General features: G+C 65.2%; 105 protein-coding genes and 1 pseudogene (1 of these 106 only partly in view). 51 read left to right on the top strand and 55 right to left on the bottom strand.

Going from position 1 to position 114302, the window contains the following annotated elements; all coding sequences use genetic code 11:
• The 13 genes from ACQR1E_RS23485 to urtA all read right to left on the bottom strand — a co-directional run.
• A protein-coding gene (locus ACQR1E_RS23485; RefSeq protein ID WP_315714368.1) for an urease accessory protein UreF crosses the window boundary here: on the bottom strand, window positions 1–377 show its 5' portion. Its footprint begins 346 nt before the window's first position; the window shows 377 of its 723 coding nt (coding positions 1–377); its start codon is at window positions 375–377; its stop codon lies off the left edge, out of view.
• On the bottom strand, window positions 364–981 hold the full coding sequence (gene ureE, locus ACQR1E_RS23480; protein ID WP_316169509.1) for an urease accessory protein UreE: 618 nt from the start codon (window positions 979–981) through the stop codon (window positions 364–366). Before ureE ends, ACQR1E_RS23485 begins: the two co-directional genes overlap by 14 nt.
• Before the next feature lie 42 nt (window positions 982–1023).
• Window positions 1024–1323, bottom strand: a complete 300-nt coding sequence (locus tag ACQR1E_RS23475; RefSeq protein ID WP_315713833.1) for a putative quinol monooxygenase — start codon at window positions 1321–1323, stop codon at window positions 1024–1026.
• Between the two features lie 47 nt (window positions 1324–1370).
• Window positions 1371–3086 carry an urease subunit alpha gene (ureC, locus tag ACQR1E_RS23470; RefSeq protein ID WP_434897632.1) on the bottom strand — a complete coding sequence of 572 codons (1716 nt, stop codon included), beginning with the start codon at window positions 3084–3086 and terminating at the stop codon, window positions 1371–1373.
• Window positions 3087–3140: 54 nt separating this feature from the next.
• Window positions 3141–3680, bottom strand: coding sequence for an HD domain-containing protein (locus tag ACQR1E_RS23465; RefSeq protein ID WP_316193502.1), 540 nt, complete (start codon window positions 3678–3680; stop codon window positions 3141–3143).
• Between the two features lie 4 nt (window positions 3681–3684).
• Entirely contained in the window at window positions 3685–3990 is a 306-nt protein-coding gene (locus ACQR1E_RS23460; protein WP_315713829.1) for an urease subunit beta, read from the bottom strand.
• 130 nt (window positions 3991–4120) lie between these two features.
• Window positions 4121–4423 (bottom strand): urease subunit gamma, encoded by a 303-nt coding sequence (locus tag ACQR1E_RS23455; protein WP_315713828.1) that lies wholly within the window; start codon window positions 4421–4423, stop codon window positions 4121–4123.
• 48 nt (window positions 4424–4471) lie between these two features.
• A complete protein-coding gene (locus ACQR1E_RS23450) occupies window positions 4472–5308 on the bottom strand; it encodes an urease accessory protein UreD (RefSeq protein WP_316200332.1) in 837 nt (278 codons plus the stop codon).
• A 58-nt stretch (window positions 5309–5366) separates the two neighbouring features.
• Window positions 5367–6062 (bottom strand): urea ABC transporter ATP-binding subunit UrtE, encoded by a 696-nt coding sequence (urtE, locus tag ACQR1E_RS23445; RefSeq protein ID WP_315713826.1) that lies wholly within the window; start codon window positions 6060–6062, stop codon window positions 5367–5369.
• Window positions 6063–6065: 3 nt separating this feature from the next.
• Window positions 6066–6827 (bottom strand): urea ABC transporter ATP-binding protein UrtD, encoded by a 762-nt coding sequence (gene urtD / locus ACQR1E_RS23440; RefSeq protein ID WP_316172657.1) that lies wholly within the window; start codon window positions 6825–6827, stop codon window positions 6066–6068.
• A 4-nt stretch (window positions 6828–6831) separates the two neighbouring features.
• Window positions 6832–7995 carry an urea ABC transporter permease subunit UrtC gene (gene urtC / locus ACQR1E_RS23435; protein ID WP_315713824.1) on the bottom strand — a complete coding sequence of 388 codons (1164 nt, stop codon included), beginning with the start codon at window positions 7993–7995 and terminating at the stop codon, window positions 6832–6834.
• On the bottom strand, window positions 7992–9605 hold the full coding sequence (gene urtB / locus ACQR1E_RS23430) for an urea ABC transporter permease subunit UrtB (RefSeq protein WP_410051200.1): 1614 nt from the start codon (window positions 9603–9605) through the stop codon (window positions 7992–7994). The genes urtC and urtB overlap by 4 nt, the downstream gene beginning before the upstream one ends.
• Window positions 9606–9693: 88 nt before the next feature.
• A complete protein-coding gene (urtA, locus tag ACQR1E_RS23425; RefSeq protein WP_316172658.1) occupies window positions 9694–11016 on the bottom strand; it encodes an urea ABC transporter substrate-binding protein in 1323 nt (440 codons plus the stop codon).
• 508 nt (window positions 11017–11524) lie between these two features.
• Between urtA and ACQR1E_RS23420 the strand changes: the two genes are divergently transcribed.
• The 3 genes from ACQR1E_RS23420 to ACQR1E_RS23410 all read left to right on the top strand — a co-directional run bounded on the left by ACQR1E_RS23420 (window position 11525) and on the right by ACQR1E_RS23410 (window position 13762).
• Window positions 11525–12934: a DEAD/DEAH box helicase gene (locus tag ACQR1E_RS23420; RefSeq protein ID WP_316193562.1), complete on the top strand. Its 1410-nt coding sequence runs from the start codon at window positions 11525–11527 to the stop codon at window positions 12932–12934.
• A 24-nt stretch (window positions 12935–12958) separates the two neighbouring features.
• Window positions 12959–13249 (top strand): translation initiation factor IF-1, encoded by a 291-nt coding sequence (gene infA / locus ACQR1E_RS23415; RefSeq protein ID WP_315804701.1) that lies wholly within the window; start codon window positions 12959–12961, stop codon window positions 13247–13249.
• Window positions 13250–13549: 300 nt separating this feature from the next.
• Complete coding sequence (locus ACQR1E_RS23410) at window positions 13550–13762, top strand: cold-shock protein (protein ID WP_006612155.1); 213 nt, start codon at window positions 13550–13552, stop codon at window positions 13760–13762.
• A gap of 197 nt (window positions 13763–13959) precedes the next feature.
• On the opposite strand, the gene ACQR1E_RS23405 is transcribed toward ACQR1E_RS23410, so the two are convergent.
• The 4 genes from ACQR1E_RS23405 to ACQR1E_RS23390 all read right to left on the bottom strand — a co-directional run bounded on the left by ACQR1E_RS23405 (window position 13960) and on the right by ACQR1E_RS23390 (window position 16910).
• The gene (locus ACQR1E_RS23405) at window positions 13960–14520 is read right to left on the bottom strand and encodes a TadE/TadG family type IV pilus assembly protein (RefSeq protein ID WP_315713820.1); all 561 of its coding nucleotides are present in this window, start codon (window positions 14518–14520) and stop codon (window positions 13960–13962) included.
• Between the two features lie 68 nt (window positions 14521–14588).
• Window positions 14589–15134: a TadE/TadG family type IV pilus assembly protein gene (locus tag ACQR1E_RS23400; protein WP_315713819.1), complete on the bottom strand. Its 546-nt coding sequence runs from the start codon at window positions 15132–15134 to the stop codon at window positions 14589–14591.
• A gap of 313 nt (window positions 15135–15447) precedes the next feature.
• Complete coding sequence (locus tag ACQR1E_RS23395) at window positions 15448–15948, bottom strand: pilus assembly protein N-terminal domain-containing protein (RefSeq protein ID WP_434862652.1); 501 nt, start codon at window positions 15946–15948, stop codon at window positions 15448–15450.
• Between the two features lie 134 nt (window positions 15949–16082).
• Window positions 16083–16910, bottom strand: a complete 828-nt coding sequence (locus ACQR1E_RS23390; RefSeq protein ID WP_316191680.1) for a sterol desaturase family protein — start codon at window positions 16908–16910, stop codon at window positions 16083–16085.
• A gap of 462 nt (window positions 16911–17372) precedes the next feature.
• On the opposite strand from ACQR1E_RS23390, the gene ACQR1E_RS23385 reads away from it, so the two are divergent.
• The 11 genes from ACQR1E_RS23385 to ACQR1E_RS23335 all read left to right on the top strand — a co-directional run bounded on the left by ACQR1E_RS23385 (window position 17373) and on the right by ACQR1E_RS23335 (window position 27622).
• The gene (locus ACQR1E_RS23385; RefSeq protein ID WP_231317342.1) at window positions 17373–17537 is read left to right on the top strand and encodes a Flp family type IVb pilin; all 165 of its coding nucleotides are present in this window, start codon (window positions 17373–17375) and stop codon (window positions 17535–17537) included.
• An 82-nt stretch (window positions 17538–17619) separates the two neighbouring features.
• Window positions 17620–17754, top strand: coding sequence for a hypothetical protein (locus ACQR1E_RS23380; protein ID WP_316172662.1), 135 nt, complete (start codon window positions 17620–17622; stop codon window positions 17752–17754).
• A gap of 109 nt (window positions 17755–17863) precedes the next feature.
• A complete protein-coding gene (locus tag ACQR1E_RS23375) occupies window positions 17864–18388 on the top strand; it encodes an A24 family peptidase (RefSeq protein WP_315734617.1) in 525 nt (174 codons plus the stop codon).
• A gap of 126 nt (window positions 18389–18514) precedes the next feature.
• A complete protein-coding gene (cpaB, locus tag ACQR1E_RS23370) occupies window positions 18515–19315 on the top strand; it encodes a Flp pilus assembly protein CpaB (protein WP_315713815.1) in 801 nt (266 codons plus the stop codon).
• Between the two features lie 17 nt (window positions 19316–19332).
• On the top strand, window positions 19333–20814 hold the full coding sequence (locus ACQR1E_RS23365) for a type II and III secretion system protein family protein (RefSeq protein ID WP_315714366.1): 1482 nt from the start codon (window positions 19333–19335) through the stop codon (window positions 20812–20814).
• Between the two features lie 22 nt (window positions 20815–20836).
• A complete protein-coding gene (locus ACQR1E_RS23360) occupies window positions 20837–21577 on the top strand; it encodes a CpaD family pilus assembly protein (protein WP_316201474.1) in 741 nt (246 codons plus the stop codon).
• Entirely contained in the window at window positions 21574–22842 is a 1269-nt protein-coding gene (locus ACQR1E_RS23355) for an AAA family ATPase (RefSeq protein WP_315713813.1), read from the top strand. The genes ACQR1E_RS23360 and ACQR1E_RS23355 overlap by 4 nt, the downstream gene beginning before the upstream one ends.
• A 21-nt stretch (window positions 22843–22863) precedes the next feature.
• The gene (locus ACQR1E_RS23350; RefSeq protein WP_315713812.1) at window positions 22864–24327 is read left to right on the top strand and encodes a CpaF family protein; all 1464 of its coding nucleotides are present in this window, start codon (window positions 22864–22866) and stop codon (window positions 24325–24327) included.
• An 11-nt stretch (window positions 24328–24338) separates the two neighbouring features.
• Window positions 24339–25313: a type II secretion system F family protein gene (locus tag ACQR1E_RS23345; protein WP_315713811.1), complete on the top strand. Its 975-nt coding sequence runs from the start codon at window positions 24339–24341 to the stop codon at window positions 25311–25313.
• 8 nt (window positions 25314–25321) lie between these two features.
• Window positions 25322–26296, top strand: a complete 975-nt coding sequence (locus ACQR1E_RS23340) for a type II secretion system F family protein (protein WP_315753445.1) — start codon at window positions 25322–25324, stop codon at window positions 26294–26296.
• Between the two features lie 84 nt (window positions 26297–26380).
• Window positions 26381–27622, top strand: a complete 1242-nt coding sequence (locus ACQR1E_RS23335; RefSeq protein ID WP_316201476.1) for a Zn-dependent hydrolase — start codon at window positions 26381–26383, stop codon at window positions 27620–27622.
• 25 nt (window positions 27623–27647) lie between these two features.
• Here the strand turns inward: ACQR1E_RS23335 and ACQR1E_RS23330 are convergent, their stop codons facing one another.
• Complete coding sequence (locus ACQR1E_RS23330; RefSeq protein ID WP_434897631.1) at window positions 27648–28454, bottom strand: tetratricopeptide repeat protein; 807 nt, start codon at window positions 28452–28454, stop codon at window positions 27648–27650.
• Window positions 28455–28647: 193 nt separating this feature from the next.
• On the opposite strand from ACQR1E_RS23330, the gene ACQR1E_RS23325 reads away from it, so the two are divergent.
• The 5 genes from ACQR1E_RS23325 (at window position 28648) to ACQR1E_RS23305 (ending at window position 36628) form a co-directional block, all read left to right on the top strand.
• On the top strand, window positions 28648–30030 hold the full coding sequence (locus ACQR1E_RS23325; protein WP_434897630.1) for a leucyl aminopeptidase family protein: 1383 nt from the start codon (window positions 28648–28650) through the stop codon (window positions 30028–30030).
• Window positions 30023–30862, top strand: coding sequence for an NlpC/P60 family protein (locus ACQR1E_RS23320; protein WP_434842661.1), 840 nt, complete (start codon window positions 30023–30025; stop codon window positions 30860–30862). The genes ACQR1E_RS23325 and ACQR1E_RS23320 overlap by 8 nt, the downstream gene beginning before the upstream one ends.
• Before the next feature lie 1159 nt (window positions 30863–32021).
• Window positions 32022–33206 carry a hypothetical protein gene (locus ACQR1E_RS23315; RefSeq protein ID WP_434844595.1) on the top strand — a complete coding sequence of 395 codons (1185 nt, stop codon included), beginning with the start codon at window positions 32022–32024 and terminating at the stop codon, window positions 33204–33206.
• A gap of 11 nt (window positions 33207–33217) precedes the next feature.
• Entirely contained in the window at window positions 33218–35734 is a 2517-nt protein-coding gene (locus tag ACQR1E_RS23310) for a YncE family protein (RefSeq protein WP_434897629.1), read from the top strand.
• 87 nt (window positions 35735–35821) lie between these two features.
• On the top strand, window positions 35822–36628 hold the full coding sequence (locus ACQR1E_RS23305; protein WP_434844597.1) for a DsbA family protein: 807 nt from the start codon (window positions 35822–35824) through the stop codon (window positions 36626–36628).
• Window positions 36629–37039: 411 nt separating this feature from the next.
• Here ACQR1E_RS23305 and ACQR1E_RS23300 read toward each other — a convergent pair.
• Window positions 37040–37166, bottom strand: a pseudogene (locus tag ACQR1E_RS23300) (IS91 family transposase); the annotation flags it as partial.
• A 235-nt stretch (window positions 37167–37401) separates the two neighbouring features.
• On the opposite strand from ACQR1E_RS23300, the gene ACQR1E_RS23295 reads away from it, so the two are divergent.
• Window positions 37402–38247: an outer membrane protein gene (locus tag ACQR1E_RS23295; protein WP_316191686.1), complete on the top strand. Its 846-nt coding sequence runs from the start codon at window positions 37402–37404 to the stop codon at window positions 38245–38247.
• A 299-nt stretch (window positions 38248–38546) separates the two neighbouring features.
• On the opposite strand, the gene ACQR1E_RS23290 is transcribed toward ACQR1E_RS23295, so the two are convergent.
• From ACQR1E_RS23290 to ACQR1E_RS23265, 6 genes are all read right to left on the bottom strand, one after another.
• Entirely contained in the window at window positions 38547–40184 is a 1638-nt protein-coding gene (locus tag ACQR1E_RS23290) for an ABC transporter ATP-binding protein (RefSeq protein ID WP_434897628.1), read from the bottom strand.
• 5 nt (window positions 40185–40189) lie between these two features.
• The gene (locus ACQR1E_RS23285; RefSeq protein WP_434897627.1) at window positions 40190–41368 is read right to left on the bottom strand and encodes an ABC transporter permease; all 1179 of its coding nucleotides are present in this window, start codon (window positions 41366–41368) and stop codon (window positions 40190–40192) included.
• The gene (locus tag ACQR1E_RS23280) at window positions 41368–42480 is read right to left on the bottom strand and encodes a microcin C ABC transporter permease YejB (protein ID WP_315713801.1); all 1113 of its coding nucleotides are present in this window, start codon (window positions 42478–42480) and stop codon (window positions 41368–41370) included. Before ACQR1E_RS23280 ends, ACQR1E_RS23285 begins: the two co-directional genes overlap by 1 nt.
• A 3-nt stretch (window positions 42481–42483) precedes the next feature.
• Window positions 42484–44361 carry an extracellular solute-binding protein gene (locus ACQR1E_RS23275; protein WP_434897626.1) on the bottom strand — a complete coding sequence of 626 codons (1878 nt, stop codon included), beginning with the start codon at window positions 44359–44361 and terminating at the stop codon, window positions 42484–42486.
• Entirely contained in the window at window positions 44358–46202 is a 1845-nt protein-coding gene (locus ACQR1E_RS23270; protein ID WP_434897662.1) for an extracellular solute-binding protein, read from the bottom strand. The genes ACQR1E_RS23275 and ACQR1E_RS23270 overlap by 4 nt, the downstream gene beginning before the upstream one ends.
• A 375-nt stretch (window positions 46203–46577) precedes the next feature.
• On the bottom strand, window positions 46578–47126 hold the full coding sequence (locus ACQR1E_RS23265) for a c-type cytochrome (protein WP_315825971.1): 549 nt from the start codon (window positions 47124–47126) through the stop codon (window positions 46578–46580).
• 240 nt (window positions 47127–47366) lie between these two features.
• On the opposite strand from ACQR1E_RS23265, the gene ACQR1E_RS23260 reads away from it, so the two are divergent.
• On the top strand, window positions 47367–48107 hold the full coding sequence (locus ACQR1E_RS23260) for a 3-deoxy-manno-octulosonate cytidylyltransferase (protein ID WP_434897625.1): 741 nt from the start codon (window positions 47367–47369) through the stop codon (window positions 48105–48107).
• Between the two features lie 21 nt (window positions 48108–48128).
• Window positions 48129–48989, top strand: a complete 861-nt coding sequence (locus tag ACQR1E_RS23255) for a prephenate dehydratase (protein WP_315825969.1) — start codon at window positions 48129–48131, stop codon at window positions 48987–48989.
• Here the strand turns inward: ACQR1E_RS23255 and ACQR1E_RS23250 are convergent.
• On the bottom strand, window positions 48970–49893 hold the full coding sequence (locus tag ACQR1E_RS23250; RefSeq protein WP_315825968.1) for a LysR family transcriptional regulator: 924 nt from the start codon (window positions 49891–49893) through the stop codon (window positions 48970–48972). The genes ACQR1E_RS23255 and ACQR1E_RS23250 overlap by 20 nt on opposite strands.
• Window positions 49894–49993: 100 nt before the next feature.
• Here ACQR1E_RS23250 and ACQR1E_RS23245 point away from each other — a divergent pair, with 100 nt between their 5' ends.
• Window positions 49994–50863, top strand: coding sequence for an SDR family oxidoreductase (locus ACQR1E_RS23245; RefSeq protein WP_315825967.1), 870 nt, complete (start codon window positions 49994–49996; stop codon window positions 50861–50863).
• Between the two features lie 82 nt (window positions 50864–50945).
• A complete protein-coding gene (locus ACQR1E_RS23240) occupies window positions 50946–51611 on the top strand; it encodes an NAD(P)-dependent oxidoreductase (RefSeq protein WP_434897624.1) in 666 nt (221 codons plus the stop codon).
• Between the two features lie 247 nt (window positions 51612–51858).
• On the opposite strand, the gene ACQR1E_RS23235 is transcribed toward ACQR1E_RS23240, so the two are convergent.
• The gene (locus ACQR1E_RS23235; protein WP_315713793.1) at window positions 51859–52878 is read right to left on the bottom strand and encodes an LLM class flavin-dependent oxidoreductase; all 1020 of its coding nucleotides are present in this window, start codon (window positions 52876–52878) and stop codon (window positions 51859–51861) included.
• A 371-nt stretch (window positions 52879–53249) separates the two neighbouring features.
• On the opposite strand from ACQR1E_RS23235, the gene metF reads away from it, so the two are divergent.
• The 5 genes from metF (at window position 53250) to ACQR1E_RS23210 (ending at window position 61247) form a co-directional block, all read left to right on the top strand.
• Window positions 53250–54167 (top strand): methylenetetrahydrofolate reductase [NAD(P)H], encoded by a 918-nt coding sequence (metF, locus tag ACQR1E_RS23230; protein WP_434897623.1) that lies wholly within the window; start codon window positions 53250–53252, stop codon window positions 54165–54167.
• Complete coding sequence (metH, locus tag ACQR1E_RS23225; protein ID WP_434897622.1) at window positions 54167–58033, top strand: methionine synthase; 3867 nt, start codon at window positions 54167–54169, stop codon at window positions 58031–58033. Before metF ends, metH begins: the two co-directional genes overlap by 1 nt.
• Window positions 58034–58378: 345 nt before the next feature.
• Window positions 58379–59512, top strand: coding sequence for an ABC transporter permease (locus ACQR1E_RS23220; RefSeq protein ID WP_434897621.1), 1134 nt, complete (start codon window positions 58379–58381; stop codon window positions 59510–59512).
• Window positions 59509–60228 (top strand): ABC transporter ATP-binding protein, encoded by a 720-nt coding sequence (locus tag ACQR1E_RS23215; RefSeq protein ID WP_315713789.1) that lies wholly within the window; start codon window positions 59509–59511, stop codon window positions 60226–60228. Before ACQR1E_RS23220 ends, ACQR1E_RS23215 begins: the two co-directional genes overlap by 4 nt.
• The gene (locus ACQR1E_RS23210) at window positions 60225–61247 is read left to right on the top strand and encodes an HlyD family secretion protein (protein ID WP_434897620.1); all 1023 of its coding nucleotides are present in this window, start codon (window positions 60225–60227) and stop codon (window positions 61245–61247) included. Before ACQR1E_RS23215 ends, ACQR1E_RS23210 begins: the two co-directional genes overlap by 4 nt.
• Before the next feature lie 238 nt (window positions 61248–61485).
• Here ACQR1E_RS23210 and ACQR1E_RS23205 read toward each other — a convergent pair whose 3' ends face one another.
• Complete coding sequence (locus ACQR1E_RS23205) at window positions 61486–62118, bottom strand: glutathione S-transferase family protein (protein ID WP_316225808.1); 633 nt, start codon at window positions 62116–62118, stop codon at window positions 61486–61488.
• Window positions 62119–62178: 60 nt separating this feature from the next.
• Window positions 62179–62772, bottom strand: coding sequence for a GNAT family N-acetyltransferase (locus ACQR1E_RS23200; RefSeq protein ID WP_316225807.1), 594 nt, complete (start codon window positions 62770–62772; stop codon window positions 62179–62181).
• Window positions 62773–62882: 110 nt separating this feature from the next.
• Between ACQR1E_RS23200 and ACQR1E_RS23195 the strand changes: the two genes are divergently transcribed.
• Window positions 62883–63773: an alpha/beta fold hydrolase gene (locus tag ACQR1E_RS23195; protein WP_434897619.1), complete on the top strand. Its 891-nt coding sequence runs from the start codon at window positions 62883–62885 to the stop codon at window positions 63771–63773.
• 21 nt (window positions 63774–63794) lie between these two features.
• Here the strand turns inward: ACQR1E_RS23195 and glpK are convergent, their stop codons facing one another.
• From glpK to ACQR1E_RS23160, 7 genes are all read right to left on the bottom strand, one after another.
• Window positions 63795–65297 carry a glycerol kinase GlpK gene (gene glpK / locus ACQR1E_RS23190; protein ID WP_316194823.1) on the bottom strand — a complete coding sequence of 501 codons (1503 nt, stop codon included), beginning with the start codon at window positions 65295–65297 and terminating at the stop codon, window positions 63795–63797.
• 283 nt (window positions 65298–65580) lie between these two features.
• Complete coding sequence (locus ACQR1E_RS23185; RefSeq protein WP_316191702.1) at window positions 65581–66354, bottom strand: SDR family NAD(P)-dependent oxidoreductase; 774 nt, start codon at window positions 66352–66354, stop codon at window positions 65581–65583.
• Between the two features lie 275 nt (window positions 66355–66629).
• Complete coding sequence (gene pimD, locus ACQR1E_RS23180) at window positions 66630–67772, bottom strand: pimeloyl-CoA dehydrogenase small subunit (protein ID WP_315713781.1); 1143 nt, start codon at window positions 67770–67772, stop codon at window positions 66630–66632.
• A gap of 161 nt (window positions 67773–67933) precedes the next feature.
• A complete protein-coding gene (gene pimC, locus ACQR1E_RS23175; RefSeq protein WP_434897618.1) occupies window positions 67934–69124 on the bottom strand; it encodes a pimeloyl-CoA dehydrogenase large subunit in 1191 nt (396 codons plus the stop codon).
• Window positions 69125–69267: 143 nt separating this feature from the next.
• Window positions 69268–70455, bottom strand: coding sequence for an acetyl-CoA C-acyltransferase (locus ACQR1E_RS23170; RefSeq protein ID WP_315825956.1), 1188 nt, complete (start codon window positions 70453–70455; stop codon window positions 69268–69270).
• A gap of 19 nt (window positions 70456–70474) precedes the next feature.
• A complete protein-coding gene (gene pimA / locus ACQR1E_RS23165) occupies window positions 70475–72139 on the bottom strand; it encodes a dicarboxylate--CoA ligase PimA (protein WP_434842656.1) in 1665 nt (554 codons plus the stop codon).
• Between the two features lie 179 nt (window positions 72140–72318).
• The gene (locus tag ACQR1E_RS23160; RefSeq protein ID WP_316225805.1) at window positions 72319–74412 is read right to left on the bottom strand and encodes a 3-hydroxyacyl-CoA dehydrogenase NAD-binding domain-containing protein; all 2094 of its coding nucleotides are present in this window, start codon (window positions 74410–74412) and stop codon (window positions 72319–72321) included.
• A 213-nt stretch (window positions 74413–74625) separates the two neighbouring features.
• Here ACQR1E_RS23160 and ACQR1E_RS23155 point away from each other — a divergent pair, with 213 nt between their 5' ends.
• The 9 genes from ACQR1E_RS23155 (at window position 74626) to ACQR1E_RS23115 (ending at window position 84581) form a co-directional block, all read left to right on the top strand.
• Window positions 74626–75510: an IclR family transcriptional regulator gene (locus ACQR1E_RS23155; RefSeq protein WP_315713776.1), complete on the top strand. Its 885-nt coding sequence runs from the start codon at window positions 74626–74628 to the stop codon at window positions 75508–75510.
• A 66-nt stretch (window positions 75511–75576) separates the two neighbouring features.
• Window positions 75577–76374: an ABC transporter ATP-binding protein gene (locus ACQR1E_RS23150; RefSeq protein ID WP_315713775.1), complete on the top strand. Its 798-nt coding sequence runs from the start codon at window positions 75577–75579 to the stop codon at window positions 76372–76374.
• A complete protein-coding gene (locus tag ACQR1E_RS23145; RefSeq protein ID WP_315713774.1) occupies window positions 76371–77084 on the top strand; it encodes an ABC transporter ATP-binding protein in 714 nt (237 codons plus the stop codon). The genes ACQR1E_RS23150 and ACQR1E_RS23145 overlap by 4 nt, the downstream gene beginning before the upstream one ends.
• 13 nt (window positions 77085–77097) lie before the next feature.
• Entirely contained in the window at window positions 77098–77976 is an 879-nt protein-coding gene (locus tag ACQR1E_RS23140; protein ID WP_315713773.1) for a branched-chain amino acid ABC transporter permease, read from the top strand.
• A gap of 2 nt (window positions 77977–77978) precedes the next feature.
• Window positions 77979–78995: a branched-chain amino acid ABC transporter permease gene (locus tag ACQR1E_RS23135; protein ID WP_315713772.1), complete on the top strand. Its 1017-nt coding sequence runs from the start codon at window positions 77979–77981 to the stop codon at window positions 78993–78995.
• A gap of 10 nt (window positions 78996–79005) precedes the next feature.
• Window positions 79006–80229 (top strand): ABC transporter substrate-binding protein, encoded by a 1224-nt coding sequence (locus tag ACQR1E_RS23130; protein WP_315713771.1) that lies wholly within the window; start codon window positions 79006–79008, stop codon window positions 80227–80229.
• A 346-nt stretch (window positions 80230–80575) separates the two neighbouring features.
• Window positions 80576–81799, top strand: coding sequence for an ABC transporter substrate-binding protein (locus tag ACQR1E_RS23125; RefSeq protein WP_434841736.1), 1224 nt, complete (start codon window positions 80576–80578; stop codon window positions 81797–81799).
• A gap of 249 nt (window positions 81800–82048) precedes the next feature.
• Window positions 82049–83272 carry an ABC transporter substrate-binding protein gene (locus ACQR1E_RS23120; protein ID WP_434841737.1) on the top strand — a complete coding sequence of 408 codons (1224 nt, stop codon included), beginning with the start codon at window positions 82049–82051 and terminating at the stop codon, window positions 83270–83272.
• A 28-nt stretch (window positions 83273–83300) separates the two neighbouring features.
• Window positions 83301–84581, top strand: coding sequence for a glycerate kinase type-2 family protein (locus ACQR1E_RS23115; protein WP_315825949.1), 1281 nt, complete (start codon window positions 83301–83303; stop codon window positions 84579–84581).
• A gap of 18 nt (window positions 84582–84599) precedes the next feature.
• On the opposite strand, the gene ACQR1E_RS23110 is transcribed toward ACQR1E_RS23115, so the two are convergent.
• Window positions 84600–85106, bottom strand: a complete 507-nt coding sequence (locus tag ACQR1E_RS23110) for a MarR family winged helix-turn-helix transcriptional regulator (RefSeq protein WP_315713766.1) — start codon at window positions 85104–85106, stop codon at window positions 84600–84602.
• 197 nt (window positions 85107–85303) lie between these two features.
• Here ACQR1E_RS23110 and ACQR1E_RS23105 point away from each other — a divergent pair, with 197 nt between their 5' ends.
• The 3 genes from ACQR1E_RS23105 to ACQR1E_RS23095 are packed head-to-tail and all read left to right on the top strand — an operon-like array spanning window position 85304 to window position 88839.
• Window positions 85304–86344 (top strand): branched-chain amino acid ABC transporter permease, encoded by a 1041-nt coding sequence (locus tag ACQR1E_RS23105; RefSeq protein WP_316174607.1) that lies wholly within the window; start codon window positions 85304–85306, stop codon window positions 86342–86344.
• Window positions 86345–86347: 3 nt separating this feature from the next.
• Window positions 86348–88117 carry a branched-chain amino acid ABC transporter ATP-binding protein/permease gene (locus tag ACQR1E_RS23100; RefSeq protein WP_316191708.1) on the top strand — a complete coding sequence of 590 codons (1770 nt, stop codon included), beginning with the start codon at window positions 86348–86350 and terminating at the stop codon, window positions 88115–88117.
• Complete coding sequence (locus ACQR1E_RS23095) at window positions 88114–88839, top strand: ABC transporter ATP-binding protein (RefSeq protein WP_434897617.1); 726 nt, start codon at window positions 88114–88116, stop codon at window positions 88837–88839. The genes ACQR1E_RS23100 and ACQR1E_RS23095 overlap by 4 nt, the downstream gene beginning before the upstream one ends.
• 29 nt (window positions 88840–88868) lie before the next feature.
• Here the strand turns inward: ACQR1E_RS23095 and ACQR1E_RS23090 are convergent, their stop codons facing one another.
• The 6 genes from ACQR1E_RS23090 to ACQR1E_RS23065 all read right to left on the bottom strand — a co-directional run bounded on the left by ACQR1E_RS23090 (window position 88869) and on the right by ACQR1E_RS23065 (window position 95308).
• Window positions 88869–89675 (bottom strand): shikimate dehydrogenase family protein, encoded by an 807-nt coding sequence (locus ACQR1E_RS23090; RefSeq protein WP_434897616.1) that lies wholly within the window; start codon window positions 89673–89675, stop codon window positions 88869–88871.
• Between the two features lie 96 nt (window positions 89676–89771).
• Window positions 89772–90917, bottom strand: coding sequence for an ABC transporter substrate-binding protein (locus tag ACQR1E_RS23085; RefSeq protein WP_315713761.1), 1146 nt, complete (start codon window positions 90915–90917; stop codon window positions 89772–89774).
• Between the two features lie 215 nt (window positions 90918–91132).
• Window positions 91133–91552 carry an acyl-CoA thioesterase gene (locus ACQR1E_RS23080; RefSeq protein ID WP_315825945.1) on the bottom strand — a complete coding sequence of 140 codons (420 nt, stop codon included), beginning with the start codon at window positions 91550–91552 and terminating at the stop codon, window positions 91133–91135.
• Window positions 91553–91810: 258 nt separating this feature from the next.
• Window positions 91811–92575, bottom strand: a complete 765-nt coding sequence (locus tag ACQR1E_RS23075; protein ID WP_434897615.1) for an SDR family NAD(P)-dependent oxidoreductase — start codon at window positions 92573–92575, stop codon at window positions 91811–91813.
• Window positions 92576–92601: 26 nt separating this feature from the next.
• On the bottom strand, window positions 92602–94503 hold the full coding sequence (locus ACQR1E_RS23070) for a feruloyl-CoA synthase (RefSeq protein WP_316169551.1): 1902 nt from the start codon (window positions 94501–94503) through the stop codon (window positions 92602–92604).
• Window position 94504: 1 nt separating this feature from the next.
• The gene (locus ACQR1E_RS23065; protein ID WP_434841739.1) at window positions 94505–95308 is read right to left on the bottom strand and encodes a crotonase/enoyl-CoA hydratase family protein; all 804 of its coding nucleotides are present in this window, start codon (window positions 95306–95308) and stop codon (window positions 94505–94507) included.
• A 771-nt stretch (window positions 95309–96079) separates the two neighbouring features.
• On the opposite strand from ACQR1E_RS23065, the gene ACQR1E_RS23060 reads away from it, so the two are divergent.
• Window positions 96080–96418 (top strand): hypothetical protein, encoded by a 339-nt coding sequence (locus tag ACQR1E_RS23060; protein ID WP_434897614.1) that lies wholly within the window; start codon window positions 96080–96082, stop codon window positions 96416–96418.
• Between the two features lie 213 nt (window positions 96419–96631).
• Here the strand turns inward: ACQR1E_RS23060 and ACQR1E_RS23055 are convergent, their stop codons facing one another.
• From ACQR1E_RS23055 to ACQR1E_RS23040, 4 genes are all read right to left on the bottom strand, one after another.
• On the bottom strand, window positions 96632–97111 hold the full coding sequence (locus tag ACQR1E_RS23055) for a DUF3237 domain-containing protein (RefSeq protein ID WP_434897613.1): 480 nt from the start codon (window positions 97109–97111) through the stop codon (window positions 96632–96634).
• Window positions 97111–98430, bottom strand: a complete 1320-nt coding sequence (locus tag ACQR1E_RS23050) for a TRAP transporter large permease (RefSeq protein WP_315713755.1) — start codon at window positions 98428–98430, stop codon at window positions 97111–97113. Before ACQR1E_RS23050 ends, ACQR1E_RS23055 begins: the two co-directional genes overlap by 1 nt.
• Before the next feature lie 6 nt (window positions 98431–98436).
• Window positions 98437–98946 (bottom strand): TRAP transporter small permease, encoded by a 510-nt coding sequence (locus ACQR1E_RS23045; protein WP_315713754.1) that lies wholly within the window; start codon window positions 98944–98946, stop codon window positions 98437–98439.
• Window positions 98947–99179: 233 nt separating this feature from the next.
• Window positions 99180–100196, bottom strand: a complete 1017-nt coding sequence (locus ACQR1E_RS23040; protein WP_315713753.1) for a TRAP transporter substrate-binding protein — start codon at window positions 100194–100196, stop codon at window positions 99180–99182.
• A 412-nt stretch (window positions 100197–100608) separates the two neighbouring features.
• Here ACQR1E_RS23040 and ACQR1E_RS23035 point away from each other — a divergent pair, with 412 nt between their 5' ends.
• A complete protein-coding gene (locus tag ACQR1E_RS23035) occupies window positions 100609–101022 on the top strand; it encodes a PaaI family thioesterase (protein ID WP_315713752.1) in 414 nt (137 codons plus the stop codon).
• A gap of 131 nt (window positions 101023–101153) precedes the next feature.
• Here ACQR1E_RS23035 and ACQR1E_RS23030 read toward each other — a convergent pair whose 3' ends face one another.
• A complete protein-coding gene (locus ACQR1E_RS23030; RefSeq protein ID WP_315713751.1) occupies window positions 101154–102038 on the bottom strand; it encodes a LysR family transcriptional regulator in 885 nt (294 codons plus the stop codon).
• A gap of 120 nt (window positions 102039–102158) precedes the next feature.
• Here ACQR1E_RS23030 and ACQR1E_RS23025 point away from each other — a divergent pair, with 120 nt between their 5' ends.
• Window positions 102159–102791 carry a pyridoxamine 5'-phosphate oxidase family protein gene (locus ACQR1E_RS23025; protein WP_315825940.1) on the top strand — a complete coding sequence of 211 codons (633 nt, stop codon included), beginning with the start codon at window positions 102159–102161 and terminating at the stop codon, window positions 102789–102791.
• A gap of 103 nt (window positions 102792–102894) precedes the next feature.
• Here the strand turns inward: ACQR1E_RS23025 and ACQR1E_RS23020 are convergent, their stop codons facing one another.
• Window positions 102895–103623 carry a glutathione S-transferase family protein gene (locus ACQR1E_RS23020; RefSeq protein WP_315713749.1) on the bottom strand — a complete coding sequence of 243 codons (729 nt, stop codon included), beginning with the start codon at window positions 103621–103623 and terminating at the stop codon, window positions 102895–102897.
• Between the two features lie 218 nt (window positions 103624–103841).
• Here ACQR1E_RS23020 and ACQR1E_RS23015 point away from each other — a divergent pair, with 218 nt between their 5' ends.
• Both ACQR1E_RS23015 and ACQR1E_RS23010 read left to right on the top strand, forming a co-directional pair.
• A complete protein-coding gene (locus ACQR1E_RS23015) occupies window positions 103842–104540 on the top strand; it encodes a helix-turn-helix transcriptional regulator (RefSeq protein ID WP_315713748.1) in 699 nt (232 codons plus the stop codon).
• Entirely contained in the window at window positions 104533–104853 is a 321-nt protein-coding gene (locus tag ACQR1E_RS23010) for a YkgJ family cysteine cluster protein (protein ID WP_315713747.1), read from the top strand. The genes ACQR1E_RS23015 and ACQR1E_RS23010 overlap by 8 nt, the downstream gene beginning before the upstream one ends.
• Window positions 104854–104876: 23 nt before the next feature.
• Here ACQR1E_RS23010 and ACQR1E_RS23005 read toward each other — a convergent pair whose 3' ends face one another.
• From ACQR1E_RS23005 to ACQR1E_RS22990, 4 genes are all read right to left on the bottom strand, one after another.
• A complete protein-coding gene (locus ACQR1E_RS23005; RefSeq protein WP_315714362.1) occupies window positions 104877–105269 on the bottom strand; it encodes a hypothetical protein in 393 nt (130 codons plus the stop codon).
• Between the two features lie 141 nt (window positions 105270–105410).
• Entirely contained in the window at window positions 105411–105761 is a 351-nt protein-coding gene (locus tag ACQR1E_RS23000; RefSeq protein WP_315714361.1) for a DUF3307 domain-containing protein, read from the bottom strand.
• Between the two features lie 306 nt (window positions 105762–106067).
• On the bottom strand, window positions 106068–106949 hold the full coding sequence (locus ACQR1E_RS22995; protein ID WP_315825939.1) for a DUF6537 domain-containing protein: 882 nt from the start codon (window positions 106947–106949) through the stop codon (window positions 106068–106070).
• Window positions 106950–106969: 20 nt separating this feature from the next.
• Window positions 106970–107638 (bottom strand): Crp/Fnr family transcriptional regulator, encoded by a 669-nt coding sequence (locus ACQR1E_RS22990; protein ID WP_315713745.1) that lies wholly within the window; start codon window positions 107636–107638, stop codon window positions 106970–106972.
• A gap of 294 nt (window positions 107639–107932) precedes the next feature.
• Here ACQR1E_RS22990 and ACQR1E_RS22985 point away from each other — a divergent pair, with 294 nt between their 5' ends.
• The 4 genes from ACQR1E_RS22985 to ACQR1E_RS22970 all read left to right on the top strand — a co-directional run bounded on the left by ACQR1E_RS22985 (window position 107933) and on the right by ACQR1E_RS22970 (window position 111494).
• A complete protein-coding gene (locus ACQR1E_RS22985) occupies window positions 107933–109045 on the top strand; it encodes a cyclic nucleotide-gated ion channel (protein WP_316201494.1) in 1113 nt (370 codons plus the stop codon).
• Window positions 109042–109836 (top strand): enoyl-CoA hydratase/isomerase family protein, encoded by a 795-nt coding sequence (locus tag ACQR1E_RS22980; protein ID WP_316201496.1) that lies wholly within the window; start codon window positions 109042–109044, stop codon window positions 109834–109836. The genes ACQR1E_RS22985 and ACQR1E_RS22980 overlap by 4 nt, the downstream gene beginning before the upstream one ends.
• A gap of 157 nt (window positions 109837–109993) precedes the next feature.
• A complete protein-coding gene (locus ACQR1E_RS22975) occupies window positions 109994–110728 on the top strand; it encodes a LuxR family transcriptional regulator (protein ID WP_315713742.1) in 735 nt (244 codons plus the stop codon).
• Between the two features lie 82 nt (window positions 110729–110810).
• Window positions 110811–111494, top strand: a complete 684-nt coding sequence (locus ACQR1E_RS22970; protein WP_315713741.1) for an acyl-homoserine-lactone synthase — start codon at window positions 110811–110813, stop codon at window positions 111492–111494.
• Between the two features lie 634 nt (window positions 111495–112128).
• Here ACQR1E_RS22970 and ACQR1E_RS22965 read toward each other — a convergent pair.
• Window positions 112129–112776, bottom strand: coding sequence for a nitroreductase (locus ACQR1E_RS22965; RefSeq protein WP_316172756.1), 648 nt, complete (start codon window positions 112774–112776; stop codon window positions 112129–112131).
• 178 nt (window positions 112777–112954) lie between these two features.
• Window positions 112955–114202, bottom strand: a complete 1248-nt coding sequence (locus tag ACQR1E_RS22960; RefSeq protein ID WP_316167346.1) for an acyl-CoA dehydrogenase — start codon at window positions 114200–114202, stop codon at window positions 112955–112957.
• Between the last annotated feature and the right edge of the window lie 100 nt (window positions 114203–114302).

Here is a 114302-nt window from a genome sequence, read left to right as displayed (position 1 = left end):
GACCGCGCGATCTCGATGAAGGCCCGGCCCTGCGCGGTGGTTTCGAGCTGACGCTCGCGCGACGGTACGAACGCGGCCGCAAGCTCGGCCACCTCGCGGAGGCTGGCCATATCGTCGAGCTCGACCGCGCGATACGCGTGCGCGAGGAAAGCCGCGTCGCAGAAGCCGGAGCCGTTGGTCAGCATCGTCGCGAGCCAGCCGCGCAGCTCCGCCGCATCGCCGATGTCGCCTGCCTCCACGGCCCATTCGATGCCGCTCGAATAGGAGAAGCCGCCGATCGGAAACGCCGGCGACAGCCATGTCAGCAGCCGATACAGCGCAGCCGAATCCGCGGCCCTGATTGCAGCCGGCCGAGCCCCCTCCTCATTTGTGCTCATGAGCATGGGAATGACCGTGATCGTGATGGTCATGGCCGCAGTGCTCGTCATGCACGTGATGATCATGTGCATGGCCGTCGTCGTGGCCGTGATGCGCGTGATCGTGCCCGGCATGATCGTGATGATGATCGTGACCGTGGTGATCATGATCATCGTGGCCGTGCGCATGGCTGGGCTCGGCGTAGGCGCCACCTTCCGGATCGAACGGTGCCTCGATCTCGATGACGCGGGCGCCAAGACCCTTGACCATGGCCTCGATCACGTGGTCGCGGCGGACGCGCAGGCTCTTGGCCATGATCTGCGTCGGCAGGTGCCGGTTGCCGAGGTGCCAGGCCAGCCGCACCAGATGATGCGGATCGGAAGCCCGGATCTCGAGCAGCGGCTCGGCCGCCGCCACGACCTCGATCAGCCGGCCGTCCTCCAGCACCAGGGCATCGCCACCGCGCAATGCGGTAGCGTGCTCGAGGTCCAGCAGAAACTCCAGCCCACGCGTTCCGGTCATCACCAGCCGCCGCCGGTGCCGGTCATCGAAATCGAGCAGGACGGAATCGGCGGCAGCCTCCTTCCAACGATGCTGCCCGAGCACGCGTGTCGCGCGGATCATGCTGAAACTCTCATTCTCTTATTGCGCTCACTCTTATTCCGCTCAGCGGACATCGACCTTCTCAGGCGTGATGATCTCGATCTTCGGCGGGGCCGACATGCATTTGACCGCGACGCGCCCGAACGTCTTCATGTGCTCGGTCGCGCGGTGCGGCACCAAGGCCTCGGCGTTCTCCCACTGCTCGACGAAGACCATCTTGCTCGGGTCGGTGACGCTCTCATGCAAATCATAGGCGATATTGCCGGGTTCTTTGCGGGTCCCCGCAATGCAGGCAGCCGCAGCGGCGATGAATTCCGCACGGGTTTCGGGCTTGATGGTCAAGGTGGCAACGACATAGATCACGAACACGTCCTCCCGGTACTTTTCTGGTTCTGGTACCGGGCGGAAGCTTAGTACATGAAGTAGCGCTGCGCCATGGGCAGCACCTCGGCCGGCTCGCAGGTCAGGAGCTCGCCGTCGGCCCGCACCTCGTATGTCTCCGGATCGACCTCGATGTTGGGCGTCGCATCATTGTGGATCATGCTCTTCTTCGAGATCCTGCCGCGGGTGTTCTGCACCGCGTAGAGCTTCTTCGAAAGGCCGAGCTTGCGGGCGAGCCCGCCGGTGATGGCCGCCTTCGAGGTGAAGATCACGGACGAAGCCGTCAGCGACTTGCCGAACGCGCCGAACATCGGCTGGTAATGCACCGGCTGCGGGGTCGGGATCGAGGCGTTCGGATCGCCCATGGGCGCGGCGACGATGGTGCCGCCCTTGATGACGCAGTCCGGCTTGACGCCGAAGAAGGCGGGCGACCACAGCACGAGGTCGGCGAGCTTGCCCTTCTCGACCGAGCCGATCAGCTTCGACACGCCATGCGCAATCGCCGGATTGATCGTGTATTTGGCGATGTAGCGCTTGACGCGGAAATTGTCGTTGTCCTTGCCCTTGTCCTGCGGCAGCGCGCCGCGCTGCTTCTTCATCTTGTCGGCGGTCTGCCAGGTCCGGATGATGACCTCGCCGAGCCGGCCCATCGCCTGCGAATCCGATGACATCATCGAGAGCGCGCCGAGATCGTGCAGGATGTCCTCCGCCGCGATCGTCTCCTTGCGGATGCGGCTCTCGGCGAAGGCGAGATCCTCTGCGATCGACGGGTCGAGATGGTGACACACCATCAGCATGTCCAGATGCTCGTCGATGGTGTTGCGCGTGAACGGCCGCGTCGGGTTGGTCGACGACGGCAGCACGTTCTTCAGCCCGGCGACCTTGATGATGTCAGGCGCGTGCCCGCCGCCGGCGCCTTCGGTGTGGAAGGCGTGGATGGTGCGGCCCTTGAAGGCCTTGATCGTATCCTCGACGAAGCCCGACTCGTTCAGCGTGTCCGAGTGCAGCATCACCTGGACGTCGTGATCGTCGGCGACCGAGAGACAATTGTCGATCGCCGCCGGCGTCGTGCCCCAGTCCTCGTGCAGCTTCAGCGCACAGGCACCGGCCTTGACCATCTCGACCAGCGCGGCCGGGCGCGACGCATTGCCCTTGCCGGAGATGCCGAGGTTCACAGGAAACGCATCGAACGACTGCATCATCCGGCCGATGTGCCATGGGCCGGGCGTGCAGGTGGTCGCGAAGGTGCCGTGCGACGGGCCGGTGCCGCCGCCGAGCAGGGAGGTGACGCCCGACATCAGCGCGTGCTCGATCTGCTGTGGGCAGATGAAATGGATGTGGCTGTCGAAGCCGCCGGCGGTGAGGATCTTGCCCTCGCCCGCGATCACGTCGGTGCCGGGGCCGATCACGATGGTGATGCCGGGCTGGATGTCCGGATTGCCGGCCTTGCCGATCGCTGAGATCATGCCCTCTTTGATCGCGACGTCGGCCTTCACGACACCCCAGTGATCGACGATGAGCGCATTGGTGATGACCGTGTCGGCGGCGCCCTGCTTGTTGGTCGCCTGCGACTGGCCCATGCCGTCACGGATGACCTTGCCGCCGCCGAACTTCACCTCCTCACCATAGGTGGTGAAGTCCTTCTCGACCTCGATGATCAGGTCGGTGTCGGCGAGCCGGACCTTGTCGCCGGTCGTGGGACCGAACATGTCGGCGTAGACGGAACGCTTGATCTTGACGGACATCGTTGGCCCCCAATTAGCTCTGCTTGTCATGATGTCGAGACGCCGGCGATCCGCTCACAGCGTTCCTCGCGCATTCGCAACCGTCTCATCGAACAGCACATCGAGCCGCGGGTTGACACCGCGGCAGCCGGCGACGACCTGCTCGGCCCAGCCGAGATACTCCATCAGCTCGAGCTGCTGCTCCAGGTCCGGCTCGAAGAAGATGCGGGCGCGGATGTTGCTGATCTTGTCGGCGATCTTGATCTGCTTGGCACCAGCGGACTTGCCGGGCGCGGCGATGACCTGGACCTGGCGCCGCTCGCTCTTCGGCAGGGTCATGTCATCAGTGACTTCCACGACGAGGTCGGCGACACGACACCCAAAGCGCTCCGCCAGCTCATCAGCGGCCGTATCGGTGTCCTCGATGGTGTCGTGCAGCCAGCCTGCCGCGACGAGCTCGGCATCCTCGCCGTCGCAGGTTGCCGACAGGATGTTTGCGACCTCGGCGAGATGATTGATGTAAGGCTCATCGTCGCGGCCCTTGCGCTGCTGGCCGGCGTGACGGCGCGCCGCCAGCTCGGCGGCTTCGGAAACGAGGCACAATCCGGTCAGCATCGGCTTACAACTTGCCCATGACGTCGCCGCGGAAGCCATAGACCATGCGCTTGCCGGCGAGCGCGACCAGTTGCACGTCGCGGGTCTGGCCCGGCTCGAAGCGCACGGCCGTGCCGGCCGCGATGTCGAGCCGCATGCCGCGCGCGCGTCTGCGGTCGAACTTCAGCGCCGGATTGGTCTCGAAGAAATGGTAGTGCGAGCCGACCTGGATCGGCCGGTCGCCGGTGTTCGCGACCGACAGGGTCACGGTCTTGCGGCCGGCATTGAGCTCGATCTCGCCGTCTTGGATGAAGAGTTCGCCGGGGATCATGAGTTACCTCGCAGGTTTCCATGCGTCATGGCCGGGCTTGACCCGGCCATCCACGTTTTTCCATTCAGATCGAACAGCGTGGATGCCCGGGTCAAGCCCGGGCATGACGACCGAAAGAGTTGGGCTCGCTTCACCGGATCGGCTCGTGCACCGTGACCAGCTTGGTGCCGTCCGGAAACGTCGCCTCGACCTGGATGTCGTGGATCATCTCGGGGATGCCGGGCATCACTTGATCACGGGTCAGGACCTGGGCGCCGGCCTGCATCAGCTCGGCCACGGTGCGGCCGTCACGCGCGCCTTCCAGGATGAAGTCGGAGATGATCGCGACCGCTTCGGGGTGGTTCAGCTTGACGCCGCGATCGAGCCTGCGGCGGGCCACGATGGCGGCCATCGAGATCAGGAGCTTGTCCTTTTCGCGGGGAGACAGGTTCATGCGGACTCTCTGGTGATGGTCTTCTGGTAGTCATCAGTTGGTAAACGTCTAGTTGAGCCACAGCCGCGGCAGCGGTCCATTCGAAGCACAGCCGAGCACCGCCATCATGTCGGCGCGCAGGCTTGCGGCATCTTGGGCACAGAAGCGGGCCATTGCAAATCCATTCCAGGCCGACAGCGCGACCTCTCCCCGGAAGGCCGGCAGGCTCTCTCGGATGCGCTCGACCAGCGCGGCGTCGCCCGGCACGATCAGCGCGGTCCCGATGGCCGCGCCGCCGTTGGCGATGGCCGGCTGCGCCAGCTTGTCGCCGATGTCGCCGTCGAGGCGGACCGTCTCGGCGAACACCAGCTTGCCGCCGCGCCGCACCCGCCAGCGATCGACGAACTCGCCCTCGCGCATGCGCTCGCCCATGGCCGTGCGGCCGAGCACGACGATCTCGCACAACAACAGCGAGGCGGTATCGGCAAGGTCGATGTCGATCCGGCGATGGATGCGAGAGCGGTCGAACAGGATGGTCTCCTGCGGCAGCCAGGAGATGTGGGCACCCGCATGGGCGGTCAGCGCGATATCGAGCTCTGCGGGCTTGCCAGCGGCGCGATAGACCTTTTCGGCCGCGGCGCTCGACAGCGTGACGCGGCTGCCCTCGCCGGCCGCGACCTCGATCGCAAAGCGGTCGCCGCCGGCGATGCCGCCGGCCGTGTTGACGAACATCGCCGACAGGCCATCGTCCTCGGGCGAGGGAAAGCGCACCCGCAGCGAGCCGGATTCATGCAGATGATGGCGCCGCGTCACGCCGTCCTGCAGCCGCACGTCGAAGCGCACCGCGCCTCGGGCGCGGTTGGCCTCGAAGATGTCGGCAGCGGCGCTGGCGGGATCGGCCCGCATCGATCCCCTCCCCTGGGACCAGACGCGGGCGAGACCGCGTCGAGAAGCTACGTGATGATCACAGCGCCATTTGGCGGCTGATCTCGGCCTGATCGAGATTGGCGCGGGTGCAGGTGAACTTCACCGCGCCGCGATCCATGACGGCGAAGTTGTCGCCGAGTTCGCAGGCAAAGTCGAGATACTGCTCGACCAGGACGATCGCGATATTGCCGAGATTGCGCAGATACGAGATCGCCCGGCCGATGTCCTTGATGATCGAGGGCTGGATGCCCTCGGTCGGCTCGTCGAGAAGCAGGAGCTTTGGCCGCATCACCATGGCACGGCCGATCGCAAGCTGCTGCTGCTGGCCGCCGGAAAGATCGCCGCCGCGGCGGCCGAGCATCGATTCCAGCACCGGAAACAGCGAGAACACGTCGTCCGGGATGCTGCGATCGCTGCGCTTCAGCGGTCCGAAGCCGGTCTTGAGGTTCTCCTCCACCGTGAGCAGCGGGAAGATCTCGCGACCCTGCGGCACAAAGCCGATGCCCTTGCGCGCCCGTTCATAGGGCTTGAGATGGGTGATGTCGGCGCCATCGAAGGTGATGCTGCCGGAGGCCAGCGGATATTGTCCGACCAGCGCCCGCAGCAGCGAGGTCTTGCCGACGCCGTTGCGCCCGAGCACGCAGGTGACCTTGCCGGGCTCCGCCGCGATCGAGACGCCGCGCAGCGCCTGGGCGGCGCCGTAATAGAGGTTGATGTCCTTGACGTCCAACATCGCCTAGCGCCCCAGATACACTTCGATCACCCGATCGTTCGACGACACCTGATCGATGGTGCCCTCGGCCAGCACCGTGCCTTCGTGGAGGCAGGTGACCTTGACGCCGAGCTCGCGCACGAAGGTCATGTCGTGCTCGACGACCATGACGGTATGATCCTTGTTGATTTCCTTGAGCAGCTCAGCCGTCTGATGCGTCTCGACGTCGGTCATTCCAGCGACCGGTTCGTCGACCAGCAGCAGCTTCGGGTCCTGTGCCAGGAGCATGCCGATCTCCAGCCACTGCTTCTGGCCGTGCGACAGGCTGCCGGCGAGCTTGCGTCTGGCATCCTTGAGCCGCACGGTCTCGAGCACCCGGTCGATCTGCTCGGACTCGCTCCTCGAGCCGCGCCAGAACAGCGTGCCCTTGACGCTGTGATCGACATTGAGCGCGAGCAGCAGGTTGTCCTCGACCGACTGGCTCTCGAACACCGTCGGCTTCTGAAACTTGCGGCCGATCCCGAGCTCGGCGATGCGGGTCTCGTCGAGGCGGGTGAGATCCGTCTTGCCGTCGAACAGCACCGTGCCCTCGTCGGGCTTGGTCTTGCCGGTGATGATGTCCATCATCGTGGTCTTGCCGGCCCCGTTCGGGCCGATGATGGCGCGCATCTCGCCGGGCTCGAGCGTCAGCGAGAGATTGTTGATGGCGTGGAAGCCGTCGAACGAGACGTGCACGCCGTCGAGATAGAGCAGCGACGACGTCGCGCGGGTGTCCATCACGTTCATGCGCTCACTCCGCCATCTTGGGTTCGGTGACGCCGTCCTCGCGGGCGGCGCTCTCGGCGTTCAGCCTCCTGCTGCCGAGCTGATCCCACCAGGAATTGAAGGTGCCGATGATGCCTTTGGGCAGCAGCAGAGTGACGAGCACGAACAATGCGCCGAGCATGAACAGCCAGTAGGGCGCCAGCACGCCCGAGGTGAAGAACGTCTTCGCGTAGTTCACGACGACGGCGCCGAGCGCAGCACCTACGAGCGTGCCTCGGCCGCCGACCGCGACCCAGATCACGGCCTCGATCGAATTGCCGGGCGCGAACTCGGATGGGTTGATGATGCCGACCTGAGGAACGTAGAGCGCGCCTGCGACGCCGGCCATGCACGCCGACAGCGTGAACACGAACAGCTTGTAGGACTCGACACGATAACCGAGGAAACGCGTCCGCGACTCGGCGTCGCGGATCGCGATCAGCACCTTGCCGAGCTTCGACGACACAACGGCCCGGCAGATCAGGAACGCCAGAATGAGCGCGAGACAGCTCAGCGCGAACAGCGCGGCGCGGGTGCCTTCCGCCTGGACGTTGAAGCCGAGGATGTCCTTGAAGTCCGTCAGGCCGTTGTTGCCGCCGAAGCCGAAATCATTGCGGAAGAAGGCGAGCAGCAGCGCGTAGGTCATCGCCTGGGTGATGATCGACAGATACACGCCGGTGACGCGCGAGCGGAAGGCGAGCCAGCCGAAGCAGAATGCGAGCAGGCCGGGCACCACGAGCACCATCAAAGCCGCGAACCAGAACATGTCGAAGCCGTGCCAGTACCAGGGCAGCTTGGAATAATTCAGGAACACCATGAAGTCCGGCAGGATCGGATTGCCATAGACGCCCCGGGTGCCGATCTGGCGCATCAGATACATGCCCATCGCATAGCCGCCGAGCGCGAAGAACGCGCCGTGACCGAGCGAGAGGATGCCGCAATAACCCCAGATCAGGTCGATGGAGAGCGCCAGGATCGCGTAGCAGACATATTTTCCCCACAGCGCGACCAGATAGGTCGGCACCTGCAGCGCCGAACCGGCCGGCAGCAGCAGGTTGGACAGCGGGATCAGCACGCCGCAGGCGGCGACGACGAGCACGAAGACGGTCGCAGCGCGGTCCAGCGACCGGGTGAGGACGTGCGGCATCATGCTTCCACCGCCCGGCCCTTGAGCGCGAACAGCCCGCGCGGGCGCTTTTGAATGAACAGGATGATCAGCACCAGGATCGCGATCTTGCCGAGCACGGCGCCGGCGACCGGCTCCAGGAACTTGTTGGCAATGCCGAGCGTGAAGGCGCCGACCAAGGTGCCCCAGAGATTGCCGACGCCGCCGAACACCACGACCATGAAGGAGTCGATGATGTAGCTCTGGCCGAGATTCGGACTGACATTGTCGATCTGCGACAGCGCCACCCCGGCGATGCCGGCAATACCGGAGCCGAGCCCGAAGGTGAGCGCATCGACCCGCGAGGTCGCGATGCCCATCGACGCCGCCATGCGCCGGTTCTGCGTCACTGCACGCATCTCCAGGCCGAGCGCGGTGTAACGCAGCATCGCCAGCAGGATGGCGAACACGGCCATCGTGAAGCAGAGGATCCAGAGCCGGTTGTAGGTGATGGTGATCTGGCCGAGTTCGAACGCACCGCTCATCCAGGAGGGATTGCCGACCTCGCGGTTGGTCGGACCGAACGCCGTGCGCACCGCCTGCTGCAGGATCAGCGACAGGCCCCAGGTGGCGAGCAGCGTCTCCAGCGGACGCCCGTAGAGGAAGCGAATGATGGTACGCTCGATCAGCACGCCGATCGCGCCGGCCACCAGGAAGGCGAGCGGGACGGCAATCAGCAGCGAATAGTCGAACAGCGCCGGGTAGCGCGTGCGGATGACCTCCTGGACGACGAAGGTGGTGTAGGCGCCGAGCATCACCATCTCACCATGGGCCATGTTGATGACACCCATGACGCCGAAGGTGATGGCAAGGCCGATGGCCGCCAGCAGCAGCACCGAGCCGAGCGACAGGCCGTACCAGGCGTTCTGCACGCCGGACCAGATTGCGAGCGAGCTCTGGATCGACGAGATCGCGCTCGCCGCGGCCTTGGCGACGGTTGCCGGCTGGTCCGCGCCGCCGATCTCCGTCAGCAGCGCCAGGGCTTCCTGGTCGCCGCGCGCCCTCACGGTGGCGACGGCTTCGAGCTTGTCGACCTCGCTGGCGTCAGACTTGAACAGGAGGATGGCGGCACGCGCCTCGGTCAGCGCCTGCTTCACGGCGCGATTGGTTTCCTTGGCGAGCGCCGACTCCACCGTCGGCAACGTCGCCTCGTCATGCGACTTGAACACCGATCTTGCGGCGGTCAGGCGCGTGTTGGTATCCGGCGACAGCAGCGTCAAACCACCGAGCGCGGCATCGACGCTGCGGCGCAGCCGGTTGTTGAGGCTGACGGCGGCGGCATTGTCGGGCAGTTTGTCGACGGCGGCGCCGGTGGCAGCATCGATGATCCTGCCGTCGGCCTGCTTGATGAAGACCTTCTTGGTGTCGGCATCGAACATCAGCCGCTCGTCCTGGAGCGCGCTGATGATCGGGAAAGCCAGCGGGTTGCCCGACACGGCGATCTCGCCGACGGCCTCGTCCGTGTCCGAGAAATCATCGTTCGCGAACTTCGCGACGGACTCTTCGAAACTGGCTGCGAAGGCGGGAACGGAAACGGCGATCAGGGCGAGCAAAACAAGCAGACGGCGAATGATCGCCAGAAAAAGAGCAGGCACTGGACAACCCCGGCAGGAGTTCAGGAGGTCAGGAGAAGGCGGCAACATCGCCGCCTTCTCCTGTCGTCATGGTCGCGTCAGGTCGAGATCAGGAGCCCGAGCCCAGGCACTTGTTGGTCTTGACGTTGAAATTGCCGCACTTCTTGCCGACCCAGTCGCCGATCAGGTCCTTCGAGCCCTCGAGCTCCTTCGACCAGGCGTCGCCGGGGACGAGGTCCTTGGTCTTGTAGACGACACTGAACTGGCCATCGCCCTTGATCTCGCCGATGAACACCGGCTTGGTGATGTGGTGGTTCGGCAGCATCTTCGACACGCCGCCGGTCAGATTCGGCGCCTCGGTGCCCGGGAGAGCGTCGATGACCTTGTCCGGATCGGTCGACTTCACCTTCTCCACCGCCTTCACCCACATGTTGAAGCCGATCACATGCGCTTCCATCGGGTCGTTGGTCACGCGCTTCGGGTTCTTGGTGTAGGCCTGCCAGTCCTTGATGAACTTCTCGTTCGCCGGGGTCTTGATCGACTCGAAGTAGTTCCAGGCGGCGAGATGGCCGACCAGCGGCTTGGTGTCGATGCCGGCGAGCTCTTCCTCACCCACCGAGAATGCGACGACCGGAATGTCCTTGGCCTTGATGCCCTGGTTGCCGAGCTCCTTGTAGAACGGAACGTTGGCGTCGCCGTTGATGGTCGAGACCACGGCGGTCTTCTTGCCGGCCGAGCCGAACTTCTTGATGTCGGCGACGATGGTCTGCCAGTCGGAATGACCGAACGGCGTGTAGTTGATCATGATGTCGTCCTGAGCCACGCCCTTGGACTTCAGGTAGGCTTCGAGGATCTTGTTGGTGGTGCGCGGATAGACGTAGTCGGTGCCGGCCAGCACCCAGCGCTTCACCTTCTCTTCCTTCATCAGGTAGTCGACCGCCGGGATCGCCTGCTGGTTCGGCGCCGCACCGGTGTAGAACACGTTGCGCTCGCTCTCCTCGCCTTCGTACTGGACCGGGTAGAACAGGATGCTGTTCAGCTCCTTGAACACCGGCAGCACCGACTTGCGCGACACCGAGGTCCAGCAGCCGAACACGACCGCGACCTTGTCCTTGGTGATCAGCTCACGCGCCTTCTCGGCGAACAGCGGCCAGTTCGAAGCGGGGTCGACCACGACGGCCTCGAGCTTCTTGCCGAGCACGCCGCCCTTCTTGTTCTGTTCGTCGATCAAGAACAGGATCGTGTCCTTCAGCGTCGTCTCGCTGATGGCCATGGTGCCGGACAGAGAATGCAGAACGCCAATCTTGATGGTGTCATCAGCGGCCTTGGCCGGGCCAAAGCCGGCTGCGCCGAGCGCCAGGCCGGCAGCAGCAGCCAGCCAGCGACGGCGGCTGAACGGCGCCGTTAATTCCTGAGTGAGTCGAGTAAGCATGAGGTAATATCTCCCTGACGCAGACATGCTTCGCAGCCAAGGCGGCCGGCGGTCTGCGCAGGAAGAATCGCAAGAAGTGTGCCATGCCGTGCACATCTGGTAAGGCATTGACACAAAAGTGGAACTTGGCGTTCTCGTAGAGAGGCGCCGCGGCCTTCTGCTGCCGGATTGAGCAAGCCAGATGATTAATCAGATGGCATACAGCGCAGGATTTGTGCACTTTGTTTCGAATGGCTAAATTTAAAGCAGCCGAGTACCACCCGGAAAGCCAATCCGTTGCGCACCGGCCTTGAAAGTGCCGTCCACCTGTTCCATATAGCTGGTAGATCAAGGCGAATCGGCCGGATCTTTGCAAGCCGCGTGTTCTTTAGCTCGACCAGAGCTTCTGGCTTCGCATTCTCACCCATCCAATCTAGGCGCTCCAAACACGCGGGTGTCTCTCAACCACCCACCCGCGTCCGGCTGCCTGCCGACACGGGCCTTATCCTCTTATGGAAAGCCCCATCTTTTGACATCCTTCCAGGATTTTAACCTCGCCGACGCGCTGACGCGCGCGCTGAAGGAAGAGAACTACACCACCCCTACCCCGATCCAGGCCCAGACCATCCCGCTCGCGCTCGAAGGCCGCGACGTGATCGGCATCGCCCAGACGGGAACCGGCAAAACGGCCTCGTTTGCACTGCCGATCCTGCACCGCTTGCTGCAGAACCGGATCAAGCCGCAGCCGAAGACGGCACGCGTGCTGGTGCTGAGCCCGACCCGCGAATTGTCGGGTCAGATCCTCGACAGCTTCAACACCTATGGCCGGCACATCCGGCTGAGCTCGGCGCTCGCGATCGGCGGCGTGCCGATGGGGCGCCAGGTCCGCGCTATCATGCCCGGCCTCGAAGTGCTGGTTGCCACCCCTGGCCGGTTGCTCGATCTGGTTCAGAGCAACGCTTTGAAGCTGACCCATGTCGAGTTCCTGGTGCTCGATGAAGCCGACCGCATGCTCGACATGGGCTTCATCAACGACATCCGGAAGATCGTGGCCAAGCTGCCGATCAAGCGGCAGACGCTGTTCTTCTCGGCCACCATGCCTAAGGACATCGCCGAGCTCGCGGACGCCATGCTGCGCGACCCCGCGCGAGTCGCGGTGACCCCCGTCTCCTCGACGGTCGAGCGCATTGCCCAGCGCGTCATCCACGTTGACCACTCGGCCAAGCCGAACCTTCTGGCTCAGTTGCTCAAGCAGGAGCCGGTCAACCGCGCGCTGGTGTTCACCCGCACCAAGCACGGCGCCGACAAGGTCGTGAAGAGCCTCGAAAGAGCCGGCATCCCCGCCCAGGCGATTCACGGCAACAAGTCGCAGAACCACCGCGAGCGCACCCTGGCGGCGTTCCGCACCGGCGAGATCCGAACCCTGGTCGCAACCGACATCGCGGCCCGCGGCATCGACGTCGACGGCGTCAGCCATGTCGTCAATTTCGACCTGCCGAACGTGCCCGAGACCTACGTCCACCGGATCGGCCGCACGGCGCGCGCCGGCGCCGAGGGCGTTGCGATTTCGCTCGTGGCCGGATCGGACGAGCTGTCCTACCTTCGCGACATCGAACGGCTGATCAAGATCTCGCTGCCGCGCGACGATCGCCGCACGCCCGGCCTCCGCGAGGCCGCTGCACCGGCCAAGCCGCCTCAGCGCGGTGGCCGTCCTGGCATGCAGAATGCGCGGACCAACGACGGTGGCACCGCCGCAAAAGGCCCTCGCCGTCACCGTCGTTCCAATGCTAAGATGGCGTCTCTGCCAGGCAATCGTCAGGAGCCCCAGCGGCCGTCGCAAGGCGGCGGCAAGGCCGGGTCGATTCAAGGCGTTGCTTTCCTGCATCGCGAGGGCAGACCCAAAAACCACGCTCAAAACCGCAACCAACGGCCAAACTAGACGTCTATCGATCTGGAGAAAGACATGGCTAAGGAAGAGCTGATCCAGTTCGAAGGGCTGGTCACCGAAATCCTTCCCGACGCACGCTATCGGGTACAACTCGACGCGGGGCACGAGATCGTCGCCTACACCGCGGGCAAGATGAAAAAGAATCGCATCAAGACGCTCGCGGGAGACCGCGTGACGGTCGAGATGTCGCCCTACGACCTCGAAAAGGGCCGGCTGATCTTCCGCCACAAGGACGAGCGTCCCAGCTCGCCCGGCGGTCCTCCGCGTGGCGCAGCGCAGCGCGGCGGCCAGTTCCGTCGGCGCTAGGGGCATTGGGCGGAGCAATGTTCCGCCCGGCCCGGCGGATTGATCAAGCCTTGCGCAATCAGCGACAATTCAGCGCGTCGGCGTCGAGCCGGCGCGTCAAAAAATCATGCACTCTCGCGCAGCTCAGGATTGTTTTGCGCGGGCATTTCCAATAATATATCCCGCAATCGATTTTCGGCCGGACGAGATTAGCTATTACCGGTACAGCCGGTTCAGACGCTGACGACCCTTCCAAAAATTCGATCTAACCAGCCCAGGAGACTGGGCTACGCATTTGGTATCTGAGAAGGGAACTACCCCGTGAGCATGGGAACCGTGAAGTGGTTTAACGCAACCAAGGGCTATGGCTTCATTCAGCCGGACGACGGCGGCAACGACGTGTTCGTGCACATCAGCGCCGTCGAGCGCGCTGGTCTCGGCACGCTGCGGGAAGGCCAGAAGATCTCCTACGAGATCGTGGCGGACCGCCGTTCGGGCAAGTCGTCGGCCGACAATCTCCGCGCCGCCAATTGAGCGACGCCGGGGCGATCGCGCATGCGATTGCCCATCTGGACAACGAAAGGCCGCCTTGCGCGGCCTTTTTTATTGCCTTGATGTTTGCCGCCGAGTTCTACTCGTCCAAAGACCGTAGCGTCGGTCACTCCGGTTCGCAGGCGTGTATGCGACTGCGGCCCCGGGGCCGGGCGGGCTCCGTTGCGGCAGCCCTCACCTCAGCAGGAAGTCGCCGGGCTATACATCACACAGGTGGACTGCCGCGGGCGGGTATAGGCGACGTCGCTGAGATTGACGCCCGTCTTGCCCATGACGTAGCCGATCGTCGGAACGTACTGGTAGTTCACCTCGCTGAAGATCAGATAGGTGCCGGACACCAGCAATTCAGCCGGCACGCCGACCGTCATGCCGACGGTTCGCGGCGTCGATCCCTTGCTCCACTTCACCGTCGCCTGCTTGGTGGTGGGATCGACATAGAGCTCGGTGATCGTCGCATTCACCGGCGTCGTGGAATACGGGTACATGATGCCGGTCGAGGCGGCGAAGAAGTTCGACATGTCGCTGTCGCCAACCGAGGTCGATTGCGAGGTCAGATCCGACAGGGTGCGCGCCATCAGGGTGACCTTGCGGTCGACGGCGATGGCCGAGCAGAATTCGACCGTGCCGAAGAACATCACCAGCATCAGCGGCACGATGAATGCGAACTCGGTGGCCGCGACACCGCGACAATCGGCAGCGAAGGCGTCGATGCGACGCCACAGGCGCAGGCTCGAAGACATACCCGGCATTCTTCCCAACGGCATGATGAATTCCTGGTGTCCCTCAGAAGAAGCTCGCGAGGTCAGCGTTATGAATACGGCTCGTTCTTGAATGCGGCCGTACCCACCAGCAGGCGCTTACTGCCGCTCAGATTGGCGATGTTGTAGCCGAGCCCCGTCACGAAGATCGGCCATTGATAGAACAGCCTGACGACGACGATGTCTCCGGCCGCGCCCGGGCTGTAGGTCATGTTGTTGACGAAGTTGCCGCTGTTGTCGATCTGGTTGCTGATGGAGACGCTCCCGAACGAGGAGTAGCTCTTCACGTCGATATAGATCTTGTTGCAATCGAACAGCGCGGGAACCTGGGTGCAGACGTAGCTCGCGAACTGCGACTGCGTATAGGCGCCCTGTTGCGCCTGTCCGGTCAGGATCATGCGCGCCGAGTCCTGCGTGATCGTCTCGAGCACCTGGCCGGCAAAGAACATCAGCGCCGTTTCGATGATCGCGAACAGCAGCGCAAAGAAGACCGGCGCGACCAGCGCGAATTCGAGCGCGGCCGATGCCCGCCGGTTACGCCGGAAGCGGCGCAACAGCCGGCGCATCGAAGCGGTCAAGGAGACGGGGGCTTGCATGGGGTCATCCGGACTGGGAAGGCACATCAACCTGGGTGAAACGAATAGCGGAAACTCCTTGGGAAAGAGTTTCCTACAATACGGACAGTATGGCCCGCCGCATCAACGTCCCGCTAACCATGCTTGGGGGTTCGCTCGCAGTCGGCCCTCCGAGGCAGCGCGCCACCTGCCCGACCCGATCATCGAAACCAAACGAACCGGGCGATCCAGCCGCAGCACCGGCGGCAAGGCTCACCGCATCGTCGGTGCGGAGGCGCGTGGAGATGCGGTCAGGCGCTGCCATCGACCCGGCCAAGCATGGCCAGGCCAGCGTTCAGTTGGTCTTCGAGGCCGCTGCCGCGTTGCCGCTCGCCGTGCTGGACATCGTTCCAGCCTGGTCGAGCACCGATTTGAAGTAGTTGTCGCCGTCGCCCAAGGTCACCCGGCGCTGGCAGATCGGCATGCAGCTATAGGTCTCGCGATCGACGCCCCGATACACCGTCACGAGCTGGTCGGTGGGTCCGGCGACCTGGATCTGGCGATCGATCAGCACCTGTCCGCCGCGATCCATCGCAATGAAGTTGGTGGCACCGTAGCTCTTGCCGGTGACGACGATGATGCCGCCGCTCTGCAAGGTCACATCGGCGATCATCGGATTGCCGACGACGAGCGTCGCGACCCGGTCGGGCAACTTGACCAGCTTGGCCTGGTCGACATTCACGGCGATGGCGGGATCAGGCTCCGCCAAGGCGGCAGCCGGCCACAGCAGCACCGCGGCGACAGCCGCCCGCAATGCGAGGGAAACACTAGAACGACGCGACACACAGAACGACATACTCAACCCCGGGACATTGACGAGCCGTCTCAAGCGATACGCAGCGGTGACGGCGCCCGACGCGGCAAATCTGCGCTCAATTGGTGAATGATCTGCAAACGTCGCGACGAAGCCTCGGGCGGTTGCAGAACACGTCATCTTCGGAACGGAAACGCGAGCTGACCGCCGAACTCACCGGGCATCGTCGCCTCGTCCTTGCCGTAGGCCATGGGCAACTGCCCCTCCGGCATCCGGAACGTGCCGAACAGGATGTCCCAGATCGGGAACGTGCCGGCGAAATTGGTGTTGCCGCCCTGCTCCATCGACGTGTGGTGCCAGCGATGGAAGACGGGTGTGGCGAGGACATATTTCAGCGGGCCCAGCGTCCAGTTGAGATTGGCGTGGACGAAGGCCGAATGGAACGTCGTGAACGGTCCGACCCAGATCATGACATTGGGCGAGATGCCGGCCATCAAGAGGATGACGTCGACCGCGATCGTGCCGAGGATCAGGTTGATCGGATGGAAGCGGGCCGCCGAAATCCACTCAAGATCCTCCGACGAATGGTGAACCGCGTGGTATTTCCAGAACTCGCCGCCATGGAACAGACGATGCATCCAGTACAGCATGAAGTCGGAGAGCACGAGGAAGAGCACCCCCTGCAGCCATTCGGGAAGCTGCGCCAGCGGACCGTGCCCGTTTTCATAGAAGGCGATCAACTCGTCGGCGTCGCGGATCTTGAAGACAACGCTGGCGCCGAGCACGAGAAAGCCGATGCGGAGCACCCGCGCGAACACCGGCACGAAGAACCAGTAGACCACGTCGGTGACGAGCTCGCGCTTCTGCCACCACGGCTTGCCGGGATTGCAGGCCCAGAAGTGACTGAGCACCGAGAACACCACTGCCAGCATCAAGGTGATCGGCAACACCTTCTCGATGGTCTGGCCGAGCATCAGCGCGACTTCCCATGGCAGACCGGACATCACATTCCTCATCTCATGAACTGTTCCGAGGGGTACTCCCTGGCGCTTAAGGAGCCGTGAACCTGCGCGCCCGCAGAACCGCCCTGCCGATCGGCCCAGCGCGATCGACCTCGAGCCACATGCTCCACCAGCCAGGTCGACACGGCCCCATGAATATCGTGTGGATAGTGTGGAATGCGGAGCAGGCCCGGCGATGGATGGGGCCGGGCATGACGGCCAAAACCCTGCGCTCGTCTTTTCAGCGAGACCGACTGCGGCGTGGCCATGCGTTATTTCGAATGGTCGTGCCGCGCTTCATCCAATGTTTACTCTGCACAATAACAGCCATTTGTCGCCGTGTTTCGGCGACCGAATTAACTACGCCGAAATTCCTGCCCCCTACGGTGGCCGCATGGTCACGGTGCTGAGAACGCCGCAACGACCAGAGTTTGTTCGACCAGCCACGTGTACATGGAGTTACCTATGAAGAATCTTCTTGCTCGCTTCGTGAAGGATGAATCCGGCGCGACCGCGATCGAATACGGTCTGATCGCCGCCGGCATCTCGCTCGCGATCATTGCCGCGGTGAACGGTCTCGGCTCCAGCCTGAGCTCCAAGTTCGGCGCGATCAACACCTCGCTGAAGTAAGCGGTCGTCACGGCCGAGCAAAAAAGGCCCCGGACATCCGGGGCCTTTATCATTTCCACATTCAGCTTCGCGGCGTTCAGTGATGCGTAACCACGTTTTGTCCGCAGCCGCGTCCCGGCCTCCGTCCAGCGGGGCCGACGTCGCCTTGCGCTGGATCTGCGGCGGCCTCGGCCTGTCCATCCTCGCTCTGGCGGCCCGCATCGTCAGCGTCTGGTGAGAACGACAACCAGCCGGCCATTCCGGCTGTTTCCCGATCGTTTATTTCTTGCAGCTAGGCTCTGGCGCAGCGGCGCACCCATGCCCCGCGTCGATGCCATTGAGAGCCCATGACCCTCGATCTCGCGCGCCTTCTGCTGTTTCCGGCCCTGATGGCCTTTGCCGCGGCGAGCGACCTGTTCACGATGACCATTTCGAACCGGGTCTCCCTGGCGCTCGTCGCCGGCTTCCTGGTTCTGGCGCCGCTGAGCGGGATGAGCATGGCTGACATGCTGATGCATCTGGGCGCGGGCGCGACCCTGCTGGTGATTGCTTTCACCTGCTTTGCATTCGGCTGGATCGGCGGCGGTGACGCCAAGGTCGCATCCGCCGCCGCCCTGTGGTTCGGCTTCGCCCACCTGATGAACTACCTGTTGTACGCCTCGATCTTCGGCGGCGTGCTCACCCTCGCCCTCATGCAGTTCCGGCAATGGCCGTTGCCCTACATGCTGGCGGGGCAACCCTGGCTTGCACGCCTGCACGCCAAGGAGAGCGGCGTGCCCTATGGCATCGCGCTCGCCCTGGGCGCTCTGATGGTCTATCCGGAGACCGATTGGGTGAAGGCGATCGACGCTGCGCGCCTTGCATTGCTCTGAACACACCGTGTCAACGCGGTGTTAAGGCGATTTAGATACGCCTCATTAACCATGCTTTGACGAATAACTGCTCAACTCCCATCACGGCGGCGGAAACGTCGCGGCGTCATGTGGAAAGTGAAGCGTATGAATACCGCACGCATTGTGGTTCTGACCATCGCTGTAGGCGCTGGCGGCGTGGCCGCATATCTCGCGAGCGGGTCCGACGACCGGCCGGCTCAAGTCGCCGCGCCCGCGCCGCAGATGCCGACCGTCGACGTTCTCGTCGCCAAGGGCGACATCGCCCTCGGCCAATCCCTCAAGCCCGAAGATCTGCAGTGGCAGAGCTGGCCGGCGGCCACGGCCAGTGCCAGCTTCATCCGCCGCAACGAGCGGCCTGAAGGACAGACGCAGATAACCGGCACGATTGCGCGGGCGCCGTTCATTGCCGGCGAGCCCATCCGCGAACAAAAGCTCGTCAAGGCCGACGGCTCGGGCTTCATGGCCGCGATCCTGCCGGCCGGCATGCGCGCCGTTTCCACCGAGATTTCTCCGGAGACCGGCGCCGGCGGCTTCATCCTGCCGAACGACCGCGTCGACGTGATCCTGTCCAAGCGCGAACGCAATCCGGATCAGCCCAACGCGGGCGACGTCGTCAGCTCCGATATCATCCTGTCGAACATCCGTGTGCTGGCGATCGATCAGGCCCCCAAGGAAAAGGACGGCCAGACCACGGTGGTCGGCAAGACCGTCACGCTGGAGCTGAAGCCGGAACAGGCCGAGACGCTCGCGCGTGCCCGTCAAACCGGAACGCTGTCCCTGGCGCTCCGCAGCATCGCCGACGTCAACGTGGCCGAGCGCCGCACGGACGAGACCAGCCGCAAGCGCAGCGACAGCGTTGCCGTCGTCCGCTTCGGCATTCCCAGCACGATGACGACGCAGAAGTGAGCAAGAGGACCACCCAGATGACCTGCAGCGAAAATCAGCGGAAGATGCGGACCCTGCTGGTCCGCGCGCTGTCGTTTTCGGCCGCCGCTGCGCTGACCCTCAATCCGGCGATCGCGCCGGTGATCGCGGCAGACTATCGCCCGGCGACTGCAGCCGCCGCCGCGGACGGCCAGATCAATGCACGTTTCCTTGCGCTCGGCATCGGCAAGTCCGTCGTCATCGATCTGCCGCGCGACATCAAGGACGTTCTTGTCGCTGATCCGAAGATCGCGAATGCCGTCGTGCGCTCCTCTCAGCGCGCCTACATCATTGGTGCGGCGATCGGTCAGACGAATATCGTCTTCTTCGACGCGCAGGGCCAGCAGATCGCGGCCTACGACATCGCGGTCAAGCGCGACCTGAACGGCGCCCGGGCGGCGCTGAAGCAGTTGCTGCCGAATGCCGATATCCAGATCGAGGGCCTCGCCGACAGCATCGTGCTGACCGGCTCGGCGTCGAGCCAGATCGAAGCCCAGCAGGCCGGCGAACTGGCCGCCCGGCTCGCCGGCGGCGCCGACAAGGTCGTCAACTCGATCACCGTGCGCGGCCGGGACCAGGTGATGCTGAAGGTGACCGTCGCCGAGGTGCAGCGCTCGGTCGTCAAGCAGCTTGGCATCGATCTCTCCGGCCAGCTCAACTACGGAACTGCTGTCGTCAAATTCGCGAACTCCAATCCGTTCACCGCCTACGGCAGCAATCTCGTCTCCAACAACGCCGTGACCGCAGCGTTGGGCGGGGCGACCCCGACGGTGCAGGCGACACTGCGCGCGATGGAGAACGCGGGCGTGATCCGTACGCTCGCCGAACCCAATCTGACCGCCATCTCGGGCGAGTCCGCGACCTTCATCGCCGGCGGCGAGTTTCCGGTTCCCGCCGGTTACTCCTGTGATCCGACGACCCATGTCTGTACGACGCAGATCAGCTTCAAGAAGTTCGGCATCTCGCTCAACTTCACGCCCGTCGTGCTCAGCGAGGGCCGGATCTCGATGCGGGTGATGACCGAGGTTTCGGAGCTCTCAAACGAGAACTCGATCACGCTGTCGCAAGCCGTCAGCTCGACGACGGTCAACTCGTTGACGGTTCCATCGATCAAGACCCGGCGCGCCGAGACCACGCTCGAAATTCCCTCCGGCGGCGCCATGGCGATGGCCGGCCTGATCCAGCAGCAGACCAAGCAGGCGATCAGCGGCATGCCGGGCCTGATGCAGCTGCCGGTCCTCGGCGCGCTGTTCCGCAGCCGCGACTACGTCAACAACCAGACCGAATTGATGGTTCTGGTGACGCCGTTCGTCGTCCGCGCCGTGGCACAGAAGGATCTCTCCCGCCCTGACGACGGCTTTGCGGCCGCGTCCGACCCCCAGGCCGATCTCCTGGGTAGCATCAACCGCATCTACGGCGTACCCGGCCGGGTCGAACCCGGACGCAACTATCGCGGCACCTATGGCTTCATCACGGACTGAGCCGGGACAAGGACCTGCAACGATGACCACCACATCCAGCCCCGCCCGATACCGACGCCTGCCCCTTGCCGCAGCGCTCGCCGGAGCCGCAGCCCTGCTCGGCGCCTGCAACTACACCAGAGACGCCGCCACCACGGCGAGCATCCCCGACGACTACCGGCTGCGCCACCCGATCGCGATCCAGGAGGCCCCGGACTCCCTGGTGGTCTTCGTCGGCCAGGGTCGTGGCGGCCTGACGGCCGAGCAGCGCGCCGACGTGATGGGACTGGCCCAGAGCTGGATTCGCCAAGGCACGGGCGCGATCAGCGCCGACGTGCCGAGCGGCACCCCCAACGCACGGGCGGCCGCCGACTCGATGCGGGAGATCCACTCCCTGCTGGCCGCCGCCGGCGTCCCGCCGCACGGCATCGCCGTACGCAACTATCAGCCGAAGGACCCGCGCCAGATGGCCGCGATCCGGCTGAGCTACCCAAAAATGTCGGCCACGGTGGGGCCCTGCGGGATCTGGCCGGATGACCTCGGGCCGTCGATCAAGAACAAGAACTGGTTCGACAACAAGCCTGACTGGAACTACGGCTGCGCCTACCAGCGCAACATGGCGGCAATGGTCGCCAACCCGTCGGATCTCGTGCAGCCGCGATCCGAAACGCCGTCCTATACCACCCGGCGCACGGCATTGTTCGACAAATATCGCAAGGGACAATCAACCGCGATCACGTATCCAGAGGCCGACAAGGCCAAACTCAGCGACACAGGCAAATGATCAGCTACGCCCGACAGACCCAAGAGGAGCAGCCTGACGTCGTGCCGCCGCCGGCCGACGATCACATCGCGCCCGCGCCGCGCGTGTCCGTGCAGGCGTTCTGTGAGACGGTGGAAACCGCCGCGACGGTCCAGGCCGCCGGTGAGGACCGGCGCCTCGGCAAGGCCCATCTGAAGGTTCAGATGGGTGGCATGGCGGCGGCGATCGAGGCCTACCGGTCTGCCCCGACCCCGAACGTCATCATCCTGGAGACGGATGCACGCACCGACATCCTGGCCGGCCTGGATCAGCTCGCGACGGTTTGCGACCCGGGCACGCGCGTCGTCGTGATCGGCCGCGTCAACGACGTCACGCTGTATCGCGAGCTGGTTCGGCGCGGCGTCAGCGACTATGTGCTGTCGCCAGTGACGCCGATCGACGTCGTCCGCTCGATCTGCAACCTGTTCTCCGCGCCGGAAGCCAAGGCCGTCGGGCGCATCGTTGCGGTCGTCGGCGCCAAGGGCGGCGTCGGAGCTTCGACCCTCGCCCATAACATCGCCTGGGCGATTGCGCGCGACCTGTCGATGGACTCCGTGGTGGCAGATCTCGATTTGGCGTTCGGCACCGCCGGCCTCGACTACAACCAGGATCCCGCGCAGGGCATCGCGGACGCCGTCTTCTCACCGGACCGGATCGACATCGCCTTCATGGACCGGCTGTTGTCGAAATGCACCGATCATCTGAGCCTGCTGGCCGCGCCAGCGACGCTCGACCGGGTCTACGATTTCGGCGCCGAGGCATTCGATGCGGTCTTCGACACGCTGCGGGCCTCGATGCCATGCATCGTGCTCGATGTTCCGCATCAATGGGCAGGCTGGACCAAGCGGGCGCTGATCTCCGCGGACGACATCCTGATCGTCGCGGCGCCGGATCTCGCCTCGCTGCGCAACACCAAGAACATGTTCGATCTCCTCAAGGCCGCCCGGCCGAACGATCGCATGCCGCTCTACTGCTTGAACCAGGTCGGCGTTCCCAAGCGGCCCGAGATCAATGCGAGCGAGTTCGCCAAGGCGATCGAAAGCCCGCCGATCGCAACGATCCCGTTCGAGCCGCAGATCTTCGGCGCGGCCGCCAACAACGGCCAGATGATTGCGGAGATGTCTCCCAGCCATCGGACGACGGAGATGTTTCTCCAGATCGCGCAGCGGCTCACCGGCCGCAGCGAGACAAAGAAGCCGAAAGGCTCCTTCCTGTCGCCTCTGCTGGACAAGCTGAGGGCGAAGTAAGCACGCGTGGAGTTCTAAGTCGTGTTTGGTAAGCGTAGCGGATTGGACAACGATACCAGGGCCCTCAGGCCGGCCGCGCCGGCGCCCGAGCCGGCGCCGGCTGCACCACGCGCGGCGTCTCCGGCCGTGCCGTCGCCACCTCTGGCTCCGACCCGGCAGGCTCCGCCGCCGCCACCACCGGTTGTCGAGGCCCGGCGTTCGGACAGTTACTATCAGGTCAAGGCGACGATCTTCGGGGCGCTGATCGAGGCGATCGATCTCGCTCAGCTGGCCAAGCTCGACGGCGAATCCGCGCGCGAGGAAATCCGCGACATCGTCAACGAGATCATCGCGATCAAGAATATCGTGATGTCGATCGCCGAGCAGGAAGAGCTGCTCGACGATATCTGCAACGACGTGCTCGGCTATGGCCCGCTGGAGCCGCTGCTGTCGCGTGACGACATCGCTGACATCATGGTCAACGGCGCCGGTACGGTCTTTATCGAAGTCAACGGCAAGATCCAGCGCACGGGCATCCGGTTCCGCGACAACCAGCAGCTCCTGAACATCTGCCAGCGCATCGTCAGCCAGGTCGGCCGCCGCGTCGACGAATCCTCACCGATCTGCGACGCGCGTCTCGCCGACGGCTCGCGCGTCAACGCCATCGTTCCGCCGCTGGCGATCGACGGCCCAGCGCTCACCATTCGTAAGTTCAAGAAGGACAAGCTGACGCTCGATCAGCTCGTCAAGTTCGGCGCGATCTCGCCGGAGGGCGCGGAGATCCTGCAGATCATCGGCCGCGTCCGCTGCAACGTGCTGATCTCCGGCGGTACCGGTTCGGGCAAGACCACGCTGCTGAACTGTCTGACCAATTATATCGATCACGACGAGCGCGTCATCACCTGCGAGGACGCCGCCGAGCTCCAGCTGCAGCAGCCACATGTGGTGCGCCTCGAAACCCGGCCGCCCAACATCGAGGGCGAAGGCCAGGTGACGATGCGCGAGCTGGTGAGAAACTGCCTGCGTATGCGGCCCGAGCGCATCATCGTCGGCGAGGTCCGCGGACCCGAGGCCTTCGACCTGCTGCAGGCCATGAACACCGGTCACGACGGATCGATGGGCACGCTGCACGCCAACAACCCGCGCGAAGCGTTGTCCCGCTGCGAATCCATGATCACGATGGGCGGCTTCTCGCTGCCGTCGCGGACCATCCGTGAGATGATCTGCGCCTCGATCGACGTCATCGTCCAGGCGGCGCGACTGCGCGACGGCTCCCGCCGCATCACGCACATCACCGAGGTGATGGGCATGGAAGGCGACACCATCATCACCCAGGACATCTTCCTCTACGACATGATCGGCGAGGACGCGAACGGCAAGATCATCGGGCGCCACCGCTCGACCGGAATCGGCCGGCCGCGGTTCTGGGAACGTGCGCGCTACTACGGCGAAGAGAAGCGGCTTGCGGCTGCACTCGATGCCGCCGAAGTTGCGAGCAAGGACTGAGGAGAGACCCCATGAAGCTTCAGGCTCTCGCCCTTGCCTTCCTCGCCGCCACCGCGATCGGCGGCATCGCCTGGGTGTTCCTTTATCCCCTGCTGTCGGGTGAGCGGAAGGCCGAGCAGCGGCGCAGCACCGTCGCCAAGTCCGAGCCGGTGGTCCGACAGGCCGAACGCAGCCAACGCTCGCGCCGCGAGCAGGTCGAGTCCTCGCTGAAGGATCTCGAGGCGAAGGCCCAGAAGCAGAGTAAAGTCCCGCTGAACATGCGGATTTCGCAGGCCGGACTCGACTGGACCGTGCAGAAATTCTGGATCGTTTCCGGTGTCCTCGGCTTCGTCGTCTGCGCCGTTGCCTTCTTCGCCGGTGGCGGCCCGCTCGGCGCGCTCGGGCTCGGCTTCGCCGCCGGTCTCGGTCTGCCGCGTTGGATCCTCGGCTACCTCAAGAAGCGGCGCGAGAAGAAATTCCTGGCGGCATTGCCGGACGCCGTCGACGTCATCGTGCGCGGCATCAAGGCGGGCCTGCCGCTGTTCGAATCCATCAAGGTCGTCGCCGCCGACGCGCCAGAGCCTTTGCGCAGCGAGTTCCTCGGGATCATCGAGACCCAGGCGATCGGCATGCCGCTCGGCGAGGCTTGTGCGCGGCTCTATGAACGGATGCCGCTTCCCGAAGCCAACTTCTTCGGCATCGTCATCGCGATCCAGCAGAAGTCGGGCGGCAATCTCTCCGAGGCGCTCGGCAACCTCTCGAAGGTGCTGCGCGACCGCAAGAAGATGAGCGAGAAGATCCAGGCGATGTCGATGGAGGCCAAGGCGTCCGCGGGCATCATCGGATCGCTGCCACCGATCGTGATGCTGCTGGTCTATCTGAGCACGCCCGACTACATCTCGTTGCTCTGGACCCATCCGACCGGCCAGCTGATGCTGGTCGGCTGCGTGATCTGGATGTCGATGGGCATCCTGGTCATGAAGAAGATGATCAATTTCGATTTCTGAGGTGGACCATGGTCGACATTCTGGTCTCCAAGCTGCACGACCCGCACTTCATGACGATGTTCTTCGCCGCCATCGCGGCGACGGCCACCGTCTATACGCTGATCATGCCGCTGTTCGCAGGCGAGAACCTGAACAAGCGCATGAAGGCGGTCGCCAGCGAACGCGAGCGGATCAAGCAGCGCGAGCGCGAGCGGTTGAACGCCGGCGAGAAGGTCTCGCTGCGGCAGACGCCGAAGCAGCTCATCTCTCGTGTGGTGGAGGATTTCAACCTCACCAAATGGCTCGCTCAGGAGGCGGCCCGCGAGAAGCTCATCATGGCGGGCTACCGCGGCCAGGCGCCCTACATCACCTTCCTGTTCGCGCGCCTAGTGACGCCGCTGGTTCTGTTCGTCGGTTCCGTGCTGTACGTCTTCGTGATCGCGCATCTGCAGAAATCGATGCCGGTCAAGATCGGCATCTGCGTCGGCATGGCCTATCTCGGCCTGCAGGCTCCGATGCTGTTCCTCAGCAACGCGATTTCCAAGCGGCAGCTGTCGATCAAGCGCGCGTTTCCCGACGCGCTCGACCTGCTGCTGATCTGCATCGAATCCGGCATGTCGATCGAGGCCGCCTTCCGCCGCGTGGCGATCGAGATCTCGAGCCAGTCGATCGCGCTGTCGGAGGAGTTCACGCTGACCACCGCGGAGCTCTCCTACCTGCAGGACCGCAAGGTGGCCTACGAGAACCTCGCCCGGCGCACCGGCCTCGAAGGCGTGAAGTCGGTCTGCCTCGCGCTCCAGCAATCGGAGCGCTACGGCACCCCGCTCGGGCAATCGCTGCGCGTGATGGCGCAGGAAAATCGCGACATGCGCATGAACGAGGCCGAGAAGAAGGCGGCCGCGCTGCCGCCGAAGCTGACGGTGCCGATGATCCTGTTCTTCCTGCCGGTGCTGTTCGTGGTCATTCTGGGACCGACCGGCATCAAGGTCGCGGCCATGCAGTAGAGGTAGACCGCTCGCGAGAAATTTCGCTTGCGGTCGCGGCTCTACGCTGGAAGCTAGGCGGAGCATGATCGAGGTCTCCGCCTGATGTCCGACAAGCTCCGCCGCGCCGATGGCGCCCGCGTCCTCGCCGATCTGAACGCACTGCGCGCCTTCGGCACCTACAAGACCGGCGTGCACCGGCCGACCTTCTCCGACGCCCATCGTCAATCGCTCGCTTGGCTCGCCGAGCGCCTGCCCGACGCGCAGCTGACGCCTGATATCGACGGCATCGGCAACGTGCTGGGCACCAGCGCCAAGCCAGGCCCCAAGCTGCTGGCCGGATCGCATCTGGAGAGCCAAAACCAGGCCGGCTGGCTCGATGGCCCGCTCGGTGTCGTCTACGCGCTGGAGGCGGCGCGCGTGCTCAATCCCGATCCGTCCATTGTCGGTGCGGTGGAGGTCGCCTCCTGGTGCGACGAGGAGGGCCATTTCGGCAGCATGCTCGGCAGCCGGTCCTATGTCGGCGACGTCAGCGAGGCCGAAATCGATGCTGCCCGCGACCGCAGCAGCCCGCGTACGATGCGGGAGGCGCTTGCCGAGATGGGCCTCGCCGGACGGCCGCGCCTGCAGGCCGAGCGCGGCCGGCATATCGGCTATCTCGAAGCTCATATCGAGCAGGGCGACACGCTCGAGGCGAGCGGGCTCAAGATCGGTGTCGTCACCTCGATCGTCGGCATCTGGCAATACCGCATCACCTTCACCGGCGAGCAGAACCATGCCGGCACGACGCGGATGGCGGTGCGCAAGGATGCCGGGCTCGCGCTCGCCAAGTTCTGTGTGGCGATCGATGCGCGCTTTCCGGCCGCCTGCGGCCCGCGCACGGTGTGGACCACGGGACGCATCACGCTCGATCCGGGCGCACCGAGCATCATCCCCGGCCAGGCCGAAATGCTGTTCCAGATCCGCGACGACAATGCCGCCGTGGTCGACCGGCTCGAAGAGCTGCTGCGTGAAATGGCTGCGCAGGCGTCAGACGCAGGTCCCTGCCATGTCGCCGTCGAGCGCATCCGGACCGGCGCGCCGGCCATGATGGACGGCACGTTCCAGGATGCGGTCGAGGCCGCCAGCCGCGATCTCGCGGCCGGCAAGTCGCTGCGGATGCCGAGCGGCGCCGGACACGACGCGCAGGTGCTGGCCACCATCATGCCGGCGGGCATGCTGTTCGTGCCGTCGATCGGCGGCATCAGCCATCACTGGACCGAGAACACCTCCGATGCCGACATCGTCACCGGCGCCGACGTGTTCGTCGACACCTGCCGCCGCCTGCTGACAGGCGCGACACGATAGGCCACGTCATCAGCGAGGCACGTCGTCAGTCCGGCTGGTTGAGCGCGGCCATCGGCGCATTGCGCGCCTTGCCCTTGCCCTGGCTCTGCCCCTGAATCATCTGCTTGAGATAGGCGACGTTGGCGGCGGCCTCGTCCGGCGGCAGATCGGCCCGTGCGATCTGCTCGGCCTCCGCGAAGCGTCCCTGCAGGCCAACGACGAGCGCGAGGTTCTGGCGCACCCGCGCGTCCGCCCCCTGCGAGCCGTAGGCCTGCCGCAGCACCTCCTCGGCCTTCGGCAGCTCCCGCGTCAGCATGTAGGACAGGCCGAGATTGGACAGCACCGAGGGCTCGCCGGGCACGATCTTCAGCGCGCTATCGTAGTAGCGCCGCGCCTCCTCGTGGCGGCCCATCTGGTCAAGCACCGTGCCCTGCACCGACAGCAGCTTCCAATCGGGATTGTCCGGCGAGTGCGCGCGCGACAGCACGTCGAATGCGAGCTTGAAATTGCCGTTGTCGGCCAGCGCTCGGCCATAGGCCGCGAGCACGGTCTTGTTGCCGGCGTTGGCGAGCGTCGCCTGCTCCAGCACCGCAACCGCCTGCTCGCGCTGGCCGTTGTTGCGCAGCGCCTGGCCATAGGAGACCGCGATGGCCGCATCCTTGGGGTTGGCGCGGTAGCGCTCGCCATACACCTCGACCGCGCGCTGCGGGGTCGCGGGCGGCGGCGGCTCGGCCCGACCGCGCAGCGAGCCCGTGACGTCGGACATGGTCTGGCAGCCGCCGAGGCCCGCAGCGACGAGCGCGGTGAGGACAACGGACGTAAGCAGCCGGGGAATGGAAGGCGATTGACGCATGTCACGTGGACTCGAACGAGCGAATTGAACGCGCCAGCAATAAACTGTTAACGCTAACAGCCGGTTAATGGCGCGGCCACGGCGCCATCGTCACATCCGCGTCGGTTTGCGGGCCAGGCGGCCGGCGTGATTGCAGCAGCCTTCAAACTCTGCGAAGTCTGGCTGCCGCGCGCCAGTTAGGGAACCATTAGGCATGCCGTCGATGTTCGAGACCGCCTCCACAACGTCCGCCATCCCGATCACCTTCGTAACGAAGGCGAGCTGGCCGGGGATCAAGGAGCGCCTGTCGGTTGAAGCACGCAACTTCGCCGAGGCCAACGTCTACTCCGCCAAGCCCGGCAGCTATCTGGCGTTGCCCGCCGCCGACGGCCACATCGCGCAGGTGCTGTTCGGCATCGAGGACGACGACGCCAAGCACCGTGACCCGTTCCGGCCGGGCGCCCTGCCCGGCCTGCTGCCCGCCGGCACCTACCGCTTCGCCAATGCGCCGCATGATGCACGGCTCGCCGCGCTCGCCTTTGCGCTCGGCAGCTACCGTTTCGGCCGCTACCGCAAGACCGAGACGCCGGAGGTCCGCCTCGTTCCGCCGGATGGCGTCGACGCCGCCGAGCTGAACCGCCTGGCCGACGCGGCGACATTGGCGCGCGACCTCGTCAACACGCCGTCCAACGACATGGGACCCGAGGAGCTCGAGGCCGCGGCGAAGCAGGTCGCCGACCGCTTCGGCGCGCGCTTCACCAGCATCGTCGGCGACGATCTGCTGCGCCAGAACCATCCGCTGATCCATGCCGTCGGTCGCGCCTCGACCCGCGCGCCGCGCCTGATCGAGCTCGTCTGGGGCGATCCATCGCATCCCAAGGTGACCCTGGTCGGCAAGGGCGTCTGCTTCGATACCGGCGGGCTCGACCTGAAGCCGTCGAGCAGCATGCTCCTGATGAAGAAGGACATGGGCGGCGCCGCCAACGTGCTGGCGCTGGCGCAGATGGTGATGGATGCCAAGCTCAAGCTGCATCTGCGCGTGCTGATTCCAGCGGTCGAGAACGCGGTCGCCGGCAACGCCTTCCGTCCGCTCGACGTGTTTCCCTCGCGAAAGGGCATCACGGTCGAGATCGGCAATACCGATGCCGAGGGCCGGCTGGTCCTGGCTGACGCGCTGGCGCTGGCCGACGAGGACAAGCCCGACCTGCTGATCGACATGGGCACGCTGACCGGCGCCGCGCGCGTCGCACTCGGTCCCGATTTGCCGCCGTTCTACACCCAGGACGAGGCGCTCGCCGCGGACGTCGCGCGCTGCGCGGCCGCCGAGAACGATCCGCTGTGGCGGATGCCGCTATGGGCGCCGTACGACTCGTGGCTCGACTCCAAGGTCGCGACCATCAACAACGCGCCGTCCGGCGGCTTCGCCGGCTCGATCACCTGCGCGCTGTTCCTGCAGCGCTTCGTCGAGCACGCCAAGAGCTGGCTGCATCTCGACATCTTCGCCTGGACGCCATCCGCCAAGCCGGGCCGGCCCGAGGGTGGCGAGTGCCAGGCGGCGCGTGCGCTCTACAAGCTCCTGAGCGAGCGCTATGGCTGATCCGCGCCTCACGCCTGCGCGCGGCGACGTCGCGGCGAAACATCTCGAAGGCCAGGTGACGGCCGCGCGTTTCGTCGAGGGCGAGGCGCTGGTCGTCATCGATCCGATCGCGCCGCTGCGCCAGCAGCCATATTCCGGCGCCGAGCTGGCGACGCAGGCGCTGAAGGGCGAGCGCGTCACGGTCTACGACCGCAACGGCGAGGGCTGGGTCTGGGGCCAGCTCGCAGCCGACGGCTATGTCGGCTGGCTGCCGGAGGCTGCGCTGGCGGCGCCCGCCGCAGCACCGACGCACAAGATCAGCGCGCTGCGCAGTTTCGCGTTCCCCGGGCCGTCGATCAAGCTGCCGCCGGTGGAGACGCTGCTCATGGGATCGACCATCGCCGTGACGCGCGAGGAGGCCAGCTTCGTGGTGACGGCGGAGGGCTGGTTCGTCCCGCAACAGCACGTCACGTTGCTGGATGCTATCGAGCACGACTACGTCGCAGTCGCCGAGCGCTTCGTCGGCACGCCCTATCTGTGGGGCGGCAAGAGCAGCCTTGGCATCGACTGCTCGGGCCTGGTGCAGGTGTCGTTGAATGCTGCGGGTGTGCCGTGCCCGCGCGACAGCGACATGCAACTCGCCGCGCTGGGGCGCTTGCTCGACGGCGGAGAGCCGCTTCGCCGCGGCGATCTGATGTTCTGGAAGGGCCACGTCGCCATCGTGCGCGATGCTGACACGATCGTCCACGCCAACGCGTTTCATATGGCCACGCAGATCGAGCCGATCGGCGAAGCGATTGCCCGTATCAAGGCGAGCGGGAGCGATGTGCTCGCGATCAAGCGGCTGGATTGACTCGCCTCATCGCGCTGGCGCGTCCTCCCGATGAGGTTTTGAGACGCAGGCTCCCTCCTCCGTCATTGCGAGCGTAAGCGAAGCAATCCAGAGTCCCGCCCACGACTCTGGATTGCTTCGCTGCGCTCGCAATGACGCGGAGAGAGCGGCGCAAGAGTCCGATATACCTATCAAACAGCAACAGGCCGCGCCAAACAGCAGGGCAAGCATCCGCATTCTCGCGGCCGCGTCGGTCCGAGTCCTGCTGCAATCATCCGCCCTCGGCAACATGAGAGGGCGCAGGGAAGGCCGGGTGCCGACCGCACCCGTGGTTGCGTGCAACAAGCACGCGGTAGTCACCACAGGTACGGGCCGAACATCCGGCCTTCCCTGCGCGATGTTTTGCGACTTACTTCGTGATCTCCCCAGGGACCGGCTTTCTTGCCCCTGTCGGCCGCAGGCCTCATCGGCTCCCGCGACCTTGACGCCAGCATCGGGGCGCCAGGACCACACGACTTCGCCGTCCGCATGACGCCGTTCGTCGGTGCGCACATGCACACTGCAACATCATCGCGGCCATCGCATCCCGCACCCGACGTCCGTGACGACGCGTACGTCCCTCTCGTGGGGCAGGACGGGGCGGAGTATGCACGATTTCCGAAAAAAAGAAAGATGAATATTTTTCGCGAGAGGACTGGACAGGCGTTCGCGGACCGCGCCCGTCGGCCAAATCACCCGCAATCGCGTGGGTTCTCGCCGCAGCCCAAGAGAGCTGAGATTCTGACTGTCGGCGCTTTTGGTAATTCGCCCGATCTCGAGAGTATAGCGACAGATTCGTGGCCCGGCAGACGATTGCCGCTTCTGTGAAGGGTTTCGGATGCCGGCCGCACGATTGACGGCGCGGCATGTTCGGGCGGCCGGCGTCCGAAAGCTTCCAAGGGAGGAAGCCGCGCATGGTGGGCAGAACTGGTGCGGAGGCGCATTCCACCGTGGCCGGTCGATGAGCGGCGGGCACGACGAACAGCTTTGCAGAACGGCGGTTGTGCGGTGATGAGGTGTCGATCCTGATGGCGCTGGTTGGCGCAGTCGGTCGATGGCGCGGCTGCCGTCGCCTCTGTTGATCTAGCGCAAGGCTGGAATTGAGAAGAACGCCCACGTTGATGCGACAGAGGGGCGGACCATGGTGCGCGCAGGACGCTGGCGGGTTCAAGGAGCGGCCGTCGTCGCCGCGATGATTCTGCTAGCATCGCCGGCGCGGGCGGGCTGCAGTCCAGAAGACATCGCGGATGCCTTTATCGGGACGCTGTCCGCCGCATATGTGTGCAAGTCGGTCTATGAGAATGACGCAAGCCGCTACGCAGCGATTGCACTGACCGCAGCACTCAGCGGCGTCGCCTTGTCAGGGTCGGACACGGGGAAGGGGCAAGCCCTGGTCAATCAATTCTGCGCAGAGGCGCAGGGCAACGCCGACCAAGTCGTCAGCAAGCTGAACACGATCTTTGGCAACGCGATCGCAGAAAATGTTCTCGGCGATCTTTCCAAGGAGCTCGCAGCCATTGGCGCGGCCGCAGACGTCGTGAAATGCGCCTGCAAGAGCGAGCAGAGCACCGTTGGATTGGGTTCCGAAATCGGCTCATGTCTTCAGGAGGTGCTGTGCTGGGGGCAGGAAGAGCTTGGCATGCAGTCCTGCGGCGATTGCGAGGTCCTCCCGCCTGTTCAAGCCACATGCGCCGCGATCAACGCGACGTGCGAAAAAGTACCTTACATGGAGTGGTGGAGGTACCCGGAATGTCAAGGCATCGGCGGTCCCGGCTCGATCTTCAGCCCTTCCAGCAAAGGCGTCTATCAGGATCAATACGATCGATATGGCGTGGGCATGGTGGAAACCGGCGACGGGACGCTGGTGGTCACGGATCCCGGCGCCTATGCCTGCCACACAGGGAGCAGTTACTGCACCTGTCCGAAACCGATGGTGCCGCACTGGCAACAGGTCCCCAACCCCGGATCCGGCGATAGCAAGTACGTGTTCTCGTGCGATTGCCCGAAGGACACCCATCCCGGCGCGTTGAAGTCGAACGGGCTCTCCGAGTGCCTGTGCGACGACACCAACCAGGTGGCGGTCTTCGGCTTTGCGCCCTACGGCATGTGTCCGCCCGCGGCCTGCCCGGCCGGACAGACAAGACTCGGCGGCGACAAGAACAGCCCCTGTGTCACGCCCTGCTCCGACAAGAGCCAGGGAATGGCCTTTGACGGGAGCTGCTGCAATCCCGCGCAGATGACCAATTGTGGAGAATGTTGCCCGCCCGACACCGTGCCCAACGTCAAGACCGGCTCCTGCGAGCCACGGCCCAAGCAGCCGAAATGAGGCGGAGCGACATGATCGAGCTTGGCCGACAGACGCCCTTGACAGCCGCCGTCCGCGCGATGCGGCGCCTCGCCTGGCTGCTGATCCTGCCTCTCGCACTCGGGGGGCCCGCGTCGGCGCAAACGCCGCCCGGCGTTTACACCCCCGGCGATGCTGCAGTCACCGGATTCTCCGGGGCTATTCGCCCGTTCGAGATCGAGCCCGGTCAGGATCCCGACGTTCGGACCATCATCGATCCTGGAGGGCCGTCGCTGCGCATCGTCGATCTAAGACGCATGGGCGGTCCGCCCCAGGCGCAATTGGTCGGTGCGCCGAAGCCGTTCACCGTCAGCGCGAAGTCGATCGGGCAGGTGTTTGGCGTCGCTCTGGACGACAGTTCCCCCGCCAACATTTACGTCGCGGCGACATCCGCCTATGGTCTCTCGATCGTCGCGCCGGGACCTGAAGGTCGACCGCAACATGTCAGGCTCGGGACTAGCGGCGCGACCTTCATGCCGGCACAATGGGGTCCGGGCGGCGGTCCGGGATCGATCTGGAAGATCAATGGCGCCACCGGCGCGGTGACGCTGTTCGCGAATGTCACCACGGGCGACAAGGCCAATTCGGGCGCGGCGCTCGGGGGATTGGCCTATGATCCGGCGACCAAGTCTCTGTTCGTCGCCGACCGTGAGACCGGGCTGATCCATCGCTTCGGCCCGAACGGCGTCGACCTCGGTGTCTATGATCACGGCGTCGCCGGCAGTGCAGCCGCGGAACTTCCAACGGCGCCGGCGCCAGCCGGGCCAGGCGTCGATATTACGAGTCCTCAATTCGACAGCGCGCAGCCCGAGACCTGGGGCTACGCGGCACCGGATCGGCGAGTGTTCGGCCTCGCCATTCGCGACGGCCGGCTCTACTACGCGGTCGCCGAGGGCTTGCGGGTGTGGTCGGTCGGGCTCAACGCGAACGGCTCGTTCGGTGCGGACGCCAGAATCGAAGTCGTCGTACCGTCCGCCGCCGGTCCCACCGAGATCTCCAGGATCACTTTCGACGATGAGGGACGGATGTTTTTGGCCGAGCGGCCGGCGCCGACCGGGGCGCAGGATTTCGAGGCCTTGTCCGCGCCGTCGATCGGCCGCGTGCTGCGCTATACGCTGATCGGTGTCACTGAGATCAAGCAGCCGATCTGGCAGCCCTTGCCGGACGAATATGCGGTGGGATTCCCCGAACGTTTCCGCAATGGCAATGGCGGCGTCGCGATCGGCTACAGCTACGACATGGGCGGGACCATGAATCCGGCCTCCTGCGGCGGCTTCGTCTGGACCACCGGCGAACAATTGCGCAACGCCACCGATCCCAAGCTCGTGGCTCAACTCGGCCAGAACGACGCGCTTGCGATCGACGGACTGCAGGGGAATCCGATCTGGCGCATCCGCCGCGGCGATGAGCCACCGCTGCTCAGTTACTTCATCGACTATGCCGACGCGCCGCCCGATCTATCAGCTCGCGGACACATGGGAGATATCGCCATCTTGCGCGCGTGTACAAGGGAAGCCGCACGGATACGGCTGGCGCCTCGTCCAGCCGGCGCGCCGCCTCCCGCCGGCATGCCGAGGCCGCCGGGTCTGCAGACCTGCAAGACCCATGTCTGCGGTTCGGACGGATCGGTTTGTCCGCCCAATCAGATCTGGATCATCAAGACCAAGAGCTGCTCGTCGAGCTGCGCCCCGCCCAATGTTCTGGTCAATGGCCAATGCTGCTCGCCCAAAGACCTGCAGCCGGGGGGCATCTGTTCGAACAACAATCCGTCGACTGATATCGCCAAGCCGATGTGCGGCGTCAACCAGACGGCGATCGGCCCGAACAATGAATGCTGCGAGAACAGCCAGATCTATTCCGGCCCGATTGGCCAACAACTTTGCTGCGGGACGACCGTGGTGAACGGCGTGTGCGATCCGTTGAAGCCGAAAATTCCAGACTGGAAATGCCCCAGCTGCTGTGCGCCCGGCTATATGAAGATCGCCGGCAAGTGCTGTCTCAAGAGCCAGGCGACATCGAAGGGACAGTGCTGCCCGGCCGGCCAGATTGCGAGCCCCGACGGCACGCTATGCATACCGCTGCACTGGCTGCCGAGACTTTCACAGTGTTGCGCCTCGGGCTTCGTGCCGACTGCGAATAGCAAATGCTGCGCGTCCGCGAATCTGACGACGAGCGGCGAGTGCTGCGCGGCCCCGGTCGACCCAAAGGATCGAAGCCAGTGCTCCAAGACGATCGAGAAGAAGTCCACCACGGTCGTCCCCGTGATTCCGAAGCTGCCGACGACGTGCCAACCTGGTGAGCGGCGCAATGCCGACGGCGTGTGCGTGGCCCGCAAGCCGGGGGTGACGCGGGACCGGCAGGCGCCGGATGTCGGTCGCCCGATCGTCTGCCCCCCCGGTTGGATTCCGGGGCCGCTTGGCGCGCGCTGCCGGCCGACCGGCCGATTTGCGCCGCGCATGCCGGGGGTCAGACCGGTCCCCCCGCCCGGCATGATGATGCCGCGACGATGAAGGAAGCAGCGATGCACGAGGACACGAATTCGCAAATCATTACTGCACGCCAACTGCGGAAGTCGGCAGCCATATGGAGGATGACCGATGACCAATTTGATCCGTAGCGTTGCCACGGCGGCTGCCGTCTTCACGCTGTCTTTGCTTTGCGTGCAGCCCGGCCGAGCGGAGAGTTCGCGCAGCGACATCGAGGCGATCGTCAAGGACTACATAGCGACCCATCCCGAAGAAATCGAGCAGGTCGTGAAGGACTACCTCGCCAAGCACCCCGAAGCCGTGCAACAGGCCATCTCCGACCTGATCAAGAAGCGGCAAGCCGCGATGCCGGCGGCAGCGCCCGGCTCCGACAAGACTGAACTGGTCAAGCAAAATGCGCCGGCCTTGTTCGCGTCCGCGCACCAGGTCACGCTCGGCAACCCGCTGGGTGATGTCACCCTGGTCGAGTTCTTCGATTACAGCTGCGGCTACTGCAAGCGCGCGCTCGGCGAGATACTCGAATTGTTGAAGAGCGACCCCAAGCTCAAGATCGTGCTCAAGGAATTTCCGATCCTCGGCCCCGGCTCGCTGGAGGCGGCGCGCGTCGCGGTAGCGGTACGCATGCAAGACCCGACGGGCGCGAAATACCTCGACTTTCATCAGCGGCTTCTCCAAAGCAGCGGACCCGCCGACAAGGCGCGCGCGTTGGCCATCGCGCAGACGATCGGTCTCGACGTTGCTCAGCTTGAAAAGGACATGGACAGCCTGGAGGTGCGCCAAAGCCTCGATGAGAGCGGCAATCTTGCGCATAAATTGGGATTGAGCGGGACGCCGAGCTATGTCATCGGCGGCAATGTCATCGTCGGCGCGGTCGGACTTGCCACGCTGAAGGCCAAAATTCAGCAGGCTCGCCAGTAGTACGCTCCGATCGCGAAGATATGCATCGACGCCCGAGGTCTCGATTTGTGCAGCGCGCGAGTCCGCTGCTGTGAAGGGTTTCGGATGCCGGCAGCACGATTGACGGCGCGGCATATTCGGGCGGCCGGCGTCCGAAAGCCTCCAAGGGAGGACACCGCGCATGGTGGGCAGGACTGGTGCGGCGGGCTCTATGGGGATTTGAGCGCCGCAGGCGAGCTCGCTGATTGAGCTCGAAATGATGCAGCGAGCTTCGCGACGATGGCGCGGCGGGTGAATGAGCGGTGGATGGCATGGCAAGCGGTCAATTGTCGGCGGATTGACGACGACAGATGGATGTTTGGGCGCATTCCACCGGGTCGGTCGATGAGCGGCGGGCACGACGAGCAGCTTTGCAGAATGGCGGTTGTGCGGTCATGAGGTGTCGATCCTGATGGCGCTGGTTGGCGCAGTCGGGTTGATGGCGCGGCGTTGCGCCTCGCTCAAAGACCTCGATGACGATCATGCGGCCGCCGCAGCATGGACACGGCGGCTTGCCACTGCACCCGTGCTGCCGGCTGTCGTGCCTTACCGCGCGAGCGGTTTAGTCCTTTGACCCATTGCGGACTTTGCGAAGAACCGGCTGCGCGATGAATGAGGTTTTACATCCTGCAGCACACAACCTGTGGTTAAAATGTTACACTGGTTGATATTGACACACACGGCAACTGAACATTGTTGACCCTGGACCCGCGCCCCGAATAGCGTGGTTCAGGTCTCGTGCTGGGAGTGTGACGATGCGTAACGCATCCATGGCAATTATTTCTGCTATCTCAATCCTTCCATTTGCGCAGGCCGCGTCGGCGGCCGATCTGCCGCTGAAGGCCCCGCCCCCTGCGCCGCTTGCCGTGTTTAGTTGGACGGGATGCTACGTCGGCGCAAACCTCGGCGGGGGACAGGTGAAACACAACCTGACGACCGACGCGCCTCCGTTCCCGCCCAATCTCATCAATGGCGCTGCAAGAACGGCAATCAACAATGCCGGTCTGGCGAGCCTTAGTCACACCGGCATTACCGGTGGCGGACAGGCTGGATGCAACTGGCAGCCAACAACGGCAGGCTGGTCCCACCTGGTCTTGGGTATCGAGGGCGATTTCAACGGCATTGACGGCAAGGTGTCGCGAAACACCGGCAATGTTGTCGAGCCGGTATCGGGGAGAACGGTTGCATCAGTCGACGACATTGGCATGAATTGGTTCGCCACGGTCCGAGGGCGCATTGGCTGGGCCTTTGACCGGATCATGATCTATGGCACGGGCGGCGCGGCGATCGCCAATGTCGACGCATCAAAGAGATTTGCGTGGGATTTTGCCGACGGCTGCCCGATCGTGAACGGCTTGAATCAATGTCATGTCGGCGGTCGCAGCAGCACCCGTGTCGGCTGGACAGCCGGCGGTGGCGCCGAATGGGCATTCCGAGACCATTGGTCCGCGAAGGTTGAGTATCTCTACGCCGACCTCGGCAACTTCTCCTATTCGACTTTCAACAACGGACCCGGATTTGGCCCCCCTGGACAAGTGGCAAACCATACGGTGAGCACGAAACTCCAGATCGTTCGCGTGGGCGTCAACTATCGCTTCTAGCGAACTACGTTGAATGCGTACTGAACTCGCAGAGCAACAATTGCGCTCCTTGGCGGAGCCGTTTGCCAATTGATTGCACTGTCACTGCCCCCCGCGGGTGGTCCATCAACAGCGCTTACGATCTAGCGACAAGTGGTTGGTCCGAATCTGGCCCAATTCCGGACCTGCCCATCGGGTCGCCGTAAGTCCGGTTACGCTGCCTGACCGGACGTGACCGCCGGGGGGCCCGAGGGATTCCGCTTCATCGGCGATTTCTGCGGCCATTCCGCAACGAACGTCGGACGAGGAGCGCCCGGTCCCTAGCTCGCCGCCGTCCCATTCCCCGCGGTCTCGTTCCGGAACGCCGCCGCAAACAGCGCGCGGGTGTAGTCGGTCTTCGGCGCCTTGAACAGCTCCACCGCCGGCCCCTCCTCCACCACCTTGCCGTGGCGCATCACGATCAGGTGGCTGGCGAGTGAGGCGACCACGCGCAGATCATGCGAGATGAACATGTAGGTGAGATCGAGCTTGCGCTGCAGGTCGCGCAGCAGCGCGACCATCTGCGCCTGAAACAGCATGTCGAGCGCCGAGGTCGGCTCGTCCAGCACGACGAAGCTCGGCTCCAGCACGACGGCGCGCGCGACCGAGATGCGCTGGCGCTGGCCGCCGGAGAATTCGTGCGGATAGCGGAAGCGCGTCGTCGGATCGAGCCCGACCTCGTTCAGCGCCTTAATGACCTTGGCCTCCCGCTCCTCTTCGCTGAGCCTGGGCTGATGCACGCTGATGCCCTCGGCGATGATGTCGCCGACCGACATGCGCGGGCTGAGCGAGCCGAACGGATCCTGAAACACGATCTGCATGTCGCGGCGGAACGGCCGGACATCCTTGAAGGACAGGCCCTGGATCTCCTTGCCCAGGAACACGATCGGACCGTCGGAGGAGATCAGCCGCAGCAGCGCCAGGCCCAACGTGGTCTTGCCGGAGCCGGACTCGCCGACGACGCCGAGCGTCTCGCCCTTGCGCACGGCGATGCTGACGCCGTCCACGGCCTTGATGTGGCCGACCGTGGAGCGGAACAGGCCGCGCTTGATCGGAAACCAGACCTTGAGGTCCCTGGCCTGCATCACGACCGGCTGATCGGGCCGCGGCGGCGCCGGGTCCGGCTTCGGCTCGGCCGCGAGCAGCGCCTTGGTGTAGAGATGGGAGGGCGCGGTGAACACCTGCTCCACCGGCCCCTGCTCGACGATCTTGCCACCGTTCATGACGCAGACGCGATCGGCGATGCGCCGGACGATGCCGAGATCGTGGGTGATGAAGAGCAGGCTCATGCCGAGCCGCGCGCGGATGTCGGCGAGCAGCGCCAGGATCTGTGCCTGCACGGTGACGTCGAGCGCGGTGGTCGGCTCGTCGGCGATCAGCAGATCCGGCTCGTTGGCGAGCGCCATCGCGATCATCACGCGCTGGCGCTGGCCGCCGGAGAGCTGATGCGGATAGCTGCCGAGCCGGGTTTCCGGCTCGGGGATGCCGACCTGCGTGAGCAGCTCGAGCACGCGCGCCCGCGCCGCGCCGTTCGAGATCGGTCGATGCAGATGCAGGATCTCGCCGATCTGCCGCTCGATCGTGTGCAGCGGATTGAGCGAGGTCATCGGCTCCTGGAAGATGATGGAGATGTCGCTGCCGCGGATGCCGCGCATCTCGCCCTCCGACAGCGGCAGCAGATCGCGGCCGTTGAAGCGGATGCTGCCCGACGGGTGCGAGGCGACCGGATAGGGCAGCAGCTTCAGCACCGACAGCGCGCTGACCGATTTGCCCGAGCCGGATTCGCCGACGAGGGCAACGCACTCGCCGCGCCTGATGTCGAACGAGACGTGGTCGACGGCGGTCGACACGCGGCCCTGCTGGTGGAAGGTCACCGAGAGATCGCTGACCGAGAGCAGCGGCTGGCTGATCGCATCCATGTCGGTCACCTGAACGTCTTGCGCGGATCGAACGCGTCGCGCACGGCCTCGCCGATGAAGATGAGGAGCGACAGCATGATCGCGACCGAGAAGAAGCCGGTCAGGCCGAGCCACGGCGCCTGCACATTCGCTTTGGCCTGCGACAGCATCTCGCCCAGCGACGGCGAGCCAGGCGGCAGGCCGAAGCCGAGGAAGTCGAGCGCGGTCAAGGTCATCACCGAGCTCGACACGATGAAGGGCAGGAAGGTCATGGTCGCGACCATCGCATTCGGCAGGAGATGCCGCCACATGATGACGGCATTGGAGACGCCGAGCGCGCGCGCGGCCTGGATGTATTCGAAATTGCGGCCGCGCAGGAATTCGGCGCGGACCAGGCCGACCAGCGACACCCAGGAGAACAGCAGCATGATCCCGAGCAGCGTGAAGAAGCCGGGCACCAGCACCGCCGACAGGATCAGGAGCAGATAGAGATAGGGAATCGCGTTCCAGATCTCGATGAAGCGCTGGAACAGGAGATCGACCCAGCCGCCGAAATAGCCCTGCACGCCGCCGGCGGCGATGCCGATGATCGAGGAGAAGAACGTCAGGGACAGGCCGAACAGGACGGAGATGCGGAAGCCGTAGATCAGCCGCGCGACGACGTCGCGACCCTGGTCATCGGTGCCGAGCCAGTTGTATTCGAGATCCCGGCAGCTCTTCAGCCCCTTTCTCTCGACCACCGCCTTGCACTGCGATTCCTTCAGCATCCAGGTCGGCGGCGACGGCGCGGGCGTCGGCAGGTCGAGATTATGCGTGGCGTAGGAATAGCGGATCAAAGGCCAGATCACCGTACCGCCCTTGTCGGCGATCAGCTTCTGCAAATAGGGATCGCGGTAGTCGGCCGCGGTCTCGAAGTCGCCGCCGAATGCCGTTTCCGGATAGGAGACGAACGCCGGGAAGTAAAGGTGGCCGTCGAACTTGATCAGGAACGGCCGGTCGTTGGCGATCAGCTCGGCGAACAGCGAGACCACGAACAGGAACAGGAACAGCCACAGCGACCAGTAGCCGCGGCGGTTGGCCTTGAAGTTCTGCCAGCGGCGCTGGTTGAGCGGCGACGGCCGGAAACGATGCCGCGTCGGCGGCACGGCCTCGCCGAGCGGGGCCTGCGCCTTGGTCTCGACCGGAGGGGTGGCTGTGATCGTCATCAGACCTCCCGCGCCTCGAAGTCGATCCGCGGATCGATCCACATGTAGGTCAGATCCGAGACCAGGTTGATGGCGAGGCCGAGCAGCGAAAAGATGAAGAGATTGCCGAACACAACGGGATAATCACGATTCAGAATGCTCTCGAACGAGAGCAGGCCGAGCCCATCCAGCGAGAAGATGGTCTCGATCAGCAGCGAGCCGGAAAAGAACGCGTGGATGAAGGTGCCCGGAAAGCCGGCGATCACGATCAGCATGGCGTTACGGAAGACGTGGCCGTACAGCACCTGGTTCTCGCTGCAGCCCTTGGCGCGCGCGGTCATGACATATTGCTTGCGGATCTCGTCGAGGAACGAGTTCTTGGTCAGCAAGGTCATGGTCGCGAAGGCGCCGAGCGCCATCGACACCAGCGGCAAAGTGAGATGCCAGAAATAGTCGATGATCTTCCAGTACCACGGGAAGTCCGACCAGCCATCCGAGGTCAGCCCGCGCAGCGGGAAGATGTTGAGGAACGAGCCGCCAGCGAGCAGGATGATCAGCAGGATCGCGAACAGGAAGCCCGGAATGGCGTAGCCGACGATGATCACGGCCGAGGTCCAGACGTCGAAGCGCGAGCCATCCTGCACCGCCTTGCGGATCCCCAGCGGAATCGAGATCAAATAGGTCAGCAAGGTCATCCAGATGCCGAGCGACATCGACACCGGCAGCTTCTCCTTGATGAGCTGCAGCACTGACGTGTCGCGGAAATAGCTCTTGCCGAAATCGAAGCGCGCGAAGTTCCAGACCATCAGCGCGAACCGCTCCGGCGCCGGCTTGTCGAAGCCGAACTGCTTTTCGAGCTGCTTGATGAAGGCGGGATCGAGCCCCTGCGCGCCGCGGTATTTCGAGTTCAGCTCGCTGCCGGATCCCACCTGTCCCGGCGGCCGCGCGCCGAAATCCGAACCGCTGCCGCCTGAAATCCGCGAGGTCCCGCCGGTGTCGGCGCCGGTCAATTGCGCGATGACGCGCTCCACCGGACCGCCCGGCGCGAACTGCACCACGACGAAGGAGATGAAGAGGATCCCGAGCAGGGTCGGGAGCATCAGCAAGATGCGACGGGCAATATAGGCAGCCATGAACTACTTCGCCTGCTCCAACTTTGCGGCCTTGGCGGCATCGTACCACCAGATGTCGGGAGCGCCGACGCCCGAGGCGTATTTCGGCGGCTTCGGCGGATGGTCGAACTGATCCCAATAGGCAATCGGGTGGGTCTGGCGATACCATTGCGGTATCCAGTAGTGGCCGGCGCGGAACACGCGGTCGAGCGCCCGGCAGGCCAAGGTCAGCTCGCTGCGCGTCTCCGCGGCGATCGCCTTGGCGACCAGCGCATCGATCGCGGGATTGCTGATCCCGGCGAGATTGTAGGAGCCCTTGGTCTTGGCCGTGTCCGAGGTGAAATAAGCCCGGAGGCCGTCGCCGGGGGTCGGCGACATCGACATCCGCTGAATGGCGATGTCGAAATCGAAATCCTCGACGCGGGCGCGGTACTGCACGGCGTCGACGATGCGCAGATCGGCGTCGATGCCGAGCGTCTGCAGGTTCTTGATCAGGGTGCCGTGGTGCGGCTTGAACGAGACCTCGTCGATCAGGAACTCGATCGCGAACACCTCGCCGGACGGCAGCAGCCGCTTGCCGTCCTTGACCGGCAGGCCGGCCTGCTGCAAGAGCTGCATGGCCTTGCGCAGCAGCGCGCGATCCTGGCCGGAGCCGTCCGAGCCCGGCGGCACGAACGGCTCGCCGAACACATCGTCGGGCACCTGGCCGCGGAACGGCTCGAGCAGCTTCAGCTCCTCGGGCGAGGGCGGCCCGACCGCGACCATGTCGGAATTCTGGAACGGCGACACCGTGCGCGCATAGGCGCCGTACATGATGGTCTTGTTGGTCCACTCGAAGTCGAACGCGTAGGTCAACGCCTGGCGGACGCGGGGATCCTTGAACTTGTCGCGGCGGGTGTTGATGAACCAGCCCTGCCCGCCGGACGGCGTCTCGTCCGGCAAGAGCTCGCGCTTGACGCGGCCGTCCTTGATCGCCGGGAAGTCGTAGCGCGTCGCCCAGATGCGCGCGGTGAACTCCTCGCGGAACAGATAGCTCTTGGCCGTGAAGCCCTCGAAGGCGACGTCGCGGTCACGATAGAACTCGTAGCGCACGATGTCGAAATTATACATGCCGCGGCTGACCGGCAGATCGGCCGCCCACCAGTCCTTGACACGCTCGAACTCGACGTAGCGGTTGATCTCGTATTTGCCGACCTTGTACGGCCCCGAGCCGAGCGGCACGTCGAGCGGACCCTCGTCGAACGCGCGGTTGGCGTACCAGGCCTTGGAGAAGATCGGCAGGGTCACGACATAGAGCGGCACGTCGCGCGCGCGCTTCTCGACGAAGCTCACCACGACGGTCGCATCGTCGATCGCCTCGGCCTTCACGAAGTCGCGCAGCTGAACAACGATCAGTGGATGGCCCTTCTCCTTCAGCGTGTTCAGCGAGAAGGCGACGTCTTGCGCGGTGATCCTGCTGCCGTCATGGAAGCGCGCCTCGGGCCGCAAGGTGAAGCGGTAGGCCAGCTTGTCCGCGGAGACCGCCACGGATTTCGCGACGAGCCCGTACACCGCGTCCGGCTCGTCGCTCGCGCGCACCATCAGGGTCGCGAACGTCATGTCCATGCCCTGCGCGCCCTCACCTTTCAGGACGTAGGCATTGAACGAGTTGAAGGTCTGATAGGACTGGTTATAGGCGCGCACCGAGGGGATCAGCGAGAACATCCCGCCCTTCGGAGCGTCGATATTGACGTAATCGAAATGATGGAAGTCGGCTGGATATTTCAGGTCGCCGAAGGCCGACGTGCCGTGCGACTCGGGGCCGAACTCCGCGGCCACGGCCGGCGTCAGCAGCGGATAGCTGAGCGCGCCGAACCCAAGCCCGAGCACGCCGCGGCGCGACAGATGCGGGAGCCGGCTCAAGAGCGCTTCACCTTGGCGGCCTTGTCGGCATCGTACCACCACAGATTCGGCCAGCCGGACCGCGCATATTTCGGGAACGGCGTGAAATGGCTGAAGCGGTCCCAGCGTGCGCTGCGCGCGAACGGGTAGGTGAACTGGGGGACGACGTAGAAATTCCACAGCAGCACCCGGTCGAGCGCATGCGTCGCCGCTTCGAGGGAGGCACGATCCTTGGCGTAGATGATCTTCTCGATCAGCGCGTCGACAGCGGGGTTCTTGATGCCGATCGTGTTCTTCGAGCCGGACTCGTCGGCGGCCTTGGAACCCCAGAAATCGCGCTGCTCGTTGCCGGGCGACAGCGACTGCCCCCAGACATCGATGATCATGTCGTAGTCGAAGGTGCGCACCCGGTTCTCATACTGGACGTTGTCGACCTGGCGTACCGTGACAGCAACGCCAAGGCGCTCCAGCGACGGCTTGTAGAACAGCACGATACGCTCGGAGGACGGGTCCTGGACCAAGAGTTCGACCGTGACCGGCTTGCCGGCGGGATCGACGAGCTTGCGGTCCTTGATCTCGAAGCCTGCGTCCTTCAGCAGCCTGGTGGCCTCGCGCAGATTGGCGCGAACGTTCTCGGGATTGCCGCCCACCGGGGCCTGGTAGACCGTGGTGAACACGTCCGGCGGCACCTTGTCGCGCAGCTCCTCGAGGATCTGCAGCTCCTGGCCCTGCGGCAGCCCGGAACAGGCCAGATCCGTGCCTTCGAAATAGCTGTTGATCCGCTTGTACTGACCGTAGAACAGCTGCTTGTTCATCTCCTCGAAATCGAAGGCGTAGTTGAAGGCACGCCGCAGCCGCGCGTCCTGGAATTGCGGACGCCGCAGGTTGAAGGCGAAGCCCTGCATGCGGCCGGAATCGCTGATCGGGAATTCGTCCTTGACCACACGCTTGTCGTTGATGGCCGGGAAGTCGTAGGCCGTCGCCCATTGCTTGGCGGAATTCTCGTTGATCCAGTCGGCCTGATCGGCCTTGAACGCCTCGAGGGCGACGATGTTGTCGCGGAAATACTCGAACTGCAGCTCGTCGAAATTGTTCTGGCCGATCTGGACCGGCAGGCTGGCGCCCCAGTAGTCCTTGACGCGCTCCATCTTGATCGAGCGGCCGGGCACGAACTCCTTGATGCGATACGGGCTCGACCCGAGCGGCGGCTCCAAGGTCGTCGCGGTGACGTCGCGCTTGCGGCCCTGCGCGTCCGTGCCTTCCCACCAGTGCTTGGGCAGAACCAGCAGCTCACCGACGATGTGCGGCAGCTCGCGATTGCCCGGACCGTCGAAGGTGAACTTGACCTCGAGATCGCCGGTCTTCTCGGCCTTCACGACATGACGATAATAGGACGAGTAGTGCGGGCTGTTCTTCTTCAAGACGTCCAGCGAGAAGATGACGTCCTCGGGTGTCACCGGCTTGCCGTCGTTCCAGCGCGCTTCCTTGCGCAGCCGGTAGATGACCCAGGAGTAGTCGTCCGGATAGGCCGCCGATTCGGCGAGGAGGCCGTATTCGGTCGACACCTCGTCCTGCGAGCGCGTCATCAGGGTCTCGTAGACCAGCCCCGCCGCGGACGCGATGTTGCCCTTCACATACATCACGACGATGTTGAAATTGTCGAAGGTGCCGAGCGAGATCATCCGCGCTGTGCCGCCCTTGGGCGCGTCGGGATTGACGTAGTCGAAGCGCTTGAAGTCCGCCGGGTACTTGATCTCGCCGAACAGCGACAGGCCGTGGCGCCAGACCAGTTGTTCACCGGCCTGCGCCTGCGCGGCGTCGAGCGGGGCAAGGCTGGCGGCGGTGCCGAGCACCGGGGTCATCGCAGCGAAGACGCTGCTCTGCAGGAGCTGTCGTCGGGTAATCGTCAAATGAGACTTCCTCTGAATAAGACCGCTTGAAGCAGGTGGTCGGCCGTGGCCGCTGCTGCTCCCAGATCCAACGTTCGATCGTAACCCAATTCGCAAGGGCAGGTTTCGCCGGCCTCAGCCAGGGTGCTCCGGCCCCGCGAACCCGTTCCATTCAGGGGACCAATATACGGCAAGGTTTCGACCAATAACCTTGCTTTTTCCTCATGATACCGGGTTGTGAACGAGGTGGATGCGACCAAAGGTCCCAAATGCGGCGAATTTCGTCCCGCAAAGCAAAACGGCCGGGCTTGAGGCCCGGCCGTCGGAAATTGGGGGGTTAGCAGCCGATCACTTGGCTGCGGTCGGCAGCGGCGCCGGATTGTCCGACAGCGAGTTCAGGTAGGCCAGCACGTCGGCGCGCTCCGAGTCCTTCTGGATGCCGGCAAAGCCCATCGCGGTGCCCGGGATGTAGCCCTTCGGATTGGCGATGAAGTGGTTGAGATCCTCGATCGTCCAGGTGCCGCCCTTGGCCTTCATCGCGGCCGAGAAGTTGAAGCCGCGGCCTTCGCCGATCTTGTCGCCGACGATGCCGTAGAGGTTGGGGCCGACGGCATTCTTGCCGCCCTTGTCGAAGGTGTGGCAGGCCGCGCATTTCTTGGCGGCGGCAGCGCCCTTCTCAACCGAGGCGGTCTGCAGCAGCTTCTCGATCGGCTCGGCCGCGGCCGGCGCAGCGGCTTCCTTGCCTGCGCCCTGGGCCTCCTTCACGGCGATCTCGAACCCCGGTTTCTCCGGCATTTTCGGCGCGAAGATCGCGCCAGCGGAGAAGCTCGTGACCAGCACGACCAGACAGGCGGCCAGAACGGCGCCGAGGATTTTGTTCAGTTCGAAGGAGTCCATTTTGGAATCAGGCTCCGAGGGCGGATTTCATTGCTTGGGAGGCCGCGGGGCCGCGACCGTGAATCGCCCCAGGATTCGTCAAGGCATCGAGCGGAATCGAGCCGTCGCGCCTCCCCCTGCGGCAGAAGTGAGATATCGGTTTGCCCGTGCTCTGGCAACCCGTATAAGCGGGCCGCCCCTGCTGTCCCCATCCAGTCCGGCCCGCGCTGTTGCGACCGGCTCCGACCTGCCGTTTCCCGGATGACCAAGTCCAAAATCCTCGTGCTGATCCCTGCCCGCATGGCCTCGACCCGCCTGCCCGGCAAGCCGCTGCTCGATATCGCCGGCCAGCCGATGATCGTGCAGGTGCTCCGGCGCGCGCAGGAGGCCGCGATCGGCCGCGTGGCCGTGGCAACCGACACGCTGGAGATCGCGAACGCCGTGACGGCGGCGGGTGGCGAGGTGGTGATGACCAAGCCCGATCATCCCTCCGGGTCGGACCGCATCTACGAAGCCATGTGCAAGCTCGACCCTGCCCGCGAGGCCGAGATCGTGGTCAATCTGCAGGGCGATTTCCCGACCATCGACCCGCAGAACATCAGCGACGTGCTGCCGCCGCTGGACGATCCCGCCGTCGACATCGCGACCCTTGCCGCGCAGATTCATACCGAGGAGGAGAGCCTCAATCCGAACGTCGTCAAGGCGGTCGGCTCGCCTCTCGGCGGCCGGCGCATGCGCGCGTTGTATTTCACCCGGGCCACGGCGCCGTATGGCGACGGACCGAGGTACCATCACATCGGGCTCTACGCCTACCGCCGGGCGGCGCTGGAGCGCTTCGTCAGCCTGCCGCCATCGCCGCTGGAGCAACAGGAAAAGCTGGAACAGCTGCGGGCGCTGGAAGCCGGCATGCGCATCGACGTGATGGTCGTCGACGCCGTGCCCCGCGGCGTCGACACCCCCGCCGACCTCGAAACCGCACGCCGGCTGCTGTCCAAGTCCTAAGCTGCTGCTACAAGGCCTCTCATGAGCAAGATCTTGAAAATCGCATTCCAGGGCGAGCCGGGAGCCAATTCCCACATCGCCATTTCCGAGGCCTATCCGACCGCCGAGGCCATGCCCTGCGCCACCTTCGAGGACGCGCTGAGCGCGATCTCCTCCGGCGAGGCCGACCTGGGCATGATCCCGATCGAGAATTCGGTCGCCGGCCGCGTCGCCGACATCCACCATCTGCTGCCGGCCTCGGGCCTCTACATCATCGGCGAGTGGTTCCTGCCGGTCCGCCACCAGTTGATGGCGCTGAAGGGCACCAGGCTCGCCGACATCAAGACCGTCGAAAGCCACGTCCACGCGCTCGGCCAGTGTCGCCGCATCATCCGCCAGCTCGGCGTCCGGCCGATCGTGGCGGGCGACACCGCGGGCAGCGCGCGCGACGTCTCCCAGCGCGGCGACAGGAGCGTCGCGGCGATCGCCTCGCGGCTGGCGGCCGAGATCTACGGCCTCGACATCCTCGCCGAGGACATCGAGGACGAGGCCCACAACACCACGCGTTTCGTGGTGCTGGCGCGCCAGGAGCAGTGGGCCGAGCAGAATTCCGGGCCGCTGGTCACGAGCTTCGTGTTCCGCGTGCGCAACCTGCCGGCTGCGCTCTACAAGGCGCTCGGCGGCTTCGCCACCAACGGCGTCAACATGACCAAGCTCGAAAGCTACATGGTCGACGGCAACTTCTTCGCCACGCAATTCTATGCCGATGTCGACGGCCACCCGAACGACAAGGGCCTCGCTTTCGCGCTGGAGGAGCTGAAGTTCTTCTCCCGCGAGCTGCGCATCGTCGGCGTCTATCCGGCGCACCCGTTCCGCGCAACATTCAGCGAGCGGATGGAGTGATCGGACCGTCATCTCGCGGCTCCAGATAGGCCGCCAGCTCGGCCGGCGTTCCCATCGGGAACGCCTGCTTCAGATGGTCGAGAAAGGCGGAGACGCGCGCGCTCAACAGCCGCCGCGACGGATACAGCGCCCACAGCGCAACCGCTGGCGCGTCGAGATCCGCCCACTGCACGAGCCGGCCTACAGCGAGATCGTGGCTGGCGAGCGAGAACGGCAGGCATGCGGCGCCGACACCGGCACGGACCGCATCGCGCACCATGATCAGCGATGACAACCGCAGGATCGGATCGATCGCGATGCGCGATGATCCCGTTGCAGCCATGACGTCCCAAGCTGCGATCTGCTCGGTGCTGCGAACAACCGCAGGAACGAGCGCGCCGTCCGCCGGCCGCGTCAGGCTTGGGCTGGCCACGACCACCAGCTGATCGCGCAGGAAGATGCGGCCGACGAGGCTCTCATCGGGATCGGGATTGACCCTGATCACCAGGTCATAGCCTTCCTCGACCATGTCGACGGCGCGGTCGTCGGTCGTCACCTCGAGCCGGACCTCCGGATATCTGAGCGCGAACGTAGCGGCGAGCTTGCCCATCGCGGTCTGCGAGAACAGCAGCGGCGCGCTGATCCGCAACCGGCCGCGCGGCTGGTCGCCGCCTGAGGCTATCGCACCGACGGTCTCGTCGAGCTCGGTCAGCAGCGCGCCCGTGCGCTCGAACAGCGCCCGCCCTTCCTCGGTCAGCTTCAGTGTGCGCCCGCCGCGCTCGATCAGCCTGATGTCCAGGCTCGCTTCGAGCTCTGCGACGCGGCGGGACAGCGTTGCCTTGGGACGACCGCTGGCGCGGGCGGCCCGGCCGAAGCCGCCGTGGCGGGCGACGAGCGTGAAATCGGCGAGCGCAAGCAGATCCATCTGTTCCACCAATGAGACGACATGTCCAAATATAGCGCCTATTGGCTCGCATGTGGATCGATATCTTCCGGGTGTCTCAACACCAACCCGGAGTGATCCCATGACCATCCTCGTGACCGGTGCCACTGGAACCGTCGGCCGTCGCGTCGTCGAACAACTCGTCAGGCGCGGGGCCCATGTCCGCGCCCTCGTCCGCGATCCTGGCAAGGCCAAGCTTCCGGCAGGCGTTCAGATCGCCCAAGGCGACCTGCTCGACGTCGATTCGCTGCGCGGCGCGTTCTCGGGCGTCTCGACCCTGTTCCTGCTCAACGCCGTCACGCCTGATGAATTCACTCAGGCGCTGATCGCGCTCAATCTGGTCCGCGAGGCCGGCATCGAGCGCATCGTCTATCTCTCGGTGATCCACAGCGACGTCTACGTCAACGTGCCGCACTTCGCCGGCAAGTTCGCCGTCGAGCGGATGATCGAGCAGATGGGCCTGAACGCCACCATCCTGCGCCCCGCCTACTTCATGAACAACGATCTCACGATCAAGGACGTCGTGCTCGACTACGGCGTCTACCCGATGCCGATCGGAGCCAAGGGCCTCGCGATGATCGACGCGCGTGACATCGGCGAGATCGCCGCAATCGAGCTGATCCGCAGGGAGCAGTCGGCTACGCCGCTCCCGCTCGCGCGGGTCAATCTGGTCGGTCCGGACACGCTGACCGACGCTGATGCCGCTGCGATCTGGTCTGACGTGCTGGGCCGCACGATCGCCTATGGCGGCGACAACACCGCGCAGTTCGAGACCAACCTCCGGCAGGTCATGCCGAGCTGGATGGCGTTCGACATGCGACTGATGGCCGAGCGCTTCCTAACCGACGGCATGGTGCCGGACGAGGGCGACGTCGCGCGCCTCACCGCGCTGCTGGGCCGGCCGCTGCGCTCGTACCGCGACTTTGTCGCCGAGATCTCGGCCACGGCCTGAAGCCGAGCCGCTCATCATCCCCCGAAACCGAATTGCGCGGCGCGCTTCCGCGAATGCGCCCCCTCACACCATGGAGATCATCATGACCAGTCAAGATAGCAATGTCACCACACCCAAGTCTAACATCCTCGTGCTTGGCGCCACCGGCGACACCGGACGGCTGATCGTGCGCGACGCGCTGGCGCGCGGCCATCACGTCACCGCGCTGGTGCGCTCGCCCGACAAGGCCGGGGACCTGCAAGGCGCGCAACTGATCGTCGGCGATGCGCGCGACGAAGCCACGCTTCGCATGGCGCTCAAGGGACAGGATGTCGTCATCAGTTCCTTGGGCACCGCGCTCAGCCCGTTTCGCGAGGTCACCACGCTCTCGACATCGACGCGGGCGCTCGTCAAGGCGATGGAGGCCGAGAATGTTGCGCGCCTTGTCGCCATCACCGGGATCGGCGCAGGCGACAGCCGGGGACATGGCGGCTTCGTCTACGACCGGCTGATCCTGCCGCTGCTGCTGCGCAACGTCTATGCCGACAAGAACCGGCAGGAGGCGATCATCCGCGATAGCGGGCTCGACTGGGTCATCGTCCGTCCCGCCATGCTCAACGACAAGCCGGGCGGCCAGACGGTCCGCGCGCTGACGGACCTCACAGGTTTTCACGGCGGCACGATCGCGCGGGCCGATGTCGCGCGCTTCGCGGTGGACCAGGTGAGCGACGACAGCTTCCTGCGTCGTTCGCCGCTAATCACGTGGTGAGCAGGGAAGACGCGGAGCTGTCCCGACGAATAAGCCTGCTTGTGAATTACTCAGTCATGCCCGGGCTTGTCCCGGGCATCCACGTCGTTCTCAACATGCCGATCGACGTGGATGGCCGGGACAAGCCCGGCCATGACGATGTGGAGAGCGAGGGGCGCAAAACTCAGATCCTCGATCGAGATGGCGGGGAGATGATCCTGCTCTGCCGCTCCCCCCAAATCCGATCGAGGTCTGTTGACGACTCTCGTTACGCCGCCGCCTTCCGCTCGAGGCCGAAGGCGTCGGCAAGCAGGCTGTAGGAGCGCTTGCGGGCGTCGTGGTCGAAGGTCGCCGTGATCACCATCAGCTCGTCGGCCTGGCTTGCCGCGATCATCGGATCGAGCTTGGCTCGCACCGTCGCCGGGCTGCCCACGAACAGCCGCGACCGGTTGCGTGCGATCGAGGCGCGGTCGGCGTCTGTATACATGTACGCCGCGGCCTCCTCGGGGCTCGGCAGCGGCAGGAACTGGCCGCGGTCGCGCCTGAGGCGGTTGAGGTCCATCGACGACGCCAGCCGCTCCGCCTCGGCGTCGGTCTCGGCCGTCACCACCGCGACCGCCAGGATCGCATGCGGCTGTGTCCGCCAGCGCGACGGCGTGAAATGGGCGCGGTAGGTTCGCATCGCGTCGACGGCGTCGTGGCTGGCGAAATGATGTGCGAAGCCGAACCCCATGCCGAGCTGCGCCGACAGCTCGCTGGAATAGTCGCTGGAGCCGAGCAGCCAGATCGGCGGCAATGGCGCGTCGTCGGGCATGGCGATGACGTTGTTGTAAGGATGACCGGCAGGGAACTCGCGGGTCTCCCACAGCATCAGCTCATGCAGCCGCTCCAGGAAGTCGTCGCCCTCGCGGCGGTCGAGCCGGCTGCGCAGCGCATAGGCCGTGGTGCCGTCGGTGCCCGGCGCGCGGCCCAGGCCGAGATCGATCCGGCCGGGAAACAGTGCCTCCAGCATCTTGAAGCGCTCCGCGACCACCAGTGGCGCATGGTTGGGCAGCATGACGCCGCCGGAGCCGACGCGGATGTGCTGCGTCGCTGCCGCGATCTGCCCAATCATGATGTCGGGCGACGGGCTCGCCACCGACGGCAGGCTGTGGTGCTCAGCCAGCCAATAGCGGACGTAGCCGAGCTGATCGACATGGCGGGCCAGATCGATGCTGTTGCGCAGTGCCGCCGAGGCAGGCGTGGCGGTGGTCGTGACGGAGAGGTCGAGCACTGAAAGCGGGATCATGGCTTCAACCTAATGACTGCGCGGCGTGCCACAATGGGCCAACCGCGGCGGAGCCCTGCTGGAAATGCAGGGATCGACACCATCCCGAGTTGGGACGCGGACATTGTATACAACATCGCCCTCGAAACGTCCCACACTCGATCTCGACCAAATCCGTTCACTCACAGCCAACACACATTGAAACATCAACATTTTATCTGCCCATCACACAATCGATGATAGCAGACAAAAGTCATCAAAATACATACAAGTGGGCGAAATCCCATTTGGGGTGGGCTGTCTATTGCGACGCACTTCCCTTATCTTCCCACATCCAAAGAGCGATCCCCTCTTGAGTTGAAATTTACGCGCCACCGGGAACCTGCGCTGCCATGACCGACCTCGCCACCGCCATCGCCGACGGCCACTCCGCCATCATCCGGCCGAAGATCTCGTTCGAGTTCTTCCCGCCGAAGACCGAGGAGATGGACCGGACGCTGTGGGCCTCGATCGAGCGCCTCGCGCCGCTGGAGCCGAGCTTCGTCTCGGTAACCTACGGCGCGGGCGGCTCGACCCGCGAGCGCACCCACGCCACCATCGCGCGCATCCTGAAGGAGACCGCGCTGCTGCCGGCGGCCCATCTCACCTGTGTCGGCGCCTCGCGCCGGGAGATCGACGAGGTCGTCGACCGCTATCACGAGGTCGGCGTCCGCCACATCGTGGCGCTTCGCGGCGATCCGCCCGGCGGCATCGGCACGCCCTACTACACCCATGCCGAGGGCTATCAGAGCTCGCCCGAGCTGATCGCCGGCATCAAGAAGCGCCATCCCGACATCGAGGTCTCGGTCTCCGCCTATCCGGAGAAGCACCCCGAGAGCCGCGACTTCGACGCCGACATCGACATGCTCGAGGCCAAGGTCGACGCCGGCGCCACCCGCGCCATCACCCAGGTGTTCTTCGACAACGATCTCTACTTCCGCTACCTCGACCGTGTCCGCGCCCGCGGCATCACGATCCCGATCGTGCCCGGCATCATGCCGATGCACAATTTCAAGCAGGCGCGTGGCTTTGTGACCCGCGCCGGCACGACGGTGCCGGACTGGCTGGCCGAAAAATTCGACGGTCTCGACGACGATCCCGAGACCCGCAAGCTGGTCGCGGCGACCGTCGCCGCAGGCCAGGTGCAAAAGCTCGCCAAGCATGGCGTCGACACCTTCCACTTCTACACCATGAACCGCGCCGACCTCGTGTTCGCGATCAGCCATCTGCTCGGCATCCGTCCGAAGTCCGCCAACAAGGCTGCCGCCTGATGTCCACCCCTGTATCTCCAGCGCGTACCGCCTTCCTTGCCGCTGCAGCCAAGCGAATCCTGATCCTCGACGGCGCCATGGGCACGATGATCCAGGCGCTGCAGCTCGACGAGGCCGCCTTCCGCAGCGAGCGGTTCAAGGACTTCCATCGCGACCTCCGCGGCAACAACGACCTGCTGATCCTGACGCAGCCCGACGCCATCGAGGACATCCACGCGCAATATCTGCGCGCCGGGGCCGACATCGTCGCCACCAACACCTTCTCGGCAACCTCGATCGCGCAGGCCGATTACGACCTCTCCGACATCATCTACGAACTGAACCGCGAGGGCGCCCGGCTCGCCCGCAATGCCGCGACCCGCGTTGCGGCCGAGGACGGCAAACAGCGCTTCGTCGCCGGCGCAATGGGCCCGACCAACCGCACCGCCTCGATCTCGCCCGACGTCTCCAACCCCGGCTACCGCGCCGTGACCTTCGACGACCTCCGGCTCGCCTATGGCGAGCAGGCGCGCGGGCTCCTGGACGGCGGCGCCGACATCCTGCTGCTCGAGACCATCTTCGACACGCTCAATGCCAAGGCGGCGCTGTACGCCATCGCCGAGCTCTGCGAGGAGCGCGGCATCGACGTGCCCGTCATGATCTCGGGCACCATCACCGACAAGTCCGGCCGCCTGCTCTCGGGCCAGATGCCGGAGGCGTTCTGGAATTCGGTCCGCCACGCGAAACCGCTGACCATCGGCTTCAACTGTGCGCTCGGCGCCGAGGATCTGCGCGCCCATGTCGCCGACATCGGCCGCGTTGCCGACGCGCTGGTGTGTGCCTATCCCAATGCCGGCCTGCCCAACGAGTTCGGCCAGTATGACGAGACGCCGGCCTACATGGCGCGACTGATCGGTGAATTTGCGCGGGACGGCCTCGTCAACATCGTCGGCGGCTGCTGCGGCACCACGCCCGAACATATCGCGGCGATCGCCGCCGCCGTCGCCCCGCACAAGCCTCGCGCCGTGCCGGAGATCGCGCCGCGGCTGCGGCTGTCGGGCCTCGAGCCGTTCGAACTCACGCCCGCCATTCCGTTCGTCAATGTCGGCGAGCGCACCAACGTCACGGGCTCGGCCAAATTCCGCAAGCTGATCACCGCCGGCGATTACACCGCGGCGCTGCAGGTCGCGCGCGACCAGGTCGAGAACGGCGCCCAGGTCATCGACGTCAACATGGACGAGGGCCTGCTGGATTCGGAAGCCGCGATGCGGACCTTCCTCAACCTCGTCGCTGCCGAGCCGGACATCGCCCGCGTTCCCGTGATGGTCGATTCCTCGAAATTCCACGTCATCGAGGCCGGCCTGAAATGCGTGCAGGGCAAGCCGGTGGTGAACTCGATCTCGCTCAAGGAAGGCGAGGAGAAGTTCATTCACGAAGCGAAGATCGCGCGTCGCCACGGCGCCGCCGTGGTCGTGATGGCGTTCGACGAGACCGGCCAGGCCGACACCTACAAGCGCAAGACCGAGATCTGCGCCCGCGCCTACAAGATCCTGGTCGAGCAGATCGGCTTTCCGCCTGAGGACATCATCTTCGATCCCAACATCTTCGCCATCGCGACCGGACTTGAGGAACACAACAATTACGGCGTCGACTTCATCGAAGCGACACGCTGGATCCGGCAGAACCTGCCGCATGCGCATGTCTCGGGCGGCGTCTCCAATCTCTCCTTCTCGTTCCGCGGCAACGAGCCGGTGCGCGAAGCCATGCATTCGGTGTTCCTGTATCACGCCATCAAGGCGGGCATGGACATGGGCATCGTCAATGCCGGTCAGATGATCGTCTACGACGACATCGATCCGGAGCTGCGCCAGGTGTGCGAAGACGTCGTGCTCAACCGCGACCCCGGCGCCTCGGAGCGGCTGCTGGCGCTGGCCGAGAAATTCCGCGGCCAGGGCAAGCAGACCAAGGAGGCCGATCTGGCCTGGCGCGAATGGCCGGTCGACAAGCGGTTGAGCCACGCGCTGGTGCATGGGATCACCGAGTTCATCGAGCAGGACACGGAAGAGGCACGCGCCGCCTCGACGCGACCGCTCGACGTCATCGAAGGCCCGCTGATGGCCGGCATGAACGTGGTCGGCGACCTCTTCGGCGACGGCAAGATGTTCCTGCCGCAGGTCGTGAAGTCCGCGCGCGTGATGAAGCAGGCGGTGGCCTATCTGATGCCGTTCATGGAGGCGGAGAAGGCTGCTAACAAGGGCCGGGCCAATGAGCGCTCCAACGCCGGCAAGATCGTGCTCGCCACCGTCAAGGGCGACGTCCACGACATCGGCAAGAACATCGTCGGCATCGTGCTCCAGTGCAACAATTTCGAGGTCATCGACCTCGGTGTCATGGTGCCCGCGGCCAGGATCATCGAGACGGCCAAGGCCGAGAACGCCGACATCATCGGTCTCTCCGGCCTGATCACGCCCTCGCTCGACGAGATGGCGTATCTCGCCTCGGAGATGGAGCGCCAGGGCCTGAACGTGCCGCTCCTGATCGGCGGCGCCACGACGAGCCGTGTCCATACCGCGGTCAAGATCGATCCGAACTACCAGAATGGCCCGGTCGTTCACGTCAACGACGCCAGCCGCGCCGTCGGCGTCGCCTCCTCACTGCTGTCGCCGGAGCGCAAGGATACCTACGCCACGGAGGTTCGCAGCGAGTATCAGAAGATCGCCGCTGCGCATCTGCGCGGCCAGGCCGACAAGAAGCGGCTGAAGCTCGCGGACGCCCGCGCCAACGCGCCGAAGATCGACTTCGCCAAGGTGAAGCCGGTGAAGCCGACCTTCCTCGGCACCAAGACGTTCGTCGACTACGACCTCGCCGAGCTCGTGCCCTATATCGACTGGACGCCGTTCTTCCAGACCTGGGAGCTTGCCGGTCGTTTTCCTGGCATCCTCGACGACGCCAAGGTCGGCGAGGCCGCGCGCGCGCTGTATGACGACGCGCTGAAGATGCTCAAGCGCATCGTCGACGAGAAGTGGTTCACGGCCCGCGCCGCGATCGGCTTCTGGCCGGCAAATGCGGCCGGCGACGACATCGTGCTCTATGCCGACGAGGGCCGCACCAAGCAGATCGCGACGCTGCACACGCTGCGCCAGCAGCTCGAGAAGCGCGAGGGTCGCTTCAACACCGCACTCTCCGACTTCATCGCGCCTGTGGGTTCCGGCGTGCCGGACTATGTCGGCGGCTTCGTCGTCACGACAGGCCTCGGCGAGGATGCCGTCGCCGACCGCTTCAAGAACGCCAATGACGACTATTCCTCGATCCTGGTGAAGGCGCTGGCCGACCGCCTCGCCGAGGCGTTCGCCGAGCGCCTGCATGCCCGCGTCCGCCGCGAGTTCTGGGCCTACGCTCCGGACGAGGCGCTCTCGCCGGACGATCTGATCCTGGAGAAGTATCACGGCATCCGTCCCGCGCCCGGCTACCCGGCGCAACCCGACCACACCGAGAAGGCGACCTTGTTCGAACTGCTCGACGCCGAGAAGAATGCCGGCGTGCGGCTGACCGAGAGCTTTGCGATGTGGCCGGGCTCGTCGGTGTCGGGCCTCTATTTTGCCTCGCCGGAGAGCTTCTATTTCGGCGTCGGCAAGATCGAGCGCGACCAGGTCGAGGACTACGCCGCGCGCAAGGGCATGACCGTCGCCGAAGTCGAGCGCTGGCTGGCGCCGATCCTGAACTACATTCCGGCAAGGGGCGGCCAGCAGGCGGACGCGGCAGCGCGCGCCGTCGCTTCGCCCGCTCCGGCCAACGACGCCGCCCCCGCCGAGCTCGCGAGCCATCCGGTGGGCTGCACCTGTGCCGTTCATCTCGCCTGGCGCAAGAAGGCGGTCGGCGCGAAGTAGCCGGCGCGGTCGCCCCATCCACAGCTGTCGTCCCCGCGAACGCGGGGACCCATACCGCGTGATCTACCCGTCGTCCGCGGTGGCTGATATCGCGCAAAACGACATCTCCCTGTGGTTATGGGTCCCTGCGCCGCGTGCGCAATTGCGCACTAGGCAGGGACGACAGCGGTTATGACGCCCCCTGCTCGGCTCACACGCTGCACTTGGACGCCCCTCCTCCGTGTCCCCCGCGCCACGGCCGCCGCGAATGACAAAGCGCCACAGCCGGCGCCATGCGATGCAGCGTGGACTTATCCCCGGTAACCGGCTGAAATGCCGCCGGGGCCTCCGGGTGGTTTTTCGTTCATGTCGTTGCAGTTCAGGCTTGCGTCCCGAAACCTGTTCCATGACAGGCTTCGATTCATTGCCACCATCATCGGCATCATCTTCTCGATCGTGCTGGTGACCGTGCAGATGGGCCTCTATGTCGGCTTCCGCCGGATGGTCACGACCATGATCGACCATTCCCCGGCCGAGCTGTGGATCATGCCGGTCGGCACCAAATGCTTCGAGGATCCCTCGCTGCTCGACGAGCGGCAGCGGTTCCGGGCGCTGGCGGTTCCCGGAGTGGCGGAGGCGACGCCGCTGGTGATCGGCTATGCGCAATGGCGGCTGCCGCAGGGCACCACGACGCCGGTCTTCGTGGTCGGCTCGGAACTGCGCGGGCTCGGGCTGCATCCCTGGAACGTGGTGGAGGGACGGCTGGACGACCTGTCCGTGCCGGGCGCGGTCGCCATCGACCAGACCTATTTCGAGCGGCTCGGCATCGGCGGCGCCGGCCAGGCTGCGGAGCTCCGCGACCAGAAGGTGCAGGTGATGGCTGTCACCAAAGGCATCCGCTCGTTCACGACAACGCCTTACGTGTTCACCGACGTCGACCGCGCCCGCGCCTATACCGGCATCGCCTCGAACAAGGCGTCCTATCTGGTGGTCAAGCTGGCGGCCGAGGCCGACCTCTGGACCGTGCAGCGGGCGCTGCGCGACAGTCTGTCCAATGTCGACGTGCTGACCGCAGCCGAGTTCGCGAGCCGCAGCCGCTCGTTCTGGCTGTTCGGCACCGGCGCGGGTGCCGCGCTGTTCGCCGGCGCCCTGCTCGGCCTCATCGTCGGCACCGTGATCGTGGCGCAGACGCTCTATTCCAGCACCAAGGATCACATCAACGAGTTCGCGACCCTGCGCGCGATCGGCTCGTCCAGCCGCTACATCTACACCGTCATCATCTGGCAGGCGCTGCTCAGCGCCATCGTCGGCTTCGCCGGCGCTGCGGCGATCGGCAGGATCGTGGCGGCCGCGACCGCGGAATCGGCGCTGCCGGTCATCATGACCCCGACGCTGACGGTCGCGCTGTTCGTGCTGACGTTGACGATGTGCGTCGGCTCGGCGATCGCGGCGATCCTCAAGGTCATGCGCATTGATCCGACCCTGGTGTTCTCGCGATGACCGACACCGTGCTCGAGGCCACCGATCTCGTGCATCACCTCGGCCAGGGGGCCGGAAGGGTGCAGGCGCTGAAGGGCGTGAGTCTGTCGCTGAAGGGCGGCGAGCTGGCGCTGCTGATGGGCCCCTCGGGCAGCGGCAAGACCACGCTGCTGTCGATCCTGGGCTGCCTGATGACGCCGGATGGCGGTGCCGTGCGGGTTGCCAACCAGCCGGTCGCGGGGCTCGATCCCGAGGCGCTGGCGAAGCTGCGCCGCGAGCGCATCGGCTTCATCTTCCAATCCTATCATCTGTTTCCGACGTTGAACGCCGAGGACAATGTGCGGCTCGCGCTCGACGTGCGCGGCGAACGCGCGCGGGCCGCGAAACTGGCGGCGCGCGAGGTGCTCGAGCGGGTCGGCCTCGGCCCGAAGAAGCGGTCGTTCCCGCGCCAGCTCTCGGGCGGCGAGCAGCAGCGCGTCGCGATCGCCCGCGCCATCGTCGGCAAGGCGCAGGTCATTCTCGCCGACGAGCCGACCGGCGCACTCGATACCGCCAACGGTCAGGCGATCATGACCCTGCTCGCCGATATCGCCAAGGATCCGTCGCGCGCGGTGCTCGTGGTGACGCACGATCCGCGCATCCTGCCGTTTGCCAATCGCGTCATTCACATCGAGGACGGCCGCATCGTCCGCGAGGAGAGCGGCGGCGAGTCCATGAAGAAAGTCTCGCACGCATGATATCGGGAATTCCAGAACGCGCTCACCTGCTCGGGCTCGTCGCCGCGGCTGCATTGGCTATCATCGTCACGCCGACCTCGATTCCACCGACAGCGCGTGCCGCCAATGCCCAGGAGGAACGCTGGCTGGCCGTCGCACCCGGCCGGGTCGAGCCGGCATCCGGCCTGATCAAGCTCGGCGCGCCGGTGGTTGGGCTGATCCAGGAGGTGCTGGTCAGGCCAAACGAGACCGTGTTCGCCGGCCAGGTCCTGGTGCGGCTCAGCGATGGCGAAGCTCGCGCGCAGCTCGCCAGCGCCGAGGCGCAGGTCGCGATGCGCAAGCGCGTGCGCAACAAGGAGTCGACGCCGTCTGGCGCGGGTCCCCGGCGCCGCGCCGAAGACGGCCTCGCCGATGCGCAGGCGGCGGTGTTCGACGCGCGTGCTGCGCTCGACAAGGCCGTGACCGAGCGGCGCGCCGGGCGCGGCACCGATGCCGATGTCGACACCGCACGCACGCAATTGACAGCCGCGCAGGCGAAGCTGGAGCAACAGGCCGACGAGCTGCGCAAGGTCACCGCGGATGCGCCGCTGCCGGTCAGCGCCGAGGGCCAGCTCAACGTCGCCCGCAGCGAACTGCAGGGCGCCCGCGCCACGTTGGAAAAGCTCACCATCCGCGCGCCGCTCGACGGCACGGTGCTGCAGGTCAATGCGCGCACCGGCGAGATCGCTTCGCCGCAGACGACGCCACCGCTGGTGCTGCTCGGCGATACGTCCTCGCTGCGCGTGCGCGCCGAGCTCGACCAGCGCGACCTCGACAAGATCAAGGTCGGCCAGCAGGCGGTGGTCCGCTCCGACGCCTTCCGCGGCCGCGACGTCGCCGGCAAGGTCGCCGCCATCGCCCCGCTGGTCGAGAGCAGCCGCACTGCTGCGCTCAGCCAGCGCAACATGACCGACGTTGACGTGGTGGAAGTGCTGGTCGATCTCGCCGAGCCGGGCCCGTTCGCGGTGGGTATGAAGGTGGACGTGTATTTCAAGCCGTGAGGGGCGCGCCGCTCGGCCCACGCCTCTTGCGCTGCTGCCCACCCTCCCCTGGAGGGGGAAGGTCGCTCGCACGCGCAGCGGGCGAGCGGGGTGGGGCGAAGCCACGAGCACTGCTGCTGATGGAGAGATCACCCCACCCCGCCTCACGTTTCGCTTCGCTCATCGTGAGGCGCCCCTCCCCTCCAGGGGAGGGTGAGCACCGAGCAAGCGGCACGGTCTGGCGTCTCGATGGACTCCATCAATCCCCGCTCGGAGGGGCCAGCGGCTGGACGATCTCCTGGAATGGCGGCAGCGCCTCGCACCTTGCGGCGTGGGCCGCCAGCGCCGGATAGCGCGCGGCGTCGAACAGATGCGGATGCGCCTCGCGTGTGAAGCGCAGCACGCAGGCGACGGCGATGTCGGCGTGGCCGATGTTGTCGCCATACCAATAGGCGCTCGTCACATCTGCGCGCTCGGCCTCCAGCATTGCCAGCACGCCGGAGATCTGGGCCTCGCAGCGCGCGACCCACAGCGCGAGGCGGTCCTTGCGCAGCACGCGCTCGTAGATAAGGCTGACGGCCTTGTCGCCGAGACCGGTCGCGAGCGCGATCGTATGCAGCTGCTGGCGGCGCAGCGCGCCGCTCCGCGCCAGCATCGCGCGCTCGGGCCCGACGGTCTCGTCGAGATGATCGAGGATCGCCGCTGAATCGATCAGCGCCTCGCCGTCATCCAGCACCAGCACCGGCACGCGCAGCAGCGGATTGTACGGCGCGATCTTGTCGGCGTCGCCGAAGGTCGACCACGGCTTGTGCTCGAACGGCACGCCGTAGAGCTTGAGCGCGATCGCGGTGCGGCGGACGAAAGGCGAGTCGTATTGGCCGATCAGGAACATCGGTTATCCTCCTGTGCGGCGCATTGAAGCGCCGTTCGGCGCCGTTGTCAGCTCCCATGTTCAGGCGAGCAGCGGCACATGCGCTGCGACGTCGCGCGGCAGCGTGCCGTCGAGGCGCGGGTCGGGGGCGATCTCGATCTGCCGCCGGAAGGGACGGAAGCCGGAGCGCTGGTAGAAGGCCAGCGCACGGGGATGATCGAAGCTGCAGGTGTGGACCCAGAGCCGCGTCAGCGGCTGCGCCCAGGCGCGGCGCAGCGCGTGGTTCATCAGCAGCCGTCCGGCGCCGGTGCCGATCAGCTTCGACGTGACGCCGAACAGCGCCAGCTCGCAATCGGTCTTCTTGCGGAAGTCGAGCTCCAGCAGGGCTTCATCACCGCCGCCATGCGCCAAGGTGTAGATCTCGACTCCGTCAGCGCGAATCGTCTTGGCAAGCTCCGCATCGCTCATCCGCGTGCGCTGCGACCACAGCCACTCCCAGCCGACGCGGGCATAGAGGTCGCGGTACCAAGCGAGATCGGGCTGCGCGACGCGGCGAATGCTCCAGTCGCCGACCGGATCGGGCGGCAACACTGGCGGTGCCAGCATTTCCAGCGAGGTCACCACGGCCGCGACCTTGCCGGGCGGGACGTCGACATATCCGTCGGGAATGGTCACTCAAGACGACCTGATTGAAGGGTGATCGGCAACCAGCTTACCCCGGACGTAATTGGAACCGCACAGCGGTCCCGGCATGGTCGGCGCATTCAACATCAGGAGCCATGCCCATGCAACGACGAGACGTGCTGCTGACCGCGGCAGCAGCCAGCTTCGCGGCGACGGGACCGAGCCTCGCCGCCGCACCGACCGCGGCGCGCCCCCGTATCCGCTGCAGCGACGGCGTGACGCTCTATCACGAGGAGTGGGGCAGCGGCCGGCCGGTGCTGTTCGTACATGCCTGGGCGCTGACCAGCGCGATGTGGACCTACCAGATCTCCGATCTCAGCCAGCGCGGGCTGCACTGCATTGCCTTCGACCGCCGCGGCCATGGACGCTCCGACGTGCCGGGCGGCGGCTACGAGCTCGACCGCCTGGCCGACGACATCGCCGAGGTCATCGCGCAGCTCGACCTTGATGATGTCGCGCTGGTCGGCATGTCCATGGGCTGCAACGAGATCCTCAACTACGTCGCGCGGCACGGCACGGGACGCATCTCGCGCATCGCGATGCTCGGACCGACGACGCCGTTTCCGCTGCAGACCGCGGACAATGCGCTCGGCGCGCCCCACGGCTATTTCGAGCAGTGCTGGGCCGCGTGGCAGAGCGACTTTCCGAAATGGATCGAGGACAACAAGCTGCCGTTCTTCACTAAGGACGCCTCGCCGCAGATGATGGAATGGGTCGCGGCGATGATGCGCCAGATGCCCATTCCCGTCGCGGTCGCCACCAACCGCGCGCTGATCGCGACCGACCTGCGGCCGGTGCTTGCGAAGATCGACCGTCCCGTGCTGATCCTGCACGGCGACAAGGACGTCTCAGCGCCGCTCGACATGACGGCACGGCCGACCGCCAAGGGCATCAAGGGCGCCGAGCTGAAGGTCTATCCCGGCGGCCCGCATGGGCTATTCGTGACCCACATGAAGCAGGTCAATGCCGACCTTGCTGCGTTCCTGGCTTAGCTGCTGTGGGAGGCGAGCGCCCTACTCGCCCTCGTCGCTCGCCAGCACCCCCTTCACGGCGCGAGCCCAGCCGGCGAGCTTGCGCTCTCGCGTCGCCGCGCTCATCGCCGGCCGGAAGCGGTGCTCGAGCCGCCAATTGTCGGCGAACTTTTCCGGCTCCGGATAGACGCCCGCGTGGAGGCCGGCGAGATAGGCGGCGCCGAGCGCGGTGGTCTCCTGGATCATCGGACGGTCGACTGGTGCGTCGAGCAGGTCGGCGAGACGCTGCATGGTCCAGTCCGAGGCGGTCATGCCGCCGTCGACGCGCAGCACGATCGTGGCGGCGGACGCATCGGGCCAGTCGGCGCGCATCGCGGCCCACAGATCGTAGGTCTGGTAGCACACGCTCTCCAACGTGGCATGCGCGAGCTCGGCCGGGCCGGTATTGCGGGTCAGGCCGAACAGCGCGCCGCGCACGCGCGGATTCCAATACGGTGCGCCGAGGCCGACGAAGGCCGGCACCAGATAGACCGACTGCATCGAGTCGGACTTGTCGGCGAGCGGGCCGGTTTCGGCGGCATGCTTGATGATGCCGAGCCCGTCGCGCAGCCACTGCACGGCCGAGCCGGCGACGAAGATCGAGCCTTCGAGCGCGTAGGTCCTGACGCCGTTGAGCTGATAGGCGATCGTCGTCAGCAGCTTGTTGTTCGATTTCACCGGCGTGGCGCCGGTGTTGAGCAGCGCGAAGCAGCCGGTGCCGTAGGTCGACTTCATCATGCCCGGCGTGAAGCAGGCTTGGCCGATGGTGGCCGCCTGCTGGTCGCCGGCGATCCCCGCGACCTTGATCGGGCCGCCGAACAGATCGGGCGTGGTGGTGCCGAAATCGGCGGAGGAATCCTTCACCTCGGGCAGCATCGAGCGCGGCACGCGCAAGAGCTTCAGCAGCGTCTCGTCCCACGCACCGGTGTGGATGTTGAACAGCAGCGTGCGCGAAGCGTTGGTGGCATCGGTGGCATGCACCTTGCCGCCGGTCAGCCGCCACAGCAGGTAGCAATCGACGGTGCCGAACATCAGTTCGCCGCGTTCGGCGCGCTCGCGCGCGCCAGGGACGTGGTCGAGGATCCAGGCGACCTTGGTGCCGGAGAAATAGGGATCGATGATCAGGCCGGTTTTGGCGCTGACATCCGGCTCGTGGCCATCGGCCTTGAGCTTGGCGCAGATGTCGGCGGTGCGGCGGTCCTGCCAGACGATGGCGCGGTGGACGGCCTGGCCGGTGGCGCGGTCCCATACCACGGTGGTCTCGCGCTGGTTGGTGATGCCGATCGCCGCGATGTCCTTGGCCGTCAGTCCCGCCTTCTCAAGCGCATCGCGGCAGGTCATCACCGTCGAGGTCCAGATGTCCTCCGGCTCGTGCTCGACCCAGCCGGAGGCCGGGAAATGCTGCGGGAATTCCTGCTGCGCGACCGCGGCGATCGAGATGTCGGAGCGGAACACCATCGCGCGCGAGGACGTGGTGCCCTGATCGATGGCCAGCACGAAGGACATGGGTTTTCTTCCCGGTAGGTTGACGACGTTGGGCCGACAAGCAAGCGGATCGGGCGGGCGAGGTCAAGGTGGAGCGGCACGTGTCTATCCACCCTCCCCTGGAGGGGGAGGGTCGATCGCCCGCGCAGCGGGCGAGCGGGGTGGGGTGAAGCCACGGACGCTGGTGCTTGTGGAGAGATCACCCCACCCCGCCTCACGTCTCGCTTCGCTCGTCGTGAGGCGACCCTCCCCCTCCAGGGGAGGGTGAACACCCGCGATCAGCACCGCCGCTCGGATACGAAGGCTACACCGCGGCCGTTGTCACGCCGCCGTCGACGACGATGGTCTGGCCGGTCATGAAGGTCGACGCATCCGAGGCGAGGTAGGCGACCGCGCCGGCGATCTCGTGCGGCTCGCCGATGCGACGCAGCGGGGTGGTGGCGCAGCGCTGCTTCAGGCGGGCTTCGTCCTCCCACAGCGCGCGGGCGAAATCGGTCTTGATCAGGCCGGGCGCGACGCAATTGATGCGCACGCCGTGCGGCCCCCATTCGCCGGCAAGGCTGCGGCACAACGCGAAGTCGGCGGCCTTAGAGATGCCGTAGGCGCCGATCACGGTCGAGCCGCGCAGGCCGCCGATCGAGGAGACGATGATGACCGAGCCTTTGCCGCGCGTGGCCATCAGCGGGATCGCCTTGGCGCAGAGCCAGAGATTGCTCTTCACGTTGGAGGCCATGATCTTGTCGAACGCCTCGTCGGTGATGTCGAGCAGCGGACCGTAATACGGGTTGACCGCAGCATTGCAGACGAGGATGTCGACCTGGCCGTATTGGTTGACGGCACCGTCGATCAGCGCATCGACCTCAGCGCGGCGCGAGATGTTGCAGGGGATGACGTGGGCCTCGCCACCATTGGCGCGGATGGCGCTCGCAACCTCCTCGCATGCGTCCGGCTTGCGGCTGGAGATCACCACCTTGGCGCCGAGTTGCGCGAGCAGCTCCGCCGACGCCCGGCCGATTCCGCGGCTCGAGCCGGTGATGACGGCGACCTGGCCGGAGAGGTCGAAGGGATTGGGGGTCATGTCTGCTTCCTCCGCGTCATTGCGAGGAGCGAAGCGGCGACGCAATCCAGATCAAGCATACCGCCCTGGATTGCTTCGCTTCGCTCGCAATGACGGCTCGATTGATCAAATCACTCCGGAGCCGGTCGACACCGGCAGCGTAGCCCTCTCAAATCCGTCATGCGCGGGGTTGACCCGCCTGCGGGGCCGAAGCCCCTTCGGCGCGGCGAAGGCCCGCGCATCCATCTTCAGAAAGCGATGGGTTGCCGGGTCAAGCCCGGCAACGACAAAGCTTTCTAGATCAACCCGCCCGCCTCGCTGACGCGGCGCATGTGGTAGTCGGTGTCGCCGAAGGTGCTCTCGATCATCGTCAGACGCTTGAAGTAGTGGCCGATCTTGGCCTCCATGGTCATGCCGATGCCGCCATGGAGCTGGATCGCCTGCTGGCCGACGAACTTAGCCGACTTGCCGATCTGCACCTTGGCCGCGGCGATCGAGGTGGCGCGCTCCTTGGCGTCGTCGAACTCGGCGGCCATGGTCGCAAACATCGACATCGAGCGGGCCTGCTCCAGCGCGACGAACATGTCGGATGCCCGGTGCTGCAGCGACTGGAACGAGCCGATCGCGACGCCGAACTGCTTGCGCGTCTTGATGTACTCGACCGTGGTCTTCAGCGACTCGTCCATCAGGCCGACGGCCTCCGCGCACAGCGCGATGCGGGCCTCGTCGACGACGCGTTCGATCAGCGGCAGGGCGTTGACCGGATCGCCGATCGCGGCGTCGGCGCCGACCTCCACACCGGTGAAGGTGATGTCGGCGGCATGCAGACCGTCCTGGGTCGGATAGCCCTTGCGGGTGACACCCTTGGCGTCGGCCGGCACGATGAACACGCCGATGCCCGACTTGTCGCGCTGGCCGCCCGAGGTGCGCGCGGTCACGATCAAGGTGTCGGCGTTCTCGCCGTTGAGCACGACGAACTTTTCGCCGTCGATGACCCAGCCATCGCCCTTCTTCTTCGCAGACGTCGCAACGTCGAACAGGTCATAGCGCGACTGCTTCTCGAGCTGGGCGAACGCAAACGTCCTACTGCCGTCGATGATTCCAGGCAGATGCGCGGCCTTCTGCGCCGCCGAGCCGCCATGACGGAGGAAACCGCCGGCCAGCACCACGGTTGCGAGATACGGCTCGAGCACCAGCGCGCGACCCATCGCCTCCATCACGATCATGGTCTCGACGCCGCCGGCGCCGAAGCCGCCGTCGTCTTCCGAGAACGGCAGACCGAGCAGGCCCTGCTCGGCGAGCTTGGACCACATCGCGCGGCTCCAGCCGCCCTTCTCCTTCATGTACAGCTTGCGCTTGTCGAAATCGTAGGCATCCGCCAGCAGGCCGTCGATGCTGTCCTTGAGGAGACGCTGCTCCTCGGTGAGATCAAAATCCATGCTCTCTATCCTCGTACCCGGAATTCATCATCGGCGTCATTCCGGGAGGCGCCGCAAGGCGCGGGCCCGGAATCCATACTCACGATGGTGGTTATGGATTCTCCGACGCGCAACTGCGCGTCGTAGCTCGCCGCTTCGCGGCGCCCCGGAATGACAGCAACTCAAAGCCCCAGCACCGCCTTGGCGATGATGTTGCGCTGGATCTCGTTGGAGCCGCCGTAGATCGAGACCTTGCGGTTGTTGAAGTAGCTCGGCGCGATCTGGGCGGTCCAATCCATGGTCTCGTTGCTGTCGTCGTCGCCATGGACGTCGTAGGGCGCGGCAAACGGGCCGATCACCTCCATCAGCAGCTCGGTGGTGGTCTGCTGGATCTCCGAGCCCTTGATCTTCAGCACCGAGGACGCCGGATTGGGCTTGCCCTTGCCGTGCTTGCCCTCATCGGCGACGACGCGCAGTTGCGTCAGCTCGAGCGCCTTCAGCTCGACCTCGCAGGCGGTGAGCTTCTCGCGGAACGACGGATCCTCCAGCACCGGGCGGCCGCCGGATTCGATCTTGCCGGCGAGCTCCTTGATGCGGCGGATGCGCTCCTTGGAGACGCCGACACGGGCGATCCCGGTGCGCTCATTGCCAAGCAGGAACTTGGCGTAGTCCCAGCCCTTGTTCTCCTCGCCGATCAAGTTCTCGATGGGCACCTCGACGTCGTCGAAGAACACCTCGTTGACCTCGTGGCCGCCGTCGATGGTCTGGATCGGACGCACCGTGACGCCCTTCGACTTCATGCTGAACACGATGAAGGAGATGCCCATCTGCTTCTTCGCGGAGGGATCGGTGCGGCACAAGCAGAAGATCATGTCGGCGTGCTGCGCGAGCGTCGTCCAGGTCTTCTGGCCGTTGATGATCCACTTGTCGCCGCGGCGCTCCGCCTTGGTCTTTAGCGATGCGAGGTCAGAGCCCGAGCCCGGCTCTGAGAAGCCCTGGCACCACCAGTCGTTGACATTGGCGATGCGCGGCAGATACTTCTTCTTCTGCTCCTCGTTGCCGAAGGTGTAGATGACGGGGCCGACCATGCTGACGCCGAAGGCGAGCGGCTGCGGCGCCGGATAGGCCTGCAGCTCCTCGTTGAAGATGTAGTGCTGCACCGAGGTCCAGCCGGTGCCGCCATATTCCTCCGGCCAGTGCGAGACACCCCAGCCCTTCTTGTTGAGGATGCGCCACCAGGTCACCATCTCGTCCTTCGACAGATGGCGGCCTTCGATCATCTTCCGCCGCGTCTCCGCGGGCACGTTGTCCCTGAAGAACGCCCGGACTTCCTCGCGGAACGCCTGCTCTTCCTTCGTGAATGCAAGATCCATCGGATCCTCCCGTGTGTATATATTCGTCGACAAATCGAGCTGTCATTCCGGGGCGCCTCGAAGAGGCGAACCCGGAATCCATAACCACCATCGTGAGTATGGATTCCGGGCTCGCGCTCCGCGCGCCCCGGAATGACGAAGACCTATTGCAGCACCTCGAACAGGCCGGCGGCGCCCATGCCGCCGCCGACGCACATCGTCACCACCGCGTACTTGGCCTTGCGGCGGCGGCCTTCGATCAGCGCGTGGCCCGTGAGCCGCGCGCCCGACATGCCGTAGGGATGGCCGACCGCGATGGCGCCGCCATTGACGTTGATCTTGTCGGGGTCGATGCCGAGCTTGTCGCGGCAGTACAGCACCTGCACGGCGAACGCCTCGTTGAGCTCCCACAGGCCGATGTCGTCGACGGTCAGCCCGTGGCGCTTGAGCAGGCGCGGCACCGCGAACACCGGGCCGATGCCCATCTCGTCGGGCTCGCAGCCATGCGCGACGAAGCCGCGGAAGATTCCGAGCGGCTGCAGGCCGCGCTTCGCCGCGGTGGCGTCGCTCATGATCACGCAGGCGGAGGCGCCGTCGGAGAGCTGGCTGGCATTGCCGGCGGTGATCGAGAAGCCGTCGCCGCGCACGGCCTTGAGGCCGGCGAGGCCTTCGGCCGTCGTCTCGGGACGCGGACCTTCGTCCTGCGACAGGGTGACGTCCTTGAACGAGACGTTGCCGGTGGCCTTGTCGGTGACCGCCATCTTGGTCGAGATCGGCGCCAGCTCATCGTTGAACTTGCCGCCCTGCTGCGCGGCAGCGGTGCGGCGCTGGCTCTCCAGCGCATATTCATCCTGGCGCTCGCGGGAGATGCCGTAGCGCTTGGCGACGATCTCGGCGGTGTCGATCATCGGCATGTAGACGTCGCCCTTGATCTCGAGCAGCGCCGGATCGGTGGCCTGGAATGTGTTCATCTTGTCGTTCTGGACCAGCGAGATCGATTCACCGCCGCCGCCAACCGCGATCTCGACACCGTCGAAGATCACCGAGCGCGCCGCGAGCGCAATCGCCTGCAGGCCGGAGGCGCACTGGCGGTCGATGGTGGTGCCGCCGACCGACACCGGCAGGCCGGCACGCAGCAGCGCCTTGCGCGCGATGTTGCCGCCGGTCGAGCCCTGCTGCAGGGCTGCGCCCATCACGACATCCTCGACCTCGGCCGGATCGACCTTGGCGCGCTTGACCGCCTCGCCGATGGCGTGGCCGAGCAGCGTCGCGCCGCCGGTGGCGTTGAGCGCGCCGCGATAGGCCTTGCCGATCGGCGTGCGGGCGGTGGAAACGATGACGGCATCGGTCATGGGCGACCTCCTGTTGTTGTTACGGATGTTTGCTGTGAGACGTGGGTGATTGCTGCTGGCGCAGTTCGTGACGCGACAGCTTGCCGACCGGCGTGCGCGGCAGCTCGTCGACGAACTCGACCGCCGCCGGCAGCTCGTGCTTGCCGAGCTTGCCGGTGAGGAAGGCGCGGAGATCCTCGACCGGGAACGGCGCGAAGCCGTCGCGCAGCTTGATGAAGGCCTTGGCCGCCTCGCCGCGATAGGCGTCGGGAATGCCGATCACGATGACCTCCTGCACCGCCGGATGGGTGTAGATCGCCTGCTCGATCATCTGCGGATAGACGTTGAAGCCGCCGGAGATGATCATGTCCTTCTTGCGGTCGACCAGGAAGTAGAAACCGTCGGCGTCGACATAGCCGATGTCGCCGGTCAGGAAATGATCGCCGACGAACGACTGCGCCGTTTCGTCCGGCCGGTTCCAATAGCCCTTGGTGACGTTCGGCCCCTTGATCCGGATCTCGCCCACCTCGTTCACGCCGAGCACCTTTGCGGGATCCTCGAGCGACACGACGTCCATCTCGATGCCGGGCAGCGTGATCCCGATCGAGCCGGGCTTGTCCGGGCCACCCTTGGGATGGGCGGTGCCGGGCGAGCAGGTCTCGGTCATGCCCCAGCCGCTCTTCAGCTTCATGCCGACGCGGCGCTCCAGGATGCGCGCGACCTCGACTGGCAGCGGCGCGCCACCGGAGCCAACGCTGGTCAGCGACGACAGATCGCGCGTGTCGAGATCGGGCAGGTTGGCGATCGCGATCCACATCGTCGGCACGCCGGGAAAATAGGTCGCGCGCTTGACCTCGATGTCGCGCATCACGGCTTCCAAGTCGAAGCGCTGGTGCAGCGAGATCAGGCTGCCGAGACGCAGCGAGGTCAGCAGCACCACCGTCAGTGCATAGATGTGGAACAGCGGCAGCACGCAGATGACTCGGTCGGAGCCGTTGCCGTTCGCGCGCGTCGCGCGGCCCCAGATTTCGGCGATCGACACTGCCGAGGTGAGATTGCCATGGGTCAGCATCGCGCCCTTGGGCAGGCCGGTGGTGCCGCCGGTATATTGCAGCAGGGCGATGTCGTCGGGCGAGATGGCCGGCCACGCTGCCGGCGCCACGGCGCCCTCGACGAAGGCACGATGGGTGGTCACGGCGGAGCTATCCGGCAACGGCGTCTGTGACGTACCGACCTTGCCCCAATGATCATCCTCGCAGACGATCAGGCGGTCGAGCAGGCCCTTCTCGAGGAACTTCAGCGCCGTCGGCAGCAGCGCCGACAGGTTCGAGGTGACGAGAATGCGTGCGCCGGAATCGCTGAGCTTGTGCGACAGCGCGATCTCGCCATCGAGCGGCGACAGGTGCACGACGCGGGCGCCGGCCTTGAGCGCGCCGAAGAAGTTGATCGGATGATCCGGCGTATTGCCGAGGAACAGCGCGATCGACGCGCCCTTGCCAAAACCGGCTCGCAGGAACGCGGCGGCAGCCTGGTCGACGAGCGCCGCGAGTTGCTTGAAGGTGACGGGGCGGTCGCGGAATTCCAGCGCGTCGCGATCGCCGAAGTCACTGACCGCCTTTGCCAGCAGATCTGGCAAGGTGCCACGCGCGATCGGCGCGTCCCAGCGGACGCCTTCGGGATAGAACTGTTCGCCAGGATGGGTCATGCGGACTCTGTGTTTCTTGCCGTAAGGCGGCCCCGCTCTTCCCGTTCCCTCCCCCCTTGTGGGGGAGGGCCAGGGAGGGGGGGTGGCTCCGGGCGAGACTGCCGTTGTGGACCCCCACCCCCAACCCCTCCCCGCAAGGGGGAGGGGGGCGCAGCTGTGCACGGAGCTAGGGCAAAGCCTCAAGCGGCCTTCCCCTGCGCCAGCGAGGCGAAAGTCTTGCCTTCCTCCGCGAGCTGCTTCAGCAGCGGCGCCGGCTCGAGCGAGGGATCATTGGTCTCCTTGGCATAGAACGCCAGCCGCTCGGCGATGTGCTTCAGGCCGACGCTGTCGGCCCAGTACATCGGGCCGCCGCGATAGATCGGCCAGCCATAGCCGTACAGCCAGACCACATCGATGTCGGACGGACGCGCGGCAATGCCTTCGGCGAGGATCTTCGCGCCCTCGTTGATCATCGGATACATCATGCGCTCGAGGATCTCCTCGTCGCTGACCGCGCGCCGCTTGAGGCCGAGCTTGGCGAGCGTCTCGTCGATCAGCTTCTCGACATCGGGATCCGGCAGCGGCGCGCGCGAGCCCGCCTCATATTTGTAATAGCCCTTGCCGGTCTTCTGGCCGAAGCGGCCGGCCTCGCACAGCGCATCCGCGATCTCGCTCTTGATGCCGCGGTCCTTGCGCGAGCGCCAGCCGATGTCGAGACCGGCGAGATCGCCCATCGCGAACGGGCCCATCGGCATGCCGAACTTGGTGACGACCGCGTCGACCTGCTGCGGCAGCGCGCCTTCGAACAACAGCTTCTCGGCCTGCTTGCCGCGCTGCGCCAGCATGCGGTTGCCGACGAAGCCGTCGCAGACGCCGACCACGGCCGGCACCTTTGCGATCTTGCGCGCGATCGACACCGCGGTGACGAGCGCATCCGGCGCCGTCTTCTCCGCACGCACGATTTCGCACAGCTTCATGACGTTAGCCGGCGAGAAGAAATGCATGCCGAGCACGTCCTGCGGCCGGCTGGTCTCTGCGGCGATGGCGTCGATGTTCAGATAGGACGTGTTCGAGGCCAGCACCGCGCCCGGCTTTGCGTATTGATCGAGCTTGCCGAACACTTCCTTCTTCACCGCCATGGTCTCGAACACCGCCTCGATGACGAGGTCGGCGTCCTTGACGTTCTCGAGACCGACCTTGCCGTCGATCAACGCCATGCGCTTGGCCGGTGCATCCGCCGGGATGCCGCCGCGCGCGGCGGTCGCCTCCCAGTTCTTCTGCATGACGCCCATACCGCGCTTCAGCTGCTCCTCGGCGGTCTCGATCAGCGTGACCGGAATGCCAGCATTGGCGAACGACATCGCAATGCCGCCGCCCATGGTGCCGGCGCCGATGATCGCGACGCGCTCGACCTTGCGGCCCTTGGTGCCCTCGGGCACGCCGGCGATCTTGGCAGCCTCGCGCTCGGCGAAGAACGCATAGCGCTGCGCCTTGGACTGATCGCTGGTGAGCAGCTTGAGGAAACCTTCGCGCTCCTTCTTCAGGCCCTCGTCGAACGGCAGGTCGATCGCATAGCCGACCGCGTCGGCCGCTGCGAACGGCGCCTCGAGCCCACGCGACTTCTTGGTGATCGCCGCCACCGCACTGGTGAAGATCGTGCGATCGGCCTTGGCGGCCGCCAGCTTGGAATCGTCATCGCGCAATTTGCGCAGCGGACGGTTCTCCGCCACCACCTTGCGCGCGAAGGCTTCGCCGCCCGATGCCGGCCCCTCGACGATCTCCTCGATCAGGCCCGCCTTCAGCGCTTCCACTGCGCCGATCGGGTCACCGCCGACGATCATCTTGACTGCGAGCTCGGGGCCTACGGCGCGCGGCAGGCGCTGGGTGCCGCCCGCGCCCGGCAGCAGGCCGAGCTTCACCTCGGGCAGTCCGAGCTTCGCCTCCTTGGTGGCGACACGATAATGACAGGCGAGCGCCACTTCGAGACCACCGCCCAGGGCCGTTCCATGAATCGCCGCAATGACCGGCTTGGGGCTGTTCTCGATCGTGCTCAGCACGTCGTTGAGCGCCGGCGGCTTCGGTGGCTTGCCGAACTCGGTGATGTCGGCCCCGGCGATGAAGGTACGGCCGCCGCAGGTCAGCACGATCGCCTTGATCGCGGGATCGGCGATCGCCGCCTTGACGTTGTCCAGGATGCCGCCGCGAACTGCGGCACTCAGCGCATTGACGGGCGGGCTGTCGATGGTGACGATGCCGATGATGTCATGACGGTCAAGCTTTGCCACTTCGCTCACGCGTAAGCTCCTTGGGATGTCGTTTCTTTGCGGCCGGTTAACGCACCGGCCAATTCTTGGCTCTTCATTTGCGCAGAGTATCAGCCTTGCTTGCGTCTACCCGCTGCCGAACATCAATTCCGCAGTGCGAAATCTAATTCCACATCTTGACATCCAGGGTTATTTTGAAGCACGAGCGTTGTCAACGAGGCTCATCAATCAACAGCCGATGACATGAAACGCCCAGGGAAGAAACCCGCGACCGATCGGAGCTTCGTCGTCGCGCTGGCGCGCGGCCTCGACGTGCTGCGGGCGTTCCGGCCGAATGACGGCCTGCTGGGCAATCAGGAAATCGCCGCGCGCACCAACCTGCCGAAGGCGACGGTCTCGCGCCTCACTTACACGCTCACCAAGCTCGGCTATCTCACCCCGGTGCCGCGCTTCGAGAAATACCAGCTGGCCCCAGCGGCGCTGGCGCTGGGCTACGCCGCGCTCGCCAATCTCGGCATCCGCCATCTTTCCGAGCCGTTCCGCGAGCAGCTGATGCGCGAGACCGGCGGCGCGGTGGCCATCGGCGGCCGCGACCGGCTGAGCATGATCTATTTCGGCCAGAGCCGTCACGGCGTCATCAACGTTCAACTCGACGTCGGCTCGCGCATTCCGATTGCAACGACCGCGATGGGCCGCGCCTACATCTGGGCGCTGCCGGACGAGGACCGCGCCGCGTTGATGCGGGAGATGCGCGAGCATTACGGCAGCCGTTGGCCGAAGATCCGCGACGGCATCGAGCGCGCCGGCGAGACCGTTGCGAAATATGGCTTCACGATCTCCGCCGGCGAATGGCAGGACGACGTTCATGCGGTCGGCGTCGCGTTGCGGCTGAACGACGGAACCGGTCCCTACGCCGTGAATTGCGGAGCACCGGCATTCCGCTTCACGGAAGAGCGCTTGCGCACCGACATTGGACCTCGTCTCGTCGCGATGGTAAGGAACATCGAAGCGGCGCTCGGCGGCCTCGCGCCGTCAACTAATCAAACAAGCAGCCCATCAAACAAAGAACTCAATAAAAAGCCGAAGCCAGGAGGAAAAGTTGCCCGTGTTGCCGAGGGTATCAGATAGCCTGCATCATCGCGGTCGGCTGGCGCCGCGTCCTGACCTGAACGATTTGGGGAGGGGCGAGACGAGATGACGCAGGCACAACTCGCCCAGACCAACGATCCGCTGCTCGTCGTCCGCGACGTCAGCGTCGTGTTCGGCGGCATCGTGGCGCTGAACGGCGTCTCGTTCGAGATGCGCGAGGGTCAGATCCTCGGCCTCATCGGCCCGAACGGCGCCGGCAAGACCACCCTGTTCAACTGCCTCAGCCGGCTCTACCAGCCGAGTTCCGGCGACATCCTGATGGAAGGCCACAGCATCCTGAAGCGGCCGCCGCACCGCATTGCCGAGATCGGCATCGGCCGCACCTTCCAGAATGTCGCGCTGTTTCCCAATCTCTCCGTGCTCGACAACGTCCGCGTCGGCACCCATGCGCGCACCTCCAGCGACATCATCTCGGATTCGCTGCGTCTGGCCTGGGTCCGGCGCAGCGAGAATTCCGTCAACACCAAGGTTCACGAAATTCTCGCCTATCTCGACCTCGAGGAGGTCGCGCACAAGACCGTGTCCGGGCTGCCGTTCGGCACCCAGAAGCGCGTCGAGCTGGCGCGCGCGCTCGCCGCCGATCCCAAGATCCTGCTGCTCGACGAGCCCGCCGGCGGGCTCAATCATGAGGAAGTCCATGTGCTGGGCGATCTGATCCGGCGCATTCGCGACGACCGCAAGGTGACCGTGCTGCTGGTCGAGCATCACATGGGACTGGTGATGTCGATCGCCGACCACGTCGTGGCGCTGAATTTCGGCCGCAAGCTCGCCGAGGGCACGCCCGCCCAGGTGCAGGCCGATCCCGACGTCATCAAGGCCTATCTCGGGAGCAAGGATCAATGACGCCGCTGCTCAACGTCAAGGACCTGCGCGCCTATTACGGCCAGGTCCAGGCCCTGCACGGCCTCTCCTTCTCCCTCAACGAGGGTTCGCTGACGACCCTGCTCGGCGCCAATGGCGCCGGCAAGACCACCACCCTGCGCGCCATCTGCAACATGGTGCGCTCGACCGGTGCGATCGAGTTCGAGGGGAAGCCGCTCAACAACAAATCGACCGAGAGCATCGTGCGCTTCGGCATCGCGCACGTGCCGCAGGGCCGCGGCACCTTCACCAACATGACGGTGGAAGAAAACCTGCAGCTCGGCGCCATCACGCGCAGCGACAAGGCGGGCATCGTCGCCGACATCGAGCGGATGTACTCCTACTTCCCCAAGCTGAAGGAACGCCACACCCAGCAGGCCGGCACCTTATCCGGCGGCGAGCAGCAGATGCTGGCGGTGGCCCGCGCGCTGATGCTGCGACCCAGGCTGATGCTGCTCGACGAGCCGTCGTTCGGCTTGGCACCGCTGGTGGTCCGCGACCTTTTCGGCATCCTCGGCAAGATCAACCGCGAGGAAAAGGTCTCGATCCTCGTGGTCGAGCAGAATGCGCAGCTCGCGCTCGAGCTCGCCGATCGGGCCTATGTGATCGAGACGGGCCGCATCGTCATGTCGGGCGCGGCCTCGGACATCGCGAAAGACGAGAACGTCCGCAAATCCTATTTGGGCTACTAACGGAGGCGGGACAATGGAGCTCTTCACCAACCAGGTCCTGGCCGGCATTGCGACGGGCGCGATCTACGCCTGCATGGCGCTCGCCGTCGTGATGATCTACCAGGCCATCGACCATCTCAACTTTGCGCAAGGCGAGATGGCGATGTTCTCGACATTCATCTCCTGGCAGCTGATGCAATGGGGCCTGCCCTACTGGGTCGCCTTCGTGGTGACGCTGGCCTTCTCCTTCGCCGGCGGCATCGTGATCGAGCGGGTGCTGTTCAAGCCACTGACCAAGGCGCCGATCCTGACCCAGGTCGCCGGCTTCATCGCGCTGTTCTCGATCATCAACTCCTGCGCCGGGCTGATCTGGGACTTCACCATCAAGCAGTACCCGACGCCGTTCGGCTCCTCGCCGTTCCTGGGCAGCCAGCTGATCTCGACCCATCAGGCCGGCATGATCGGCATCACCCTGCTGCTCCTGATCGGGCTGTACTTCTTCTTCCAGTACACCCGTGTCGGACTTGCGATGCGCGCGGCCGCAGCCTTGCCGGAATCGGCGCGGCTGGTCGGCATCAACACCTCCTGGATGATTGCGCTCGGCTGGGGCATGGCGGCCGCGATCGGCTCGATCGCCGGCATGCTGATCGCGCCGGTGGTGTTCCTCGAGCCCAACATGATGGGCGGCGTGCTGATCTACGGTTTCGCCGCGGCCGTGCTTGGGGGCCTCACCAGCCCCTTCGGTGCGGTGCTCGGCGGCTTCCTGGTCGGCATCTTCGAGAATCTCGCCGGCACCTACATTCCCCACGTGGGCAATGAGATGAAGCTGCCGATCGCACTGGCCCTCATCATCTCCGTCCTAGTCATCAAACCGGCCGGCCTGTTCGGCCGCAACATCGTGAAGCGAGTCTGATCATGAGCGCAGTCGAGGACATCGCATCCCAGGCGCCCGCGGTCGATGCCGTTCCGAAGCGGGCCATGACCTTGAGTTCCGGCACCACCTTCGTCGTCGTGCTTCTGCTTCTCGTGGTTCCGCTGTTCGTCAAGAACTTCATCATCTTCCAGATGACGATGCTCCTGATCTACGGACTCGCCGTGCTGGCGTTGAACATCCTGACCGGCGGCTCCGGACAGTTCTCTCTCGGGCAGAGCGCGTTCTATGCGGTCGGCGCCTATACGTCGGCGATCCTGATGGAGCAGTACAATGTCAACTACGCGCTGACCCTGCCGGTCGCCGGCGTCATCTGCTTCGGCTTCGGCTTCCTGTTCGGCCAACCGGCGCTGCGGCTCTCGGGCGTGTATCTCGCGCTCGCCACCTTCGCGCTCGCCACCGCGATGCCGCAGATCCTCAAGCTCGGCTTCTTCGAGGAATGGACCGGCGGCGTGCAGGGCCTCGTCGTCACCAAGCCGGACGCGCCGTTCGGCCTGCCGATGTCGCAGGACATGTGGCTGTACTACTTCACGCTGGCGATCACGATCGCGATCTACGTGTTCTCGGTGAACCTATTACGCTCGCGTTCGGGGCGGGCTTTCATGGCGATCCGCGACAACGAGATCGCAGCGTCCGCCATGGGCATCGACGTCGCGACCTACAAGACGCTGGCGTTCGGCGTCAGCGCCGGCATCACCGGCGTCGCCGGCGGCCTCGGCGCCATCGCCGTGCAGTTCGTGGCACCCGACAGCTACACGATCGTTCTCGCGATCTCGCTGTTCCTCGGCATGGTCGTCGGCGGCGTCGGCTGGCTGCCCGGATCGTTCGTCGGCGCGGCCTTCATCATCTTCGTTCCCAACATCGCCGAAGGCATTTCGAAGGGCCTGTCCGGCGCGGTGTTCGGCGTGCTGCTTTTCCTCGTCATCTTCCTCGTGCCGCACGGCTCGCGGCAGGTGGCGATGGTGGCGCAGCAGCTGCTCGGCAAACTCAGAAAGAACTAAGGAGGAACTCTTGCAGGTCGTTCAACAACTACGAATCGCCGCGATCGCGACGGCGGTCATCGCCCTCACCTCGGGCGCAGCACTCGCCCAGAAGAAATACGACGCCGGCGCGTCGGATACCGAGATTAAGATCGGCAACATCATGCCCTATAGCGGGCCGGCGTCCGCCTACGGCGTGATCGGAAAGACCGAGGAGGCGTATTTCAAGAAGATCAACGCCGAGGGCGGCATCAACGGCCGAAAGATCAACTTCGTCAGCTATGACGACGCCTATTCGCCGCCCAAGGCGGTCGAGCAGGTGCGCAAGCTGGTCGAAAGCGACGAGGTCCTGTTCGTCTTCAACCCGCTCGGCACGCCCTCGAACTCGGCGATCCAGAAATATCTCAACGGCAAGAAGATCCCGCAACTGTTCGTCGCCACCGGCGCAACCAAGTGGAACGACCCGAAGAACTTCCCCTGGACCATGGGCTGGCAGCCGAGCTACCAGAGCGAGGGCCGCATCTATGCGAAGTACCTGCTCAAGGACAAGCCCGGCGCCAAGGTCGGCGTGCTGTTCCAGAACGACGATTTCGGCAAGGATTATCTGAAGGGCCTCAAGGATGGCCTCGGCGACAAGGCCGCGTCCATGATCGTCATGGAAGAGAGCTACGAGACCTCCGAACCCTCGATCGACGGCCACATCGTCAAGCTGAAGGCCTCCGGCGCCGACGTCTTCTTCAGCGTCACGACGCCCAAGTTCGCGGCGCAGGCGATCAAGAAACTTGCCGAGATCGATTGGCATCCGACGCATCTGGTCGTCAACGTCTCGGCCTCGGTCGGCAGCGTGATCAAGCCGGCCGGCTTCGAGAACTCGCAAGGGATTCTTTCGGCCGCCTATGCCAAGGACGCTGCGGATCCGCAGTGGAACGATGATCCCGGCATGAAGAAGTTCTTCGACTTCCTCGCGCAGTATTATCCCGACGCCAACAAGCTCGACAGCTCGACCGTCTATGGCTACGGCGCCGCACAGACGCTCGTGAAGGTGCTGCAGATGTGCGGCGACGACCTCACCCGCGCCAATGTGATGAAGCAGGCCGCCAGCCTGAAGGACTTCGCGCCCGACACCTTGCTGCCGGGCGTCAAGATCAACACCTCGGCGACCGACTTCGCGCCCATCGAGCAATTGCAGATGATGCGGTTCAAAGGCGAGAAGTGGGAGCTGTTCGGCGAGGCGATCAGCGGCGCCATCGAGTAATCGTGCAATCGAGCATCGCCGCCGAGAGCGGTGCCGATCTCAACCTCGCCCTCCGCGCCATCCGCGCGGAGGGCTTTTTCGTAGGTCGCACCGACGATGCCATGAACGGTGGACAGACACCGTTTAGCTGATCTCAGGCTGTTCTCGCAGAGCAATCACCCGCCCAAATTGTGCGCGCTTCTCGCAACTGCGCAGATGTTGCGCGGACGCGGACCGATAAAACACGGACCGTGCCGTGATGTCGCAACCACGCCGCGGCGGCTCTGCTATAGTCCCCCGACACACGAGAGCTTCCGTCAAGGAGGCCACGGCACGTCATCCAGAACCAACACGGGAGAAACGCACCATGATGATCACGCGACGGGCCGCCCTTGCCTCGGCTGCCGCCATCGTTCTCGCCTCGAGCTCCGCAATCGCCGCCGACAAGAAATACGATACCGGCGCCTCCGACACCGAGATCAAGATCGGCAACATCATGCCCTATAGCGGGCCGGCCTCGGCCTACGGCATCATCGGCAAGACGGAAGCGGCCTACTTCAAGAAGATCAACGCCGAGGGAGGCATCAACGGTCGCAAGATCAACTTCATCTCCTATGACGACGCCTATTCGCCGCCGAAGACGGTTGAACAGGCGCGCAAGCTGGTCGAGAGCGATGAAGTGCTGTTCATCTTCAATTCGCTGGGCACGCCGCCGAACTCGGCGATCCACAAGTACATGAACTCGAAGAAGGTCCCGCAGCTGTTCGTCGCCACCGGCGCCACCAAGTGGAACGATCCGAAGGATTTCCCCTGGACCATGGGCTGGCAGCCCAACTACCAGAGCGAATCCCGAATCTACGCAAAATATCTGCTGAAGGAAAAGCCGGACGCCAAGATCGCGGTGCTGTATCAGAACGATGATTACGGCAAGGACTATCTGAAAGGGCTGAAGGATGGGCTTGGCGCCAAGGCCGCCTCAATGATCGTCATGGAGGAGAGCTACGAGACCGCCGAACCCTCGATCGACAATCACATTGTCAAACTCAAGTCCACCGGGGCCGACGTATTCGTGAACATCACCACGCCGAAATTTGCGGCGCAGGCAATCAAGAAGGTCAAGGAGATCGACTGGAAGACGCTGCATATCCTCAACAACGTCTCCGCCTCCGTCGGCAGCGTGCTGAAGCCGGCCGGCTATGAGAATTCGCAGGACATCATCTCGGCGGCCTATCTCAAGGACGTCTCCGATCCGCAATGGAAGGATGACGCCGGGATGAAACAATTCCTCGACTTCATGGCAAAGGATTTCCCCGAGGGCGACAAACTCGATGGCGGCACCGTCGTCGGCTACAGCGTGGCCCAGACGCTGGTGCAGGTGCTGAAGCAATGCGGCGACGACCTCACTCGCGAGAACGTCATGAAGCAGGCCGCATCGCTGCGCAACTTCCGCACCGAGATGCTGCTGCCTGGCATCACGATCAACACCTCGGCGACCGACTTCGCACCCGTCAGCCAGCTGCAACTGATGCGCTTCAAGGGCGAGAAGTGGGAGCTGTTCGGCGACGTGATCTCCGCGGACGTCGGCGGCTAACGACGAGACGCAGTTGAAACCGCCGCCTGCGGCCTCGCGCCGCAGGCGGCGCTCTCTCCAAGCATCTTTGCTGTCTTTGCCAAGAATTTCTTAAGCTAGGAGTTGAAAGAGAGGCGGTCATGCAGCGGCGGCGGTTACGCCGAGCGCGCGGCTGCGCTATGGGGACTCGTCCAGAGTGAAACGAGTCGCCCGCCTTGCGGGCGGATCCAACAACAAGGCCAAGCTCCAAGGCCGAGAAGGAGTCCCCAAGTGACCAGTGCCCTCACCCGCCGCACCGTCTCCAGCATGCTCGGTCTCGCCCTGGCTAGCGCAGTTGCCGGCAGCGCTCATGCCGACAAGAAATACGACACCGGCGCCAGCGACACCGAGATCAGGATCGGCAACATCGTGCCCTATAGCGGCCCCGCCTCGGCCTACGGCTCGGTCGGCAAGGCGATGTCGGCAGTGTTCAAGAAGGTCAACGACGAGGGCGGCATCAACGGTCGCAAGATCAATTTCATCTCCTACGACGACGCCTATTCGCCGCCGAAGACGGTGGAGCAGGCACGCAAGCTGGTCGAGAGCGACGAGGTGCTGTTCCTGTTCGGTGTGCTCGGGACTGCGCCCAACACGGCGATCCAGAAATACATGAACGCCAAGAAGGTGCCGCAGCTATTCGTCGCCACCGGCGCCACCAAGTGGAACGAGCCCAAGACCAATCCGTGGACCATGGGATGGCTGCCGAGCTATCAGTCGGAAGCCCGCATCTATGCCAAATATCTCACCGCGCAGCAGCCGACCGGCAAGATCGCAGTGCTCTACCAGAACGACGACATGGGCAAGGACTATCTGAAGGGTCTCAAGGACGGCCTTGGCGACACCTCCCGTGTGGTGCTGGAGGAGAGCTATGAGATCGCCGAGCCCACGATCGAGTCGCACATCGTCAAGATGAAGTCGGCCAATCCGGACATCGTCGTGCTGTTCACCACACCGAAATCCGGCGCACAGGCGATCAAGAAGCTCGGCGAGATGAACTGGAAGCCGCTCACCATCATCTCGAATGTCAGCGCCTCGACCGCGGCGGTGATGCGGCCGGCCGGCGTCGAGAACTCGCAAGGGGTGATCTCGGCCGCCTATGCCAAGGATGCCTCCGATCCGCAATGGGCCAACGACCCCGGTCTTGGCGCGTTCAGGGAGCTGCTCGCCAAATATCTGCCGGAAATCAACCCCGTGGATTCGTCGGCGCTGACCGGTTACAACATCGCCACCACAATGGTCGAGGTGCTGAAGCGATGCGGCGACGAACTGACCCGCGCCAATGTCATGAAGCAGGCGGCAGGCCTGAAGCAGTTTGCGCAGGGCGGGCTGTTGCCCGGCATCACGCTGACCACCGGTCCGGACGACTTCCAGCCGATCGAGCAGCTGCAGCTGATGCAGTTCAAGGGCGAGCGCTGGCAGTTGTTCGGCGAGGTCATGAGCGGCGAGCTGAAATAGGCTCTGCACGGCAGACGGGCGGCGCCGCATGACCAGCCGCCGTCCGTTGTTGCGCTCGATCTTCGATGCCGCCGTCGCCGCGGCGCATCCCAACGTCGTGCTGCCGGCATTCCTGCCGGCGGCTCCCAAAGGACGAATCATCTGCCTCGCCGCCGGCAAGGGCGCGGCCGCGATGGCGCTCGCGGCCGAGCGCCATTACCTGGACACGCTCGGGTTCGATCCCGCGAAGCTGACCGGCATCGCAACCACCCGCCACGGCCATGGTGTGCCGACCCGGCGGGTGAAGGTGATCGAGGCCGGACATCCGATGCCGGACGAGGCCGGGCTGAAGGCCGCCGACGAGACGCTGCAATTGGCGGCAACCGCCGAGCCCGGCGACCTGATGCTGGTGCTGCTCTCCGGTGGTGGGTCCGCCAATTGGGTCGCGCCGGTGAACGGTGTCAGCTTCGCGCAGAAGCAGCAGCTGACCCGCGCGCTGCTCCGCTCGGGCGCACCGATCGGCGAAATGAATACGGTCCGCAAGCATCTGTCGCGAATCAAGGGCGGCCGGCTGGCGCGGGCCGGGCAGAAGGCCGAGATCGTGACGCTGGCGATCTCCGACGTGCCGCATGACGATCCCTCGGCGATCGCATCGGGTCCGACGGTGCCCGATCCGACCACGCTGGCCGATGCCCGCGGCATCGTCGCCAAATACAAGCTCGAGGTCGACCCGGCGATCGGCCGGGCGCTCGATGATGCCGCCAATGAGAGCTGCAAGCCCGGCGATGCCGCCTTCGCCCGCGCCTCGTTCGAGCTGATCGCGCGCCCCGCCAGCTCGCTGGAGGCGGCCGTGGCCAGCGTCAAGGCCGCGGGCTACGACGTGCTCGATCTCGGCGCCGATCTCGAGGGTGAGGCCCGCGAGGTCGCGGCCGATCACGCCAAACTGGCACGCGAGGCCCGCGCGCTCGGTCGCCGCATGGCGATCATCTCCGGCGGCGAGCTCACCGTGACGGTGCGCGGCCAGGGCCGCGGCGGCCCGAACCAGGAATATGCCCTGGCGCTCGCCGACCTCCTCAAGGACATGGAGGGCGTCGCGGCGCTCGCCGGCGACACCGACGGCGCCGATGGCGGCGGCGGCAGCGCCTCCGATCCGGCCGGTGCGCTTGTCGATGCCGAGGTCATCGCCGCGATGCGGGCGCAGGGGCTGGATCCGCAGGCCTATCTCGCCAACAACGACGCCACCGCGTTTTTCGCCGCGACCGGCGGCCTGCTGCAGACCGGACCGACCCTCACCAATGTGAACGACGTCAGGGTCATCCTGGTCGATTGAGGGGCGCGACAGCGTCCTTCAGAACTCCTCCGCGATCTTGGTGAGCATCGCCAGCAGCGCGTCGCGACCATCCGGGCCCAGCAGCTCGTTGAGCCGCGCCTCATGCTTCGACACCACCAGCTTCTTGGCGCGGGCCAGCACGGCGCGGCCCTTCTCGGTCAGCATCAGGATGTGCGAGCGCCGGTCGTTGGCCGAACGCACCCGCGCACACAGGTCGCGGCTCTCGAGGCTGTCCAGCAAGGACACGAAGTTCGGCCGCAGGATGCCCAGGGTGTTGGCGATCTCGGTCTGGTTACGGCCCGGATTGGCGTCGAGCAGCAGCAGCACCGAGAACTGGGCCGGCGTCAGTTGCAGCGGCGCGACGCAGCGCAGGAAGTCCTCGAACACCTTCAACTGCGCCCGTTTCAGCACATAGCCAAGCAGATCCGACAGCTCGCCGAGCTGGACCGCTTGCGTCTCGTCGGCCGCTACGGCAGCTTCCTTGCGGCTTTCCCTCTTGCTGACGGGCTTGGCGCTATCGGCCATCACGGTCCGCCAAATTCATCGCATTTGCTTCCATCCCTGGTCTCGAATGCCGCAGCCGGAACAGCGGCCTTGAGATTATAATCGATAATTGTTATCCACTATATCAAACACGGGCAGCCCAATTCAACTGCCCAAGACCGGCGGACGGCGCAGGGCGCCGGCCGCGCCCGGTCACCACAGAGGGGGAGCGTCCTGTCTTGAACACAACGATCTTGCTGTTCCTGTTGCAGGACGGCATTACCAACGGCGCGATCTACGCCCTGCTCGGGCTGGCGCTCGTCCTGGTGTTTGCCGTCACCCGGGTGATCCTGATCCCGCAGGGCGAATTCGTCACCTACGGCGCCCTCACCTATGCCTCGCTCGCGGCCGGCCAAATGCCGGGCACCGCGAAGCTCGCCGTCGTGATCGGGCTCGCGGCCTTCGCCTTCGACCTCTACGCCATGCGCAAGACGCTGCACGCGCCGAAGATCGCGCGCACCTTCGGCCTCAACGTCGCCCTCCCTGTCGTCATTCTGCTCGCCAGCATGTGGGCGGCGAACCAGCGCATGCCCGCCGGCGTCAGCCTGGTGCTGTCGCTGCTGATCGTGGCCAGCATCGGCCTGTCGCTCTACCGCATCGTGTTCCAGCCGCTCGCGCACACCTCGGTGCTGGTGCTGCTGATCGCCTCGGTCGGCGTTCACCTCGCACTGCAGGGCCTCGGCCTGCTGTTCTTCGGCGCCGAGGGCCAGCGTGGCCCGACCCTGCTCAATGCCACGGCGACGCTCGGCTCGCTGCGCTTCACCGGGCAGGGCATGGCGGTCTACGGCATCACCATCGCCTTCATCGTCGGCCTCTGGCTGTTCTTCGGCCTGACGCTCTACGGCAAGGCGCTGCGCGCCACCGCCGTCAACCGGCTTGGCGCCCGCCTGGTCGGCATCCGCACCACGCTGTCGGGCCAGATCGCATTCCTGCTGGCCTCCACCATCGGCGCGCTCTCGGGCATCCTGATCGTCCCGATCACCACGCTCTATTACGACACCGGCTTCCTGATCGGCCTCAAAGGCTTCATCGCCGCGATCATCGGCGGCCTGATCAGCTATCCGCTGACTGCGGTCGCCGCGCTCGTCGTCGGCATCGTCGAGGCGTTCTCCTCGTTCTACGCCTCCAACTTCAAAGAGGTGATCGTCTTCACGCTGCTGATCCCGGTTCTGCTGCTGCGTTCGCTCGCCGCGCCCGCGGTCGAAGAAGAGAAGGATTGAGCCGTGCGCGAGCGTTGGCCTCTCATCGTCTTTGCCGTCCTCGTCGCGGCGATTCCGTTCATCCCGGGCATGCCGCCGTTCTGGATCGTGCTGCTCGACAATATCGGCCTGTCGGCGCTGGTCGCGATGGGGCTGGTGCTGCTGACCGGCGTTGGCGGTCTGACCTCGTTCGGCCAGGCCGCCTTTGTCGGCTTCGGCGCCTACACCACTGCGGTGCTGTCGGCCAATTACGGCGTATCGCCGTGGCTGACCCTGCCGCTGTCGCTGCTGGTGTCCGGCCTCGCCGCCGTTCTGCTCGGCCTCGTCACGGTCAGGCTGTCCGGCCACTATCTGCCGCTCGGCACGCTCGCCTGGGGCCTCGGCCTGTTCTATCTGTTCAGCAAGCTCGCCTTCCTCGGCCGCAACGACGGCATCTCCGGCATCCCGCCGCTGTCGATCGGCAGCTTCAAGATGCTCGATCCCGGCACGATCTATTTCGCGATCTGGGCCGCCGTTCTGATCTCCGCACTGTTGACGATGAACCTGCTGGACTCCCGCACCGGCCGCGCCATTCGCGCGCTGCGCCGCGGCCACATCGCGGCGGAAGCGTTCGGCGTCTATGCACCGCGCGCCAAGCTGCTGGTGTTCATCTACGCCGCCGTGCTCGCCGGCCTCTCGGGCTGGCTCTATGCGCACTTCACCCGCGCCGTGAACCCGACGCCGTTCGGCGCCCAGGCCGGAATCGAATATCTGTTCGTCGCCGTGGTCGGCGGCGCCGGCTATGTCTGGGGCGGCGTGCTCGGCGCGGCGATCGTCGTGGTGCTGAAAGAGGTGCTGCAAAGCTACCTCCCGCTGCTGCTGCATGGCGAGGGCCAGCTCGAGACCATCGTGTTCGGCATTCTCCTCGTCACGCTTCTCCAGCTCGCCCCGACCGGCCTGTGGCCATGGCTGACGGCGCGGCTGCCGTTCAAGCCGGTTGCCAAGCAGCCGGACACGTCGGTCAAACTGCCGGCGCGGGAGCGATCTGCGACGACTCCAAACGTGCTGCTGCAGGTCGACAACGCGCGTAAGCAGTTCGGCGGCGTGGTCGCGGTCAACAACGTCTCGTTCGATGTCCAGGCCCGCGAGATCGTCGCGCTGATCGGCCCGAACGGCGCCGGCAAGAGCACGACCTTCAACCTGATCACCGGCGTGCTGCCGCCGACCTCCGGCAACATCTCGGTGCTCGGCAAGGCCGTCGGCAACGCCCCGCCGCAGGACGTCGTCAAGCTCGGCATTTCCCGTACCTTCCAGCACGTCAAGCTGGTGCCGGATATGACGGTGCTCGAGAACGTCGCGATCGGCGCGCATCTGCGCGGCCATTCCAACGCGCTCACGAGCATGTTCCGGCTCGATCGCGGCGACGAAGCCAAGCTGCTCGCGGAAGCCGCGCGGCAGATCGAGCGCGTCGGGCTCGGCGACCAGATGCACCAGCTTGCCGGCTCGTTGTCTCTCGGCCAGCAGCGCATCGTCGAGATCGCCCGCGCGCTGTGCGTGGATCCGATGCTGCTGCTGCTCGACGAGCCGGCCGCCGGCCTGCGCCACATGGAGAAGCAGCGCCTCGGCGCGCTGCTGCGCGACCTCCGCGCCGGCGGCATGTCGGTGCTGCTGGTCGAACACGACATGGGATTTGTCATGGACCTCGCCGACCGCATCGTGGTGCTCGATTTCGGCACCAAGATCGCCGAAGGCACACCAGCCGCGATCAAGACCAATCCGGAGGTCATCAAGGCGTATCTCGGAGCCACCGCATGAGCACGCTGCTGGAAGTCACCGACGCCCATGTCTCCTACGGCAAGGTCGAGGCGGTCCGCTCGGTCTCGCTCACCGTGGCCGAGAACGAGATCGTCACCATCATCGGCGCCAACGGCGCCGGCAAGACCACGCTGCTCAGTGCCATCATGGGCGTGTTTCCGCTGAAGGGTCGCGTCTCCTTCCTGGGCGAGGACATGGCCCGGCTGGAGATCGAGGACCGCGTCGCGCGCGGTCTCTGTCTGGTGCCGGAGCATCGCGAACTGTTCGCCACCATGAACGTCGAGGATAATCTGCAGCTCGGCGCTTTCAGAATGTCGAAGGCCCACGCCGCACGCGGCTTCGAGCACGTCTACACGCTGTTTCCGAAGCTCAAGGAGCGGCGCAAGCAGCTCGCCGGCACGCTCTCCGGCGGCGAGCAGCAGATGCTGGCGATGGGCCGTGCCTTGATGGGCGCGCCGAAGATGCTGATGCTGGACGAGCCCAGCCTTGGCCTGGCGCCGATCATCGTCGCCGGCATCTTCGAAATCGTCGCCAAGCTGCGCCAGGAAGGCGTCTCGGTGCTGCTGGTCGAGCAGAACGCCAAGGCCGCGCTCAAGGTCGCCGACCGCGCCTATGTCATGGAGCTCGGCGAGTTCGTGCTCAACGGCAGGGCCAGCGAGATCGCCACCGACGAGCGCGTGGCGGCGAGCTATCTCGGCTTTGCCGAGGCGGCTGCGAGCTGAGCCTGATGTCGATGGGCTGAGGCGCTGCTTCAGGAGGGCGCCTCCTTCGACAGCAGGAAATCGACCATCACGCGCTCCAGCGCCCGGTACATGTCGGTGCCGGTCGCCGTCAGGCAGCCGCGCTGGCGCGCAGCGGCGATGAAGGGCGAGACCTCGGGCCGGGTGATGACACAGCCGCAATAGGCCGACGGGCTGACGGTCGTCATGTCGACCGGCAGAGGATCGCCGGGCTGCATGCCTGCCGGCGTGGCGTTGGCAACCATGTCGAAGCCTGTTGCGTTCATCGAGCCGACAACGGCGCGGCCTTTGCCCCGCTCGTTGAGGCGCGCGATCAGCACATCGCGGCGTCCGGCATCGCTGTCGTGAATGGCAAGCTCGCGCACGCCGGAATCGATCAGCGCCAAAGCGATTGCCGAGCCCGCACCGCCCGCGCCAATCTGTAGCGCGCGGCAGCCTGCAGCATCGAAGCTCGCCCCCTTCGCAGCGCCGATGAAGCCAAGGCCGTCGACCATGTCGCCATGCCAAAGGCCGTCAGGACCACGCCGCATCAGATTCACGGCGCCGATGAAATGCGCGCGCTCGGTGGCCGTCGCACAGGCGCGGTAGCAGGCGAATTTGTGCGGGATGGTCGCGACGATGCCGTCGAGATTCTTCACCCGTGTCATCGTCGCCAGGAAGTCAGTCAGGTCACCCGGCGCGACTTGGACCGCAACCAGGATCGCATCGCTGCCGCGCTCCGAGAACGCCTGGCTGACGCCGGCCGGCGCGCGCACCTGCGCGACGGGATCGCCGATGATGATGTGGAGCCGCGTGGCTCCGCTGGGGGCAGGAATCATGGTGGGGCTCCCAAAACGACAAAGATCATCGTCCAAATGGCCGAAAGGCCGGCTCACCGAGCCGGCCTTCCTCACTCGAAGATATCGTCCGTCCGGTTACTTCGCCGGGACGTATTTGCCATCCTTGACCGTCAGGATGATGCGGGCGCGGTCGTCGAGGCCGGAACGGTCCTTTTCGGTGAAGTTGTAGACGCCCTGCGAGGCCGCCAGGTCCTTCTCGGTCAGCAGCGCCTGGCGGATGGCCTCGCGGAACTCCGGCGTGCCGGGCTTGGCGGTCTTCAGCGCCACCGGGATGATGCGCTTGAGGATCTCGAACGCATCGAACGAGTGGCCGGCGAACTGGCTGCGGCTGTTCGGGCCATACTTGCCCTCATACGCCTTGTTCAGCTCCATGCCCGGCTTCTTGGTCAACGCGCTGTCGTCCTGCGTCTCAGGCGACATCACCGGACCGGACGCCATGATCACACCCTCCGCCGCCTTGCCGGCGATGCGGATGAAGTCCATGCTCGCGGCGCCATGGGTCTGATAGATCAGGCCGGTGTAGCCACGCTCGCGCAGCTCGGTCTGCGGCAGCGCCGCGGCGGTGCCGGAGGCGCCGACCAGGATGGCGTCCGGATTGGCGGCGACCAGCTTCAGCACCTGGCCGGTGACGGAGGTGTCGGGACGCGCAAAGCGTTCCTCGTCGGCGATGGTGATGCCCATCGGCACAGCCTGATTCTTCAGATCGTTGAACCAGAGGTCGCCGTAGGAGTCGGAGTAGCCGATATAGCCGACGGTCTTGATGTTGTGCGCCTTCATGTGCTCGTACAGCACCTTGCCCATGATCGGCACCGGCTGCGGCATCACAACCGACCATTTCATCCGCTCCGGCGTGACCGGGAACGGCGCCAGCCCGAAATGCGGAATGCCTGCCTCGTTGGCGACGTTGGACACCGCGATGGTCGGCGGCGTCAGCGCCGAGCCCATGATGATATCAGCCTTCGATTCCGTCACGAAGCGACGGGCGTTGGTCGTGGCCGTGGTCGGATCGCCGCCGTCGTCGAGCACGATCACCTTGAGCGGCACGCCGCCGATCTCCTTCGGCACGAACTCGAGCGCATTGCGCTCGGGGATGCCGAGCGCCGCGCCCGGCCCCGTCGTCGTCGTGGTGATGCCGATGGTGATCTCGCTGGTCTGCGCCAGCGCCGGCGCTGATGCCAGCATCGCGATGACGCCAGCCGCCGCCAGATAGGCCTTCCTCATAAAATCCTCCCTCAATCTTTTCGGTTCAGCTCGTGATCCGCCGATCCTGTTTGCAGTCCCGCCCCCTGTCTGGGGCATCTTCCAACACGACCGGCCGATATGTGTCCAAACGTGATCATAGCATTGAACACGAGAAGATCACTCCTCACCAGTCGACCAAAGCACGACAGCTGAACATCCTTAAGACGGCCGCATGTCGCACCCATTTCCGCGCCTCATTCCCCGAGAAACTTGGCTCGCATCTCCTCCGGGAAAGGTGCCGATTTCAGCTTGTCCGGGTCGGCCGGATCGCGCCCGACCAGCACCCGGGTCTCGAACCCTTCGATGGCCAGCGCCTCACCCTTGAACACCTTGTGGGTGACGTCGAAGGACGAGCGCTTGATGCTCTCGATCCGGCTCTCGATCGTGATCCAATCGCCATAGGTCGAGGGGATGTAGAACTTGGCGCGGGTGTCGACCATGGGGATGCCGACCAGGCCGTAGCGGCGGACGATGTCCTGCTTGGAGAACCCGGCCGCCTCGAACATCACCGAGGTCGCATCATCGAACATCGCGAAATAGCGCGGGTAGTAGACGATGTTGGCGGGATCGCAGTCGCCCCACTGGATCTGCACGTCGCGGCGGTGAACGAACATGTCTTGAAAGCCTCACACCATCGCCGATAGCGATCTGTAGAGTGGGCAACGGCGCGCAGCGCCGTGCCCACCATTTTCAGCGGCGGTGGGCACGCTACGCTTTGCCCACCCTCCGTTTCTCTACGTCGTCATTCCGGGGCGCGCGGAGCGCGAGCCCGGAATCCATCTCTCAGCAGTGCTAGACGCCGAATGGATTCCGGGCCCGACGCTGGCGCGTCGTCCCGGAATGACAACCACGTGGACGTCGGCGCGCGGCACTTACTTCGGCGCCATGCGCAGCGAGCCGTCGAGGCGAACGACTTCGCCGTTGAGGTAGGCGTTCTCGACCATGTGCAGCGCCAGCGCGGCGAACTCATCGGCATGACCCAGACGACGGGGGAACGGGATCGCGGCGGCGAGCGAGTCCTGGGCCTCCTGCGGCAGGTTGGCGAGCAGCGGCGTCAGGAACAGGCCGGGCGCAATGGTCAGCACGCGGATGCCGAACTGCGCGAGCTCGCGCGCGATCGGCAGGGTCATGCCGACGATGCCGCCCTTGGAGGCGGAATAGGCCGACTGTCCGATCTGGCCGTCATAGGCGGCGACCGACGCGGTGTTGATGACGACGCCGCGCTCACCGGTCGCCTGCGGCTCCAGCTTGGTCATGCCGTTGGTGACCAGACGCAGCATGTTGAACGAGCCGATCAGGTTGACCTTGATGACCTTCTCGAAATCGGCCAGCGGCATCGGGCCGTCACGTCCGACGACGCGCTTGGCGACGCCGATGCCGGCACAGTTCACCAGCACGCGCGGCTGCTGGCCGAGCGCCTCGACGGCCTTGGCAACGGCCGCTTCCGCGCCGGCGGCGTCCGAGACGTCGCAGACCACCGGCACGCCCTTGATCTCGGCCGCGACCTCCTCCGCCAGCTTGGCGTTGAGATCGAACACCGCGACCTTGGCGCCCTGCGCAGCGAGCTTGCGGGCGGTGGCGGCCCCGAGGCCGGAAGCGCCGCCGGTGACGATGGCGGCATGGTCCTTCAACAACATTGTCGTTTCTCCCTTGGATGCGTCGATCAGCCGGCGATGATGATGTCGTCGTCCGGCGTCGCGGCGTAGATGCGTTCGATCAGGTCCTTGCGGTTCTCCAGCACGGCGCGCTGGTTGATCGATCCCTTGTCGGTGACCTCGCCCTTGTCGATCGACAGCGGCACGCCGAGCAGGACGGCGCGCGTGATGCGCGTCGATGAGCCGGTCGCGGTCTGCAGGAATTTTGCGAAGCGCTGACGGAAGGCCTCGATGATCAGCGGATCGGCCGCCGTGGCGGCGAGGTCGTCGAACGGCAAGGTCGCGTTGATCAGGCGGCAACCATCGAGATCGAGCACGACGATTGCGGCGATCTCGTCGCGGTTGATGCCGGCGATGATCACGTCGCGCGCCAGCGGCGCGCACGCAGCCACGAAGCGGGCCCGCAACGGGCCGACGGAAACCCAGGTGCCGCTCGCCAGCTTGAAGTCCTCGGCAACACGGCCGTCAAAGTCGAAGCCGGCATTGAAGTCGTCGGGATCGACGGGCTTCAGCGCGTCGCCCATCTTGTAGTAGCCTTCGTCATCAAAGGCCGCGGCCGAGACCTCCGGCAGGCGCCAATAGCCCGGCGTCACGTTCGGCCCCTTGGCGCGCACTTCCATCTTGCCGTTGTTGGGAACGAGCTTGGCCTCGTTGCCGGAGACCGGCAGGCCGACATGGCCGGAGCGGCTGGTGCGCGGATTGACCGACATGAAGAACGGCGCGGTCTCGGTGGAGCCGAGGCCCGTCAGCATCGGCACGCGAGTGCCCGTCTCGGCCACCGAGAGCTCGTCGAGCTCGTTCCAGACATGCGGCGCCAGTGCGGCACCGGAGAAGAACATCGCGTGCAGCCGCTGGAAGAAGGACTTCCGCAGCGCCGGGTCCTCGCGGAAATAGGGCAGCAGCGACTCGTAGCCCTTGGGGACGTTGAAATAGACCGTCGGCGAGATCTCGCGCAGGTTTCGCACGGTCTCCTCGATGCCGCCGGGCACCGGCTTGCCTTGGTCGAGATACATCGAGCCGCCGTTGAATAGGGTCAGGCCGATGTTGTGGTTGCCGCCGAATGTGTGATTCCAGGGCAGCCAGTCGATGATCACAGGCGGCTCGTCCTTGAGGAAGGCGAGCGTCTCGCGGATCATCACCTGATTGGCGCAGATCATGCGCTGGGTGTTGATCACGGCCTTCGGATTGCCGGTCGAGCCCGAGGTCAGCAGGAATTTCGCGATCGTGTCCGGGCCGATCTTGTCATGGGCGGCGTCGAGGCCAGGAAACAGCGGCGATGCGATCAGATCGGCGAGCATCGTGATCTTGCGGCCCGGCACCGAGCCGAACGACGCCACGATCTCGGTGCCCTCGGGCACGTTGGCGATGAGCGCGTCCGCGAACTTGTCGGCGTCGTCGACGAAGACGAGGCCCGGCGTCAGCAGCTTCATCAGGTAGGCGAGCTTGCCGTAGTCGCGCGACACCAGCGAATAGGCCGGCGACACCGGACAGAACGGCACGCCGGCATAGAGCGCGCCGAACGCAACCAGCGCATGGTCGATCGAATTGCCCGACAGGATCATGACCGGCCGGTCCGGCGACAGCCCGCGCGCGAGCAGCCCGGACGCGATGTGCCGGCTCGCCGCCAGCAGCGTGGCATAGCTCAGCTCGCGCCAGCCCTCCGGGCCAACGCGCTCGGCCATGAACACGCGCTCGGGCGTGGCTTTGGCGAAGTGATGCAGCCGGTCGGTGATCCGCGGCGGATAGTCGCCGAGCGGCTGCTTCGGACGGAGATAGATGGTGCCGTCGTCTCGGCGGTCGACCGTGACGGCCGGGTCGTTGAACGAGATCGCGCGCAACGGATGAACACTGGCGCGGCGCGCCGTGTCGTCCGTTCCTCCCTGTGTGCTTGTTATTGTTTGTGCGGTCATGTCACGTCGGCTTCACTTTGGCGGTCTTGTGATCGAGGAAGGCGCGGATGCGATTCTTGGCCTCCTTGTCGCTCTGCGCGACGGTGGCCATCAGCGATTCCATCAGCAGGCCGGTCTGCGGATTGGCCTCGGCGATCATCGGCAGCGCCTGCAGCACCGCGAAATTCGTCAGCGGCGCGTTGTTCGCGATCTTCGCCGCCAGCTCCATCGCCTTGGTCATCGAGGCGCCGGCCTCGACCAGATATTGCGCGAAGCCGTAGGACGAGCCTTCGGTCGCCGAATAGACCCGGCCGGTCAGCATCATGTCCATCATGCGGGCGACGCCGATCAGGCGCGGCAACCGCACCGAGCCACCGCCGCCGACGAAGATGCCGCGCTGGCCCTCGGGCAGCGCGAAGTAAGCCGACGGCTCGGCAACACGGATATGCGCGGCGCAGGCGAGCTCGAGACCGCCGCCGATGACGGCCCCCTTCAATGCGGCGATCACCGGCACGCGGCAATACTGGATGCGGTCGAACACGCGATGCCACATCTGCGAGTGCACCAGGCCTTCGGTGGCGTCACGTTCGCGCAGCTCGGAGAGATCGAGGCCGGAGGAGAAATTGTCGCCGATCCCGTGGATCACGATGCAGCGGACGCCGTCAGGCAGGCTGGTGAAGCACTCGCCGATGGCGAGGATGATGCCGTCATTCAGCGCGTTGCGCTTGGCCGGGCGGTTGAGCCCGATCGTCAGGACGGCGCCCTGCTGTTCGATCTGCAGCAGAGACGGATCGCCCGCTGGCGTGGCGGTGTCGGCGTTTCCCATCGCTTGATTGTGTCCTGTTCAGAATAGTTATGTTTTATAACGATCTCGGCAGGAGTCAATAAGCGGTGGCCGAGATCGTATTGTGCAATGCGAAACGAACGGCGAACGATGCGGGGGCGGCGCATGTCGCATCGTAAGGCGCGTCAGCACAAAGGCAAATGACATGATGCGGCGTTCCCGCGGCGGATTCGCGCCCGGGGCTTGCTGATCACGTTCACCCTCAAATGCAGAGGGCGCAGGGAAGGCCAGGCGCCGGCTGACGCCTGCGGCCCGCCTGCTGAAAAAATGCAGGCGGCAGGTACCACAGGTGCAGCCGGGAACGCCCGGCGGGCTCAAGCGGTGGTCTTCACGCTTATACGCAGTCTCCCTGGTGCACCGGCTTGTTGGCCACCATGATCCGCGCGGCGCGTTGGCGCCATCGCGAACGTAACACCGGCAACGGGGTGTCAGGACGCTGCGACTTCACGTCCGCGTCACATCATTCGTCCGCGCGCCCGAAGACACGCTGCGACATGATCGCGGCCACCGCTCCCCGCCCCGCGTGTCGTGACGATCGCGCGCTACGCCCCTCGGCTTGGGACGGGATGGCGAGAGGAAATCACGTTTTCCGATAACGCGCAAGATATTTATTTTTATCAGAATATGCCGGGAGGCTGGCCGGAGTCCCGGGGCGACTTCCGAGATGAACGGCCAACAACATTGCATTCAGGGTGGCTTCAAAGCGCGCCCTATAGAACGTCATCGTCACCACACTTCCCAATGGAGGGGACCATGGTTTCGCTGAAGACATCTCTCGCTGGCGGCGTCGCCGCGCTCGCCGTCACCGCCACCCTGCTCGCCGGCGCGGCGCCGGCTCAGGCGCATGACGGGCGCAACGCGGCGCTGATCGGCGGCCTGGTGGCCGGCGCTCTCATCGGCGGCGCGCTGGCGGCGGCGTCGGACGCGCAGGCGTATGAGCCTGCGCCGGTCTACCGGTCCCACTATCGCGACGCGGCGTATGACGGCTACGGCTACGGCTACGAGCGCTACCGCTATGTGCCGGCTCGCCACTATCGCAATTGCGACCACGACGGCTACGGCCGGGCTTCGAGCTGGGACGACGAGGATTAGTCGTAGGTCTACCGAATACGAAACCGTCGCGACGAACAGCCGTTTCAACCAGTTGCTCCGTCATGCCCGGGCTTGTCCCGGGCATCCACGTCGTTCGGAGCATGCAGAACCACGTGGATGCCCGGGACAAGCCCGGCCATGACGATGTGGAGACAGGCAAGCCCTAAACTCCCGACCGCTTTATGCGATCGCCCTTCGCAAGGAGAGCGTAGCCTACAGCACCACATACACGTCGATGATGACGCGATCGGCATGACGGGCGGCGGAGCCTATGAAGACGTGCTCCATCAGCCAGCGATACTTCTCGTGGCCGGTCTCGAAGCGCGGGTGGGTGCGGAAGTAGATCAGCCTGGGGTCCACCGGCTCGCCGCGCTTGAGCTTCTGCAGCAAGTCGACTGGCCCGAAGCGGATGCCGCGGTTCTCGACGTAGATGGTCGCGCCGTCGTCCGTCTCGAAGGCGTATTTGGCCTCGAGGTCGATCAGCTCGTTGGGGCGGATGATCTGGAAGTCGGCGCCGAAGTTGCAGATCCTGCCGCTGATGCCCTCACCGGCGCGGCCGGGGCCCTTCACCTCGCCGCCATGGATCGGGATGATCCGGCGCACGCCGATGCCGGTCTCGCCGGCACTGGTGACGTCGCCGATCATCACGGTGAGGGTGAAGACGTAGCGGGTCTCGAGGATCGGAGTCGTCATCAGCGGGCCATCATCTGTTGCGGCAGCCAGGTGGCGAGCAGCGGGAAGGCGATCAGGATCACCAGCCGGATCAGGTCGGTCGCGACGAACGGCAGCACGCCCTTGAAGATGGTCGAGAACGACACGTCCTTCACCACGCTCTTGATCACGAACACGTTCATGCCGACGGGGGGATGGATCAGGCCAAGCTCGACGGTCATCACGATGATGACGCCGAACCAGATCGGATCGAAGCCGAGATGCGAGATCACCGGGAAGATGATCGGCACGGTCAGGATGATCATCGCCATCGCGTCCATCAGGCAGCCGAGGACGAGATACATCACCATGATCAGCGCCAGCACCCCGTAGGGCCCGAGGCCGAGACCGGTGAGGAACTCCGTCACCTTCTGTGGCGTCTGCGTCACCGTCAGGAAGTAGCCGAAGATCAAGGCGCCGATCAGCACAGTGAACACGGCCGCGGCGGTACGCGTCGCCTGCAGCAGCGAAGCCAGGATCTTCTCCTTGTTCAGCCGGCCGGTGAACACGCCGATCAGGAACGCGCCGGTGGCGCCGACGCCGCCGGCTTCCGTCGGCGTGAAGCGCGGCAGGAACGGAAGACCATAGAGACCGCCGATCACGAACAGGAACAGCAGCACCGGCGCCCAGATGCCCTTCAGGCCCGCGATGCGCTCGCGCCACGGCGGCGCCTCGCCCCTGGGCAGGAAATCCGGCCTGACACGGCCGATCACCGTGATGGTGATCATGTACATGGTCATCGCCAAGAGGCCGGGGATGATGCCGGCGATGAACAGCTTGCCGATGTCCTGCTCGGTGATGATGCCGTAGACGGCGAGCACGGTCGACGGCGGCAGCATCGCGCCCAAGGTGCCGCCAGCGGCGATGACGCCGGTGGCGAAGGATTGCGGATAGCCGAAGCGGCGCATCTCCGGATAGGCCACGGCCGAGAAGGTCGCGGCGGTCGCCACCGACGAGCCGCAGATCGCGGCGAAGCCGCCGCAGGCCGCCACCGTGGCGATGCCGAGCCCGCCGCGCAGATGGCCGACGAAGCCGTTGGCGGCGCGGAACAGCTCGCGGCTCATGCCCGAGTTGGACACGAACGTTCCCATCAGCAGGAACATCGGGATCACGCCGAACGTGTAGTCCGTGACCGTGCGCATCGAGGTCTGGCCGACCAGCTTCAGCGCCGCCGTACCGTTGACGAGATAGGCGAAGCCGGACACGCCGACGAGTCCCATCGCCATGCCCACCGGCACGCGCAGCAGCATCAGCGCAAACAGCGCAACGAAGCCGATGACGGCAACCGCATCCGTGCTCATGCGGCACTACTCCGTGGGCTTGACTTGAGGGTCATGAATCTCCTCGGGGTGGAAGATCAGGCGATAGGTCCGGATGGCGATCAGCAGCACCGCCGAAACGTCGCCGATCCAGGCGACGGCGAAGAACGGCCAGGTCGGCATGTGCAGATCGAAGGTGAGGACGTTGTCCTCATAGGTGCCGCGCACCTTGTCGAACAGGGTCCAGGTCTGCACCGTGACGACGAACAGCAGTACCAGCGTTGCGAAGATGTCGATCCAGCGCTGATAGCGCGGGCCGACATTGCCCCAGATGAGATCCACGGTGATGTGGGTGCCGCGGTATGACGTCGCAGCGATGCCCCAGAAGATCAGGATGCCGAGCAGCATGCGCCCGATGTCGAAGGAATCGGGGATCGAATAGTTCAGCGTGTTGCGGAGTAGCACCGACAGGAAGATGTCGAGCGCGACGATGCCGACGAAGAACGCGGCGATCCACTCGATCCCGTCGATGATCCGGTCCATGAAGGCGCGCTGCATGGCGTCCCCGTGTCAGAAAGCTTGGTGGTTATGGTGGATGCGAAGCGAGCTGCTGCGTAGCAGTCGGTGGGCCCCCTCGCCCCGCTTGCGGAGAGAGGGTTGGGGCGAAGAGGTACAAGTCTAACGGACGACACCACCCGTGCGTCTGCCCTCACCCCGGCCCTCTCCCCGTAAGAAACGGGGAGAGGGAGCGCACCGTCCGCCGCGCAAGAGCTTGGGGGGATGAAAAGAAGCTACTGCGCCAGCGCCTTGTACTTGGCGAGCGAGGCCTTCAGCTCGGTCATGGCGGCCTCGGCATCGACGCCGGTCTTCTTGACGCCATCGGCCCAGGTCTTGAACAGCGGCTCGGAGGCCTTTTTCCACAACGCGGTCTGCTCCGGCGTCAGCTTGTAGACCTCCTGGCCGGACTCGGCCTTGATCTTGTCGACGCCGGCGTCCTCAAACTTGCCCCAGGGCTCGCCGACCTTGCCGGCGGCCTCCGTGTTGCAATTGTCGTCGATCGCCTTCTTCTGCATCGCCGACATCTGGTTGTACTTGTCCTTGTTCATGACGAACACGAAGGTCGTCACGTAGAACGGCGCATCCATGTGGTACTTCGTGACCTTGTCGACTCCGAACAGCACCAGCGAGCCCGCCGGAAAGGTGACGCCGTCGGCGACGCCGCGCTCGATGATGTCGCGCACTTCCGGCGCCGACGACTGCACATTGGTCCCGCCGAGCAGGGTGACGAAATTGGCGATCGTCGCATCGGCCGGGCGGATCTTCATGCCCTTGACGTCCTCAGGCACGACGACCTTCTTGGTGCGGGTGTGGAAGGCCGACGGCGTGTGGACGAAGGCGAGGCAGTACTTGACGTCCTTCATCTCCTTCTCGGCATATTTGCGATACCACGCGTCCAAACCTTCCGAGCCGCCCTTGGCGTCGGAAATCAGGAACGGCAACTCGCCGGCGCCGATGATCGGGAAACGGCCAGGCTGATAGCCGGGATTCACATAAGTGACATCGGCGATGCCGTCGCGCGCCATGTCATAATGGTCGAACGCCTTGCCGAGCTGCTGGGCCGGGAACACCTTGCCCTTGATGGTGCCGCCCGAGGCCTTTTCGACCGACGCGGCCCAATCCTCCAGCGCCTTCTGCAGCGGATGGCTCGCCGGCACCCAGTGCGAGATCTTCAATTCGAATGTCTTGTCCTGCGCGAGCGCGGGGGTCACACCGGCGGCCAGAGCCAACGCCAGAAGCGTCTTCCTCATCGGGATCGTCTCCTCCATCAGTGGGCCTTCGAGGGCCCTTTGCTTCATTGTTATAGCATATAAGCATCATTGCAAGCGCGGCAGCAGGTTGGCCACCAGTGCACGCGCCAAGCGGAGCCTAGCGCGCCCGCCAGCGCAAGTCTGGCAGACGAAAGTTGCAGGCCCGTGGCCATTTCATTAACACGTTAAGGATCTCGCCTGCACCCGAAATTGCACGGCGGGAGCATCGCACCACGAAATTGCCGCAGGGCCGCACCGGACGCCCGGCGACATCGCGCGCGACCCATCCGCGTGCATCCGACGCGCAACGTGTCAAACGCCCGCGCAAAAGACGTTTGAAACTTTGTAGGCGGTGCAAAATCCGCGCTGATGTCGTTGACTGCGGACATCGCCAGCAACGATCGAGACACTCATGAGCAGCGTCCCCGCCGGATTCGAACCGCATTTCCGCAAGAGCCCGTTCACCGATCCCTGGGAGCCGCTCTACGCCAAGAAAACCGACAAGGCCGTCATCCTCGGCCTGCGGCTCGCCACGCCGCACACCAATTCGCGCGGGCTGATCCATGGCGGGCTGATCGCATCGCTGGCCGACAATGCGATGGGCTATAGCTGCGCCCAGGCGCTTGGCTGGAAGGCGTCGCTAGTGACGATCAACCTCGCGGTGGACTACATCGGCAGCGCCGGGACCGGACAGTGGCTCAGCGTCGAGAGCGACGTCATCAAGAGCGGACGCACCGTCTGCTTCGTCCAGAGCCTGGTGCTGGCCGACGACGCCGTGATCGCGCGTGCAAACGCGACCTTCCGGGTGGTGCCGAAGAAGGGGTGATCGAAACCGCCGTTCTTTCGCATCAAGACCAGTATCGCACCAAGGTCGGCGCAATCGCATCCACTCGTCATTCCGGGTTCAAGGCCTTCGGCCTTGCCCCGGAATGACGGGGTGTGGCGTCGTAGTCGCTTTCAGTCGAAACGCCAGTCGCAGGTTGCGGTGATCAGGTCGATGAAGGCGCGCACTTTGGCGGAGAGCAGGCGGGAGCTCGGAAACACGATGTGGATCGGGAGCGGCGGAGGCTCGTATTTCGCCAGCACCCGCTTGAGACGGCCGCCGCGCAGCGTGTCCGCTGCCTGATAGGCCATCACCCGTGTCACGCCGCCGCCCGCCTCGGCATACTGGATCGCGGCGTCGGCATTGTTGGTGACGAGCCGCGGGCTGACCGCCATCCGCAGTTCCCTGCCGTCCTTGACGAAGCGCCATTCGTCGGACGGACCGAACTGGATGGTCTGGTGCTTCGTCAGCGCCTCGGGCGTCCGCGGCTCACCATGGACCTTGAAGTAGGCGGGAGCTCCGACCACGATCCGGCGCATGCTGCCGACCTGGCGGGCCACGAGCGACGAATCGCCGAGATGCCCGATACGAACGGCACAGTCGACGCCGTCCTCAACCAGATTGATCTGGCGGTCCTCGAGCCGCAGCTCGGCCGCGACCTCGGCATAGCGGCTCAGATAAGCGGCCATGACCGGACCGACATGGAGCCGGCCGAAGCCGACGGGCGCCGAGACCACCAGCCGCCCCACCGGCTGCAGGCGCTCGCTCTCCGCGGCGCGCTCCGCCTCCGCCAGATCGGCCAGGATGCGGCTGGCGCGGTCGAGATAGCGTCGTCCGGAATCGGTCAGCGTCACCGAGCGCGTCGTCCGCTGCAGCAGGCGGACGCCAAGATGCGATTCGAGCGCGGCGACCAAACGGGTGACCGCCGATGGCGACAGCTTGAGCCGGCGCGCCGCCGGTGCGAAGCCGTTCAGCTCGGCGACGGTGACGAAAGCCTGCATGGCATCGATGCGGTCCATGGGATTATTGCAGCATCTGCAACGATCCAATGTCAACTGGCCAGATTATTTCCGAAGGGGATTGGGACCATATTGGCTCCACGGCGGCAGTCACTGCCGCAGCGACAAGGAGTCATTGCGATGACCCAGACAACCATCCAGGCACCCGGCGACGTCATGTTCTCACCCGCCGCCAAGGCGATCCAGGCGCGCAAGGGGTCGCGCGAGAGCTACGCGCATGTGGAGCGGAGCCGCGGCTTTCGCCACGAGGTCGACGCCGATCTCGCCGGCCGCCTCGCCGAGGCCACGAGCTTCTATCTCGCGACCGCCTCGGCCGACGGCCAGCCCTATATCCAGCACCGCGGCGGACCGAAGGGCTTTCTCAAGGTGCTCGACAGCCACACGCTGGCCTTCGCCGACTTCAGCGGCAACCGGCAATATATCACCCAGGGCAACCTGTCGGAGAACCCGCACGCCTACATCTTCATCATGGACTACGCGCATCGCCGCCGGGTGAAGATCTGGGGGACGGCGCGGGTGGTGGAGGATGATGCCGCGCTGACGGCCTCGCTGATGCCGAGAGGCTACAAGGCGCGGCCCGAGCACGTCATCCTGTTCACGATCAGCGCGTGGGACACCAACTGCCCGCAGCACATCCCGCAGAAGTTCGACGCGGCCGACGTCGCGGAAGCGCTGGCCGTTCGCGATGCTCGCATCGCGGAGCTCGAGGCCGAACTGGCGCGGTTGAAGGGCGAGAGCAAGCCCTCCGCCTAGGTCCTGCGCGCTGCGGGCCGCGCCTTTGGCTTGTTAGTCATTCCGGGTTCAAGGCCTGCGGCCTTGCCCCGGAATGACGGTGAGTGGGACTCGACTGACCGGCTCAGGCGGCCTCGGCCGCCCTGCCCCATTCGAACTCCGGAAAATATTGCGCCATCATGCGCTCGGCATAGGCGACCAGATTGCCGAAGCTTTCGGTGCGGCGGCGCAGCTCGGACTCGAAGAACGGCGTGAGGATGCCGGCGACGACGGCGAACGCCGTCGCATCGGTGCCGCAAGGACGATCGCCCATCAGATAGGGCCGGTCGCCGAGCTGCACCGACAGCGCGCGCAGCGAGCGTGCGGCGAGATCGACGTCCTCGTCCGGCGCGTGGCGGCCGAGCCCGGAGATCAGATAGTTCTCGGCGACGCGAAACTGCGCGTCCTCGCGCAGCTTCTCGCGCTTGTCGGCCGGCACGCCGTCGAAGAAGTGGGCCGGCCCCTTGGCGAAGTTGACCGGATCGACCCAGCGCGCCCCGACCAGCGCGAAATACAGGTGATGCTCGATCATACGCTCGAACCCCCAGGCCTGCGCCCGCGCGCGCACGTCGAGCCCATGATCGAAGTCGAAGCCATATTTGCGCTCGACATGGGCGCGGATGAAGGTCGAATCGGCGATCAGCTCGCCGCTGTCGTCGATGAAGGGCAGCTGCCCCTTCGGCGATGCCGGCGGCATCGCCCGCTGCTTCCGAAAAGCGAGGCCCGCCATCTTCAATTGCACCTCCGTCTTGGTGACGAAGGGGCTGATCTCCGGCAGGCCGAAGCCCGCGCCCAAACCGAACAATGTGATCATGACAGCACTCCCGACTTCCTGAGCAGACGCCGGACGCTACGAGCATGCTGCTGCCACCATGGTGTCAGCAGCGGCAGTAGCGTGGTGGCAAGGCCAAGGCCATAAAACATCATCATCGACATCACCCCTTCAATCTCGTTGTTGGCCCGGTATAAGGACAGGCTGCTGCCAGCATCCTGTCAGCATCGGCGGGGGTGCTCGCCCATGCAGGACACACCATGAGACGCGCCGACCGGCTATTCCAGATCATCCAGGTGCTGAGACGCACGCGCCGCCCATTGACGGCCGATGCGATCGCGGCCGAGCTCGAGACCTCGAAGCGCACGATCTATCGCGACATCGCCACCCTGATCGGCCAGCGCGTGCCGATCCGCGGCGAGGCCGGCATGGGCTACATCCTGGAGAAAGGTTTCGATCTGCCGCCCTTGATGCTGACGCCGGACGAGATCGAGGCGGCGGTGCTTGGCGCGCAATGGGTCGCGGTCAACGCCGACCCGGTGCTGGCGCGCGCGGCGGAGGACCTGATGGCCAAGATCGCCGACACCGTGCCGGAGCGGCTGCGGCCATTCGTGCTGGAACCGGCGAGCCGCGCGCCGCGGCCGTGGATGCGCGAGCCGGACCGCATCGACATGTCGCGCACGCGCTCGCAGATCCACGAGGGACGCAAGATCAGGCTGCGCTATCGCGACGAGCAGGGCCGCGACAGCGAGCGCGTGATCTGGCCGATCGCGATCGGCTATCATGACGCGGTGCGCATCCTCGCCGCCTGGTGCGAGCTGCGCCGCGACTTCCGCAGCTTCAGGACCGACCGTGTCGTCGAGGCGGATTATCTCGACGACAAATATCCCGAAAGGCGCGAGGCGCTGCGCGCCAAATGGCGGCGCAGCCTGGTGTGGGAGGTTCCCAAGGATGTCTGAACCGATGTCTGGCGAGACTGACAGCAGCCCCTGTCAGAGCTGCGGCGCGTGCTGCGCCTATTCGTCGAACTGGCCGCGCTTCACGATCGAGGAGGATGCCGCGCTCGACCTGATCCCGGCCGAGCTGGTCAACGAGCGGCTGTCGGGCATGCGCTGCGACGGCAACCGCTGCTGTGCGCTCGATGGCGAGATCGCGCGCGCCGTGGCGTGCCGGATCTACGCGATCCGCCCCGAGGTGTGCCGCATTTGCATGCCGGGTGACGCCGAATGCGCGATGGCCCGGCGCAAGTTCGGGCTGCCCGTGCTCGCCTGAGCAGAGGCAAGGAAGACGGGGAGTCAGGCCGTGACCGGCTCGGGGCTGTCGTCGAGATCGTCCTCGAACGGCTTCATCACCGAGAGTGGCTTGGTCGACAGCGAGATTGGCTTGCGGCTCGAGGTCGCGCCGGCCGGACCCGCCCGACCGCCGCGGGACTGCGCATACAGCGCCGATCCGACCCGGCCACCGAACTGCGACAGGACCTGCTCGCTGCACGTGGATGCAATCGCAAGCGCCAGCGGGTGGAGATGCGTGCGCCGGTAACAGAATAGCGCCAGCATGGCCCTCACATCGGCGGAGACGCTCTCGACCAGCGCGGGTAGCCCGTTGGCGTCGGCACGGTAGAGCTCACCGAGAAGCTCGTCGCCGACCGGGCACGAATCGCTGTCGAACGCATCGCGGCTTTGAAGCATCGGTTTGATTGCCATGACGCGACGATGCAGCGCGAATCGCTAATGACCGGTTAACCAAACCGAACGGTCGTCCCACCCCCGGCTTGACACGGGACTGCCGCGGTCGGTGCGGCTTCGCCGCGACGCACCGCGGCCGAACGCTCAGCCGTTTGCGGCCATGAAGATCGAGAGCCCGAATCCGGTGAGGTGATGCAGCGCCTGGTCGACGCCGATCAGGGTCCAGAACCAGGGGTGCTCGGTATTCATGCCGAACCGCGACGAGCAGATGCCCTTGATGCGATCGATCGTGATGTGAATGGCGAAGTCGATCACGGCGACGAACCAGAATCTCGGCGCGACGATCAAGATCAGGACCATGGCGACGGCGAGATGGATCAGGCAGTGCACCAGCAGCGGCAGCGCCCAGCCCTTCCGCTGGTCCTTGCCATAGGCCATCCAGGCGTTCTGCAGCACGAAGTCGCCAATGATGTGCTTGAAGGTCAGCAGCAGCATCCAGCCGACCAGCGCACCAACCGGAACCTGCGACGACAAAGAGGGAAAAGACAAAGCTGACGCTCTCGCTACGACTAACCCTTGGAACCAACCCTTGGACGCACGGGGAACTGGAGGCGTTCAGCGCAATCTGATGAGAATACCCGGCCAATTCGACGCGTATGCGACGCTTATGACATCTCCGGTAGCGAATTGCACGCGAAAGGGAACTTCAAATCGCACCTTGCTACCCTTCGCGGCAATCCCGCCGGGGGTAAGGTTACCCACGCCGCGGCGCATCCGGCGGCAACCGTCGCCGCGGCGACGTCATTCCGCGGCGTTGGTCTTCGGCACTGAGAGCGCCCTCGCCCGGATCTGCGCGATGGTCCGCTTCAGCGCCCCCTGTCCCGGCTCTGCCAGCGCAACGGCGCGCGCCTCGGCGATGGCGGAGGCGAGATCCGAGATCGGCAGGACGCCATCGAAGGTGGGCTTGGCCAGGCCATCGATGATGGCATGCCAATCAGCGAGACCCTGCCGGTAGCCGTCGCCCTGCCCCTGGATCATGGTCGCCGTCGCGATCACGGCGGGCGCCGCCGCAGGCTGCTTGTCCAGCGCGCGCGCGATCATGTGCAGCCACCGCTCGGCCCAGGCGCGCTCCTCGCCATAGCGCACCGACTGCAGCCGCCAGCGCCGCAGGCCGGCCATCAGCTTGAGGCGGCGAATGGCCAACCGCGATCGGACCGAAAAGCGGACCTTGACCCGGCGCCGACCTAACCAGCCGATCTGCTCGAAGGCTGCCAGCAACGATTCCGCCACGGCTTGCGGCAGCGCACCGATCAGCTCGTCGAGGCGAAACCTCCTGACGTCGTCGCTCTCGCGTCCCCCCGGGCGCTTCCCCATGTCGAGGCTGATCAATCTGAGCTGGGCGATCCGGATCGGATCCTCGTAGGCCATGCGGGCGGCCAGCAGCTGCGCGATCTGAGACAGCATGCCGGCATCGACGTTCGATCTGCGCACGAACCGCTTGATGCGATCGACATAGAGCTGCGCGTAGCTCGCGCCCTGATACTCCATCAGCAGATGGATGCCATCGCTCACCGCCGGCACGGCGGCGTCAGGAAGGCCCTGAGGCAGAAAAGGCGGCTCGCCATCGTCGACGCCGATGACGTCGGCGAACAGATATCGCAGCGAGGACCGGACGCTTTCCACTGGGCTTCAGACTCCCCGGATCACGCCGGCTTGGCGACGGGCGCCGGCGCGGTGGTCTGTTGCGCCAGCCGCCGCTCGAGCGTTTCGATGTTCTGGAACAGCCGGGCGCTGGCGAGGCGCAGGAAGTAGAAGGCGAAGGCGGGGTTCTGGACGTAGAGCTGCTCGACCTGGTCGTAGGAGACCGACAGGATCAGACCGCCCTCGACGCATTCCAGCGTCTGCGTGCGCGTATTGGACGGCGAGATCATGCCGAACTCGCCGACAATCGCACCGACCGGCAGCTCGATACCGGATTCGACCAGGCGGAAGCGGCCACTGACGATGTAGTACATGCTGTCGGCCTTCTCGTCCTTGTAGAACAGCACCTCGCCTGGACCGCATTTGCGCTCGGTCATGAACGGCTTCAGCCATTCCATGGAGAGGTCGCTGTTGACCGACTGCTTCACGTCGCGGACCAGCTGCAGCATCTGGTGGAGCCGGTAGCTGTTGAGCGGCAGCAGCACCCCGTGCAGGATCAGAACCGGGTAGTTGTGCATCGGCACCGCGGTCGCGATCAGGACGATATTGGTGAGGATGGCGAATACCCGCAGCGGAATCATCGTCCGCATCGACAGCGTGGCGACCACGAAGATCGAGGCGAAGAGGCTGCCGGCGGCGCCCGCATGTTCGACCAGGTGTGAGGTATCCATCGGGATCAACCAGACTCTTGGGACGCAGGAGGGCGGACGCTCGGTTCCGAGCCTCCTTTTGCCTAATTTAGCGTGTCCATGCCGACCTCTGATATACGGCGAACAGACGACGTTTGAACCGGTATTTGAGCCGGTACGGAAAAATTCCCCGGTCGAAGTAGAACGGTTGGACCTGCCGGATGACGCTGCAAAACCGATCCACCCGCATCGTTGACGGGATTCCCCCGATCGGGGCACCTTGACGCCGCCGCGATCTCCTGCGGCTCTGAGATCAGCGACTGACGCCCGCCCGCAATGACCAAACCGCAGCGCCCTGCCCTGGCGGCATTCGTCACCGCGCTGACCGGACGCAACATGACCAGAGCGGCCTATGTGGCCGTGGCGCTCGGCATGAGCGCCATGGTGTTGTTGACGATGGACCCCGCCTACGAGGCCGGGGGGCGCTGGATCATCGCCCTGCTGTGGGGATGCCTTGTCTTTTTCGTCGTCGAATGGGCCGCTCGGGTTCAGCAGGCGGTGCGGGCGCATCGCGCCGCCGCCTACCTGATGTCGGGCCGGGGACTGCTGGACACGCCCTCCGCCCTCGCCGTGCCGGTTGCGCTGGTCTCGGGCATGGAGTCACGCACCGCGTGGCTGCTGGCGGTCATCTGGGTGCTCAAGGTGATCCCCGGCGTGCCTGGCCTGCGCCAGCTCCGCCGGGTGCTCGTGGTCGAAGCACGCCCGCTGCTGTCGGTGCTGGTGCTGTTCCTGCTGGTGCTGTTTCTCGGATCGGTCGCCGAATACGCGCTCGAACATGACGAGCAGCCGGCCACCTTCGGCACCATCCCCTCCGCGCTATGGTGGGCCGTCGTGACCCTCACCACCACGGGCTATGGCGACGTGGTGCCGATCACGCCGCTCGGGCGGGTGGTCGCCGCCACGGTGATGATCTCCGGCCTCGGCGTGTTCGGCCTATGGACCGGCATCCTGGCGACCGGCTTCGCCGCGGAAACCCGGCGCGACAACTTTCTGAAGACCTGGGAATCGGTCAGCAGGGTACCGTTCTTCGCCAGCCTCGGGCCCGCCACGATCGCCGACGTCGCGCAGATGCTGCGCACCATCGACCTGCCGCCGCGCGCCACCGTGATCCGCAAGGGCGAGCCGGGGGACTGCATGTATTTCATCGCCGCCGGCGAGGTCGAGGTCGACCTTCCCGGCAAGAAGGTCCGGCTCGGCGAGGGCGCGTTCTTCGGCGAGATGGCGCTGCTCGGGAACAACCTGCGTTCGGCCGACATCAGCACGACCGGACTGTCGAAGCTGCTGGTCCTCGACCTCGTCGATTTCCGCGTGCTGATGGCACGCCACCCCGATCTGGCGCAGAGCATCGATGCCGAGGCCAGGCGCCGAACCATGGAGAACAGGACATGACGACTGGACGGACCAGCCAGGCCGATGACGCACCGAGCATGCCGCTCCTGACCATCGACGGCGCACGCGCCACCATTCGGCTCAATCGTCCGCAGCATCTCAACCGGCTCCAGCCAGAGGATCTCGGCGAGCTGCTGGCGCTGTTCGACCGGGTCGAGGCCAACGCCGCCTTGCGCGTGCTGGTCCTGACCGGCACCGGGCGGGCGTTCAGCGCCGGCTTCGACCTTGGCGCCATCGGCGCAACGCCGGCGGATACGGCCGAGGCTTCCAGCCCGGCATTCGAGGAGGTCGTCGACCGGCTGGAGGACCTCGCGGTGCCGACGATCTGCCGGCTCAACGGCGGGGTCTATGGCGGCTCGACCGATCTGGCGCTGGCCTGCGATTTCCGGATCGGGGTCGATACCAGCGAGATGTTCATGCCGGCAGCGCGGCTCGGGCTGCACTACTACCCGAATGGCATCAAGCGCTACGTGTCCCGCCTTGGTATCGACAATGCCAAGCGTCTGTTCCTGACGGCGGAGAAGATCGACGCGGCCGAGATGCTGCGCATCGGCTATCTCACCGGCGTGGCGACGGCCGATGCGCTCGACGCGGAGGTCGACCGGCTGGCGGCCATTCTGGCCGGCAACGCCCCGCAGGCCATGCGCGGCATGAAGCGCGCCATCAACGAGTTTGCACGCGGAGCCCTCGACGATGCGGCGGCTCGTCGCAGGCATCGGGACAGCATGAGCGGCGCCGAAATCCAGGAAGGCATGAAATCGTTTGCAGAGAAGAGAACGCCGAAATTCTGAGCGCAGCCGCGCCCCGAACTGATAAATTTTGCATGCAAACGTCTGTATCCCGCCGGTGTTCTGACACACGCTCAACGAACTATCGACCTGAATCTCCAATTTGCGGTTGACAGCCTTTTGTCCGTGGCTAGCTTGAACCACGGGCGGAGACTTTCACATGCAAGTGATGGACGCGTATTGGGGACGACGAGCTCTGGAGTACGTCGATGCGATCGAAGCGTCGAAGACCAGCGCGAGCGTACTCTCCCAGTTCGAGAAGATGATCAGCAACCTGGGCTTTCACGCCTACATCATGGCCGGCGTGCCGACCTCGGGCCAATCGCTGCAGCAAACCATTCTCGCCAACGGCTGGCCGCGGGAATGGTTCGACATGTATGCGCGCGAGCAGTTTCACCGCTGCGATCCGATTCCGCGGCACTGCATCTCGACATTGAATCCATTTGCGTGGTCGGAGGCTCCCTATGACCGCGAGGACGAGCCCGGCGCGCACGAGGTGATGACGCGCGCGAAGGACTTCCGATTGAACGAAGGCTTCTGCGTTCCCATCCACTACGACGATGCCGTGGGCGCCGTCAGCATTGCAGGCGAAAATCCGAATCTCGCTCCCGATGCGCGGGGCGCGCTGCACCTGATCAGCATCTTCACGCACAGCAGGCTTCGCGCACTGGCGCGCTCCGCCGCGAGCAACCAGAGCCGGCGCCTGTCGCGAATCGAGGCCGAGGTGCTGGGCTGGGCGGCGCGCGGCAAGACCGCGTGGGAGACGGCGCGCATCCTCGGTGTCTCCGAACGCAACGTCCGGTGGCATCTGGAAGAAGCACAGCGCAAGCTAGCAACCAAGAACAAGACGGCGACGGTTGCGACCGCTCTTGTCAACGGCGAGATCTCGATCTGATCTGTCGTTTCTCCCACTGGATCAATTCGAGCGCATCGGCAATCTGCAAACCCCAATTTGATTCAGACGACCGGGGGTTTCGATGCCTGAGATTCATGTCGTTCGAAAAGATAATCGCGCTCTGTACGAGAAATATTTCGATCCGTATTACCGGCTGCGCCACGAGATCTACGTCAAGCAACGCAAGTGGATGGCACTCGATCGTCCCGACGGGCGCGAGATCGATCAGTTCGACACCGAGGATTCGGTCTATCTGTTCTGCATCGACAACGGCCAGTTGATCGGCTCGATGCGCGCGGTGCCGACGCAGTTGCCGACGCTGATGAGCGACATCTTCCCGTATCTGAATCTGCGCGGCCCGATCCAGCGCCCCGACGTCTACGAACTGTCGCGCATCTTCGTGATCCCGGAGCGCCGCGGCGAGCATGCCGGCCCGCGGATCGACATGCTGCTGCTCACCGCAATCATGGAGTACGGCATCTCGATCGGGTTGACCGGCTTTTCGATCGTGCTCGAAACCTGGTGGCTGCCGCGGTTCGAGAAGTGCGGCTGGAAGGCGCGGCCGCTCGGCGTACCTCACATGATGGACGGGATGTCGGTGATGGCCGTGCTCGTCGACTGCGATGAAACGACATGGAAGTCACTCTGCGAGCAGATCGGCCTGACGCGGCCAACCCTCACGTGGCAGGGGCTCGAAGACGTCAGCCGCCAGGCCCTGCCGGATATCTTTCTTCATCTTCCACCAGCCGCTCAGCCAGCGCAATGATCTGTTCCCTGTGCCGCTTCAGCCTGAGCTTATGGAAAGCCTTCAAGAGGCGGTGACCAAGGAGCGTCGCCTCGTCCACCTCGAGGGCATAAAGGTTGGACGGCGTGTTCATGGAATCCATCGCTGACACTTCAGGTTTTGAGCCGTGACTGAACCTTCAATCGAGAAGATCATCGAGCGTCTGCAATTTTGCATCGTTGACGCTCGGGCGATGCAACTCAAAATGTTAGAGAGAATTTTGTCAATATCATTGCTTGAAGCCCACGAGCTGAAGGAAAAGTGCGCGCCCAATTCGACCAACAGCAGCCATTAGCGCTCCTGCACCGACTCTCGCAACACGTCCGGTCCTGCAGCGGCGCGTCTCGACTGGTGCATCGCAGACACAAACTGTTGATTTCAGGGCGCCTTTCGATGTGAAGGTCGGACAGGAGAGCACGAGCATCGTTGCCGAAACGCGCTCGCCGAACGTGGACGACACCTCGGCAAAATCATGGTGCCGCCGCCGCAGCCGCTCCCTGTTCAGCAAACTCGGTTTACAAAAAATGGACTCGTGGGGCATCTCGCCCCCTCCGGAGTCCCGGATAACGGAACTCCGCCGGCAACAAATACGCGCGTACGACCTACGGACGGGAAGTCATTCGTCGTGAAAGCGGACCGTTTCGGCGACCGTGGCGCGGCTGGTGCGGTAGGAGTTGGCCTTGTCACCGAGATCGGGACAACCGAACGAGATGCCGCAGACCACCTTGCGGTCGGCGCCAAGCCCGAAGTGCTGCCGCACCACGTCGGAGTGAAACGCGAGCGCCGCCTGCGGCACGGTGGCAATGCCGAGCGCCTGCGCCGCCAGCATGAAGCTCGTGACGTAGCCGCCGCAATCAATCGCGCCATAGGTGCCGAGCGCCTCGTCGCTGTGGATGACCGCCACATGCGGCGCGCCGAAGAAATTGTAGTTCTCCAGCGCCTGCCGGGCATAACCCGCCTTGTCGCCGCGCGGGATGTCGAGCGCGTTGTAGAGCTGGAAACCGCTCTCGCGCCGCCGTTCCAGATAGACGCCGGTGTATTCGCGCGGGAAAGGAAAGTCGCCCGACGCCGCCTTGCCGCTGGAGGCCGCCGCATACATCACCTTCCGGAAAGCCTCGGTCGCCGCACCAGAGGTGATCTCGACACGCCACGGCTGGCTGTTGCACCAGGACGCAGTTTTTTGCGCCGCCGTCAGGATGCGCTCGATGGTCGCGCGCGGCACGGGCTCGGGCCGGAACCTGCGGCAGGAGAAGCGCGCGGCCATCAGCTCTTCGAGAATGGTGATGGGATCCTGCTCTGACTTTGGCGCCGCAGATGACATGACAACCTTCCGTACAGTTCGACCGGCGACGCTCGCTTTGTGCTCGCCCTCCACCCCCGTCTTTCCGGACCGGTCGCCACAGCGACCGCCCCCGGAAGACGGCCGTCGTGATGCCGTCGGATCAGCTGCGCCCCTTGGTCGGCACCTTGTTGAACGGCACGTCCTTGTCGACCCGGATGTCACCGGGCAGACCGAGCACGCGCTCGGCGATGATGTTGCGCAAGATCTCGTCGGTGCCGCCGGCGATGCGCATCGAGGGCGAGGTCAGCAGCATCTGCTGAAACTGGCCCTGCGTCACCGTCTCGTCCGCGCCGGTCAGCACGCCAGCGCCGCCTTCGAGATCCATCGCGTAGGTTGCGATATCCTGCAGCATGACGCCGGCGACCAGCTTGCCGATGGAATTCTCAGGTCCGGGCCGCTCGCCCTTGGACAGCGCCGAGATCGCGCGGTAGCTCGTGTATTTCAGCCCGCTGGCCTTGACCGCCCACGACGCCAGTTTCGAGCGCGTGGCGCGATCGTCGATGGCGAGTCCGCTCTCGGTCATCAGATTGGCGCAGAACTCGAACATCTCCGGGAAGCCGGTGGCGAGCCGCGCGCCGATCGACATGCGCTCGTTCATCAAGGTGGTCAGCGACACGTTCCAGCCGTCGCCGACCGCGCCAAGGCGCTGCGAGTCCGGGATCACGACGTCGGTGAAATAGACCTCGTTGAACTCCTGCATACCGTTGGCCTGCTTGATCGGGCGGACCTCGACGCCCGGGCTCTTCATGTCCAGGAAGAACATCGTCAGGCCCTTGTGCTTGGGCACATTGGGATCGGTGCGCGTGATCAGCAGGCCGTAATCCGAGTAGTGCGCCCCCGACGTCCAGATCTTCTGGCCGTTGATGAGCCAGTCGTCGCCGCGCTTCTCGGCGCGGGTGCGCAGGCCAGCGACATCGGAGCCGCCGGCGGGCTCGGAGAACAGCTGGCACCAGATCTCCTCGCCGGAAGCGAGCTTCGGCAGATAGCGCCGCTTGTGCTCTTCGCTGCCATAGGCCATCACGGTCGGGCCGCACATGCCCTCGCCGATCTGGAACGGCTGCGTCAGCTTGCCATAGACGCCCTCCTCCTGCTGCCAGATCACCCGCTCGATCGGCGTCGCGCCGCGGCCGCCATACTCCTTCGGCCAGTGCAGGCAGGCCCAGCCGGCATCGGATTTCTTCTTCTGCCAGGCCTTGCCGACCTCGACGATGTCGGCGTGCTTGAGCCGGATGCGGCCGAGCGAGGAGCTCGCGAGCTCCTCCTCCAGCTCCCTCGGCGCGTTGGCCGCGATCCAAGCGCGCGCGGTGTCGCGAAAAGCGGCTTCCTGCGGGGTGTCGTCAAAGTTCATGCCTGACCCTCACTTGATATGCGTAGGGCGGGGGTTGGCCGAAGGCGTAACCCGCCACTTGATCAGCGTTGTACGAGCTAGCGGCGGGTTACGCTGCGCT

Origin of the sequence: Bradyrhizobium sp. HKCCYLRH1030, assembly GCF_051168395.1 — a bacterium.
In the GTDB taxonomy this organism is placed as follows: domain Bacteria; phylum Pseudomonadota; class Alphaproteobacteria; order Rhizobiales; family Xanthobacteraceae; genus Bradyrhizobium.
This window is presented reverse-complemented; position numbering and strand designations above follow the sequence as displayed.

Coding starts and splice junctions, on each gene's coding strand:
- ureE (WP_316169509.1), bottom strand. CDS start 981: ATGATCCGCGCGACACGCGTGCTCGGGCAGCATCGTTGGAAGGAGGCT.
- ureC (WP_434897632.1), bottom strand. CDS start 3,086: ATGTCCGTCAAGATCAAGCGTTCCGTCTACGCCGACATGTTCGGTCCC.
- ACQR1E_RS23465 (WP_316193502.1), bottom strand. CDS start 3,680: ATGCTGACCGGATTGTGCCTCGTTTCCGAAGCCGCCGAGCTGGCGGCG.
- ACQR1E_RS23460 (WP_315713829.1), bottom strand. CDS start 3,990: ATGATCCCCGGCGAACTCTTCATCCAAGACGGCGAGATCGAGCTCAAT.
- ACQR1E_RS23455 (WP_315713828.1), bottom strand. CDS start 4,423: ATGAACCTGTCTCCCCGCGAAAAGGACAAGCTCCTGATCTCGATGGCC.
- ACQR1E_RS23450 (WP_316200332.1), bottom strand. CDS start 5,308: ATGCGGGCCGATCCCGCCAGCGCCGCTGCCGACATCTTCGAGGCCAAC.
- urtE (WP_315713826.1), bottom strand. CDS start 6,062: ATGTTGGACGTCAAGGACATCAACCTCTATTACGGCGCCGCCCAGGCG.
- urtD (WP_316172657.1), bottom strand. CDS start 6,827: ATGAACGTGATGGACACCCGCGCGACGTCGTCGCTGCTCTATCTCGAC.
- urtC (WP_315713824.1), bottom strand. CDS start 7,995: ATGATGCCGCACGTCCTCACCCGGTCGCTGGACCGCGCTGCGACCGTC.
- urtA (WP_316172658.1), bottom strand. CDS start 11,016: ATGCTTACTCGACTCACTCAGGAATTAACGGCGCCGTTCAGCCGCCGT.
- infA (WP_315804701.1), top strand. CDS start 12,959: ATGGCTAAGGAAGAGCTGATCCAGTTCGAAGGGCTGGTCACCGAAATC.
- ACQR1E_RS23405 (WP_315713820.1), bottom strand. CDS start 14,520: ATGTCTTCGAGCCTGCGCCTGTGGCGTCGCATCGACGCCTTCGCTGCC.
- ACQR1E_RS23400 (WP_315713819.1), bottom strand. CDS start 15,134: ATGCAAGCCCCCGTCTCCTTGACCGCTTCGATGCGCCGGCTGTTGCGC.
- ACQR1E_RS23395 (WP_434862652.1), bottom strand. CDS start 15,948: ATGTCGTTCTGTGTGTCGCGTCGTTCTAGTGTTTCCCTCGCATTGCGG.
- ACQR1E_RS23390 (WP_316191680.1), bottom strand. CDS start 16,910: ATGTCCGGTCTGCCATGGGAAGTCGCGCTGATGCTCGGCCAGACCATC.
- ACQR1E_RS23385 (WP_231317342.1), top strand. CDS start 17,373: ATGAAGAATCTTCTTGCTCGCTTCGTGAAGGATGAATCCGGCGCGACC.
- ACQR1E_RS23380 (WP_316172662.1), top strand. CDS start 17,620: ATGCGTAACCACGTTTTGTCCGCAGCCGCGTCCCGGCCTCCGTCCAGC.
- ACQR1E_RS23375 (WP_315734617.1), top strand. CDS start 17,864: ATGACCCTCGATCTCGCGCGCCTTCTGCTGTTTCCGGCCCTGATGGCC.
- cpaB (WP_315713815.1), top strand. CDS start 18,515: ATGAATACCGCACGCATTGTGGTTCTGACCATCGCTGTAGGCGCTGGC.
- ACQR1E_RS23365 (WP_315714366.1), top strand. CDS start 19,333: ATGACCTGCAGCGAAAATCAGCGGAAGATGCGGACCCTGCTGGTCCGC.
- ACQR1E_RS23360 (WP_316201474.1), top strand. CDS start 20,837: ATGACCACCACATCCAGCCCCGCCCGATACCGACGCCTGCCCCTTGCC.
- ACQR1E_RS23355 (WP_315713813.1), top strand. CDS start 21,574: ATGATCAGCTACGCCCGACAGACCCAAGAGGAGCAGCCTGACGTCGTG.
- ACQR1E_RS23345 (WP_315713811.1), top strand. CDS start 24,339: ATGAAGCTTCAGGCTCTCGCCCTTGCCTTCCTCGCCGCCACCGCGATC.
- ACQR1E_RS23340 (WP_315753445.1), top strand. CDS start 25,322: ATGGTCGACATTCTGGTCTCCAAGCTGCACGACCCGCACTTCATGACG.
- ACQR1E_RS23335 (WP_316201476.1), top strand. CDS start 26,381: ATGTCCGACAAGCTCCGCCGCGCCGATGGCGCCCGCGTCCTCGCCGAT.
- ACQR1E_RS23330 (WP_434897631.1), bottom strand. CDS start 28,454: ATGCGTCAATCGCCTTCCATTCCCCGGCTGCTTACGTCCGTTGTCCTC.
- ACQR1E_RS23325 (WP_434897630.1), top strand. CDS start 28,648: ATGCCGTCGATGTTCGAGACCGCCTCCACAACGTCCGCCATCCCGATC.
- ACQR1E_RS23320 (WP_434842661.1), top strand. CDS start 30,023: ATGGCTGATCCGCGCCTCACGCCTGCGCGCGGCGACGTCGCGGCGAAA.
- ACQR1E_RS23315 (WP_434844595.1), top strand. CDS start 32,022: ATGGTGCGCGCAGGACGCTGGCGGGTTCAAGGAGCGGCCGTCGTCGCC.
- ACQR1E_RS23310 (WP_434897629.1), top strand. CDS start 33,218: ATGATCGAGCTTGGCCGACAGACGCCCTTGACAGCCGCCGTCCGCGCG.
- ACQR1E_RS23305 (WP_434844597.1), top strand. CDS start 35,822: ATGACCAATTTGATCCGTAGCGTTGCCACGGCGGCTGCCGTCTTCACG.
- ACQR1E_RS23295 (WP_316191686.1), top strand. CDS start 37,402: ATGCGTAACGCATCCATGGCAATTATTTCTGCTATCTCAATCCTTCCA.
- ACQR1E_RS23290 (WP_434897628.1), bottom strand. CDS start 40,184: ATGGATGCGATCAGCCAGCCGCTGCTCTCGGTCAGCGATCTCTCGGTG.
- ACQR1E_RS23285 (WP_434897627.1), bottom strand. CDS start 41,368: ATGACGATCACAGCCACCCCTCCGGTCGAGACCAAGGCGCAGGCCCCG.
- ACQR1E_RS23280 (WP_315713801.1), bottom strand. CDS start 42,480: ATGGCTGCCTATATTGCCCGTCGCATCTTGCTGATGCTCCCGACCCTG.
- ACQR1E_RS23270 (WP_434897662.1), bottom strand. CDS start 46,202: ATGACCCCGGTGCTCGGCACCGCCGCCAGCCTTGCCCCGCTCGACGCC.
- ACQR1E_RS23265 (WP_315825971.1), bottom strand. CDS start 47,126: ATGGACTCCTTCGAACTGAACAAAATCCTCGGCGCCGTTCTGGCCGCC.
- ACQR1E_RS23260 (WP_434897625.1), top strand. CDS start 47,367: ATGACCAAGTCCAAAATCCTCGTGCTGATCCCTGCCCGCATGGCCTCG.
- ACQR1E_RS23255 (WP_315825969.1), top strand. CDS start 48,129: ATGAGCAAGATCTTGAAAATCGCATTCCAGGGCGAGCCGGGAGCCAAT.
- ACQR1E_RS23250 (WP_315825968.1), bottom strand. CDS start 49,893: ATGGATCTGCTTGCGCTCGCCGATTTCACGCTCGTCGCCCGCCACGGC.
- ACQR1E_RS23245 (WP_315825967.1), top strand. CDS start 49,994: ATGACCATCCTCGTGACCGGTGCCACTGGAACCGTCGGCCGTCGCGTC.
- ACQR1E_RS23240 (WP_434897624.1), top strand. CDS start 50,946: ATGACCAGTCAAGATAGCAATGTCACCACACCCAAGTCTAACATCCTC.
- ACQR1E_RS23235 (WP_315713793.1), bottom strand. CDS start 52,878: ATGATCCCGCTTTCAGTGCTCGACCTCTCCGTCACGACCACCGCCACG.
- metF (WP_434897623.1), top strand. CDS start 53,250: ATGACCGACCTCGCCACCGCCATCGCCGACGGCCACTCCGCCATCATC.
- metH (WP_434897622.1), top strand. CDS start 54,167: ATGTCCACCCCTGTATCTCCAGCGCGTACCGCCTTCCTTGCCGCTGCA.
- ACQR1E_RS23220 (WP_434897621.1), top strand. CDS start 58,379: ATGTCGTTGCAGTTCAGGCTTGCGTCCCGAAACCTGTTCCATGACAGG.
- ACQR1E_RS23215 (WP_315713789.1), top strand. CDS start 59,509: ATGACCGACACCGTGCTCGAGGCCACCGATCTCGTGCATCACCTCGGC.
- ACQR1E_RS23210 (WP_434897620.1), top strand. CDS start 60,225: ATGATATCGGGAATTCCAGAACGCGCTCACCTGCTCGGGCTCGTCGCC.
- ACQR1E_RS23205 (WP_316225808.1), bottom strand. CDS start 62,118: ATGTTCCTGATCGGCCAATACGACTCGCCTTTCGTCCGCCGCACCGCG.
- ACQR1E_RS23195 (WP_434897619.1), top strand. CDS start 62,883: ATGCAACGACGAGACGTGCTGCTGACCGCGGCAGCAGCCAGCTTCGCG.
- glpK (WP_316194823.1), bottom strand. CDS start 65,297: ATGTCCTTCGTGCTGGCCATCGATCAGGGCACCACGTCCTCGCGCGCG.
- ACQR1E_RS23185 (WP_316191702.1), bottom strand. CDS start 66,354: ATGACCCCCAATCCCTTCGACCTCTCCGGCCAGGTCGCCGTCATCACC.
- pimD (WP_315713781.1), bottom strand. CDS start 67,772: ATGGATTTTGATCTCACCGAGGAGCAGCGTCTCCTCAAGGACAGCATC.
- pimC (WP_434897618.1), bottom strand. CDS start 69,124: ATGGATCTTGCATTCACGAAGGAAGAGCAGGCGTTCCGCGAGGAAGTC.
- ACQR1E_RS23170 (WP_315825956.1), bottom strand. CDS start 70,455: ATGACCGATGCCGTCATCGTTTCCACCGCCCGCACGCCGATCGGCAAG.
- pimA (WP_434842656.1), bottom strand. CDS start 72,139: ATGACCCATCCTGGCGAACAGTTCTATCCCGAAGGCGTCCGCTGGGAC.
- ACQR1E_RS23155 (WP_315713776.1), top strand. CDS start 74,626: ATGAAACGCCCAGGGAAGAAACCCGCGACCGATCGGAGCTTCGTCGTC.
- ACQR1E_RS23150 (WP_315713775.1), top strand. CDS start 75,577: ATGACGCAGGCACAACTCGCCCAGACCAACGATCCGCTGCTCGTCGTC.
- ACQR1E_RS23145 (WP_315713774.1), top strand. CDS start 76,371: ATGACGCCGCTGCTCAACGTCAAGGACCTGCGCGCCTATTACGGCCAG.
- ACQR1E_RS23140 (WP_315713773.1), top strand. CDS start 77,098: ATGGAGCTCTTCACCAACCAGGTCCTGGCCGGCATTGCGACGGGCGCG.
- ACQR1E_RS23135 (WP_315713772.1), top strand. CDS start 77,979: ATGAGCGCAGTCGAGGACATCGCATCCCAGGCGCCCGCGGTCGATGCC.
- ACQR1E_RS23125 (WP_434841736.1), top strand. CDS start 80,576: ATGATGATCACGCGACGGGCCGCCCTTGCCTCGGCTGCCGCCATCGTT.
- ACQR1E_RS23115 (WP_315825949.1), top strand. CDS start 83,301: ATGACCAGCCGCCGTCCGTTGTTGCGCTCGATCTTCGATGCCGCCGTC.
- ACQR1E_RS23110 (WP_315713766.1), bottom strand. CDS start 85,106: ATGGCCGATAGCGCCAAGCCCGTCAGCAAGAGGGAAAGCCGCAAGGAA.
- ACQR1E_RS23095 (WP_434897617.1), top strand. CDS start 88,114: ATGAGCACGCTGCTGGAAGTCACCGACGCCCATGTCTCCTACGGCAAG.
- ACQR1E_RS23090 (WP_434897616.1), bottom strand. CDS start 89,675: ATGATTCCTGCCCCCAGCGGAGCCACGCGGCTCCACATCATCATCGGC.
- ACQR1E_RS23085 (WP_315713761.1), bottom strand. CDS start 90,917: ATGAGGAAGGCCTATCTGGCGGCGGCTGGCGTCATCGCGATGCTGGCA.
- ACQR1E_RS23080 (WP_315825945.1), bottom strand. CDS start 91,552: ATGTTCGTTCACCGCCGCGACGTGCAGATCCAGTGGGGCGACTGCGAT.
- ACQR1E_RS23075 (WP_434897615.1), bottom strand. CDS start 92,575: ATGTTGTTGAAGGACCATGCCGCCATCGTCACCGGCGGCGCTTCCGGC.
- ACQR1E_RS23070 (WP_316169551.1), bottom strand. CDS start 94,503: ATGACCGCACAAACAATAACAAGCACACAGGGAGGAACGGACGACACG.
- ACQR1E_RS23065 (WP_434841739.1), bottom strand. CDS start 95,308: ATGGGAAACGCCGACACCGCCACGCCAGCGGGCGATCCGTCTCTGCTG.
- ACQR1E_RS23060 (WP_434897614.1), top strand. CDS start 96,080: ATGGTTTCGCTGAAGACATCTCTCGCTGGCGGCGTCGCCGCGCTCGCC.
- ACQR1E_RS23055 (WP_434897613.1), bottom strand. CDS start 97,111: ATGACGACTCCGATCCTCGAGACCCGCTACGTCTTCACCCTCACCGTG.
- ACQR1E_RS23050 (WP_315713755.1), bottom strand. CDS start 98,430: ATGAGCACGGATGCGGTTGCCGTCATCGGCTTCGTTGCGCTGTTTGCG.
- ACQR1E_RS23045 (WP_315713754.1), bottom strand. CDS start 98,946: ATGCAGCGCGCCTTCATGGACCGGATCATCGACGGGATCGAGTGGATC.
- ACQR1E_RS23040 (WP_315713753.1), bottom strand. CDS start 100,196: ATGAGGAAGACGCTTCTGGCGTTGGCTCTGGCCGCCGGTGTGACCCCC.
- ACQR1E_RS23035 (WP_315713752.1), top strand. CDS start 100,609: ATGAGCAGCGTCCCCGCCGGATTCGAACCGCATTTCCGCAAGAGCCCG.
- ACQR1E_RS23030 (WP_315713751.1), bottom strand. CDS start 102,038: ATGGACCGCATCGATGCCATGCAGGCTTTCGTCACCGTCGCCGAGCTG.
- ACQR1E_RS23025 (WP_315825940.1), top strand. CDS start 102,159: ATGACCCAGACAACCATCCAGGCACCCGGCGACGTCATGTTCTCACCC.
- ACQR1E_RS23020 (WP_315713749.1), bottom strand. CDS start 103,623: ATGATCACATTGTTCGGTTTGGGCGCGGGCTTCGGCCTGCCGGAGATC.
- ACQR1E_RS23015 (WP_315713748.1), top strand. CDS start 103,842: ATGAGACGCGCCGACCGGCTATTCCAGATCATCCAGGTGCTGAGACGC.
- ACQR1E_RS23010 (WP_315713747.1), top strand. CDS start 104,533: ATGTCTGAACCGATGTCTGGCGAGACTGACAGCAGCCCCTGTCAGAGC.
- ACQR1E_RS23005 (WP_315714362.1), bottom strand. CDS start 105,269: ATGCTTCAAAGCCGCGATGCGTTCGACAGCGATTCGTGCCCGGTCGGC.
- ACQR1E_RS23000 (WP_315714361.1), bottom strand. CDS start 105,761: ATGCTGCTGCTGACCTTCAAGCACATCATTGGCGACTTCGTGCTGCAG.
- ACQR1E_RS22990 (WP_315713745.1), bottom strand. CDS start 107,638: ATGGATACCTCACACCTGGTCGAACATGCGGGCGCCGCCGGCAGCCTC.
- ACQR1E_RS22985 (WP_316201494.1), top strand. CDS start 107,933: ATGACCAAACCGCAGCGCCCTGCCCTGGCGGCATTCGTCACCGCGCTG.
- ACQR1E_RS22980 (WP_316201496.1), top strand. CDS start 109,042: ATGACGACTGGACGGACCAGCCAGGCCGATGACGCACCGAGCATGCCG.
- ACQR1E_RS22975 (WP_315713742.1), top strand. CDS start 109,994: ATGCAAGTGATGGACGCGTATTGGGGACGACGAGCTCTGGAGTACGTC.
- ACQR1E_RS22970 (WP_315713741.1), top strand. CDS start 110,811: ATGCCTGAGATTCATGTCGTTCGAAAAGATAATCGCGCTCTGTACGAG.
- ACQR1E_RS22965 (WP_316172756.1), bottom strand. CDS start 112,776: ATGGCCGCGCGCTTCTCCTGCCGCAGGTTCCGGCCCGAGCCCGTGCCG.
- ACQR1E_RS22960 (WP_316167346.1), bottom strand. CDS start 114,202: ATGAACTTTGACGACACCCCGCAGGAAGCCGCTTTTCGCGACACCGCG.